Origin of the sequence: Enterobacter sp. RHBSTW-00318, assembly GCF_014101375.1 — a bacterium.
Taxonomy (GTDB): domain Bacteria; phylum Pseudomonadota; class Gammaproteobacteria; order Enterobacterales; family Enterobacteriaceae; genus Enterobacter; species Enterobacter ludwigii.
Window position 1 is genome coordinate 4,869,983 of record NZ_JABXQH010000001.1, and the last position, 115,001, is coordinate 4,984,983.

111 protein-coding genes, 3 tRNA genes and 6 pseudogenes (1 of these 120 cut by a window edge) are annotated in these 115,001 nt (G+C 51.2%); 63 read left to right on the forward strand and 57 right to left on the reverse strand.

Translation table 11 applies throughout. The annotated features are described in order from the left end of the window. Nucleotides 1-1,517, reverse strand: partial view of a sensor histidine kinase gene (locus HV157_RS24000; RefSeq protein WP_020883323.1) — the 5' portion only. Its footprint begins 100 nt before the window's first position; only the first 1,517 of its 1,617 coding nucleotides appear in the window; the start codon lies at nt 1,515-1,517; its stop codon lies off the left edge, out of view. Between the two features lie 164 nt (nt 1,518-1,681). On the opposite strand from HV157_RS24000, the gene HV157_RS24005 reads away from it, so the two are divergent. Further along, nucleotides 1,682-2,545 (forward strand): N-acetylmuramic acid 6-phosphate etherase, encoded by an 864-nt coding sequence (locus HV157_RS24005; protein ID WP_020883324.1) that lies wholly within the window; start codon nt 1,682-1,684, stop codon nt 2,543-2,545. Between the two features lie 56 nt (nt 2,546-2,601). Here the strand turns inward: HV157_RS24005 and ompC are convergent, their stop codons facing one another. Next, nucleotides 2,602-3,768, reverse strand: coding sequence for a porin OmpC (ompC, locus tag HV157_RS24010; RefSeq protein ID WP_182269047.1), 1,167 nt, complete (start codon nt 3,766-3,768; stop codon nt 2,602-2,604). A gap of 352 nt (nt 3,769-4,120) precedes the next feature. Between ompC and HV157_RS24015 the strand changes: the two genes are divergently transcribed. From HV157_RS24015 to HV157_RS24025, 3 genes are all read left to right on the forward strand, one after another. Then, a complete protein-coding gene (locus HV157_RS24015; protein WP_032680678.1) occupies nt 4,121-4,822 on the forward strand; it encodes a phosphohydrolase in 702 nt (233 codons plus the stop codon). 61 nt (nt 4,823-4,883) lie between these two features. Continuing rightward, nucleotides 4,884-6,299, forward strand: coding sequence for a DNA cytosine methyltransferase (locus HV157_RS24020; protein WP_032678474.1), 1,416 nt, complete (start codon nt 4,884-4,886; stop codon nt 6,297-6,299). Continuing rightward, complete coding sequence (locus HV157_RS24025) at nt 6,280-6,771, forward strand: very short patch repair endonuclease (RefSeq protein ID WP_020883328.1); 492 nt, start codon at nt 6,280-6,282, stop codon at nt 6,769-6,771. Before HV157_RS24020 ends, HV157_RS24025 begins: the two co-directional genes overlap by 20 nt. Here the strand turns inward: HV157_RS24025 and yedA are convergent. After that, nucleotides 6,743-7,657, reverse strand: a complete 915-nt coding sequence (yedA, locus tag HV157_RS24030; protein WP_182269048.1) for a drug/metabolite exporter YedA — start codon at nt 7,655-7,657, stop codon at nt 6,743-6,745. The genes HV157_RS24025 and yedA overlap by 29 nt on opposite strands. Before the next feature lie 178 nt (nt 7,658-7,835). Between yedA and HV157_RS24035 the strand changes: the two genes are divergently transcribed. From HV157_RS24035 to dgcQ, 3 genes are all read left to right on the forward strand, one after another. Beyond that, nucleotides 7,836-8,747: a DUF808 domain-containing protein gene (locus HV157_RS24035; RefSeq protein WP_020883330.1), complete on the forward strand. Its 912-nt coding sequence runs from the start codon at nt 7,836-7,838 to the stop codon at nt 8,745-8,747. A gap of 78 nt (nt 8,748-8,825) precedes the next feature. Then, entirely contained in the window at nt 8,826-9,008 is a 183-nt protein-coding gene (locus HV157_RS24040) for a DUF2158 domain-containing protein (RefSeq protein WP_014170745.1), read from the forward strand. A gap of 73 nt (nt 9,009-9,081) precedes the next feature. Continuing rightward, on the forward strand, nt 9,082-10,782 hold the full coding sequence (gene dgcQ, locus HV157_RS24045; protein WP_032678471.1) for a cellulose biosynthesis regulator diguanylate cyclase DgcQ: 1,701 nt from the start codon (nt 9,082-9,084) through the stop codon (nt 10,780-10,782). On the opposite strand, the gene HV157_RS24050 is transcribed toward dgcQ, so the two are convergent. Continuing rightward, complete coding sequence (locus HV157_RS24050) at nt 10,767-11,567, reverse strand: mannosyl-3-phosphoglycerate phosphatase-related protein (RefSeq protein ID WP_044857332.1); 801 nt, start codon at nt 11,565-11,567, stop codon at nt 10,767-10,769. The two genes, dgcQ and HV157_RS24050, sit on opposite strands and share 16 nt — an antisense overlap. Nucleotides 11,568-11,869: 302 nt before the next feature. After that, the gene (gene yodD, locus HV157_RS24055; protein ID WP_008500310.1) at nt 11,870-12,097 is read right to left on the reverse strand and encodes a YodD family peroxide/acid resistance protein; all 228 of its coding nucleotides are present in this window, start codon (nt 12,095-12,097) and stop codon (nt 11,870-11,872) included. A 129-nt stretch (nt 12,098-12,226) separates the two neighbouring features. Between yodD and dsrB the strand changes: the two genes are divergently transcribed. After that, nucleotides 12,227-12,415 (forward strand): protein DsrB, encoded by a 189-nt coding sequence (gene dsrB, locus HV157_RS24060; RefSeq protein ID WP_020883333.1) that lies wholly within the window; start codon nt 12,227-12,229, stop codon nt 12,413-12,415. Between the two features lie 104 nt (nt 12,416-12,519). On the opposite strand, the gene rcsA is transcribed toward dsrB, so the two are convergent. The 14 genes from rcsA to fliF all read right to left on the reverse strand — a co-directional run bounded on the left by rcsA (nt 12,520) and on the right by fliF (nt 24,039). Next, the gene (rcsA, locus tag HV157_RS24065; protein WP_008500313.1) at nt 12,520-13,143 is read right to left on the reverse strand and encodes a transcriptional regulator RcsA; all 624 of its coding nucleotides are present in this window, start codon (nt 13,141-13,143) and stop codon (nt 12,520-12,522) included. Between the two features lie 294 nt (nt 13,144-13,437). Further along, nucleotides 13,438-14,223 (reverse strand): flagellar biosynthetic protein FliR, encoded by a 786-nt coding sequence (gene fliR, locus HV157_RS24070; protein WP_020883334.1) that lies wholly within the window; start codon nt 14,221-14,223, stop codon nt 13,438-13,440. Nucleotides 14,224-14,230: 7 nt separating this feature from the next. Continuing rightward, nucleotides 14,231-14,500: a flagellar biosynthesis protein FliQ gene (gene fliQ, locus HV157_RS24075; protein ID WP_008500315.1), complete on the reverse strand. Its 270-nt coding sequence runs from the start codon at nt 14,498-14,500 to the stop codon at nt 14,231-14,233. Between the two features lie 9 nt (nt 14,501-14,509). After that, a complete protein-coding gene (gene fliP / locus HV157_RS24080; RefSeq protein ID WP_008500316.1) occupies nt 14,510-15,247 on the reverse strand; it encodes a flagellar type III secretion system pore protein FliP in 738 nt (245 codons plus the stop codon). Continuing rightward, complete coding sequence (gene fliO, locus HV157_RS24085) at nt 15,247-15,621, reverse strand: flagellar biosynthetic protein FliO (RefSeq protein ID WP_025203802.1); 375 nt, start codon at nt 15,619-15,621, stop codon at nt 15,247-15,249. Before fliO ends, fliP begins: the two co-directional genes overlap by 1 nt. Before the next feature lie 2 nt (nt 15,622-15,623). Continuing rightward, nucleotides 15,624-16,037: a flagellar motor switch protein FliN gene (fliN, locus tag HV157_RS24090; protein ID WP_014170738.1), complete on the reverse strand. Its 414-nt coding sequence runs from the start codon at nt 16,035-16,037 to the stop codon at nt 15,624-15,626. Then, a complete protein-coding gene (fliM, locus tag HV157_RS24095) occupies nt 16,034-17,038 on the reverse strand; it encodes a flagellar motor switch protein FliM (RefSeq protein WP_014170737.1) in 1,005 nt (334 codons plus the stop codon). Before fliM ends, fliN begins: the two co-directional genes overlap by 4 nt. Before the next feature lie 4 nt (nt 17,039-17,042). After that, nucleotides 17,043-17,513 carry a flagellar basal body-associated protein FliL gene (fliL, locus tag HV157_RS24100; protein WP_020883336.1) on the reverse strand — a complete coding sequence of 157 codons (471 nt, stop codon included), beginning with the start codon at nt 17,511-17,513 and terminating at the stop codon, nt 17,043-17,045. Between the two features lie 106 nt (nt 17,514-17,619). Then, nucleotides 17,620-18,858, reverse strand: a complete 1,239-nt coding sequence (fliK, locus tag HV157_RS24105; RefSeq protein ID WP_182269049.1) for a flagellar hook length control protein FliK — start codon at nt 18,856-18,858, stop codon at nt 17,620-17,622. Continuing rightward, nucleotides 18,855-19,298: a flagellar export protein FliJ gene (fliJ, locus tag HV157_RS24110; protein ID WP_014170734.1), complete on the reverse strand. Its 444-nt coding sequence runs from the start codon at nt 19,296-19,298 to the stop codon at nt 18,855-18,857. The genes fliK and fliJ overlap by 4 nt, the downstream gene beginning before the upstream one ends. A gap of 21 nt (nt 19,299-19,319) precedes the next feature. Continuing rightward, nucleotides 19,320-20,669, reverse strand: coding sequence for a flagellar protein export ATPase FliI (gene fliI / locus HV157_RS24115; protein WP_182269050.1), 1,350 nt, complete (start codon nt 20,667-20,669; stop codon nt 19,320-19,322). After that, nucleotides 20,669-21,376 (reverse strand): flagellar assembly protein FliH, encoded by a 708-nt coding sequence (gene fliH / locus HV157_RS24120; protein ID WP_032678466.1) that lies wholly within the window; start codon nt 21,374-21,376, stop codon nt 20,669-20,671. Before fliH ends, fliI begins: the two co-directional genes overlap by 1 nt. Continuing rightward, nucleotides 21,369-22,367, reverse strand: a complete 999-nt coding sequence (fliG, locus tag HV157_RS24125) for a flagellar motor switch protein FliG (protein ID WP_014170730.1) — start codon at nt 22,365-22,367, stop codon at nt 21,369-21,371. Before fliG ends, fliH begins: the two co-directional genes overlap by 8 nt. Continuing rightward, complete coding sequence (gene fliF, locus HV157_RS24130; protein WP_182269051.1) at nt 22,360-24,039, reverse strand: flagellar basal-body MS-ring/collar protein FliF; 1,680 nt, start codon at nt 24,037-24,039, stop codon at nt 22,360-22,362. Before fliF ends, fliG begins: the two co-directional genes overlap by 8 nt. A gap of 228 nt (nt 24,040-24,267) precedes the next feature. Between fliF and fliE the strand changes: the two genes are divergently transcribed. Together fliE and yedD are read left to right on the forward strand one after the other, a co-directional pair. Further along, entirely contained in the window at nt 24,268-24,579 is a 312-nt protein-coding gene (gene fliE, locus HV157_RS24135) for a flagellar hook-basal body complex protein FliE (RefSeq protein ID WP_014170728.1), read from the forward strand. A 74-nt stretch (nt 24,580-24,653) separates the two neighbouring features. Beyond that, the gene (gene yedD / locus HV157_RS24140) at nt 24,654-25,067 is read left to right on the forward strand and encodes a lipoprotein YedD (protein ID WP_020883340.1); all 414 of its coding nucleotides are present in this window, start codon (nt 24,654-24,656) and stop codon (nt 25,065-25,067) included. Nucleotides 25,068-25,131: 64 nt separating this feature from the next. On the opposite strand, the gene amyA is transcribed toward yedD, so the two are convergent. From amyA to fliD, 4 genes are all read right to left on the reverse strand, one after another. After that, entirely contained in the window at nt 25,132-26,619 is a 1,488-nt protein-coding gene (gene amyA / locus HV157_RS24145; RefSeq protein WP_041162750.1) for an alpha-amylase, read from the reverse strand. Nucleotides 26,620-26,683: 64 nt separating this feature from the next. Then, entirely contained in the window at nt 26,684-27,046 is a 363-nt protein-coding gene (gene fliT / locus HV157_RS24150) for a flagella biosynthesis regulatory protein FliT (RefSeq protein WP_014170725.1), read from the reverse strand. 5 nt (nt 27,047-27,051) lie between these two features. After that, nucleotides 27,052-27,456, reverse strand: a complete 405-nt coding sequence (gene fliS / locus HV157_RS24155; protein WP_113656022.1) for a flagellar export chaperone FliS — start codon at nt 27,454-27,456, stop codon at nt 27,052-27,054. Between the two features lie 13 nt (nt 27,457-27,469). Beyond that, entirely contained in the window at nt 27,470-28,888 is a 1,419-nt protein-coding gene (fliD, locus tag HV157_RS24160) for a flagellar filament capping protein FliD (protein WP_182269052.1), read from the reverse strand. A 365-nt stretch (nt 28,889-29,253) separates the two neighbouring features. Here fliD and HV157_RS24165 point away from each other — a divergent pair, with 365 nt between their 5' ends. From HV157_RS24165 to sdiA, 16 genes are all read left to right on the forward strand, one after another. Then, nucleotides 29,254-30,090 (forward strand): flagellin, encoded by an 837-nt coding sequence (locus HV157_RS24165; RefSeq protein WP_028013689.1) that lies wholly within the window; start codon nt 29,254-29,256, stop codon nt 30,088-30,090. A gap of 163 nt (nt 30,091-30,253) precedes the next feature. Next, nucleotides 30,254-31,672, forward strand: a complete 1,419-nt coding sequence (locus HV157_RS24170) for a hypothetical protein (RefSeq protein WP_182269053.1) — start codon at nt 30,254-30,256, stop codon at nt 31,670-31,672. Between the two features lie 27 nt (nt 31,673-31,699). After that, nucleotides 31,700-35,035 carry a bifunctional class I SAM-dependent methyltransferase/glycosyltransferase gene (locus HV157_RS24175; RefSeq protein WP_182269054.1) on the forward strand — a complete coding sequence of 1,112 codons (3,336 nt, stop codon included), beginning with the start codon at nt 31,700-31,702 and terminating at the stop codon, nt 35,033-35,035. 3 nt (nt 35,036-35,038) lie between these two features. Further along, entirely contained in the window at nt 35,039-36,193 is a 1,155-nt protein-coding gene (locus tag HV157_RS24180) for a DegT/DnrJ/EryC1/StrS family aminotransferase (protein WP_032680748.1), read from the forward strand. Between the two features lie 12 nt (nt 36,194-36,205). After that, on the forward strand, nt 36,206-36,904 hold the full coding sequence (locus HV157_RS24185) for a WbqC family protein (RefSeq protein ID WP_032680749.1): 699 nt from the start codon (nt 36,206-36,208) through the stop codon (nt 36,902-36,904). 1 nt (nt 36,905) lies between these two features. Next, nucleotides 36,906-37,868: a glycosylase gene (locus HV157_RS24190; RefSeq protein ID WP_032680750.1), complete on the forward strand. Its 963-nt coding sequence runs from the start codon at nt 36,906-36,908 to the stop codon at nt 37,866-37,868. Then, nucleotides 37,862-38,827, forward strand: coding sequence for a hypothetical protein (locus HV157_RS24195; RefSeq protein WP_040017822.1), 966 nt, complete (start codon nt 37,862-37,864; stop codon nt 38,825-38,827). Before HV157_RS24190 ends, HV157_RS24195 begins: the two co-directional genes overlap by 7 nt. Continuing rightward, entirely contained in the window at nt 38,824-39,276 is a 453-nt protein-coding gene (locus HV157_RS24200) for a GNAT family N-acetyltransferase (RefSeq protein WP_047355476.1), read from the forward strand. The genes HV157_RS24195 and HV157_RS24200 overlap by 4 nt, the downstream gene beginning before the upstream one ends. Beyond that, a complete protein-coding gene (locus HV157_RS24205) occupies nt 39,273-40,010 on the forward strand; it encodes a class I SAM-dependent methyltransferase (protein ID WP_032680753.1) in 738 nt (245 codons plus the stop codon). The genes HV157_RS24200 and HV157_RS24205 overlap by 4 nt, the downstream gene beginning before the upstream one ends. A 148-nt stretch (nt 40,011-40,158) precedes the next feature. Beyond that, nucleotides 40,159-40,878, forward strand: coding sequence for an RNA polymerase sigma factor FliA (locus tag HV157_RS24210; RefSeq protein ID WP_014170714.1), 720 nt, complete (start codon nt 40,159-40,161; stop codon nt 40,876-40,878). A gap of 54 nt (nt 40,879-40,932) precedes the next feature. Next, nucleotides 40,933-41,484 carry a flagella biosynthesis regulatory protein FliZ gene (gene fliZ / locus HV157_RS24215; RefSeq protein ID WP_014170713.1) on the forward strand — a complete coding sequence of 184 codons (552 nt, stop codon included), beginning with the start codon at nt 40,933-40,935 and terminating at the stop codon, nt 41,482-41,484. An 86-nt stretch (nt 41,485-41,570) separates the two neighbouring features. After that, nucleotides 41,571-42,371, forward strand: coding sequence for a cystine ABC transporter substrate-binding protein (gene tcyJ, locus HV157_RS24220; protein ID WP_020883350.1), 801 nt, complete (start codon nt 41,571-41,573; stop codon nt 42,369-42,371). A 107-nt stretch (nt 42,372-42,478) separates the two neighbouring features. After that, nucleotides 42,479-43,465, forward strand: a complete 987-nt coding sequence (gene dcyD / locus HV157_RS24225; protein WP_020883351.1) for a D-cysteine desulfhydrase — start codon at nt 42,479-42,481, stop codon at nt 43,463-43,465. A 20-nt stretch (nt 43,466-43,485) separates the two neighbouring features. Then, the gene (gene tcyL / locus HV157_RS24230) at nt 43,486-44,154 is read left to right on the forward strand and encodes a cystine ABC transporter permease (RefSeq protein ID WP_014170710.1); all 669 of its coding nucleotides are present in this window, start codon (nt 43,486-43,488) and stop codon (nt 44,152-44,154) included. Next, nucleotides 44,151-44,903 carry an L-cystine ABC transporter ATP-binding protein TcyN gene (tcyN, locus tag HV157_RS24235; RefSeq protein WP_032678456.1) on the forward strand — a complete coding sequence of 251 codons (753 nt, stop codon included), beginning with the start codon at nt 44,151-44,153 and terminating at the stop codon, nt 44,901-44,903. Before tcyL ends, tcyN begins: the two co-directional genes overlap by 4 nt. A gap of 221 nt (nt 44,904-45,124) precedes the next feature. Further along, complete coding sequence (gene sdiA / locus HV157_RS24240) at nt 45,125-45,847, forward strand: transcriptional regulator SdiA (RefSeq protein ID WP_014170708.1); 723 nt, start codon at nt 45,125-45,127, stop codon at nt 45,845-45,847. A gap of 66 nt (nt 45,848-45,913) precedes the next feature. On the opposite strand, the gene HV157_RS24245 is transcribed toward sdiA, so the two are convergent. After that, nucleotides 45,914-46,138, reverse strand: coding sequence for a DUF2594 family protein (locus tag HV157_RS24245; protein ID WP_003859644.1), 225 nt, complete (start codon nt 46,136-46,138; stop codon nt 45,914-45,916). A 466-nt stretch (nt 46,139-46,604) separates the two neighbouring features. On the opposite strand from HV157_RS24245, the gene uvrY reads away from it, so the two are divergent. From uvrY to HV157_RS24275, 6 genes are all read left to right on the forward strand, one after another. Next, a complete protein-coding gene (gene uvrY / locus HV157_RS24250; protein ID WP_013096026.1) occupies nt 46,605-47,261 on the forward strand; it encodes a UvrY/SirA/GacA family response regulator transcription factor in 657 nt (218 codons plus the stop codon). Then, nucleotides 47,258-49,090 carry an excinuclease ABC subunit UvrC gene (gene uvrC / locus HV157_RS24255; protein ID WP_014170707.1) on the forward strand — a complete coding sequence of 611 codons (1,833 nt, stop codon included), beginning with the start codon at nt 47,258-47,260 and terminating at the stop codon, nt 49,088-49,090. The genes uvrY and uvrC overlap by 4 nt, the downstream gene beginning before the upstream one ends. A gap of 56 nt (nt 49,091-49,146) precedes the next feature. Continuing rightward, a complete protein-coding gene (gene pgsA, locus HV157_RS24260; protein ID WP_014170706.1) occupies nt 49,147-49,695 on the forward strand; it encodes a CDP-diacylglycerol--glycerol-3-phosphate 3-phosphatidyltransferase in 549 nt (182 codons plus the stop codon). 152 nt (nt 49,696-49,847) lie between these two features. Then, nucleotides 49,848-49,923: transfer RNA gene (locus tag HV157_RS24265), tRNA-Gly, on the forward strand. 46 nt (nt 49,924-49,969) lie between these two features. Continuing rightward, nucleotides 49,970-50,043 (forward strand) — tRNA-Cys (locus HV157_RS24270). A gap of 11 nt (nt 50,044-50,054) precedes the next feature. Beyond that, nucleotides 50,055-50,141, forward strand: a tRNA-Leu gene (locus HV157_RS24275). 241 nt (nt 50,142-50,382) lie between these two features. Here the strand turns inward: HV157_RS24275 and HV157_RS24280 are convergent. After that, on the reverse strand, nt 50,383-51,123 hold the full coding sequence (locus HV157_RS24280) for a hypothetical protein (RefSeq protein WP_047731771.1): 741 nt from the start codon (nt 51,121-51,123) through the stop codon (nt 50,383-50,385). 80 nt (nt 51,124-51,203) lie between these two features. Here HV157_RS24280 and HV157_RS24285 point away from each other — a divergent pair, with 80 nt between their 5' ends. From HV157_RS24285 to HV157_RS24300, 4 genes are all read left to right on the forward strand, one after another. Further along, complete coding sequence (locus HV157_RS24285) at nt 51,204-52,406, forward strand: site-specific integrase (protein ID WP_032665669.1); 1,203 nt, start codon at nt 51,204-51,206, stop codon at nt 52,404-52,406. 376 nt (nt 52,407-52,782) lie between these two features. Next, nucleotides 52,783-53,154, forward strand: coding sequence for a hypothetical protein (locus HV157_RS24290; protein ID WP_232967238.1), 372 nt, complete (start codon nt 52,783-52,785; stop codon nt 53,152-53,154). 25 nt (nt 53,155-53,179) lie between these two features. Further along, nucleotides 53,180-53,689: a hypothetical protein gene (locus HV157_RS24295; RefSeq protein WP_047653980.1), complete on the forward strand. Its 510-nt coding sequence runs from the start codon at nt 53,180-53,182 to the stop codon at nt 53,687-53,689. A gap of 92 nt (nt 53,690-53,781) precedes the next feature. Then, the gene (locus HV157_RS24300) at nt 53,782-54,216 is read left to right on the forward strand and encodes a DUF2787 family protein (protein WP_077064134.1); all 435 of its coding nucleotides are present in this window, start codon (nt 53,782-53,784) and stop codon (nt 54,214-54,216) included. A gap of 737 nt (nt 54,217-54,953) precedes the next feature. On the opposite strand, the gene HV157_RS24305 is transcribed toward HV157_RS24300, so the two are convergent. Then, entirely contained in the window at nt 54,954-55,772 is an 819-nt protein-coding gene (locus HV157_RS24305) for a DUF726 domain-containing protein (protein WP_032255346.1), read from the reverse strand. Nucleotides 55,773-55,833: 61 nt separating this feature from the next. After that, on the reverse strand, nt 55,834-56,736 hold the full coding sequence (locus HV157_RS24310) for a WYL domain-containing transcriptional regulator (protein ID WP_000515818.1): 903 nt from the start codon (nt 56,734-56,736) through the stop codon (nt 55,834-55,836). Nucleotides 56,737-57,115: 379 nt separating this feature from the next. Between HV157_RS24310 and HV157_RS24315 the strand changes: the two genes are divergently transcribed. Then, the gene (locus HV157_RS24315) at nt 57,116-57,442 is read left to right on the forward strand and encodes a hypothetical protein (RefSeq protein ID WP_000280683.1); all 327 of its coding nucleotides are present in this window, start codon (nt 57,116-57,118) and stop codon (nt 57,440-57,442) included. Between the two features lie 48 nt (nt 57,443-57,490). On the opposite strand, the gene HV157_RS24320 is transcribed toward HV157_RS24315, so the two are convergent. The 6 genes from HV157_RS24320 to HV157_RS24345 form a co-directional block, all read right to left on the reverse strand. Then, nucleotides 57,491-60,091 carry a hypothetical protein gene (locus tag HV157_RS24320; RefSeq protein WP_182269082.1) on the reverse strand — a complete coding sequence of 867 codons (2,601 nt, stop codon included), beginning with the start codon at nt 60,089-60,091 and terminating at the stop codon, nt 57,491-57,493. 46 nt (nt 60,092-60,137) lie between these two features. Beyond that, a complete protein-coding gene (locus HV157_RS24325; protein ID WP_182269083.1) occupies nt 60,138-60,776 on the reverse strand; it encodes a hypothetical protein in 639 nt (212 codons plus the stop codon). Continuing rightward, complete coding sequence (locus HV157_RS24330; protein WP_000281555.1) at nt 60,766-60,966, reverse strand: helix-turn-helix domain-containing protein; 201 nt, start codon at nt 60,964-60,966, stop codon at nt 60,766-60,768. The genes HV157_RS24325 and HV157_RS24330 overlap by 11 nt, the downstream gene beginning before the upstream one ends. A 142-nt stretch (nt 60,967-61,108) precedes the next feature. Then, a complete protein-coding gene (locus HV157_RS24335) occupies nt 61,109-62,245 on the reverse strand; it encodes a site-specific integrase (RefSeq protein WP_032636140.1) in 1,137 nt (378 codons plus the stop codon). A 143-nt stretch (nt 62,246-62,388) separates the two neighbouring features. Continuing rightward, nucleotides 62,389-63,519 carry a hypothetical protein gene (locus tag HV157_RS24340; protein WP_100167831.1) on the reverse strand — a complete coding sequence of 377 codons (1,131 nt, stop codon included), beginning with the start codon at nt 63,517-63,519 and terminating at the stop codon, nt 62,389-62,391. A 402-nt stretch (nt 63,520-63,921) separates the two neighbouring features. Next, nucleotides 63,922-65,154 (reverse strand): hypothetical protein, encoded by a 1,233-nt coding sequence (locus HV157_RS24345; protein WP_047653985.1) that lies wholly within the window; start codon nt 65,152-65,154, stop codon nt 63,922-63,924. Nucleotides 65,155-65,460: 306 nt separating this feature from the next. On the opposite strand from HV157_RS24345, the gene HV157_RS24350 reads away from it, so the two are divergent. The 6 genes and pseudogenes from HV157_RS24350 to HV157_RS24375 all read left to right on the forward strand — a co-directional run. Next, the gene (locus tag HV157_RS24350) at nt 65,461-66,984 is read left to right on the forward strand and encodes a type I restriction-modification system subunit M (RefSeq protein ID WP_047653986.1); all 1,524 of its coding nucleotides are present in this window, start codon (nt 65,461-65,463) and stop codon (nt 66,982-66,984) included. Then, a complete protein-coding gene (locus tag HV157_RS24355) occupies nt 66,974-68,233 on the forward strand; it encodes a restriction endonuclease subunit S (RefSeq protein ID WP_077064139.1) in 1,260 nt (419 codons plus the stop codon). Before HV157_RS24350 ends, HV157_RS24355 begins: the two co-directional genes overlap by 11 nt. Further along, nucleotides 68,230-68,913 (forward strand): YecA family protein, encoded by a 684-nt coding sequence (locus HV157_RS24360; protein ID WP_047653988.1) that lies wholly within the window; start codon nt 68,230-68,232, stop codon nt 68,911-68,913. Before HV157_RS24355 ends, HV157_RS24360 begins: the two co-directional genes overlap by 4 nt. A 52-nt stretch (nt 68,914-68,965) precedes the next feature. Further along, nucleotides 68,966-72,250 carry a type I restriction endonuclease subunit R gene (locus HV157_RS24365; RefSeq protein ID WP_182269084.1) on the forward strand — a complete coding sequence of 1,095 codons (3,285 nt, stop codon included), beginning with the start codon at nt 68,966-68,968 and terminating at the stop codon, nt 72,248-72,250. Further along, nucleotides 72,247-73,002 carry a SprT family zinc-dependent metalloprotease gene (locus HV157_RS24370; RefSeq protein ID WP_182269085.1) on the forward strand — a complete coding sequence of 252 codons (756 nt, stop codon included), beginning with the start codon at nt 72,247-72,249 and terminating at the stop codon, nt 73,000-73,002. Before HV157_RS24365 ends, HV157_RS24370 begins: the two co-directional genes overlap by 4 nt. Nucleotides 73,003-73,088: 86 nt before the next feature. Beyond that, nucleotides 73,089-73,163, forward strand: a pseudogene (locus tag HV157_RS24375) (IS1 family transposase); the annotation flags it as partial. Here HV157_RS24375 and HV157_RS24380 read toward each other — a convergent pair. Continuing rightward, nucleotides 73,136-73,447, reverse strand: a pseudogene (locus tag HV157_RS24380) (IS5/IS1182 family transposase); the annotation flags it as partial. The pseudogenes HV157_RS24375 and HV157_RS24380 sit on opposite strands and share 28 nt — an antisense overlap. A gap of 44 nt (nt 73,448-73,491) precedes the next feature. Between HV157_RS24380 and HV157_RS24385 the strand changes: the two are divergent. Together HV157_RS24385 and HV157_RS24390 are read left to right on the forward strand one after the other, a co-directional pair. Further along, nucleotides 73,492-73,758: a BrnT family toxin gene (locus HV157_RS24385; protein ID WP_071881499.1), complete on the forward strand. Its 267-nt coding sequence runs from the start codon at nt 73,492-73,494 to the stop codon at nt 73,756-73,758. Beyond that, entirely contained in the window at nt 73,745-74,047 is a 303-nt protein-coding gene (locus HV157_RS24390) for a BrnA antitoxin family protein (RefSeq protein ID WP_038416295.1), read from the forward strand. Before HV157_RS24385 ends, HV157_RS24390 begins: the two co-directional genes overlap by 14 nt. 120 nt (nt 74,048-74,167) lie before the next feature. Here the strand turns inward: HV157_RS24390 and HV157_RS24395 are convergent, their stop codons facing one another. The 8 genes and pseudogenes from HV157_RS24395 to fucA all read right to left on the reverse strand — a co-directional run bounded on the left by HV157_RS24395 (nt 74,168) and on the right by fucA (nt 83,299). Then, nucleotides 74,168-75,511: an APC family permease gene (locus tag HV157_RS24395; protein ID WP_038416294.1), complete on the reverse strand. Its 1,344-nt coding sequence runs from the start codon at nt 75,509-75,511 to the stop codon at nt 74,168-74,170. Continuing rightward, nucleotides 75,508-76,419 carry an acetamidase/formamidase family protein gene (locus HV157_RS24400; RefSeq protein WP_038416293.1) on the reverse strand — a complete coding sequence of 304 codons (912 nt, stop codon included), beginning with the start codon at nt 76,417-76,419 and terminating at the stop codon, nt 75,508-75,510. The genes HV157_RS24395 and HV157_RS24400 overlap by 4 nt, the downstream gene beginning before the upstream one ends. A gap of 298 nt (nt 76,420-76,717) precedes the next feature. Beyond that, nucleotides 76,718-77,422 (reverse strand): annotated as a pseudogene (locus HV157_RS24405) (IS5-like element IS5 family transposase); the annotation flags it as partial. Nucleotides 77,423-77,431: 9 nt separating this feature from the next. Beyond that, nucleotides 77,432-77,921 (reverse strand): annotated as a pseudogene (locus HV157_RS24410) (IS3 family transposase); the annotation flags it as partial. A gap of 80 nt (nt 77,922-78,001) precedes the next feature. Next, nucleotides 78,002-79,510, reverse strand: a complete 1,509-nt coding sequence (ltrA, locus tag HV157_RS24415) for a group II intron reverse transcriptase/maturase (protein WP_001189111.1) — start codon at nt 79,508-79,510, stop codon at nt 78,002-78,004. Between the two features lie 672 nt (nt 79,511-80,182). Beyond that, a pseudogene (locus HV157_RS24420) lies at nt 80,183-80,868 on the reverse strand (IS3 family transposase); the annotation flags it as partial. Nucleotides 80,869-81,475: 607 nt separating this feature from the next. After that, complete coding sequence (gene fucO, locus HV157_RS24425) at nt 81,476-82,624, reverse strand: lactaldehyde reductase (RefSeq protein ID WP_121339398.1); 1,149 nt, start codon at nt 82,622-82,624, stop codon at nt 81,476-81,478. 27 nt (nt 82,625-82,651) lie between these two features. Beyond that, nucleotides 82,652-83,299 carry an L-fuculose-phosphate aldolase gene (fucA, locus tag HV157_RS24430; RefSeq protein ID WP_020883353.1) on the reverse strand — a complete coding sequence of 216 codons (648 nt, stop codon included), beginning with the start codon at nt 83,297-83,299 and terminating at the stop codon, nt 82,652-82,654. A gap of 543 nt (nt 83,300-83,842) precedes the next feature. Between fucA and fucP the strand changes: the two genes are divergently transcribed. From fucP to fucR, 5 genes are all read left to right on the forward strand, one after another. Then, nucleotides 83,843-85,153 carry an L-fucose:H+ symporter permease gene (gene fucP / locus HV157_RS24435; protein WP_113656145.1) on the forward strand — a complete coding sequence of 437 codons (1,311 nt, stop codon included), beginning with the start codon at nt 83,843-83,845 and terminating at the stop codon, nt 85,151-85,153. Between the two features lie 30 nt (nt 85,154-85,183). After that, a complete protein-coding gene (fucI, locus tag HV157_RS24440) occupies nt 85,184-86,959 on the forward strand; it encodes an L-fucose isomerase (protein ID WP_121339400.1) in 1,776 nt (591 codons plus the stop codon). A gap of 102 nt (nt 86,960-87,061) precedes the next feature. Beyond that, on the forward strand, nt 87,062-88,480 hold the full coding sequence (fucK, locus tag HV157_RS24445; protein WP_182269086.1) for an L-fuculokinase: 1,419 nt from the start codon (nt 87,062-87,064) through the stop codon (nt 88,478-88,480). A gap of 1 nt (nt 88,481) precedes the next feature. After that, complete coding sequence (fucU, locus tag HV157_RS24450) at nt 88,482-88,904, forward strand: L-fucose mutarotase (RefSeq protein WP_032678451.1); 423 nt, start codon at nt 88,482-88,484, stop codon at nt 88,902-88,904. A gap of 56 nt (nt 88,905-88,960) precedes the next feature. Next, a complete protein-coding gene (gene fucR, locus HV157_RS24455; protein WP_138013978.1) occupies nt 88,961-89,689 on the forward strand; it encodes an L-fucose operon activator in 729 nt (242 codons plus the stop codon). A 191-nt stretch (nt 89,690-89,880) separates the two neighbouring features. Here the strand turns inward: fucR and HV157_RS24460 are convergent, their stop codons facing one another. Together HV157_RS24460 and HV157_RS26360 are read right to left on the reverse strand one after the other, a co-directional pair. After that, entirely contained in the window at nt 89,881-90,108 is a 228-nt protein-coding gene (locus tag HV157_RS24460) for a hypothetical protein (protein ID WP_014170703.1), read from the reverse strand. A 108-nt stretch (nt 90,109-90,216) separates the two neighbouring features. Next, a pseudogene (locus HV157_RS26360) lies at nt 90,217-90,360 on the reverse strand (cold-shock protein); the annotation flags it as partial. Between the two features lie 131 nt (nt 90,361-90,491). Here HV157_RS26360 and HV157_RS26105 point away from each other — a divergent pair. Next, nucleotides 90,492-90,656 carry a YnfU family zinc-binding protein gene (locus HV157_RS26105; protein WP_214579409.1) on the forward strand — a complete coding sequence of 55 codons (165 nt, stop codon included), beginning with the start codon at nt 90,492-90,494 and terminating at the stop codon, nt 90,654-90,656. Between the two features lie 297 nt (nt 90,657-90,953). Here the strand turns inward: HV157_RS26105 and HV157_RS24465 are convergent, their stop codons facing one another. Beyond that, nucleotides 90,954-91,172 (reverse strand): cold shock domain-containing protein, encoded by a 219-nt coding sequence (locus HV157_RS24465; protein WP_014170702.1) that lies wholly within the window; start codon nt 91,170-91,172, stop codon nt 90,954-90,956. A 285-nt stretch (nt 91,173-91,457) separates the two neighbouring features. Between HV157_RS24465 and cspF the strand changes: the two genes are divergently transcribed. Next, nucleotides 91,458-91,670, forward strand: a complete 213-nt coding sequence (gene cspF / locus HV157_RS24470; RefSeq protein WP_025203826.1) for a cold shock-like protein CspF — start codon at nt 91,458-91,460, stop codon at nt 91,668-91,670. Between the two features lie 103 nt (nt 91,671-91,773). Here cspF and HV157_RS24475 read toward each other — a convergent pair whose 3' ends face one another. From HV157_RS24475 to HV157_RS24495, 5 genes are all read right to left on the reverse strand, one after another. Next, nucleotides 91,774-92,490, reverse strand: coding sequence for an ABC transporter ATP-binding protein (locus HV157_RS24475; protein ID WP_138013977.1), 717 nt, complete (start codon nt 92,488-92,490; stop codon nt 91,774-91,776). Then, on the reverse strand, nt 92,487-93,362 hold the full coding sequence (locus tag HV157_RS24480; protein WP_182269087.1) for an ATP-binding cassette domain-containing protein: 876 nt from the start codon (nt 93,360-93,362) through the stop codon (nt 92,487-92,489). Before HV157_RS24480 ends, HV157_RS24475 begins: the two co-directional genes overlap by 4 nt. Beyond that, nucleotides 93,359-94,633, reverse strand: a complete 1,275-nt coding sequence (gene livM / locus HV157_RS24485) for a high-affinity branched-chain amino acid ABC transporter permease LivM (protein WP_020883360.1) — start codon at nt 94,631-94,633, stop codon at nt 93,359-93,361. The genes HV157_RS24480 and livM overlap by 4 nt, the downstream gene beginning before the upstream one ends. Before the next feature lie 11 nt (nt 94,634-94,644). Next, complete coding sequence (locus tag HV157_RS24490) at nt 94,645-95,559, reverse strand: branched-chain amino acid ABC transporter permease (RefSeq protein WP_025203827.1); 915 nt, start codon at nt 95,557-95,559, stop codon at nt 94,645-94,647. Nucleotides 95,560-95,659: 100 nt separating this feature from the next. Further along, the gene (locus HV157_RS24495; protein WP_020883361.1) at nt 95,660-96,781 is read right to left on the reverse strand and encodes a branched-chain amino acid ABC transporter substrate-binding protein; all 1,122 of its coding nucleotides are present in this window, start codon (nt 96,779-96,781) and stop codon (nt 95,660-95,662) included. Nucleotides 96,782-97,206: 425 nt separating this feature from the next. Here HV157_RS24495 and HV157_RS24500 point away from each other — a divergent pair, with 425 nt between their 5' ends. Continuing rightward, on the forward strand, nt 97,207-97,875 hold the full coding sequence (locus tag HV157_RS24500; RefSeq protein WP_020883362.1) for a YecA family protein: 669 nt from the start codon (nt 97,207-97,209) through the stop codon (nt 97,873-97,875). Between the two features lie 31 nt (nt 97,876-97,906). On the opposite strand, the gene tyrP is transcribed toward HV157_RS24500, so the two are convergent. Next, nucleotides 97,907-99,058 carry a tyrosine transporter TyrP gene (tyrP, locus tag HV157_RS24505; RefSeq protein ID WP_233100362.1) on the reverse strand — a complete coding sequence of 384 codons (1,152 nt, stop codon included), beginning with the start codon at nt 99,056-99,058 and terminating at the stop codon, nt 97,907-97,909. 307 nt (nt 99,059-99,365) lie between these two features. On the opposite strand from tyrP, the gene HV157_RS24510 reads away from it, so the two are divergent. After that, on the forward strand, nt 99,366-99,707 hold the full coding sequence (locus tag HV157_RS24510; RefSeq protein ID WP_032678445.1) for a hypothetical protein: 342 nt from the start codon (nt 99,366-99,368) through the stop codon (nt 99,705-99,707). A gap of 53 nt (nt 99,708-99,760) precedes the next feature. On the opposite strand, the gene ftnA is transcribed toward HV157_RS24510, so the two are convergent. From ftnA to HV157_RS24525, 3 genes are all read right to left on the reverse strand, one after another. Beyond that, nucleotides 99,761-100,258, reverse strand: coding sequence for a non-heme ferritin (gene ftnA, locus HV157_RS24515; RefSeq protein WP_014170693.1), 498 nt, complete (start codon nt 100,256-100,258; stop codon nt 99,761-99,763). A gap of 202 nt (nt 100,259-100,460) precedes the next feature. Beyond that, nucleotides 100,461-100,799: a YecR family lipoprotein gene (yecR, locus tag HV157_RS24520; protein ID WP_086463542.1), complete on the reverse strand. Its 339-nt coding sequence runs from the start codon at nt 100,797-100,799 to the stop codon at nt 100,461-100,463. Nucleotides 100,800-100,902: 103 nt separating this feature from the next. Further along, entirely contained in the window at nt 100,903-103,056 is a 2,154-nt protein-coding gene (locus HV157_RS24525; protein WP_241189964.1) for an HD domain-containing phosphohydrolase, read from the reverse strand. Between the two features lie 247 nt (nt 103,057-103,303). Between HV157_RS24525 and HV157_RS24530 the strand changes: the two genes are divergently transcribed. The 3 genes from HV157_RS24530 to HV157_RS24540 all read left to right on the forward strand — a co-directional run bounded on the left by HV157_RS24530 (nt 103,304) and on the right by HV157_RS24540 (nt 104,537). Further along, on the forward strand, nt 103,304-103,942 hold the full coding sequence (locus HV157_RS24530) for an RpiB/LacA/LacB family sugar-phosphate isomerase (protein ID WP_020883367.1): 639 nt from the start codon (nt 103,304-103,306) through the stop codon (nt 103,940-103,942). A 150-nt stretch (nt 103,943-104,092) separates the two neighbouring features. Beyond that, a complete protein-coding gene (azuC, locus tag HV157_RS24535; protein ID WP_014832437.1) occupies nt 104,093-104,176 on the forward strand; it encodes a stress response protein AzuC in 84 nt (27 codons plus the stop codon). 109 nt (nt 104,177-104,285) lie between these two features. Further along, nucleotides 104,286-104,537, forward strand: coding sequence for a DUF2766 family protein (locus HV157_RS24540; RefSeq protein WP_014170688.1), 252 nt, complete (start codon nt 104,286-104,288; stop codon nt 104,535-104,537). A gap of 49 nt (nt 104,538-104,586) precedes the next feature. Here the strand turns inward: HV157_RS24540 and HV157_RS24545 are convergent, their stop codons facing one another. Then, nucleotides 104,587-105,930, reverse strand: coding sequence for an anaerobic C4-dicarboxylate transporter (locus HV157_RS24545; protein WP_020883368.1), 1,344 nt, complete (start codon nt 105,928-105,930; stop codon nt 104,587-104,589). Between the two features lie 176 nt (nt 105,931-106,106). Beyond that, on the reverse strand, nt 106,107-106,610 hold the full coding sequence (locus HV157_RS24550; protein ID WP_020883369.1) for a non-heme ferritin-like protein: 504 nt from the start codon (nt 106,608-106,610) through the stop codon (nt 106,107-106,109). Between the two features lie 506 nt (nt 106,611-107,116). Between HV157_RS24550 and HV157_RS24555 the strand changes: the two genes are divergently transcribed. The 6 genes from HV157_RS24555 to otsA all read left to right on the forward strand — a co-directional run bounded on the left by HV157_RS24555 (nt 107,117) and on the right by otsA (nt 113,940). Further along, complete coding sequence (locus HV157_RS24555) at nt 107,117-107,674, forward strand: DJ-1 family glyoxalase III (RefSeq protein WP_182269089.1); 558 nt, start codon at nt 107,117-107,119, stop codon at nt 107,672-107,674. A gap of 316 nt (nt 107,675-107,990) precedes the next feature. After that, nucleotides 107,991-108,980 (forward strand): arabinose ABC transporter substrate-binding protein AraF, encoded by a 990-nt coding sequence (gene araF, locus HV157_RS24560; RefSeq protein ID WP_020883371.1) that lies wholly within the window; start codon nt 107,991-107,993, stop codon nt 108,978-108,980. A 71-nt stretch (nt 108,981-109,051) separates the two neighbouring features. After that, nucleotides 109,052-110,566 (forward strand): L-arabinose ABC transporter ATP-binding protein AraG, encoded by a 1,515-nt coding sequence (gene araG / locus HV157_RS24565; RefSeq protein WP_020883372.1) that lies wholly within the window; start codon nt 109,052-109,054, stop codon nt 110,564-110,566. 14 nt (nt 110,567-110,580) lie between these two features. Continuing rightward, a complete protein-coding gene (gene araH, locus HV157_RS24570; protein ID WP_014884358.1) occupies nt 110,581-111,561 on the forward strand; it encodes an arabinose ABC transporter permease AraH in 981 nt (326 codons plus the stop codon). 176 nt (nt 111,562-111,737) lie between these two features. Next, nucleotides 111,738-112,541: a trehalose-phosphatase gene (gene otsB / locus HV157_RS24575; RefSeq protein WP_014170681.1), complete on the forward strand. Its 804-nt coding sequence runs from the start codon at nt 111,738-111,740 to the stop codon at nt 112,539-112,541. Further along, complete coding sequence (gene otsA / locus HV157_RS24580) at nt 112,516-113,940, forward strand: alpha,alpha-trehalose-phosphate synthase (protein WP_014170680.1); 1,425 nt, start codon at nt 112,516-112,518, stop codon at nt 113,938-113,940. Before otsB ends, otsA begins: the two co-directional genes overlap by 26 nt. Nucleotides 113,941-113,955: 15 nt before the next feature. Here the strand turns inward: otsA and uspC are convergent, their stop codons facing one another. Next, the gene (uspC, locus tag HV157_RS24585) at nt 113,956-114,384 is read right to left on the reverse strand and encodes a universal stress protein UspC (protein WP_014170679.1); all 429 of its coding nucleotides are present in this window, start codon (nt 114,382-114,384) and stop codon (nt 113,956-113,958) included. Nucleotides 114,385-115,001: the final 617 nt, after the last annotated feature.

The window sequence follows — 115,001 nt, forward strand, 5'->3', positions numbered from 1 at the left end:
ATCTGCTGACGAGCAAGGAACAGCCCAACGCCGCGATTTTCGCCTTTGGTTGAGAAGCCCTTTGTAAAAACAGCCTCGAGCTGAGCCGGATCAATACCGGGGCCATCGTCGCTGACTTCGCAACTGAGCCAGCCATTCTGATAATGTAGCAGCAGGCCAATTTCGCCTTCCTGCTGTCCTTCCATCGCGTCGAGCGCGTTTTCAATGAGGTTACCCAGCACGGTAATCAGCACCGCAACCTGCTCTTCGTTGGCGGTATCCGGTATCTGGCACTCATCGGCCAGCGTCAGGGCGATCCCTGCTTCCTTAGCCCGGTTGATTTTACCCAGCAGGAACCCGGCTATCACCGGAGATTTAACTTTGCTCTGAATGGTACCAATATCGGTCTGATAATTATGCGCCGTCTGGATGATGTACTCTTCAAGTTTGTCGTAGCGCTTCATATGCAGCAGACCGAGGATCACGTGCAGTTTGTTCATAAACTCGTGCGTATGGGAGCGCAGGGCATCGACATAATTGACCATGCCATCGATGCGCTGCATCAGCTGGCTGATTTCCGTTTTATCGCGAAAAGTGGTGATGGCACCAATAACCCGCTCCTGGCTTTTAACAGGTACCATGTTGCACAGCAAGAGTCGCCCGTTGCAGCTGATCTCCTGATCCTTGCGTGCAATGCCACTCTTCGAGACTTCCCGCAGGCTTGCCAGCAGGGGAGCACTGGCATTTTCGGTCTGTTTGCCGGAAGGCAGAAGCAATATTTCTCTGGCGGTGTGGTTAATCATCGTCACCCGCCCCTGAATATCCACGGCCAGTACCCCTTCGCGAAGCGACTGCAGCATCGCCTGCCGCTGTTCGAACAGCGCCGAGATCTCATACGGCTCAAGGCCGAACAGGATACGTTTGAGCACGCGAACCAGGCCCCAGATGGCCAGCGAGCTCATCAATATACTGAATAATATGGTCCAGACGGCGTTAAGCCGCCCGCGGGCAATCTGATCTTCCACTTTTTTAAGGGAGATACCGACCACCACCACGCCGATCTGCTCGTGCTGGCTATCAAAGACGGGGGTGAAGACGCGAAGCGCTTCGGCGAGGGCACCCCGGTTAACGGCGACATGTTCCTTTCCTTCCAGCGCGGGCGTCAGGTCATCGCCGATAAAGTGGAGACCTAGCAGGGCTTCGTTCGGGTGCGAGTAACGAATACCGCGCATGTCGGTGACGACGGTGAAGAGCAGGTCGTTGCGCCTGGTGACCGCCTGGGCGATGGGTTGAATAATATCCGCCTGGGGAGCCTGCATCAGACCGCGTTGAATTTCGGGACTGTCGGCCAACGTTCGCGCGATCCCAAGGGCCGTATCCTTAACATCATCGCGGGTGGCGCGGGTGATTTGGACGGAATAGAGCGCAAATACCAACAGCAGCACAGAACCGATAATCGCGCACACCATTAACGTGACCAGGGTGTTCAGTTTCATGGGGCGCTTGCGCGTCAGGGGGAAGGGCTGCAAATCGCTCATCAAAACTCCGCGATGATTAAGAAAGGGGTAATTATCGCCGATGACGCGCGTTTCTTAAAGCCATGTAAAGGCATGGATTCGGTCCTCTTTTCGTGACCCTCCTCGCAGGTCACCTGTCTAAAACACTTTATAGTGTAGGGGTACTCATAATAAGGAGGTTGTTTATGAGCATTACGCTTACCGGTTCGGTCAAGGAAAGACGGCACGCCAGCACGATGAATATCGATAGATTGTCCACGCTGGACATGCTGAAAGTCATTCACCAGGATGATGCCCTCATCTCCGCTGCAATAACCCCATGTTTAACAACGATCGCCCGCGTGGTGGATAACGCCGCTGCGACCCTGAGTCACGGTGGTCGTCTGGTCATTGTTGGCGCCGGCCCGTCAGGCCGTGTCGCGCAGCAGGCAGCCGATGAGTATGCCCCGGGAAAAACGCCTGTGATCGCCATAACGGCGGGAGAGGAGGCGGGCAGCTACGAGCGCGGTGTCGCTGACCTGCAGGCCATCAAATTTGGTGAACAGGATATGATGCTGGCGGTCACCGTCAGCGGCAAAACACCGTGGGTCTGGGGCGCGATGCGCCATGCGTGGTCGTTGGGTTCCCCGGTCGCGGCTATTACGGATGACGCGCAAAGTGAAGCCGCGCAGCTGGCGAGCATGGTGATTGCCCCGGAGCTTGGCGCGGACGCGATCGCGGGTTATATCAATACCAAAGCCGGGATCGCACAAAAAATGATCCTGACCATGATAACCACCGGCCTGGCGGTTCGAACCGGACGCGTGTTCAGCAACCTGCGCGTGGATCTGGACGCCAGCAACACCAAATGGTCTGAACGGCAAATTGCCATCGTCATGGAAGCGGGGGGATGCACCCGGTCAGCGGCGAAAGCCGCGCTGGAGAGCTGCAACCATAACTGTAAAACAGCGGTGCTGATGGTGCTGACAGGGCTGGATGCCTGGAAGGCGCATGAACTGCTGGCGCAGAATAACGGCTTTATTCGTCTGGCACTGCAGGAAGCTCCATAACATTTCTCTGTTGAATAAAAAAAGCCCGCGATGCGGGCTTTTATCATAGTGGGAAGTTAGAACTGGTACGTCATACCTACGCCAACGATGTCATCTGTAGAGATGCCGTTTGCTTCGTAGAAGCTTTCGTCGTTGTCCAGCATGTTGATTTTGTAATCAACATAGGTGGAGAAGTTTTTGTTAAAGTTGTAGGTCATACCGACGTCGATATAGTTAACCAGATCCATGTCGCCATGCTGGCCCTGTGGGTTACCCGCATTGCCAGGATAAGTCATGTCCTTGCCTTTGGAGTAAACCCATGCCAGGGACGGACGCAGGCCGAAGTCGAACTGGTATTGTGCCACGGCTTCAAAGTTCTGCGTCTCATCCGCAATCCCGGTATCGCCATATGGCGTCATATTACGGGTTTGCGCATACATCATCGCCAGATAAACGCTGTTGGCATCATATTTCGCGCCAACGGTCCACGCTTCCGCAGTCTTACCGCCGGCGAAACGTGCGCTGTCTTGTATACCCTTCGCTTCCTGCTCATTGGTACGGTCAGAAGAGGAGTAGGCCGCGCCTAAGGTCAGGCCAGACAGATCGCCGGAGAAATCATAGGTCGTGGACATACCGAAGCCGTCACCATTCTGGAAACGCACGTCGTTATGACCGTTCTTGGTCCCTTCCTGATCTTCTGTTGCGTCCTGACCTTCGTTTGCCCCCTGATACTGCAGCGCAAAGTTCAGACCCTCAATCAGGCCGAAGAAATCGGCATTACGGTAGGTCGCCACACCGTTTGCACGGCCGACCATGAAGTTGTCGGTCCAGGTATAAGAATCGCCCCCAAATACGGGCAGCATATCGGTCCAGGCTTCAACATCATACACGACGCCGTAATTACGACCGTAATCGAATGAACCGTATTCGCCATATTTCAGGCCAGCGTACGCCAGACGGTTAAATGAAGTATCACCGGCATCTTCGGTATTATTGGCGTAGGTTTTATATTCCCACTGGCCATAACCAATAACATCGTTAGTGATTTGTGTTTCGCCTTTGAAACCAATTTGTACATAGGTTTCATCGCCATCATCCCCAGGGTGATCAGAGAAGGTATGACGCGCATCGATCTTACCGTACAGATCAACTTTATTACCATTTTTGTTATACATTTCAGCTGCATGTGCTGCGCCAGCCATTAATAACGCGGGTACGAGAATTGCCAGAACTTTTCTTTTCATTATATATTCCCTTTAAAGATAATTAATATGAATATATGTAATCACTCTCTGTCATTACAGAATTGATACTATTCTACGCAATGTCATTTTGGTTCAAAAATAAATGTAATTAAAATCGTAGAAATATTGCAAAACATTTCTATCTGTCGCTTTATTTTTCTGGTGAATTAGAGTTTAGGATATATAGAAATAAATTATCATTAAGTATTTAGCGGCAGTATTATTTAATATCTCCAATTGATATTAAATATATTTCCTCGGGAATGCAGGGTACACGCGTCCCTGTCAGGACAAGCCGTGATAGCGGCGGGGAAAGTTGCTATTGTAGCCGTTTTAACAACAGGACGTGATGATGGAACTTACGCAGTGGCAGTCTCGCTTTGAGCGTTGGCTCGATGAAAACCACGCGACCCACGACGCCGCGCATGATATTTCGCACTTTCGTCGTGTCTGGATGACGGCGCAAACAATCATGGCGAACCAGGCGGTCGATTCACTGGTGGTACTGACCGCCTGTTATTTCCATGACATTGTCAGCCTGCCGAAAAACCATCCCCAACGCAGCCAGTCATCACGTCTGGCGGCCAGCAAGACGCTCGACATTCTGCGTCGCGATTTTCCGGATTTCTCCTCTGAACGCTATGCGGCCGTGGAGCATGCCATTGAAGCGCACAGTTTTAGCGCCGGTATTGTGCCGCACAGTCTTGAAGCCAAAATTGTTCAGGATGCTGACCGGCTGGAAGCGCTTGGTGCTATCGGTCTTGCGCGCGTCTTTGCGGTATCGGGGGCGCTGGGCGTGGCGCTCTTTAACGCAGAAGACCCGTTTGCCGACGCGCGCACCCTTAATGATCGCGCCTTTGCCCTCGACCATTTTCAGACCAAGCTGCTGCGCTTGCCTGATACAATGCACACAGACGTGGGGCGCGAACTTGCGCAACACAACGCCGATTTTCTCATCCAGTTTATGGCGAAATTAAGTGCCGAATTACAGGGCGACTGCCTGGGGCTGGATAGCCAGGTGCTGAGCCGCTTCCGTCGCAGTTTGAGCGAGTGAACTGTGGTAATCTGTTTCCAGTCTTTATTCTCCGGTTAAAAGAATGCAGGAAAATCGATCAGTGAGTGAGCCCGCGCCAGAGCAGGCTGAGAAATCAACGGCAACGGTGCAGGCTTTATTGCGCCAGCTGCTGGATATCTATGATGCTAAAACGCTGGCGAATCAGCTGGTGGCGCACGGTGAGAGCCACTGGAGCCCGGCAATCCTGAAGAGACTGCTGACCAGCGAGCGGGCAGGGCAGCGTCTGAGTGAGGGCGAGTTTCGTTACCTGCAAAACCTGCTTCCGCGTCCTTCAGCCGCGCACCCGAACTATGCCTTCCGTTTTATCGATCTGTTTGCCGGCATTGGCGGCATTCGACACGGGTTTGAGGCCATTGGCGGGCAGTGTGTGTTTACCAGCGAGTGGAACAAACATGCGGTCCGTACCTACAAAGCCAACTGGTACTGCGATCCCCATGAACACCGTTTCAACGCCGATATCCGTGATGTTACGCTGAGCCACAAAAGCGGCGTGAGTGATGAAGAGGCGGCTGAGCACATTCGCCAGTCAATTCCGGCCCATGATGTCCTGCTGGCGGGTTTCCCGTGCCAGCCTTTCTCGCTGGCCGGCGTGTCGAAAAAGAATGCCCTCGGACGCGCCCACGGTTTTGCCTGCGATACGCAAGGCACGCTGTTCTTTGATGTTGTCCGCATTATCGACGCCCGTCGTCCGGCGATTTTCGTGCTGGAGAACGTCAAAAATCTCAAGAGCCATGACGGCGGAAAGACCTTCCGCATTATCATGCAAACGCTCGATGAGCTGGGGTATGACGTAGCGGATGCTCAGCATATGGGCGCGGATGACCCGAAAATCATCGACGGTAAACATTTCCTGCCACAGCACCGCGAACGCATTGTGCTGGTTGGTTTTCGCCGCGACCTCAACCTGAAGGGGGATTTTACCCTGCGGGATATTCCCTCTTTATACCCTGCGCGTCGCCCAACCGTGGCCGACCTGCTGGAACCTGTCGTCGACGCGAAATTTATCCTCACCCAGGTGCTGTGGAAATACCTCTACCGCTATGCGAAAAAACACCAGGCCAAAGGCAACGGTTTTGGCTTCGGGATGGTTAATCCGAACGATCCGCACTGTGTGACGCGCACGTTGTCCGCTCGCTACTATAAAGATGGCGCAGAGATCCTGATCGACCGGGGCTGGGATAAAGCGCTGGGGGAGAAAGATTTTGACGATCCCGATAACCAGCGTCACCGTCCGCGCCGCTTAACGCCACGTGAATGCGCTCGGCTGATGGGGTTTGAGACCCCGCAGGGTTATACCTTCCGCATTCCGGTGTCGGACACCCAGGCTTATCGGCAGTTTGGTAACTCGGTGGTCGTTCCCGCGTTTGCGGCGGTGGCAAAACTGCTGGCCTCCCGCATCAGACAGGCCGTGGCGTTACGTGAGAGTGAGGCCGTCAATGACGGATGTTCACAATAAGGCGACGCGCAGTAAAAACATGCGTGCCATCGGCACGCGTGATACCGCCATTGAAAAGCGGCTAGCCGGGCTGCTGACCGAGGCGGGGTTTGATTTCCGCGTGCAGGATGCCGCGCTTGCGGGCCGTCCGGATTTCGTTATCGATGCGTATCAATGCATCATCTTTACCCACGGCTGTTTCTGGCATCACCACGACTGCTACCTGTTTAAGGTTCCCGCGACGCGTACGGATTTCTGGCTGGAGAAGATTGGCAAGAACGTTGCGCGGGACAACCGTGACCTTAGCACGCTTCTCGCGCAGGGCTGGCGGGTGTTGATTGTCTGGGAGTGCGCGCTGCGCGGCAGATTAAGACGTACCGATGCCGACCTGACAGAACGGCTGGAAGAGTGGATCTGCGGCGGCGGGCAGGCCGCGCAGATCGACACCCAGGGTATTCACCCGCTTACGGTTTCTCCACCTCACACGGCGTAACAACCGGCTTCGCAGGAAGCAGATATTTCCCCAGCGTTACCAGCACAACGGCAAAGACAATCACGCCCAGCGCCAGCCATTCCACCGGGGACAACGTTTCGCCCGCAAAGCTGGTGCCCAGCAGTACGGCAACCACCGGGTTCACGTAAGCGTAGCTGGTCGCGATCGCCGGCGAGACATTGCGGATCAAGAACATATAGGCGTTAATGGCGATGACAGAGCCAAATAATGCCAGGTAACCCACGGCCAGGAAGCCCGAAAGGTCCGGCATGGCTGTCAGTTTTTCGCCCGTCAGCGTTGAGGCAATCAGCAGCACAATTCCCGCCGCGAGCATCTCAATCGCGCCCGCCATCATGCCGGTCGGTAGCTCAATTCGTGAACCGTATACCGACCCAAATGCCCAGCTCATGGAGCCGATCAGGATAATCACTGCGCCCCACGGATTTCCGCTCAGGTTACCGCCGCTGTTGAGCAGGATGATCCCGGCAAGCCCGATCCCAATCCCTACCCATTCGAGCTTGCGGGTGCGGAGGCCGAAAAGACGGCTAAAGCACAGGGTAAACAGCGGGACGGTCGCGACCACGACGGCGGCAATTCCGGACGGCACGTTCTGGTGCTCGGCGACCGTCACAAACCCATTCCCTATGGCCAGTAGCAGCAGGCCAATCAGAGCGGCATTGAGCATCGGGCGAAGCGGAGGCAGCTTATGGCCCCGTAACAGCAGGAAGGTCATCAGTAACACGCCCGCCGAGAGAAAGCGTACGCCCGCCATCATGAGCGGCGGCCAGCTCTCCACGCCGATACGAATGACAAAGTAGGTGGAACCCCAGATGATATACAGCGAAAAAAGTGCCCCAATGAGCGGTAGCAGTTGCCGGAAACGCATAATCCCTCGCGACAAAATGAAAAGGTCGCTGACAGTAAACGCCAAAACTATCGGCCTGGCGAGCGCTTTAATTGTGTAGTTGATGTGAATTTTTTGTTGACGCGAGGTGCCTGTTTCCGGGTTTACACTTTTGCTCCATACTATTCACTTAATTACCAAAAAAAGAAGGAATGAGATTTTGGCAGGAAGTAGCTTATTAACATTACTGGATGATATTGCCACCTTACTGGATGACATTTCGGTGATGGGAAAACTGGCGGCGAAGAAAACCGCCGGGGTTCTGGGAGACGATTTATCGCTCAACGCCCAGCAGGTGAGCGGCGTTCGGGCCAACCGTGAATTACCGGTGGTATGGGGCGTAGCGAAAGGCTCATTCCTGAATAAGGTGATCCTGGTGCCGCTTGCGCTGCTGATCAGCGCGTTTATCCCATGGGCGATCACGCCGCTGCTGATGATTGGCGGCGCATTTTTATGCTTCGAAGGCGCTGAGAAGATCCTGCACTCGTTCGCCGCACGTAAGAACAGCGACACGCCGGAAATGCGCCAGCAGCGTCTTGAGGCGCTGGCCGCGCAGGATCCTAAAACTTTCGAGCGTGATAAGGTGAAAGGTGCCATTCGTACCGACTTTATTCTGTCGGCGGAGATCGTGGCCATTACGTTAGGTATTGTCTCTGAAGCACCGCTTCTGAACCAGGTCCTGATCCTCTCCGGGATCGCCATTCTGGTCACGGTGGGGGTGTACGGGCTGGTGGGGCTTATCGTTAAGCTGGATGATATCGGCTACTGGCTGGAAGAAAAATCGAGCGCTATCGCCAAAGGTATCGGTAAAAGCCTGCTGGTGACCGCGCCCTGGCTGATGAAGAGCCTGTCAGTGGTGGGTACGCTGGCGATGTTCCTTGTCGGAGGCGGTATTGTGGTTCACGGTATCGCGCCGCTGCATCATGCTATTGAACATTTCGCTTCGGCGCAGGGCAGCATAGTGGCGGCAATTCTGCCCACGCTGCTTAATCTTGTGCTGGGCTTTATCATTGGCATTATCGTGGTTGGGGCCGTAAAACTGGTCGAAAAAATCCGCGGAACGTCGCACTAATTGTTACCTGTTGCGGGGTGCAAAAAGATCATTCCTCGTCTAAATTGAAAACGTTTCACCCTGATACAGGAGGCAGGTATGGTCTTTTTGGTCAGTGATGAAGTTAAGCCTAAGAAGGGCGGCCCACGTATGATTGTCACCGGGTATTCCAGCGGTATGGTGGAATGCCGGTGGCACGACGGTTATAGCATCAAGCGGGAAGCGTTCCGTGAAGATGAGCTTCAGCCGGGAGACGGGCAGCGCAAGCGAGACAAGGCTTAATGACATAACGCCCGGCTTTGCCGGGCGTTTTTACCTTCCGTATCCGGCGTCGGGCAGTAATCAGGGAGTGTGTGTGCAGCGCGAGACCTTTGTTGTAAGACGATCTTTTCTGCAATGGCTGCATATGCGTAGCAATCCGGGGTTGATTGTTAATCTCTGTTTTCTCATCGTACTGATATTTTCCACGCTCCTGACCTGGCGAGAGGTGGTGGTACTGGAAGATGCGTATATCTCCAGCCAGCGTAATCATCTGGAAACGGTAGCCACTTCGCTGGACCGGCAGTTACAGTACAGCGTGGATAAAATGCTGTTTTTCCGCAAAAGCATGCGTGATGCCATCCAGACGCCGCTGGCCTTTGATGTCCTGTATGAAGCGATTTCACGCTTTAACGCCTTTCGCACGCGCCCCAGCTGGCAGCTCGCCGTTGATAAAAAACGCACACTCCCCATTAACGGCGTGTCGGATGCGTTCGTCGAAAAAACCACGCTGTTGAATCGTGATCCTGAGCGTATCAGCAATGAAATTTCTGCTGCCCTCGAAGTGGGGTATTTACTCCGACTGGCGTCCTCGGTGGGGCAAAGTGAAGAGCGGGTTATCTATGCGTCTCGCGCCGGGTTTTACCTTGCGACGGACGCGCCTGAACAGACGAGTGATATTAGCCAGCGCTATTACTATCTGGTTACCCAGCCGTGGTTTACCCAGCAGTCTGAACGTAACAATCGCGCTCGCGCGGTGCGCTGGTTTATCTCCAGCCCGTCGCCCTGGACCGGTGGTGAACGGATGATCACGGCCAGCGTGCCAATCTATTTTGATCATTACTGGTATGGCGTTGTGGCGATGGATTTCTCATTGAAGACCATGAAACATCTGCTGGAAGAGGCAACGCAAGAGCGTACAGAGGGGGAATATCAGCTGTACGACACTCGGCTGAATATGATTGCCACGTCAGAAGAGGCTGGTAGCCTGGTGAACCGGTTTGACGAACGCGAAACGGCGCAGATAGCACACGCGATTGAGAACGATACTGGCGGGGGGATCCGTCTCGGAAGCCGCTTTATCAGCTGGGAGCGGCTCGATCACTTCGATGGTGTGATTTTACGCGTTCATACCCTGCATGAAGGCGTGAAGGGGGACTTCGGCAGTATCAGTATCGTGCTGGCGCTGCTCTGGGCACTCTTCACCGCCATGCTTCTTATCTCGTGGCTGGTTATCCGTCGGATGGTCAGCAATATGTATACGCTTCAGCACTCTTTGCAGTGGCAGGCCTGGCACGATCCGCTCACCCGCCTGAATAACCGTGGTGCCCTGTTTGAGCGTGCCAAAATGCTGTCGGAGAAATGTCGGCAGCAGTCACTGCCGTTCTCTGTGATTCAAATCGATCTCGACCATTTTAAAAGCATTAACGATCGCTTTGGCCATCAGGCCGGGGACAAAGTGCTTTCCCATGCCGCGGGCCTGATTGGCAGCGCACTGCGCAAGAATGATGTTGCCGGACGCGTGGGTGGGGAAGAGTTCTGCGTGGTACTGCCCGGCAGCGGGCTTGAAGAGGCGAGGGGGATTGCGGAACGCATTCGCTCACGCATCAACAGTAAAGAGATCCTGGTGAAAAAGAGTACCACCGTGCGTATCAGTGCCTCACTGGGGGTCAGTAGCGCCCAGGAAAAGGACAATTACGATTTCGAACAGCTGCAGTCAGTGGCGGATGCCCGGTTGTATCAGGCCAAGCAGTGCGGGCGCAACCGGGTGTTCTGGCACGATCAGGATAAGAAGTGATCCAGCCCTTCCTGCCAGCCCGCGGGTCCGGGCTGTTGCGTGTGGTACACCCGGGCGGGGTTATCGTCACGTAACGTGATGCCCTGCCGGTTAATGCCCTTAATCACCACGGCGTAGTCCACGCTGTCCAGCAGCGGGGCATCATTTGGACCATCGCCGAGCCCCAGGGTGACCGGCACGATGCCTTCCCGCGCACGGTACTGCTCAATCAGCCAGTCAACCGCAACGTCTTTACCGCAGCGAGCATCCAGAACATGCCAGAAGCGGGCTCCCTGCAGGCATTTCAGGCCGCACTGCGCCAGCGCCGCGTCAAATTGCGCCATTTTTTCATCGCTGTCGCGCCAGATGAGCGTGACGGAGGCTTCGTGTCGGCGCGCGAGGGTCGAACGATAGCGCGTCAGCCCCGTCCACTCGCTGATAACCCGTTCGTCGACGTCATCAAAGGTGGTGAATTTAAAGCCCCGCTGCTGGCGAATCTGGTCGATCAGCGGTCGAATGTCACGGTGCGTCATCCCCCTGATGTGGCGTTGACCTGTCTCCCAGCGCACGTCGGGCTGAATCACCGCGCCATTCTCAGCTATGAAGGGTAACCCCTCCAGACCCAGATCCTGCTGGATATCCAGCATTTCTGCCGCGGTCTTGCTGCTGCAGAGAATAACCGGCACCTGATTATCCTGGAGGGTGTCCAGCCAGGGCATGGCCGGTTGCCACTCGTACGTATGAATATCGAGCAACGAGCCGTCGAGATCGGAAAAGATCAGCAGGCTATCCTGCAGTGAAGGCATAACGACTCCTGATAACTGACAAACTGCCACCTAAGAATATTCCTAAAAAAATTCCTAATGCTTAAGTCAGGCAAAAGGGTCTCTCTCCTGCCAAACCCGCATGCAGCGCATGTTGTCCCTCATAACTAAATTTATTATGTACCAAATATTATATTCGCCATGAGAATATATGCTTGTCATACAAAATGGTTGAGGATAGTGTTTTGTGTACATCAGATTTCCTGGTGTAACGAATTTTCAAGTGCTTCTTGCATAAGCAAGTTTTGATCCCGGCCATCCCCATGACCGGGATTTTTTTCGTCCTAACGATTTGCTTCAGACACGCTAAAATCGTGTATATCAAGCTCGAAGGCCTCCGCCAGTTCACGGTAGGTGTGATAATCCCTTCCGTTCACAATGACCCTGTCTGAATTGTCGTCTGAACGACGGACTTCTGACTCACTGATCTCATTGATGGCGGCCAGCAGGGCATCGACATCCACCTCAACCTCGCGTTTGATGGTGTCGCTGTACTCTTTGTCGGTCTTCATTACGGGGTACCTCATTTTGCCGTCTCCAACCGTAAGTATAGACTGCGCACAAAAACGCCATTCACACCGGGCAGCGATGCCAGTTAAGGCGTTTTGTTCTACACTGGCTCAAAACCAGAGGAGGAACGTATGAAGGTCAACGATCGGGTAACCGTTAAAACGGACGGTGGGCCGCGCCGCCCGGGTGTGGTCCTGGCAATTGAAGAGTTTAGTGAAGGCACGATGTACCTGGTATCACTTGAAGACTACCCGCTCGGCATCTGGTTTTTTAACGAACTGGGACACCCGGATGGCATCTTTGTAGAGAAAGCGCAATAGCATGGCGTCGGGTGGCGACTGGCACGCCCGACACTGTCCACAGAAGCAAAAATCTCTGGCCAGGCCAGAGATCAAAGGTAGGGTGCAAAGGGTTTTTTTAGCGACTAACGCATGTTGACGAAAATCCCGTTCGTCACATTATCGGTGAGGCGTACCACGTGATAGATCACTTGCTTATTATGCGTTTTAATTTTCCTTTTAATATTTCCTTTATGTGACGAAACGGTTTTGGCTTTAATATTCATCTGGTCTGAGATCTGAATAGTCCCTTGCCCTGCCATCCACATTCGCAGCATGCTTGATTCAGTCCTGCTTAATGATAGGGTGGGTAAGTTAACCGCTCCTACATTTTTAACTTCTTTATTCAAATAATCACCCAGAATGTCATCCAGCGACTCTGGTTTAATCGATTTAGAACTGATCAATAAATTTTTACGAACCAACAAATACTCATCGAAATGGATATTCGCGATCGCCATAAAAACAATAAACAGGGTTTTTGGATGCTGATTAATGATTTGCTTAATGTGCTGACTGTTGGCTGGATCGTGAATGAAACAGTCCTCATTAATAAACACCACGCCTGGTTTAAGTTCGTCACAAGCGGCTGCGAGTTCGTCAACGGTGTGTGCATCGTTGATGTCTCTCTTTCTTACCCCTCTGCTTGCCAGGTACCCGGTTAACCCTAGCCGGGTGTAGCTGCATAAATCCATAATGATCGTTGACATGGCATACCCTCACTCAATGCGTAACGATAATTCACCATCTGCCTGAGAGCTCATAACAGCCATACGGGATGGAAAAAATTAATAAACCTGTGAGCATGACAAAGACTTTCAGGCGGACTCACTATCCCGTAAAGTTACGTATAATTTGCCAGGAATCTTCTTAAAGTAAAGTAAATATTAAGTATTGTGAGGTGGTTAGAAACAATTAAACCCCGTCAGATATATCCTGGAAGATGTTTTTCACGTTTTATTTTAGGAATATCCTCAGAAAGACAATATCAACTGTGAGGGCTATTATTTACGCGGTAGCTCACTGACAATATCTGCTAACAGATTGAATATCTCGCCGAATAAGTGCTCACAGAAGGGGGCGATAAGGGGCATCAGTAATGACATTAATAAAATACCGACCGTCAGCGTCAGCGGAAAACCAATGACGAACACCGAGAGCTGCGGTGCCATTCGGTTGAGTAACCCTAAGGCGAGGTTCACGGTCAGCAGCAGGGTGATAATCGGCAGCGCCAGCATCAGGCCGTTCAGGAAAACAAGCCCGGCCGCACGCGTAAGCGCCAGAAACGCGTTGCTGTTCACCGGGTTTTCCCCAATCGGCAGCGTATGGAAAGTATCCACCAGCATGGAGATCAGCCACAGATGGCCGTTGAACGACAGGAACAGCAACATGGCGAGCAGATCGATAATGCGCGCCAGCACCGGCATGTTGAGGTGGCTGCCGGGATCCACAAACGTGGCGAATGATAAACCCATTTGCAGGCCAATCAGTTCGCCGGCGGTCCGCACGGCCGCGAAGGCAAGCTGCATGGTAAAGCCTACGGCCACGCCAATCATCACCTGTTGCAGTGCAACCCACACCGCTTTCGCCGAGAAGATCGGAATATCCACGGGCGGGAGAGAAGGGGCGACGATAATGGTGATGATGATGCCCAGCCCCACTTTGACGCGCTTGGGTATCGTTTTCTCACTGAGAATGGGGGCCGTTGTAATCAGCGCCAGGATACGCAGCATCGGCCAGAAATAGACGCCAAGCCATTGAACCCACTGGTCACTGGTGAAGTGCAGCATCGTCGGGTCAGCCGATGATGTACGGCAGATTGGTAAACAGGTTGCGCATATAGTCCAGCAACAGGTTCAGCATCCACGGCCCGGCAACGATAATCGCCACGAACACGGCGATGATTTTTGGGATAAATGACAGCGTCATTTCGTTAATCTGCGTGGCGGCCTGCAGGATACTGATAATCAGACCGGTCACCAGCGCGACAAGCAGTAACGGCGCGGCAACGGCTATCGCGATTTTCATCGCTTCCGTGCCCATCATCATGACCGATTCTGGCGTCATTACGGCTCCTTAACTGTAGAAACTCTGCGCCAGCGAACTGACCAGCAGTTGCCAGCCATCGACCAGGACAAAGAGCATGATCTTAAAGGGCAGGGCAATGGTGGCCGGGGGCACCATCATCATCCCGAGCGCCATCAGAACGCTGGCGATCACCAGATCGATAATCAGGAACGGAATAAAGATGGTAAAGCCAATCTGAAAGGCCGTTTTCAGCTCACTGGTGACATACGCAGGCAGCAGAATACGCATCGGAACGGCTTCCGGTCCCTGAAGCTCGCCGGTATTGGACAGGCGGGCGAAGAGTGCCAGGTCCGCTTCCCGGGTCTGGCGGAGCATAAACTCACGCAGCGGCTGAGCCCCTTTATCGAGCGCTTCCTGCATGGAGATTTTATCTTCGCTAAACGGCTGGTATGCGTCGGTATAAATCTTGTCGATAACCGGCGACATAATGAAAAAGGTTAAAAACAGCGCCAGACCCAGCAGTACCTGGTTAGGCGGCGCGGACGGAGTGCCCAGCGCATTGCGCAGCAGGCCAAAGACGATGATGATTCGGGTGAAGCTGGTCATCATCAGCAGGATCGCCGGAATAAACGTCAGCGAGGTGATGAAAACCAGCGTCTGCACCGGCAGAGACCAGCTTTGCCCGCCGCCTGCAAGAGGGGTTGAGACCAGACCGGGCAGTTGCGCGTAAACTGCAGGGGCAAACAGGCCGACGCCCGCAAGCGTAAGGGATAACAAACGGCGCATCAGGATCTCCCGGAACGCTTAAGCAAACTCTTCATGACGGACTGAAAATCCGCAGGGACTTCTGCGCGCTCGTCACCCGTTGCCGGGGCTGGCGGCAGTTTATGCAAGACGTTGATGCTGGAGGCAGTCACGCCCAGCACCAGCCGTGCATCTTCCACATCGACAACGACCACGCGCTCGCGTGGCCCCAGTGTCGTGCTGGCGCTGACCTTCAGACCGCGGGTGCCGGCGGTTTTACCCGCCAGGCCGAAGCGCTTCGCCAGCCATGCGGCGATAAGAATAAAGGCAATAATACCGAGCAACGCGCCACTCACCTGGAGCAGCGGAGAGCCGGGAACGGCAGAGGGCTGTGATATTGTTGCCTGGGTTTTCATGCTTAACGGCTCAGACGACGCATACGTTCAGATGGCGTAATAATGTCGGTGATTCGCACGCCGTATTTATCGGCAACCACCACGACTTCACCCTGGGCAATGAGATAACCGTTGATCAGAATATCCAGCGGTTCGCCGGCGAGACCGTCAAGGGCCACCACGGAACCCTGCGTCAGACGCAGCAGCTCTTTAATGGTCATGCGGGTGCGGCCCAGTTCCACGGTCAGCTTAACCGGGATATCCATAATCAGATCAATATCCTGCAGCGTACCGCTGACATCGCCGCCGCCGAGCTGCTGGAACACAGCATCCGCTGCACTTTTGGCCGGAGTCGTTTTTTGCTCGTTTAACGCGTCAGCCCACAGATCGTCCAGTGCTCCGCTGTTTTCATCGGACGGATTGTTCATGTCACTCATTTGGGCTGTTCCTCATTCAGCGAATTCAATATCGGGTTGATCAAGTGCTCAACGCGTAACGCATACTGACCGTTAATTGTGCCGTACTGACTTGTCAGCACGGGGACACCATCCACATGGGCAATAATGCGGTCGGGTTTTTCTATCGGCAAAACATCGCCGGGTTGTAATTTCAGGATCTGGGATAAGCGCAGCGGGATATCCGCGAAGCTCGCCACCAGCTCAAGCTGAGAATGCTGAACCTGACGTACCAGGTTTTCACGCCAGTTCTGATCTTCGTTGCGTGAGTTCTCCAGCGGCGGGTTGACCAGCAGTTCACGCAGCGGTTCGATCATGCTGAACGGCAGGCAGATGTTGAACTCACCGGTCAGGTTACCGATCTCCACATGGAACGGGGTATTCACGACGATATCGTTCGGGGAGGTGGTGATATTGGTAAATTTCACCTGCATCTCAGAACGTACGTACTCCACTTCCAGCGGGTTAATCGCTTTCCATGCGTCGCTGTAAGATTCCAGCGCCAGCTTCAGCATGCGGTTGATGACGCGCTGCTCGGTGTGGGTAAATTCACGCCCTTCCACTTTGGTTGGGAAACGCCCGTCGCCACCAAACAGGTTATCCACCGCAATGAACACCAGGCTTGGCGAAAACACCACCAGACCTGTGCCGCGCAGCGGTTTCAGGTGGATCAGGTTAAGGTTCGTTGGCACCGGCAGGTTGCGGGCAAACTCATGATACGGCTGGATGCGGATCGCACCGACCGTGATATCCGGGCTACGACGCAGCAGGTTAAACAGCCCCATACGGAACTGACGTGCAAAACGTTCGTTAATGATCTCCAGCGCCTGCAGACGTTCACGTACTACGCGGCGCTGGGTATTGGGATCATAGGGACGAATATCGCTATCGCCGCCAATACCCGGTTGCGGATCATCGTTCTTATCGCTGTCGCCGTTAAGAAGCGCGTCGATTTCTGCCTGAGAAAGAATACTGTCGCCCATGTCGTTACCGCAGTATGAAGGCTGTATACAGAACGTCAGTGACTTCCTGCTTGGGTTGACCGTTTACCAGCGGGGTCGCCAGCGTCTGTTTAATGGCGTCGACCAGCTTTTGCTTACCGTCATCGGTAGCAAGCGTTGAGGCATCCTGACGAGAGAACAGCAGCAGCAGACGGCTACGCACTTCAGGAAGATAATCATTCAGGCGCGCACGCGTGGCTTCATCTTTCAGGCGTAACGTAATACCCACATACAGCACACGATCCGCATCACCCAGATTCACGGTGAAGGTATCCAGTGGGAAGAATACCGGTGCCGGCGGAGGAGGCGGTTCGGCTTTGGCCGCAGCGGTAGAAGGTTCCTGCTGCATACGCCAGTAACTATAGCCCGCGGTAGCGCAGGCGGCGAGCGTGATTAACACCAGCAGCGGGATCCAGATGGAACGCTTGCTTTTTTTGGTGATCGCGGAGTCAGTCATCTGATACGAGCTTCCTGTTTCGGTACAGCTTAATAAGGTGATTATCCCGTGTCCTGCTGTCGTCAAAGCGTGGAAAAGACGGGGATAATCACGCTACCTCGGGCGTTTAGGCAAAGATGTCTACGGCACCGTTGCCACGCGCCGCGGATTGCAGGGCGGCAGGGGCAGGCAGTAACTCATCGCTCTCCTCATTAAAACCGCCGGTATTACCGGAACGTGAAGCCTGTTGCTGCTGTTGCGAGGAGGACTGCTGCTGTCCGGCAAAGCTCTCGCTGCTGACACTGCTTTGCGCGAGCTGAATGCCACTCTCAGCAAGCGACGTGCGCAGGACCGGCAGTGCAGCTTCCAGGGCCGCACGCACGTGGCTGTGCGCCGACACCATTTGCAGTTGTGCCTGGTTATCATCCAGTTTCAGGGTAATCTGGACCTGGCCCAGATCTTCCGGGTGCAGACGCAACTCTGCGGTCTGCTGGCCCTGTTTCGTGAACAACGTAATGTGCTGACTCAGGGATTGCTGCCACTCCTGGGTTCCCAGCGGCTGGCTCAATACCGGTGCCGTGGCAACGGTTGCGGCAGCGTGGCTGGTGACGTTGCTGGAAATGACGGGCGCAAGCGTTGCGGTCGGGGCTGTTGAAGAGGGTGAACTGGCGAGATCCTGCTTCTCAGCGGCGGCGGCCACGATCGGGGTCGCCGGTGCGTTGACCGGTTGAGACGGATCGGCGTTTTGCGCCTGCGCCTGATAAGTCGACGCTTGTTGCGCTTTTTCATGGCCCGCCAGCAGGGTGCTCATGGACTGTTGACCTGCACCATTTTGCGAAAGCGCGGCAGCGTTCAGCGTTGATTTCGCCGTCAGGCCATTGCCTGTCGCGCCAGAGGCCACCGGCGTTGCCGTCTGCTGGTGGGGCAGCATCGCCATCAGCGCGCTCAACCCTGCCAGCTCTTCTTCGCTCAGCTCGCTTTTGCTGTCATCCTGCGTTTTCACCGCGCTCAGGGTCTTCAGGGCATCACCTTTTGAAACCGGCACCAGCCCGGAAACGAGGGTTTCCAGCGGGGTGGTTGCTGTCGGTTCATCGCCTGTCAGGGCTGGCTGACGCGAGAGCAGGTTGGCTATTTTGGCCTGCAGGGTGTTCTCTCCCCCGGCTTCCTGAGCAACTTTTGACAGCTTACTGCCGGCTGCTTTCAGGTCAGCCAGCGTCAGCGGCACATCGTTGCCCTGGCCTGTTGCGTCAGTCAGGGCGCCTGCCAGCAGAGAAAGAAAGTCTTGTGCACCGTCGGTGCCTTTCCCCGTTTGCATGCCGCCCGACAGGTCGCTGTCGGTCATCAGCAGTTGTTGCAATGTGATCATTCCGGTTTCCTCATTGATGCGCGCTGGGCAAACTCATCCATTTTCTTCTGATCCAGACGGTTTTCCGCCAGGGTCGTTGCCGCGATCTGTCGGTCCTGTAAGGTCTGCCAGGCCTGCAGTCGCTGCTTTTTCTCGCGCCAGAAATTCAGCGCGGTGTCGACTTTCTGGGTCCACTGGTTAAGCTGCTGGCGATGCTGTTCAATCGCCTTTTCCAGCGTCTGAATAAACTGCTGATAGTTAATCCAGCGCTGGCTTCCAATGCCCTGTGTCATATCGGTATTGAGGTTGGTGCGATATTCATGCTGATAGTCGATTAACATCTTCAACTGCTCTTCAGCCTGCTGGCACCCGCGTCGCATTGCGCCAAGCTGCAATGCGGCATCATCAACTTCTTTCTCAGCCAGATCTTTCAGCGTTGATAACGCGCTGTTTTGCGCCATGACCTTCGCCCTCCACCTGTGTTACACCTGCGGGAAAATCAGCTCCAGTGCCTGGAGTGAGTCTTCCCAGTCGGCGCGTTCAAAAATACCTTGTTGCAAAAACGCCTCCAGCTGCGGCCACAGGCTAATCGCTTTGTCGAGCATCGGGTCGCTGCCTTTGGCATACGCCCCCACGCTCACCAGATCGCGGTTGCGCTGGAAGCTGGAGAGGAGTTGTTTGAAGTTACGCACGCGGGCGTAGTGCTTCTCTGTGATCAATGCCGTCATTGCACGGCTGATTGATGCTTCGATATCAATTGCCGGGTAGTGGCCGGCTTCGGCCAGACGGCGCGATAACACAATATGACCGTCGAGGATCGCACGCGCGGAGTCGGCAATCGGGTCCTGCTGGTCATCGCCTTCGGTCAGAACCGTATAAAAAGCGGTGATTGAGCCGCCGCCGCTGATGCCGTTTCCTGCACGTTCGACCAGCGCCGGGAGCTTGGCAAAGACCGAAGGCGGATAACCTTTGGTCGCCGGAGGTTCTCCGATGGCGAGAGCGATTTCACGCTGCGCCATCGCATAGCGGGTCAGGGAGTCCATAATCAGCAGCACGTGCTGGCCGCGGTCACGGAAATCTTCCGCGATACGGGTGGCATACGCAGCACCCTGCATACGCAGTAACGGTGAGACATCCGCCGGTGCGGCGATGACCACCGAGCGGGCACGGCCTTCTGCACCGAGAATGTTTTCAATAAAGTCTTTTACTTCGCGACCACGTTCACCGATCAGACCCACGACGATGACATCGGCCTGGGTGTAACGTGCCATCATGCCAAGCAGGACGGATTTACCCACCCCTGAGCCGGCAAACAGGCCCATACGCTGCCCGCGGCCTACGGTCAGCAGGGCGTTAATCGGGCGCACGCCGGTGTCGAGGACATGTTCGATGGCGGTACGCTGAAGGGGGTTAAACGGCTGGGTGATCAGCGCGCCGGTTTCGGTGGTGTCCGGCGAGGGCAGACCGTCCAGCGGTTTACCGCTTCCGTCCAGTACGCGGCCAAGCAGGGCAGGGCCAAGCGGGAGCTGTTTCCCGCTTTGCAGTCCATCGCCGCTGATGTTTTTCGCATACACGCGCGCCCCGGGCAGGATGCCTTCAACTTCTTCAAGGGGCATCAGGAACAGGCGCTGGCCATTAAAGCCGACGACTTCGCTCTCAACTTCACGCGTCTCTAGTCCATCCTGACGCTCAATCACGCAGGTGGCTCCCAGCGGAAGCTGCAGGCCGGTGGCACGCGTGAGTCGTCCGTAACGGCGAACGGACGGCAGCTGCGTCATCTTCGCTTCAAAATTATCGAGCGTGTTGAGCCAGCGGGTGAGGCGTGCAGTCATCAGACGACTCCCGGTGCTGCCAGGCGGCACAGTTCCTGCCAGCGGGTCGCAACGCTGGCATCCAGGTCGCCTTCATCGGCAGAGACCTTGCAGCCTCCGTGATGCAGCGACGGGTCGCCGCGCAGACGCCAGCCGTGCAGGCTCAGCGTCGCGCCCAGACTCTCTTCCACGCGCTGGAGGTCGTCCGGATGCACGCGCAGCTGCGGTTTCCCACTGAACAGCGGCTCCTGCTGAAGCAGGCCCTGAATTTGTTTAATCAGCGCGGTGTTGTCCACCGCCGGCGCGTGGCCGATCACCTGACGGGCGGCTTCCAGCGCCATCTGCATCAGCCTTGAGGCAATGACGCTGTCCAGCGCATCCAGCGTGTGCTGAAACTCGCTGACCAGCTGCTGCATACGGGCGTGAAGTGGAGCCTGTTGCTGGCGCGCCTGTTCAATGCCGTGTTCTAACCCTTTGGCCAGACCTTCCTGATACCCCTGATCGTGGCCTTTCTGGCGTCCTTCGTTCAGGCCAGCCGTGTAGCCCTGCTCATGGGCCTGCATCTGCAGCTGGGCCAGCATCTGCGCGCGCTGCTCTTCTTCGCTCAGCTCAGGCTGCTCGACATCCGGGTCGCCCTCTTCGGGCGACAGCACGGCGGGTGTGAACTCTGACAGGGGAGGCGCCAGATCGTCGGGCGTCCAGCGCTTCCACGGCAGTTCATTAGACATAGGTGTCGTCTCCGCTGCCAATCACCATCTCGCCGGTTTCCGCCAGACGACGAACGATAAGCAGGATGGCTTTCTGTTCGTTTTCCACCTGAGACAGACGAACCGGGCCACGGTTGGCAAGGTCGTCGCGCAGGATATCTGCCGCACGCTGAGACATGTTGCGCAGGAACTTCTCGCGCAGCGGCTGCTCGGCACCTTTGAGGGCGATAAGCAGCGACTCGGAGTCCACTTCCTGGAGGAGGCGCTGGATGCTGCGATCGTCCACTTCGACCAGGTTTTCGAACAGGAACATCTCGTCGATAATTTTCTGTGCCAGCTCGCCGTCGAATTCGCGAACGGCGGTAATGACCGCTTCTTCCTGCTGCGTTTTCATCAGGTTGATGATCTCTGCCGCCGTTCTCACGCCACCCATTTTGCTGCGCTTGAGGTTCTGTCCATCGAGCAGGTTGTTCAGCACTTCGGTCAGCTCCGCCAGCGCGGCTGGCTGGACACCACCGAAGGTCGCGATACGCAGCATCACATCGTGACGCAGGCGCTCTTCGAACAACGCCAGAATATCGGCCGCCTGGCCACGTTTGAGGTGGACAAGAATGGTGGCGATAATCTGCGGGTGCTCGTCGCGGATAAGGTCGGCGGCACTCTGCGGCTCCATAAAGTTGAGCGTCTCAATACCGCTGGCGGTATCGCGCGTTTCCAGAATGTCTTCCAGCAGGCTGGCAGCACGCTCTTCGCCCAGCGCCTTGACCAGCACGGAGCGCAGATAGTCGTTGGCGTTGACGTTGAGCGCAGCAAACTGTTCGGCTTCCTGCTCAAATTCAGACAGCACTTCCGTCAGCTGTTTGTTAGAGATCTGGCGTACGTTTGCCATAGCCGCACTGAGAATCTGTACTTCGCGCTGGGAGAGGTGTTTGAACACCTCGGCCGCACGGTCTTCGCCAATGGTCATCAGCAGGATGACGCTTTTATCGGTGCCTGAAAGCGTGTTACTCATGTTCGTTACCCATCCACTGGCGGATGACCAGCGCCACGACGCGCGGATCGTTATCTGACATTTCGCGAATGCGCTGGCTCATGACCTCGGCGCCCATACGCTGGTTAGCACGGCGTTGCTGCATCTGTTCGTCTTTGCTGAGGCGAACTTCAACCGCATCTTCCACTTCCTGACGGGTACTGACCTGTTCGCGCGCCGCTTTTTCAGCTTCAGCACGACGCAGGAGCTGAGGACGAATGCCCTTACGCCACAGCAGCCACGCGACAATCAGAACCAGCAGCCAGCGACCTGCGGACAGCAGCTGATCGATAAACGCCTGCTGTTGCCAGAACGGCAGTTCGCCACCTGACTCTTCAACCGAGTTGAACGGTGAGTTCACCACGTTGAGCGTGTCGCCGCGCTTCTCGGAGTAACCCATCGCTTCACGGGTCAGGTCTTCAATCTGTTTCATCTGCTCGGCGGTCAACGGCAACGGTTTGCCATCCGCCAGCGTTTTGTAGTTCACCACCACCGCAACCGACAGACGCTGTACATCGCCCACATTCAGTTTGGTGTGGCGGATGGTACGGTCCACTTCGTAGTTGGTGGTTTCGTTACGACTGCTGGTACGCGGACCGGCGGTGCTGGCTGTTGATGTGGTCTGCTGATTCGTTTGCTGACCGTTCTGCTGATTAGCCGGTGGCGTTGAGATTGGCGCCGCGTTAGCCGGTGCTGGCTGGTTAGACAGTGCGCCCGGCACACCGCCTGGGTATGCGCCGCCAACCTGTTCGTTTTCATTGACCTGACGAGAGCGCATTACCGCCTGAGCCGGGTTGCCATTCGGGCTGTATTGCTCTTCGGTCTGCTCTTTATTAGAGAAGTCAATTTGCGCGGTTACCTGTGCATGCACGTTGCTGTTACCGACGACCGGGCCAAGGATGGCTTCGATGCGGCGCTGCACGCGACCTTCCACATCCGCGGCATATTTCAACTGCGCGTCATTCAGATCGCGGCCTGCGGTATTGGACTGGGTCAGCAGATGACCACTTTGATCAACCAGCGTCACGTTACCCGGCGGGAGACCGGCAACGGCGCTGGAGACCAGATGGGTCACCGCGCTGATTTGTCCTTCATCCATTGCACGGCCAGGCTGGAGGTTAACGGTGACGGAGGCCGACGGGGATTTCTGCTCGCGGACAAACAGGGAGGGTTTAGGCATGGCCAGGTGCACACGTGCACTCTTCACCGGACCCAATGTTTCAATCGTACGGGCCAGCTCACCTTCCAGCGCACGCTGGTAGTTCACCTGCTCGCTGAACTGACTGATACCGAATTTTTCCTGATCCAACAGTTCAAAACCTACCGCACCGCCCTTTGGCAGTCCCTGTTGCGCCAGGCGCAGACGAAGTTCGTGCACCTTATCAGCCGGTACCTCCAGCGCACCGCCGTTATCCGCAAAGCGATAAGGGATGTTCATCTGGGTAAGCTGGGTGACGATGGCACCGCCATCCTGATCGGAAAGGTTACTGTAAAGCGTGCGGTAATCAGGGCTTTTCGCCCACAAGACCATCGCTACAAGGATCGCAATTGCGGCAGCGCCTGCCACGATCAACGGGATTTTAGGATTCGCGCGAAGGCGGTTCATCCACTCGAGTGATTTATTTTGTGGCGCTGTCGATGCTGTTGCACTCATTGCGCACCTCTTAAATCCTGGTGGTTTACGTTATTCGTGTAGAGAAACAAAACTGACTCCCGGGTCGGCAAACACGACAAAAGTTCCATATTGATGGCCCTGCCATTATTTGATGATTCAGGATTTTCTATGCGTCAAATAACCTGGTTTTTTCACGCTATTTACCGCCATTATCTTATTGACAAGCTGTTAGTCTTGACCCCGTAAAAAACCATTCAGGGGAGAGTCATGGCTATACAGGGTATTGAAGGGGTGATCAGTCAGTTGCAGGCAACGGCGATGACGGCCCGTAATCAGAATGTGGCAGAACAACCGAGCATCAGTTTTGCAGGACAACTGCACGCCGCGCTTGACCGTATCAGCGATACCCAGACCGCCGCACGTACTCAGGCGGAGAAGTTCACCCTCGGCGAGCCGGGCGTGGCACTGAATGATGTGATGACCGATTTGCAAAAAGCCTCGGTTTCCTTGCAGATGGGGATTCAGGTGCGTAATAAGCTTGTGTCTGCTTATCAGGAAGTGATGGGGATGCAAGTTTAAGCCCCGTCGATCTTCGCTGGCAGCCCAAGCGCTTTAATGCCACAATATTTTTTTCTTCGAATGCAGGAAAGATGATGAAAAAAATAGCAATTGCTGGCGCGCTGCTGGCACTGACCGGGTGCGTTCAGGTGGATAACTATCAGGAAGTGATCAAACACCCCGTCCCGGCGCATCTGGCAGGGTACTGGCAGTCAAAAGGGCCGCAGAGCAAAATGGTGAGCCCAGAGGCGATTGCCACGCTGGTGGTGACGGAGGAGGGCGATACGCTGGACTGCCGTCAGTGGCAGCGCGTGATCGCTGTACCGGGTAAAATCATGCTGCGTTCAGACAGTTATTATAACGTCACCCGCAAGCTGGATATTTATCCGCTGGAGCGCGATGGCTCTGTTCTTGAGTATGATGGTATGGAGCTACAGAAGGTCGATCGCCCGACGGTAGAGTGCGCAGATTATCTGAGCAAAAATCCGCTGGAGAGTAAACTTCCGTAGTGCATGTTGCCGGGTGGCAGCTTCGCCTGACCCGGCATTCAATTCACGTCAGATGCTTTTACAACTACAACGCATCCTCAATCACCCACACGCTGACGCTTCCACCTTTGCAGGTAAAGGTGCCTTCGCCATCCGCCGCGGTAATGACCGTTTCTTCGCGATTGCCGAGAAAATCACGCCACGTTTTGTTGCCGTAGTTTTCACCCAGACAAATCACTTTCTCGCCGTCATCGCCATTCGACATCACCACCACACAGCCAGGATCGTCTTCGGTGCCGCTGCGGCTGAAGGCGATACAGTTTGGGTGATCGAAGAACAGCGTCTGCACGCCGTGGGCAAAACGCTGGCGGGCGAGGATCAGCTCGTGAAGCTGCTCGATGACCGGCATATCAATATGGTAGGTTTCGCCGTCACCGCCCGTATCGTCATAGCTGGCACCGAATAAATCCGGATAAAAGACGCTGGGCACTCCGTTTTCACGCAGCAGGATCAGGGCATAGGCCAGCGGTTTAAACCACGCTTCAACCGGCGCTTCCAGTGCCTGCAAAGGCTGAGTGTCATGGTTGGCAACCAGAGTTACTGCATGGAACGGATCGGCTTCGACCAGGGTGCCGGTAAAGATTTGGCTCATGTCGTATTCCCGACCCTGGCGCGATGCTTCGTGGAATTTCATCTGCAGGGGGGCATCGAACAGCATCGTCTTGCCATCGACCTGGTCAATATAGGCCTGCAGTTTATCCACTTCGTGGGACCAGTATTCCGCCACGATAAACAACGGTTGCGTTGCGACTTCCTGAACGTGCTCAATCCACTCCTTATAAAACCAGGCGGGAATGTGTTTGACGGCGTCCAGACGAAAACCGTCACAGCCAGTTTGTTCCATGACCCAGCGGGCCCAGTATTTGATCTCCTCGGTGACGGCATGGTTGCGAAAATCAATGTTTTCGCCCATCAGGTAATCAAAATTACCCATCTCATCATCAACCTGGTCGTTCCAGCCTTCACCGGTGTAGTCGTTGACGATTTTAAAAATGCCGTCTTCATCGGGGTTTTCAATATGGTCGACGCCGCTGAAGCATTTGTAATCCCAGATAAACTGCGAATATTGCCCGGCACGGGCAGGGAAGGTGTAGCGTGTCCAGGCTTCACACTCAATGATCTCATCGTCGATCTGCGTGCGATCCTGTTCGTTGACGCGCTGAACGCGGACGGGTTCTTTCTCGTCTGCGCCCATTTTGTGGTTAACCACCACATCAAGAAGGACGGCGATCTCATTACTTTTGAGTGCGTCGATGGCCTCCAGTAGCTGAGCTTTGTCACCGTACTTGGTGGCGACGCTGCCTTTCTGGTCAAACTCACCGAGGTCGAAAAGATCGTAAGTGTCGTATCCGACCGAGTACCCGCCGGATGCGCCTTTACAGGCTGGCGGCAACCAGATCATATTGATGCCGATTTCGTTAAGATTGGGGGCTAACGCCGTGACCTCTCGCCACAATTCACCGCCCGCAGGGTAATACCAGTGAAAACATTGTAACAGGGTGGGGTTTTTCATCGTCCGTGCTCCAGAAGCCGTTTGGCAGACTTCTGGAGTATGGATCAAGAATCGCTAATGTGAATTAATGATTCATCTCTCCGGGAAATAATATGTTGCCTGACAACTTCCCGTAGGTAACGTTAACGTTTTTTTGCTTGTTGGTTTGGGCAATAAGACCGCTCAACTCACTCATTCTTTCCTGCAACAAATCCTTGAGGAGGAGTTCATTCTGCAGCACCTGATTCAGTATCACCATCGCCTGATCCTGGATGTGTTTGCTGTCGGGTGGAAAAGGAGTCGTGCTGATCTCTTCAACCAGCGAAACGTATGCAACCTCCTGTTCGATGAGCTCATCCCATTTCCCGGATTGAGCAAGGCTCAGCATTGTATTGCTAAGCGCATAAAGAGCATGCCACTTTTTAAGGGATAAGCTGGAGTCGTTCATTAAAGTTAATCCTGCTTGGGAGTATAACCCGGGCCGATTTGCTTCCAGGCGTCGGAAATATTGAGCAGCAGAGCCTCGACTTCGGTAATAGCTTCGATGTCATTGCGCAGATTGGCATGTAACAAACGGCGTACCATATAGTCGTAAAGCGCAGAAAGGTTGCGGGGGAGTTCTCCTCCCACCTCCATATTTAACCCAGCCTTAAGGCCATTTTCGATAATATTAATGGCCTTAGACAGGGCCTCTCCTTTTGCCGGGATGTCCCCCTGCTCAAGGAAAAGGCGCGCCCGGATAAGCGCGCTATGGATACCGTCGAACAACATGACAACCAACTGGTGCGGGCTGGCACTCAAGACAGCAGATTCAAGACCTACCTGCTGATAGGCTTGTACACCAGATTTGCTATACATATCGTTTCCTTTCTTACTTACTGCTGAACTGTTGGGTCAAATAAGTGGCCGTACCATTGAATTTAGTGACCAGCTTATCTAAATCGTTAAATTGCTTTTTATAGCGCGCCATCGTGGCTTCAATCGTCAATTCCATCGCGTCGTAACGTTTGCCGATGGATTTGAGCGTGGCGTTAATACCGTCCTTCGCATTCTGAATAACGCCTTCTTTGCCGACAGACGTGCTAAGCATATCGGTTAGCTTGTTATTCATCTGGGTAGCGAAACCGGTCGTTTTCCCGTCACCCACAAAATAGGCCTGTACACCAGCCGGATCGTCCGTGAGGATCTTGGTTAATTTCTTATCATCAATTTTCAGGTTGCCAACCGCGCCGTCCGCGCCTTTGACCGGGTCCTGTGTGATGCCAAGTTGGGCCATAATGGCATAGGAACCGCTCTGCACATTGGTAAATAAAGCACGCAGATCGGATTGTACTCCGCGGATAGTACTGTCACCCATCAGTACGCCGTTATTCGAAGACTGGGCGGTTGCACCCACCGCAGGTGGCTCATATTTCGTCAATGAGGCAATGGTGGACTGCAGAGAGTTATAGGCAGTTACCCATTCTGTAATGGCTTTTTTGTTATCGTCAGTAGAGCGGGTTACGGTCAGGGTTTCATCGGCTGTGCTCTGTGCTTTCAGGGTTAATGTTACCCCTGGAATGGCGTCAGTGACGGTATTGGTCTGGCGGACAATCTGGATACCGTTGACGTTAACGACGGCATTTTGTGATTTTACCTGTTCGGTAAGCGCGCCACTGCCAATGATGCCTTTCAGCGTATCGTCGCCGGTCACTGTTACCGTCATATCAGAATCGGTACCGGTGGTTTTGGAGGTCAGCATCAGACGATAGTCGCCATCATCCGCTTTCACCACACTTGCCGAGACACTGCCGTTGGCAGCATTAATGGCTTTAGCGATCCCGTTCAGGGAGGTATCGCCATCGGCCAGGGTTACCGTCAGTGGTTTACTGTCAGCGCCTGCCTGGGTAATGGTAATGGTTCGGCTGTTGGTGCCCGTGGTGCCACCTAACTGCTTAGTATTGCTGTCGATAGTGCCTGGTGTGGTTGTCAGCACCTGGCCTTTAGCAATCTTGCTCACGTTGACTGTCACATCACCAACGTTAGCGCCGGAGGTACTGATAGCCGAAAAAGCAGTATTGGTGCTGCTAATGGAGGTTGAGTTCCACGTATCTGTTTTTGCGAGCTTAGCAGCTGCGGTTTGCAGATTCGTCAGGGCGCTTTGTAATTTGCCGTAACCGGTAATCTGCGCGTCGTAGGTGGTTTTTTGCTTGGCAATAGCCGTCAATTTTGTTTCTTCTGCTGCCTGCAGCTTATCGTACAGATCTGACAGGCCGGGCATGCCCACCCCGAGATTACTGATAGTCGCCATGTAGTGTTCCTTCTTAATGGATGTTTCAGTCGTTTATCGGCCCGTTCGACGAAAAGTTTACGGCAAGCTTAAAAAATATATCGCTGAATAAGCGACCTAAATGACGCGTTTTAAATCAACAGGGCGCATGACGAAGAAATATACCGAAGAGAATAAGACGGTGATTTTTTGCGTTAATCTTTTATTCATCATGCACTCTGTAGCCGCTTTAGTGCAAAATAAATCTTTATAAAACAAACAATTAAATATTTTCTTCGATATTTTCTAAAGTCTGCTGTTCGAGCGTCGATAACCTTGTTGACGGTGAGAGACGCCGTGAGTGTTAGGCACCGACCCTAGAAACCATTTTTGAAGGAATTAAAATTATGGCAGTTATCAATACTAACCTGTTGTCCCTGACCACTCAGAACAACCTGAACAAATCTCAGTCTTCTCTGGGCACTGCTATCGAGCGTCTGTCCTCTGGTCTGCGTATCAACAGCGCGAAAGATGACGCTGCTGGCCAGGCGATTGCTAACCGCATGACCTCCCAGATTAAAGGTATGACCCAGGCGGCGCGTAACGCCAACGACGGCATCTCCCTGGTTCAGACTGCTGAAGGTAACCTGAACGAAATCAACACCAACTTACAGCGTATTCGTGAGCTGTCTGTTCAGGCTGCTACCGACACCAACGGTTCTTCTGACCTGACTTCCGTCAACACTGAAATCAAACAGCGTCTGGCTGAAATCGACCGTATCGCGGGCTCAGCTAACTTCAACGGTAAAAAACTGCTGGACGGCTCTGTATCTACCGCGCTGAAAATTCAGGTTGGTGCTGGTACTTCTGCTAACGACACCATCTCTGTAGACAGCAACGCGCTGATCAACGCGACCTCTGGTACCCTGAGCGCTGGTCTGAGCACTGCAATCTCCGATAACGCCTCTGCACAGGCTGTTATCTCTGCTGCTGATGCTGCAATCGCGAAAATTGATACCGCGCGTTCTAACATGGGTGCGATTCAGAACCGTTTTGAATCTACCATCAACAACCTGAACAACTCTATCAATAACCTGTCTGCTGCTCAGTCCCGTATCCAGGACGCTGACTACGCTACCGAAGTTTCCAACATGTCTCGCGCGCAGATCCTGCAGCAGGCTGGTACTTCTGTACTGTCTCAGGCAAACCAGGTTCCTCAGGCTATGCTGTCTCTGCTGCGTTAATCGCCGCGTCTGTTTCATAAAGGTTGCTGGAGACAGCAACCTTTTTTTTTGCCCGCCAGACAATCTCCGAAATAAGCCATTATTACCGGGGGTGTTCCTTCCATTATCTCGAATATTCCCTTGTACGATGGGTAAGAATCGCAATCTTACTAAGAGAATCGGGATGAACAAGTTCGAGCGTACACGATCGCTGCATCAGTATTACCGTGATGAATTTTCACGGCTAATCTTTTTGCCAGAAACGGATGCATTGCCTGCGCATGTTGTAACCGAAATCCTGCACTATAAAAATTCTGATATTGCCACGCTCGAACCCCAGATCATGGACGCAACGACCGATCTGGATGCACAAAAAGAACTCGCTGTTAAGCGCATGCTGTGCGCGATCGCTGCAGCAAACGCCGCGTTTGATTTTAAAAACCAGGGCAAGCCAACACCCTTTTCGCAAGAGCTGAGTGAAACCATTACCGGTTGGGTCGTAGAGGCGCTTCAGCATGACGACAGCATAAATCTTCTGGTGGCGGGTATTCAGGTTTTCTTCCGTATTAACGAAATTGACGCCGCCTTATTCCTGATTTCAAACTACTACGCGGTGGTGAGTCCATCCCCAACCGTGATGAAAATATTGCTGTTAGTATGCCTGATGGAAGATGATTTTAATCAGATGCAGACGCTTATCCAGCAGCTGACCGCCGATCCTGAACATATTGGTGAAGACGCGTTAACGATGCTAATGATCGTCACGGGGATTCATAAACTGGGTGGCTGCCCTGAAACGTTCATCGATTTCTCCGCCCTGAACATGCCTGATTATGAGCCTGATTTTTCGCACTACGAGTGGCTTCTTCCGGCAGAGGAAAACGGAAAAACAACGGTTCTGGTAGCGTGCGACAAACGCTATTACTTCGATCACGCCCTGACGCTGTTAGGTTCGATCTTTCATACCAACGGCGACCAGCTTAACGTTCACCTGCATCTTTATAACCCTGATGATGAGACAAAGGCGCACGTTCATTCGCTGCACCAGCATTTTCCGGGAATGGTGATATCGGTGACAGCCGAAAAGATTGCGCCCGTTTTTGGTATCAATGTCTGGTACGCCTCAAGACGTTTTGTTTTCCTCAGCTATGCACTGAGCGTGTTCACCTCTCCAGTTATTGTTCTTGATGCAGATTGTCTCGTTCGTAAGAACTGGGCTGATATTAAGCAACATCTTCCTGATAAGGAAATTGTCCTCTCTTACAGTAACGGCGCACCGCCATGGGAGCAGGTTCCCGCCGGCTTTGTCTATACGGCTCCGGGGACGCTTTCGCGTAAATACCTGTCGCTTGTTGCGACATTTATTGACTGGAATCTACGCCGCGGCAATGCGGAGTGGTTCCTCGACCAGGTCGCACTTTCTGTCGCGCTGGATGCACTGCCTGCGGTTGAGCAGATGGCCATTCATCGCGAGCCGCTGGAGAAACTGATCGATATTCGCTACACCGACGCCACGTTCAGCTGGACAGTGACCACGCAAAAATCAGGCGGCGAAGCGTACCAGAACTACAAAGCTGCGATGCAACAAACCTATTTTGGCTAACCACTGAACTCATGGAACTTTCTCTGTATGTTGTATCCAGATAATCGATTCACGCTATCGGGTCTGCAGGCCGCCGCTGCCCTGTATCAGTTTCCTGCCGGGGCACCTGAGAATGCACGCGTCCTGGATTTAGGTTGCGGACAGGGCGAGGTGTTGTTATCCGCTGCGCTGGCCTGGCCTGATTGTGTCGGGATAGGTATTGATATTAACGAAGACGCTATTGCAGCGGGGCAGAGGCAGGCGCAGCGTCTGGGTATCGTCAGTATTGAACTGGTTGCGGCGGGTCTTAACGATGTGCTGAGCGTGTCACCGGGTGAGTTCGATTACATTCTTATTCGCGGGGACTTTATTCCTGCAGGCATGCCAGAGCGTGACGCGCTGTTGCAGTGGTGTCGTCGCCACCTGTCGGCGTATGGCATTATTGCCATCCACCAGATTTTTACCCCGCCTGAATCCGCGGCACAATACGTTCAGGATGCGTTGGCCTTCCACGCACGCCTTGCGGGCCGGTCAGATGAGAAGGTTGCTTTTGCTCGTGGTATGCTCAGCTATCTGGCATTGACCCAGCCGGAAGGGGAGATCAAAGACTATGTGCTCGCGATGGAGCGCGTTGACGACACGACCCTTATTGAGAGCCTGGCAAGCGCCACGCACATCTCCGGGCAGTTCCTTCAGTTCACCGATACTCTCTCATCCTGCGGGCTGCGCTACGTGGGGGATGCGCTGCCTCAGTACGAAACGGGTGAGAGCTTTAGCGAGCAAATTCATCAGCTGCACGCACTGGTCTCATCTGGGCAGGCATCGATTGCCGCGCAGCAATATCTCGATTTTGCCGTCAACCGTCGCGAGCGCGTCAGCCTGCTTTCCCGTGATGATACTGTTAACGCGGCGGCGCTGGATTTTACCCGGTTAAACACGCTGCACTGGGCCGGTGATTTCAGACGTTGCCGCAACGATCGCGGCGAGATCGTCAATGCTCACACCAACGCTGAAGGGAAATTTTTCTCGACGCAAAATACCACGACGCTGCATATTCTCGATCTGCTTGGCGGCGCATGGCCGCTGAGCCTGTCATTTGATCAACTGGTGAGCAACGCTCGTCTTCCCGAAAAAGAGGAGGATGTCTCCCAGAGCGTACTTGAATCTCTAAAAGATCTCTTTCTCAACCAAATTCCGGGGCTCCACTGGGCGGGTTCACCGGGGCCTTACAATGTTCAGCCTGAAAGTGAACTCACGTTAATTGCTCCTCTTCTGGTAGGGCAAGACTTTGACATCATGCTTAATCTCTGGGGAGAGCGTGTGACCCTCAGTGACGACGAACGGGAGTTCGCGATTGCCGGCATGGATATGAATCAGGCCAGAAGCCGAGAGTGCTTTTCTGCACTGAAGGCGAAAGGACTATTGAAAGGTACCCCTGAAGCTTGGCGCAAAGCACTGCAGCGTTTTTTGCGTCTGGGGGATGTCGACTACCTTAAAAGCAACATTGATACGCTTTTACTGCTTAATGTCGGATCGCAACAGGGCGGTTTACTTGTTGACGCGCAGATTATGGCAGGGGAGAGGGATGAACAGGATCCTGGCATCGATCTCATTTACCAAAACGTAAACGCGCTGATTGCCGCAGGTCTGGCGAAAGATGCGCGCGATTACATTACGGGACAGATTGAAAACGATCCTCATAATCTGCATCTGCTTCGCTGCTCTTCCCGTGCAAGCCTGCTGATGGGCGACTGGGACGAGGCTCTGTTGGCACTCTGCCAGCTCATGAGCTGCTACTCTGCCGGGCAGGATATCTGGTTCGACCTGGCAACCGTGCTGCAGAAAAAAGGTGAGCTGCATTATGCCGCCCGGATCCTGCAGGCGCTGCTGCGGTTGAATAAACATAATGCGTCATTCTGGAATACGCTGGCGGTGGTTTATCATGCGCGTCGCAATATGGCCATGGCTGAACGCTGCGCCAGGGAATCGTTGCGCTATAACGCCACGAATCCGCTGCATCTCGCGATGATGGGCATTATTCTCAGTGATAATCAGAAACTGACGGAAGCACGCTATTTCCTCGAGAAATCGCTCGAGTTTGCGCCGGGTGATTTTGACTGTTTCACCAGCCTGCTGTTTGTTCTTACCCACGATTTTTCTGTCTCGCCGGAAGTGCTTTTCAATCGCCATCTTGCCTATGGTGAACTGGTGACCGAGTGGGCGACAAACTTCGACCTGGCGCTGCCGTGGCAGGGTAGTAAGGATCCTGAGCGGCCGTTGCGCGTCGGCTTTGTCTCCGGAGACTTCCGTAACCATCCCGTAAGCCGCTTCCTGCGCCCGTTCTGGGACGGCATGGATCGGGAGCGGTTTTCCCTCTACGGATATAGTACGCTGGATAAAGATGATGCCGTCACGGAGCACTTCCGTAACACCTCGACGAAGTGGTTATCTGTTACCCATCTCAATAACGTTGAGCTGGCAAAACAGATCCACAGCGACGGGATTGATATTCTTTTTGATCTCTCGGGTCATACCACCGGGACGCGTTTACCCGCGTTTGCCTTTAAGCCTGCGCCGGTGCAAATCACCTGGCTCGGTTACCCGGGCACGACCGGGATGCGGCAGATGGATTACCGCATTATCAGCACCGGGTTTGTCAGGAATGCTGCGATAGACGCTCAGTTCACTGAAAAGCTGATCGCGATTCCACTCGATAACTTCTTTGAGCCGGATGCTTCCAGCCCTGACGTCAATGCCTTGCCAGCCCTTACGAACGGCTGGTTTACCTACGGTAGTTTCAACCGCCCGAAAAAATTGAATGACCAGGTCTTTGCGTTGTGGGCGCGCATTCTGCTGCATAACGCCACGTCACGTTTGCTGATTGGTTTTATGGATGACGATGCGATGATCGCCCGCTACCGCAAAAAGCTCAATGCGCTGGGCGTATCGGATGAGCAGCTTATCTTCCGTAAAACGACGGGACTGGAGTCGTATCTTCATATGCATCATGAGGTAGACATGTTGCTTGATTCCTTCCCGTACAACGGGGGAACCACCACCAGTCATGGCATATGGATGGGCGTCCCGACGCTTACCCTGGCAGGCGCAACCTATCCCGCGCGGCAGGGGCTGGAGATCTTGCATATTTACGGGCTGGATGAGTTTGTGGCGGAAAGTCAGCAAGACTATTTCGACAAGGCCGTTAGCTGGCAAACCCGACTGGAAACCCTCAGCGCTTTGCGTCAAAGCATGCGGAGCACAATCCCACTCCAGAGCCAGAGCAATGTGGCGATTCCTTTCCAGCAGGCCCTGCGCGGGGCCTGGCGAAAATGGTGTGCTGATGAAGCACCCCGCAGTTTCCAGGTATCAGGTACTGAGGATTAACTTATGAAAAATGTCTACGTTACCAGTCCACTTCTTCCGCCCCTTGAGGAGTTCATCCCTTACCTGGAGACCTTGTGGGAAAGTAAAATTTTGACCAACAGCGGGCAATTCCATCAGCAACTGGAAGAGGCGCTGGCGGCGTATCTTGGGGTAAAACATGTCTGCCTGTTCTCCAACGGCACGCTCGCGTTGCTGACGGCGCTTCAGACATTGCGTATAACCGGTGAAGTGATCACCACGCCATACTCTTTTGTCGCCACGTCTCACAGCCTGCTGTGGAATGATTTAACACCGGTGTTTGCTGATATTGACCCCGCCACTTTTAATATCGATCCGGATCGCATTGAAGAACTGATTACGCCTAAAACGACGGCGATCATGCCAGTCCACTGCTATGGTATTCCGTGCGATATGGAACGCATCCAGAAGATTGCCGATACCTATGGACTGAAGGTGATTTACGATGCGGCCCACTGTTTCGGCGTCAAACAAGATAACGCCAGCATTCTCAATTATGGCGATCTGTCCGTACTGAGCTTCCATGCCACAAAGGTGTTTAATACCTTCGAAGGGGGGGCCATTATTTGCCATGATGCCAAAACCAAGCAGCGCATCGATTATCTTAAAAACTTTGGTTTTGCCGATGAAACCATTGTGATGGCGCCGGGTATTAACGCCAAAATGAATGAAGTGCAGGCGGCCATGGGGCTGCTGCAGTTAAAGTATATTGACAGTGCGCTGCAGGAACGCGCGGTTATTTATCAACGTTACGTTGAACTGCTCGATTCCGCTCTTCCGGCGCTGGAGTACATTAAACCTGCCAGTAATATTGAATGGAATTACTCCTACTTCCCGGTACTTATTCGCGAAGATTCGGCGGTCAGCCGGGATGCTATCTATTCGGAATTACGCAAGCATAATATCTATGCCCGCCGTTATTTCTATCCGCTTATCAGCGCGTTCCCGATGTATCGCCACTTCCCGACGGCGAATGCACAACATCTCCCGGTTGCCGATGAAATTTCTCATGCGGTGCTCTGCCTGCCCATCTATCCCGGACTACTGGTGGCCGATCAACGTCGTATTATTGAGATTATCCAGGAACTCTTTATCAATGCCGCCCGTGCGGCAGAGCCTGCGCTTGTGGTCAATGGATAGGAAAGAAAACCGATGAAGCTGGCGATCATGCAACCCTATTTTTTCCCGTATTGCGGCTATTTCCAACTGATGGCGGCAGTGGATGCTTTCGTGGTGTATGACAACATCAAGTACACGAAAAAAGGGTGGATTAACCGTAACCGTATTCAGGTTCGCGGTGCGGAGTCATTAATCTCGCTGCCACTAAAAAAAGACTCGGACTTTCTGGATATCAGGGAGCGGCAGCTCTCAGCAGCATTTGACCGCAATAAGCTGTGCAATCAAATTGTCGGTGCGTATCGCCACGCACCCTCATTTTCCGCGGTAATGCCGATCGTTGAGGAGATTATTCAGAACCCGGAGGATAATCTTTTTAATTATCTGTGGCTGGGCCTGAACCGGTTGCGGGACTATTTTGGCTTCTCGTGTGAGCTAATTGTCTCGTCTTCGTTACCGGCGAATCACGCGTTAAAGTCTCAGGATCGCGTCATCGATATTTGTCAGGTGATGAACGTCCGTACGTATATTAACCCCCCGGGGGGCATGGCGCTCTATTCCCGGCAGGATTTTGTCGAACGCGGGCTTCAGCTGCAATTTATCCAGCCGCAACCGTGGCACTACCCGCATTCTGACGCGGCGTTTATTCCCTGGCTGTCCATTATTGACGTCATGATGTTTAACTCTCGCGATGAGGTGGTTCGTCGCCTGCAACTTGGTTATGAGTTAATTTAATATGTTTACATGGAAAAAATTGGGTAAGGTCTTTACCCCGCAGGAGGTGACTCATCTCCCTTGGCTTAAAGAGTTTGCTCAGGCCCCTGCGACGCTGATCTTTGATGATTTCGTGCGTGTCTATTTCTCCTGCCGCCCGCCTGCTGATGAACAGGGGAAATATGTCAGCTATTCCGCTTGGGTGGATTTGGCTCGTGACGATCTCTTCCAGGTATTGCGCTTTGCCCGTGAACCGATTCTCCCGCTGGGTGGATACGGAGAATTTGACGAATTTGGTACCTATCCCGTCTCCGTGATGCGCGATAAGGATGTGGTAAAAGCCTGGTATGCAGGCTGGACTCGCTGCGAATCGGTGCCGTTCAACGTGGCAATTGGCATGGCAGTAAGCCATGACCAGGGGGAGACCTTTGTTAAAGCGGGTCCGGGGCCAGCAATCGGTTACTCTCCGGATGAGCCGTTTGTAATGAGTGGGCCGAAAATTCGAAGATTCAATAACCAATGGCAGCTTTTTTATATTGCTGGTCGCAAATGGAAATGGGTGGATGGCCGCGCAGAGCCGGTCTACAAGATTCGCATGGCGACATCTGAAGATGGCATCAACTGGACGAAGCTGAATAAAGATCTGATCCCCAGCCGTATCGAAGAGGACGAGGCACAGGCCAGCCCGGATGTCTTTTACGCCAACGGCAAATACCATATGTTTTTTTGCTACCGCTACAGCGCCCATTACCGCGGAAAGCAGAACGGTTACCGCATCGGCTACGCGTGGAGTCTGGATATGATGTCGTGGCACCGGGATGATAGCAAAGCTGGCATTGACGTTTCTGCTTCCGGATGGGATGCAGAAATGATCAGCTACCCACACGTTTTTGAACTCGATGGCAATATTTACATGGCTTATCTGGGGGATCAGGTGGGCCGCTATGGCTTTGGCCTGGCACAACTTGAGGGCAAATTATGCTGACCCTGAAATGGCGTAAGCACGGGCTTATCTATTCGCCTTCACAGGTTCCTCCTCTGGCAAATGGGGTGGGTTTTGCCCAGTCTCCGCAAGCGCTGGTGTTTAATGACTTTGTCCGAATCTACTTTTCCACGCGTGAGCGGGAGGCGAATTCAGCAAAGTTTATTAGCCGTGTCTGCTATGTGGATATGGATAAATCTTTGCGGGAGGTGCTTCGTATCAGTCCCGAGCCGGTGATAGCATCTGCTGAGTTGGGCACATTCGATGAGCACGGTATTTTCCCTTGTAACGTTCTGCGTCATGAAGGAAAAATCATGGCATGGACGACGGGCTGGAATCGTCGCGTTTCGGTCTCGGTTGATACAGCCATTGGTTTTGCGGTAAGCACAGACAATGGCGAACACTTCACCCGTTTCGGTACTGGGCCCGTGATGGGCCCCTCATTGCACGAGCCACACTTAGTGGGAGATGCCTTTGTTATACATACCCGTGAACGTTTCCACATGTGGTACATCTTTGGAACGGGCTGGAAGAAGCGCACACCGGATTCGGTTCCGGATCGCATCTATAAAATTGCTCATGCGGAATCACACGATGGCATCCACTGGCAGCGTGACAGCCAGCAAATTATCCCTTCCGTACTGGGGGACGATGAATGCCAGGCACTGCCGACGGTGATTGAAATCAATGGCCGTTATCATATGGTCTTTTGCTTCCGTGAGTGTTTCGATTTCCGCACAGAGCAGGGGCGCGGCTATCGTCTGGGCTATGCCTGGTCTGATGATTTACACCACTGGCATCGTGACGACAGCCAGATGGCGTCGCTCGCGTCCGTGAATGACTGGGACAGCGAAATGCAGTGCTATCCCCATCTGTTCCGCTGCGATGAGAAAGTTTATTTGCTTTATAACGGTAACGCGTTTGGCAAAGCAGGATTTGGCCTGGCGGAACTGGTGTTATGAATTGCTGGGCGTTTTGCCAGAACCGTGCCTCACCGGAGGAGATCGTCGAACACTTTAATCAGTGTGACCCGCTTTTTGTCGCGTCTATTACCGAAATAATCGCGTTGCAGGACTATGCCAAAAAAATAGCGGAGCGGGCATGGCGAACCGAAGCCTGGCATAACAACACGCTCACCGGACTGGTTGCAGCCTATTATAACGCGCAGCGTCAGCAGGGATTTATTACTCATGTTTCCGTTTTGCCTGACGCCCAGCATTGCGGTGTGGGTAGCAAGCTATTAATTCAAAGCATTGAACATCTACAGTCCCTGGGTGTGATGGAAATTAATCTTGAAGTCGATAAGAATAACGTGTCGGCACAACATTTATATCTAAAGCATGGATTTATCTTCGGCAGATCAAACGCTTCAAAGATAACCATGACTTTGCACAGTGAGATAACAACATGACCCTTCGTGATTACAATCTGGAAATCAAAGATACTGCCGATCATCAGTATGCCTATAACTTTGATTTTGATGTGATGCACCCTTTTATGATCCGTGCATTCACACCATTTTTTAAGCCGGGTAATTTACTTGAACTTGGTAGTTTTAAAGGTGATTTTACCGCACGATTGACCGAAAAATTCAGCGACATCACCTGCGTGGAAGCCTCGGCAGAGGCGATGAATATCGCCAGTAAGCGCCTGGGGGAAAATGTCTCGTTTGTGCATTCCCGCTTTGAGGATGTTGAACTGCCGGAGCGTTATGACAATATTATTCTCACCCATGTGCTGGAGCATATTGACGATCCCGTTAACCTCTTAAAACGCATTAATAATGAATGGTTAACGGATGAAGGCCACTTTTTTCTGGTTTGTCCAAATGCGCATGCCGCCTCCCGACAGATTGCCGTAAAAATGAACTTAATCTCGCATAACAGTGCGGTGACGGAGGCTGAGTTTCAGCATGGCCATCGTTGTACTTATTCTCTGGATACTCTTGAAAGAGATGCCCGTCTTGCGGGACTTAACGTTGTTTATCGCACGGGTATTTTTTTCAAGGCGCTCGCTAATTTCCAGTGGGACAAACTTTTACAGACAGATATCATCTCAAAGCAATATCTTGAGGGGTGCTACGAGTTAGGCCATCAATACCCTGATTTATGTTCAAGTATATTCTTGCTATGTAAAAAAGGCTGACGTTATCCTTACCACAGGATGCATGTTATCCCTGCATGCATCGGTAACCCCCAAATAACCCCTTATTTTACCCACTATTCATCCAATTGAACGCCCTGCAGAATCGGATAATCATGCCGATAACTCAACTAACGCAGGGCTGTTTATCGTGAATTCACTCTATACCGCTGAAGGTGTAATGGATAAACACTCGCTGTGGCAGCGTTATGTCCCACTGGTGCGTCACGAAGCATTGCGCCTCCAGGTGCGTTTGCCGGCGAGCGTGGAACTTGACGATCTGCTACAGGCGGGCGGTATCGGGTTATTGAATGCAGTTGACCGATACGACGCTCTGCAAGGAACGGCATTTACGACTTACGCAGTTCAGCGTATTCGTGGTGCGATGCTGGATGAGCTGCGCAGCCGCGACTGGGTGCCGCGCAGTGTTCGCCGCAACGCGCGCGAAGTGGCGCATGCGATGGGGCAGCTGGAACAGGAACTGGGACGTAACGCTACGGAAACAGAAGTGGCGGAACGTCTTGGCATTGCTGTTGAAGAGTATCGTCAGATGTTGCTCGATACCAATAATAGCCAACTCTTCTCTTATGACGAGTGGCGAGAAGAGCATGGCGATAGCATCGAGCTGGTGACGGATGAGCATCAGCAAGAAAACCCGTTACACCATTTAATGGAAGGTAATTTACGCCAGCGCGTAATGGAAGCGATTGAGGCTTTACCTGAGCGCGAACAGCTGGTGTTGACCCTCTATTATCAGGAAGAGCTTAATCTCAAAGAGATTGGCGCTGTTCTGGAAGTGGGGGAGTCTCGGGTGAGCCAGTTGCACAGCCAGGCCATTAAACGTTTACGCACAAAGCTGGGTAAGTTATAGGTGATTGATTCACCTGAAAAATGCCGCACAACGTATTGACAACCAGGAGTTATCATGACGGTGCAGCAATCTAAAAGACGGCCTTTAAGCCGCTACCTGAAAGACTTTAAACACAGCCAGACGCATTGCGCCCACTGTAACAAGTTACTCGATCGTATCACGCTGGTTCGTCGAGGCGAAATCGTTAATAAGATCGCGATTTCACGCCTCGACACGTTGATGGATGAAGCAGCATGGCTCGAAGAACAAAAAGAGTGGGTGGCGCTTTGCCGTTTCTGCGGTGATCTCCACTGCAAAGAGCAAAGCGACTTCTTCGACATTATCGGCTTCAAACAATTCCTGTTTGAACAAACGGAGATGAGCCACGGAACCGTACGCGAATATGTCGTCCGCCTGCGCCGTCTCGGACAACATCTCACCGTGAACAACATCTCCCGCGATCTGTTGAAGACCGGCTATCTGGATGAGAATCTTGAGCCGTGGCTGCCTGCGACCAGCACCAACAACTACCGCATTGCGCTGCGCAAGTATGCACAATATAAGGTACAAATGCCGGGTGTCATAAAGCAGAAAGCCCACGCTGGAACAACTTCTGATATATATTAAAAAAGAATAAGATGTAGCGCAGTCGCCTTTGACCTTGCAGGTGATTTCTCTACACTACTCAAAAATTCCACTATATCGGGGTATTTATGAAATTAGCACTTCTGGGTCGTCAGGCGCTGATGGGTGTAATGGCAGTCGCGCTGGTCGCGGGTATGAGCGTGAAAACGTTCGCCGCAGAAAATCTGCTGAATAAAGTGAAAGAGCGCGGTACGCTGCTGGTCGGGCTGGAAGGAACCTATCCTCCATTCAGCTTCCAGGGCGATGACGGTAAACTCACCGGTTTTGAAGTGGAATTTGCACAGGAACTGGCGAAACACCTTGGCGTGAAAGCCTCCATCAAACCGACCAAATGGGACGGTATGCTGGCATCGCTGGATTCCAAACGTATTGATGTGGTGATTAACCAGGTGACCATTTCTGACGAGCGTAAGAAGAAGTATGACTTCTCCACGCCGTACACCGTGTCCGGTATCCAGGCGCTGGTGAAGAAAGGTAACGAAGGCACCATCAAAACGGCCGCTGACCTGAAAGGCAAAAAAGTCGGTGTCGGTCTGGGGACCAACTATGAAGAGTGGCTGCGCCAGAACGTTCAGGGTGTGGATATCCGCACTTACGATGATGACCCGACAAAATACCAGGATCTCCGCGTAGGTCGTATTGATGCGATTCTGGTTGACCGTCTGGCCGCGCTGGATCTGGTGAAGAAAACCAACAATACCCTGGCGGTAGCCGGTGATGCGTTCTCTCGTCAGGAATCCGGTGTAGCCGTTCGTAAAGGCAACGACGACCTGGTTAAAGCGATTGACTCCGCGATTGCTGACATGCAAAAAGACGGCAGCCTGAAAGCCCTTTCAGAGAAGTGGTTCGGGGCAGACGTCACGAAATAAGTCTTTGACGTTAAAAAAAGGCGCTTTTAAAAGCGCCTTTTTTATTTCTTACGCGTCTGCGTGCATAATGAAAAATATCACATTGAGTCAGTGTTACCGGAGAACCCATGTCACTACAGAATTTAACGCGCTTTCCCCGCCTGGAGTTTATCGGCGCGCCGACTCCGCTGGAGTATCTGCCGCGATTTTCTGACTATTTAGGACGCGATATTTTTATTAAGCGCGATGACGTTACGCCGATGGCGATGGGGGGCAATAAGCTGCGTAAGCTGGAGTTTCTGGCCGCTGACGCCCTGCGTGAAGGCGCGGATACGCTCATTACCGCAGGTGCCATTCAGTCTAACCATGTCCGCCAGACCGCCGCGGTGGCCGCAAAGCTGGGTCTCCACTGTGTGGCATTGCTGGAAAACCCAATTGGAACGCACGCAGAAAACTATCTGACTAACGGCAACCGTCTGCTGCTGGATCTGTTTAACGTACAAGTCGAAATGGTCGAGGCATTAACCGACCCGACCGCACAACTTGATGAACTGGCGACGCGTCTGGAAGCGCAGGGTTTTCGTCCCTACGTTATTCCTGTCGGCGGCTCGAATGCGCTGGGCGCGCTGGGGTATGTGGAAAGTGCGCTGGAGATTGCCCAGCAATGCGAGGGAGCGGTCAGCCTCTCTTCTGTCGTTGTTGCTTCCGGCAGTGCAGGTACCCACGCAGGGCTGGCGGTAGGTCTGGAGCAATTATTACCCGATGTCGAGCTTATTGGCGTGACGGTATCGCGTAGCGTCGCGGACCAGAAGCCGAAAGTGGTCACCTTACAGCAGGCGGTGGCAGAGCAACTGGCGTTGAAGGCAACGGCTGATATCCAGCTCTGGGACGACTATTTTGCACCAGGCTACGGCACGCCTAATGAAGAGGGGATGGACGCGGTGAAATTGCTGGCGCGCCTCGAGGGTATACTGCTTGATCCCGTGTATACGGGCAAAGCGATGGCCGGTCTTATCGATGGCATTGAACAGAAGCGCTTTAAGGATGAAGGGCCGATTTTGTTTGTTCACACCGGCGGGGCACCTGCGCTGTTTGCCTACCATCCTCATGTCTAAAATCAGGTCGAAAAATAATAATGCAAGAAAGTATTCAACTGGTTATTGATTCCCTGCCGTACCTGCTTAAAGGTGCGGTATTTACGTTACAGCTCAGTATTGGCGGGATGTTCTTCGGTCTGGTACTCGGGTTTGTGCTGGCCTTAATGCGTATGTCACCCGTCTTACCAGTACGCTGGGTGGCGCGTTTTTATATCTCTGTGTTTCGCGGCACGCCGCTTATCGCGCAGCTCTTTATGATCTACTACGGTTTACCGCAGTTTGGTATTGAGCTGGATCCGATCCCCGCGGCGATGATTGGTTTGTCGCTCAATACGGCGGCATACACCTCTGAAACGCTGCGTGCGGCAATCTCGTCCATTGATAAAGGGCAGTGGGAAGCGGCGGCCAGTATCGGTATGACGCCCTGGCAAACGCTGCGCAGAGCCATTCTGCCTCAGGCGGCGCGTGTGGCGCTTCCGCCGCTCAGCAACAGCTTTATCAGCCTGGTGAAAGACACGTCGCTGGCGGCCACCATTCAGGTACCGGAACTGTTCCGTCAGGCGCAGCTTATTACCTCGCGCACCCTGGAAGTGTTCACCATGTATCTGGCGGCCTCGCTGATTTACTGGGTAATGGCGACGGTGTTATCCGCCTTGCAAAACTATTTCGAAAACCAGCTTAACCGCCAGGAGCGTGATCCAAAATGAGTGCTATCGACCTTAAAAACCTGGTGAAAAAATTCCACGGTCAAACGGTGCTCCACGGGATTGATCTGGAGGTTGAGCAGGGCGAAGTGGTCGCTATTATCGGCCCGAGTGGTTCCGGGAAAACAACGCTGCTGCGCAGCATCAACCTGCTTGAACAGCCTGAAGAAGGCACGATTCGGGTGGGGAATATTACGATTGATACCGGCAAATCCATCAGCCAGCAAAAAGGTCTGATTCGCCAGTTGCGCCAGCATGTGGGCTTTGTTTTCCAGAACTTCAATCTCTTCCCACACCGGACGGTGCTGGAGAACATCATTGAAGGCCCGGTCATTGTAAAAGGGGAAGCCAAAGAGGACGCGACGGTTCGCGCGCGCGAGTTGCTCGCAAAAGTCGGGCTGGCCGGTAAAGAAACCAGCTACCCGCGCCGCCTGTCAGGTGGTCAGCAGCAGCGTGTGGCGATTGCCCGCGCGCTGGCGATGCGCCCGGATGTGATCCTCTTTGATGAACCGACCTCTGCGCTCGACCCTGAGCTGGTGGGCGAGGTGCTGAACACCATACGCCAGCTGGCACAGGAGAAACGCACAATGGTTATCGTTACCCACGAGATGAGCTTCGCTCGTGACGTGGCGGACCGCGCCATTTTCATGGATCAGGGAAGGATCGTGGAGCAGGGGCCGGCAAAACACTTATTTGCCAACCCACAGCAGCCGCGAACCCGTCAGTTCCTTGAAAAATTCCTTATGCAGTAGAATTTTTGCACTAATTTGCTCCAGAAAATTCATCTGGGGCAAATTATTCTCCCCCTGCGCACGACACCGTGTTTTTTTATTCCGCTCAGGCCCAATAAACCTTATCAAACGTAAAGTTAATTGTGCTGTTGCCGATATTTTGTAGTTAGAAATAAGTTTTATGTGTTAGGTTATATTCACCATAATAATGAATATCATTTCAGAGGCTTCATTTAGTAAGTATGAAGGATTCAGACTTTTTCACCTGGCGACGGGAATGCTCCCTCCGGTTTCAGAAATTGACCTGTGCCGACGAGGTATATCAGGAACTTCAGCGACAAACTCAGGCGCTAGAATTCGATTATTACGCACTCTGCGTACGCCATCCCGTGCCTTTTACGCGGCCTAAGATTTCTGTGCATACCACTTATCCGCCACAGTGGCAGGCGCAATATCAGTCGAAGAATTATTTCGCCATTGACCCGGTGTTAAAACCGGAGAATTTCATCCAGGGGCATTTGCCCTGGACTGACGAATTATTCGCGGATGCTGAGGAATTATGGCATAGCGCACGGGAGCACGGCTTACGTACAGGAATAACGCAGTGTCTGATGCTGCCGAATCATGCTCTCGGTTTTCTGTCGGTTTCTCGTACTAGCATGCTGGAGAGCCCGTTAGACCACGAGGAAATAGAGCTGCGGTTACAACTGCTGGTGCAAGTGGCCTTAACATCGTTGATTCGATTTGAAGATGAGATGGTGATGCCGCCTGAGATGAAATTCAGCAAACGTGAACGGGAAATTCTTAAATGGACCGCGGAAGGGAAGACGTCGGCGGAAATTGCGATCATTCTCTCCATCTCAGAGAATACGGTTAACTTTCATCAGAAGAATATGCAGAAAAAATTCAATGCGCCTAACAAGACGCAGATCGCATGTTACGCGGCGGCGACCGGGCTTATTTGAGTAGAGAGTACGTTCTGCGTGTCAGACGAGGCAACGGCTGAATGCACCGCATCCAGCCGTTTTTTATTACTGGCGGTAGGCTTGTTTAATTTGCTTAACGGTGTTGGCAAATACCGCGGATTCCGCCTGGTCTTCCATCTGCGCGATTTGTTTTTCCATTTTAATGATCACACGACCGGCGTCAGCCTGGCCCATCGCCTGTAGCATCAGCGTTAGCAGCGATTTCAGGCAGTTTACTTCCTGTGCCAGTTCCTGGTTATTCTCCGCAGTGGCAAATTCAGGTGTGCTCATTTATTTTCCTCATTATAAAACGGCGCTCGTGCGCGACGATGAAAGTCAAGGCGGCGGAGTATACCACAAGGCGCAGCAAAAAATGCAGCGGTTGTTTTTCGTACTTTTACACTGGATGTTTATTTGCGTAAACAACGCGTGCCGCTAAACTGTGCGGCGTTAATAGCGACGAATTGTTTATACCCGGTTCGCTTGTCGTTAATTATTGTTACAAAAATTTAAGAACTGTTTTTTTACGGACTCAGGTGACAGGTTTTTTGTAACTTTTTGAATACAGATGCTTAAAAAAAGCTGCACAAGCCCTGGTGGCGCGGGCTCTCTTTCCACGTTCTGTACAGCCTAATTTCCAAAAACGAGAGCGAAATCGAATAGCCGATTTTTTAACGTTTTAATCTTGTGAGGAAAACCGTTAATATAAACCAAATTATCACTCAGTAGCGTTATCCCTATTCTGGAGACATTTCCTTTGATCAACGTCCTTCTTGTTGATGACCACGAACTGGTGCGCGCAGGGATACGACGCATTCTTGAAGATATAAAAGGTATTAAAGTTGCTGGTGAGGCTTGTTGCGGCGAAGATGCCGTAAAATGGTGCCGCACTAATTCGGCCGATGTGGTGTTGATGGATATGAACATGCCCGGTATCGGTGGTCTTGAAGCAACCCGCAAAATCGCGCGTACCTTTGTTGATACAAAAGTCATCATGCTGACCGTGCATACTGAAAACCCGCTGCCTGCAAAAGTGATGCAGGCGGGCGCTGCCGGTTACCTGAGTAAAGGTGCCGCGCCGCAGGAAGTTGTCAATGCTATCCGTTCCGTTTTTGCCGGTCAGCGTTACATTGCTTCCGACATTGCTCAGCAGATGGCCCTGAGTCAGATCGAACCCGAGAAAACGGAATCGCCGTTTGCCAGTTTGTCCGAGCGTGAACTACAGATTATGCTGATGATCACCAAAGGTCAGAAGGTAAATGAGATTTCGGAACAGCTGAATCTTAGCCCGAAAACGGTGAACAGCTATCGTTATCGCATGTTCAGCAAACTGAACATTCATGGTGATGTTGAACTGACTCATCTGGCCATCCGGCATGGTTTATGTAATGCGGAGACGTTGTTAAGTCAGTGAGTGATGTGTTCGATTCAAAAGCATTTCTGAAAACCGTAACCAGCCAGCCTGGCGTCTATCGTATGTATGACGCTGGCGGTACGGTTATCTACGTGGGGAAAGCGAAAGATCTCAAAAAGCGCCTCTCCAGCTATTTTCGCAGTAACCTTGCCTCCCGCAAGACCGAAGCACTGGTCGCACTCATACAGAATATTGATGTTACCGTCACGCATACCGAGACGGAGGCGCTGCTGCTTGAGCATAACTATATTAAGCTCTATCAGCCGCGCTACAACGTGCTGTTACGCGATGATAAATCCTATCCGTTCATCTTCCTGAGTGGCGATACGCACCCCCGGCTTGCTATGCACCGCGGTGCAAAACATGCCAAGGGTGAATATTTCGGCCCGTTTCCCAACGGCTATGCCGTACGTGAGACGCTGGCGCTGCTGCAAAAAATCTTCCCTGTTCGCCAGTGTGAAAACAGTGTCTATCGCAATCGCTCGCGCCCGTGTCTGCAGTACCAGATTGGCCGCTGTCTGGGGCCATGCGTTGCCGGGCTGGTGAGTGAAGACGAGTATGCGCAGCAGGTCGAGTATGTGCGCCTGTTTTTAGCCGGGAAAGACGATCAGGTATTAACGCAGCTGATCGCCCGGATGGAGAAAGCCAGTGCAGCGCTGGAGTTCGAAGAGGCCGCGCGGATCCGCGACCAAATCCAGGCGGTGCGCAGAGTCACTGAGAAACAGTTTGTCTCGAACACCGGTGACGATCTCGACGTGATCGGCGTTGCCTTTGACGCCGGCATGGCCTGCGTGCATGTGCTGTTTATTCGTCAGGGTAAAGTGCTCGGGAGCCGCAGCTATTTCCCGAAAGTGCCGGGGGGGACGGAGCTGGGTGAGGTGGTTGAAACCTTCGTCGGCCAGTTCTATCTGCAGGGGAGTCAGATGCGCACGCTGCCATCGGAGATCCTGCTTGATTTCAATCTCGACGATAAAACGCTTTTGGCGGATTCGCTGTCAGAACTGGCTGGTCGTCGGGTTAACGTGCAGACCAAACCGCGCGGTGACCGCGCGCGTTACCTGAAGCTTGCCCGGACCAATGCGGCGACGGCGCTTACTACAAAACTGTCCCAGCAATCGACGGTCCACCAGCGTTTAACGGCACTGGCTACGCTTCTGAAGCTGCCGGAGGTTAAACGGATGGAGTGCTTCGACATCAGCCACACGATGGGCGAGCAGACCGTGGCCTCCTGCGTGGTGTTTGATGCTAACGGCCCGCTGCGCGCGGAATATCGTCGCTATAACATCACCGGGATCACGCCGGGCGATGACTATGCCGCCATGAACCAGGTGCTGCGCCGTCGCTACGGTAAAGCCATCGAAGAGAGCAAAATCCCGGATGTGATACTGATTGACGGCGGGAAAGGGCAGCTCGGGCAGGCGAAAGCGGTCTTTGACTCACTTGATGTGAGCTGGGATAAAAACCATCCGTTGCTGCTGGGTGTGGCAAAAGGGGCCGATCGTAAAGCCGGTCTGGAGACGCTCTTCTTCGAACCGGAAGGGGAGGGCTTCAGTCTGCCGCCGGATTCTCCGGCACTGCATGTTATCCAGCATATCCGCGATGAGTCACACGATCACGCCATCAGCGGGCACCGGAAAAAACGGGCGAAGGTAAAAAACACCAGTACGCTTGAGACCATCGAAGGCGTCGGGCCAAAACGCAGGCAGATGTTGCTTAAATATATGGGCGGATTGCAAGGATTACTCAATGCCAGCATGGAGGAAATTGCAAAAGTGCCGGGTATTTCGCAAGCGCTGGCAGAAAAGATCTACTACTCGTTGAAACATTGAGGGCTCTGTAGCAACATAGAGCTAAATTTTACTGACAACAAACAGTTACCGTCATTATGCAATTTAATATCCCTACGTTGCTCACTCTTTTTCGCGTTGTGCTTATCCCGTTCTTTGTACTGGCATTTTACCTGCCAGTCGTCTGGGCCCCTTTTGCCTGTGCACTGATTTTCCTGGTGGCTGCGGTTACGGACTGGTTTGATGGTTATCTGGCACGCCGCTGGAACCAAAGCACCCGCTTCGGTGCCTTCCTCGACCCGGTCGCCGATAAGGTCATGGTCGCTATCGCGATGGTGCTGGTGGCTGAGCACTACCACACGTGGTGGGTAACGCTGCCTGCAGCAACCATGATTGGCCGTGAGATCATCATCTCTGCGCTGCGTGAGTGGATGGCGGAGCTGGGTAAGCGCAGCAGCGTCGCGGTGTCGTGGATTGGTAAAGTGAAAACCACCGCGCAGATGGCCTCGCTGGTCTGGATGCTCTGGCGTCCAAACGCCTGGGTTGAGTGGGCTGGGATTGGGCTGCTGTGGGTTGCTGCGGTACTGACGCTGTGGTCTATGCTGCAATATTTAAACGCTGCCCGTGGCGATTTGCTTGATCAGTGATTGTTTCGACGTAATTTTCAGCAAACGATCCGGGGATGCAAAAAATAACGTTGACTCATACCGTCATATCAGTAGAATGCAACGCATCGAACGGCGGCACAGCTAGCCGGACGATAATGAAATCAAGTGGTTAGAAGTTAACTTGATGGCATGCGGGAATAGCTCAGTTGGTAGAGCACGACCTTGCCAAGGTCGGGGTCGCGAGTTCGAGTCTCGTTTCCCGCTCCAGATTAAAGACATGCGCAATAGCGGGTGTCGCGTAAAAAAGTTTTACGGCGCGTTAGCAAAGCGGTTATGTAGCGGATTGCAAATCCGTCTAGTCCGGTTCGACTCCGGAACGCGCCTCCACTTTCTTCCCTGGCCGGATGGTGGAATCGGTAGACACAAGGGATTTAAAATCCCTCGGCGTTCGCGCTGTGTGGGTTCAAGTCCCACTCCGGCTACCATGGGAAAAAGCTGAATAATCAAAGCAATAAGCAGTGTCGTGAAACCACCTACGGGTGGTTTTTTTGTGCCTGAAATTCACGCCCTGTGCATATCCTGTGCTCACGGGGTGCAATGAGCTGCAATCTCCAGCGTGGTAATGCCGAATCGAACGTGTCGCCTCCAGCATAGAGAACCAGGTCGTTTTGCCTGTTTTCCGGTACTCTTCCGGGAAGGGGGCCCTGCTGAGCAAGCTGTAATGCTCTAGCCACCCTGAGTACAAAGTTGCTTAATTCGTGCAATCACCTCATCTCTGTACTTCTGGTGTCCGCGCATAGCCCTTGGATGGGCAATTCTGAAACAGATTGCATTACCTGTTTTGAACTCCCACAGCTTCCCCGGTATGACTGAAGAAGTCTCATAGCCGCCTAACTCAGTAAGCACTTGTTTTATGATGTAGTCTGTTCTCCGGGCTCCGGATGCAAAGATGATGAAATTTGGTTCAAGGTGTTTAATTTGTACCGCCAGCAGTTTCAGTGAGGCTAATATGACTTCCTGCACTTCATTTACAGGTCGGGTGAGAGGTGTCAGCCCATCGTAATCCCACGCCAGTAGATTGGCATACACGATAGCCTGAGGAGGAATATTAAGCTCCCGGGCCAGCCGGAAATGATACTGCGTGAAGCGGCTACGTGATTTGAGGTTGGTGGTGCCATAATTTTGTACCGGAAGATGTTTCCTGTAACGATCTACAGCTTCTTCAACCACTTGACCGATGGTGACGTCAGGTATAAGTCCCAACACCCGTGATATCGTATTCTTACCATTCAGCGTATTCCAGTCTGCGGTTTCACGTCCAACCAGCATGATTTTTATCGGTGAATGCCAGTATTCTTCAAAGGGTACGGGTAAAAATACGCCTGAGTATTTATCCTCATTCAGGTTAAATGACTGGGCGTTAACTTCCTGCAATATCCGTTTGTACGCGTCTAATAGCTTTTCCATTCTTCAATCCTGCCCCGTAATAAAAACACCTTCAAATATATATTATTTTCATGATATCAATCAGATACATGAGGATAAATATGCAAAAATCCTTCCGATTCACCAATTCATCCATCAAAGCCCTTCCGGCAAACACAGATACCAGATCTACAGAGCTTGAGGTATCTGATACCGAAGTTATCGGCCTCAAATGTCTCTCAGGTCGAACGGGTAACAAACGTTTCCTCCTGCGATACACATTCCACGGTACCAAAAAAAGTATCAGTATTGGCAGATTCCCTGAAATTGATGTGGGGACAGCCCGTCAGATAGCCCGCCGTCACAAGGAGGCGATTGCACTGGGAAATGACCCTAAGGCAGAACGCGATAATTATCGTGCTATGCCAACGCTTAGTGAGTTTTTTCACCAGACCTATGTTCCGTTCATCAAACGCCATAAAAAGTCCTGGGATAAGGATGTTCAGCGTTTCACGCAATACATTGAACCTTGTCTGGGGAAGATACGTTACTGTGACCTTCGGGCCCGGGAAATCCAGCAGGTGCTTTTCGACATGCTTGAGGGTCGTATTCACGGCCAGCAGTATGCACCGTCTACCTGTAACAGGGCACTGGCTATTCTGAAAACTATGGGGCGTTATGCGCTACGACAGGATGTCCTGGAGAAGAATGAAGCCGATAAGATCCCTTTGCTGAAGGAGAATAATCAGCGGACGCGCTTTTTTGACGCCGATGAGATCAGAAGGATCCTCGACGCTGCGGCACGATACCCCAATAAGGCAGCCGGGGGACTGATAGCCATGCTGCTGTTAACCGGTACACGCAAATCAGAAATGCTGAATGTCATGCACAAACATATTGATCGGGATAACAGGTCGTTATTCATTCCTTATACTAAGAATGGTCGCAGCAGAACTGTGTATCTCAGTGATGTTGCATTATCTATTATTGATTCGATCCCACGGGCTGGCAGCAACCCCTATCTGTTTGCCGTAAAAGATAATGGAAAACCAATATCAGAACCCCGGTGGGCCTATGAAAAAATACTGGCAGAGTGCGGGATAGATAAAAGTGAAGTCTGTTTCCACACTACGCGCCATTCCGTCGCATCATTACTTGTCTCCAGCGGACAGTACAGTCTGTATGACGTTAAAGCCCAGCTTGCGCATGCCAGTATTCAGAGTACGGAGCGCTACGCAAAACTGACACCAGAGCGAATGCGTCAGACCGGGCAGGGTGTTACCGACCTTCTTTTACCCCCCGTAGCTACCAGTAAAGAACAGTGATTTTTGCATCTCTTAAACGTGGAGAATGATTATGCCGTTAAAGTGCCCTAAGTGCGGTAGTCGGAATACAGTCACAGAAACTGCCGGAAATATAGCAAAGGTGACTCGCGATGACCGGTTTCTGACATCGACATCCGGTTATATTAGCCCGGAGCAATTACCAGAATTGCTTAAAGAAATCATCAGGGCGATACAGCGTCTATTTGGATTCCTTAAACAGCGTGAAAGGAATAATGCGCCAGTGCTTATCTGCAAGGATTGTGGATATTATGAAAGAATTTAGATGACGCCTGAAGGCAATTCCAGATTCTTTACCCTGTCTATGTAACCCCGATACTTAAAACGTATCGGGTTTTTTGTTTATGAGGATTATTCAATGAAATTTATCTCGAACTGGCAAGACCTGCCGTCGCTCCTTCTTCCCGATTCAGTTATGACTGTCTTGAGAAAAGAACTGATACTTCCATTTGATGATGAACTTTCCGCAATGAATTTTTGGTGCGAGGTGGGTGTAACATTAATGTACATTGAACCCGGTGATGTTCCCGAAGATATTAAACGACACGTACTGGATGTAATTCATCATTTAATTGCAAACCCTGAGTTCGTGGTCCATCTGACAGATGAATATTACTTGATGCTATCAATTACAGAAGATAATGGAAATGGTATTTATCTGCTATTTCATCCGGAATGCCCTTTGAAGGGGATTGACACATTAATGTCTATGGCGGAATCCCGTCTGTAAATCAGATTAAAACCAGGAGATGAAAATGAGAAAATCAAAGTTAGAGAAAAATAATAATGAACACGAGAAGCTGGGGTTAAATAATGATTTAAGTGATATTGAAAAAGGTATCACTGAAGATGGCCAAATATTACCTGAAGAGAGTTATAAGCTGCTAATTGAATCAGGTCAGGCGGAAAAAATCAGCCCTAAAGCCAGCGGTATTCTGACATGGCAACTGGCTATGTCTGAAACGGATAATGAACTTTACCTGCGTCTCATGGCAAATGGCAGCGGTGGATTGTTCTCTAAAGACTGGGTCCCACTTTCTAAGATTGAAAGTGTACTCGAAGTTCAACCGACAACGGGCTTCACATCAGGCGTATTCAGATCATTATTTAAAGGAGCAAGTGCCAATAATGCCGGTTTCCTGGCCGCTGTTTTACGCTCACCGGATATATGTCTGCTTGAGGCGCACCCTGAGAAGTTGTTTACGCATGTTTTATATGCTGACTGGCGGGCGCGCCTTAAAACACTCGGTAAGGTTGGCGATTGAGAAAGGATTGCGAAGAATTAATTCTTTACCAGAACTGTATACAACCAGAAACTACTACACACCTCTACTCACCTTTTACAGGAAAATCTATTATGCAAACCCAGTATGTCTTAAAACAGGCAGGATTAACGCTGCCTGTCACTAAATTATTTCAGCAGCACATCGTTACGCTTCTGGCAGAACAATCTCAGCAAACATCGGTCAGGGCAGTAGTCATTAATTTTCGTGACCCGGACTACAGTGCAGAATCCGGCGGATTTCATCCGGTTGAAATGCGGTTCATCCGTCAGGATAACGAATGGTATTTCGATTATGTCACAGACTTTAGTTACATGGGACGAGTCTACCCGGAACTGGAAAAGGAAATAGATTTTTGCTGGTCGGGTCATTACGTCTTCCATTATCTGTTTGGAGATATTTCATTGGTATCTGAGAAGAATGAACTCTGGTCCCTGTGGGAGAGTAATTTTATGGAATATCTCTCTATGGGGATTTACCGGGTAACGGTAACTGTGGAAAGTTGTTGACCCGTTATGAACAGGAAGAAAGCGGGCGGCAGAGAGGAATGGACTCTGGTCCTTATGGGAGGGTAATTTTATGGATTACCTGTCTATGGGGATTTACCGGGTAACGGTAACTGTGGAAAGTTGTTGACCTGTTATGAACAGGAAGAAAACGGGCATCTTTGTAATCCTCTTCATGCGCAGTACATCGCAGCATGATGATGATACTGGTTGTACCGGACCGTTCGCATAAACATGTGCAGACACGGGGGATCTCAGATCCCTCGTGATTTTTGCCCCCTATGGTGCATTCTCCAGTAGCAGGGTGATAACGGTTAATCCATTACCCCAACGACAGTATTACACCGGTAATAAATATTCATGAATACAGTCAGTTATGTGGGTTTTGAGGTGGACTATGTCATCGTTGACGATAACTGAAGGTTTTACAGATGTATAAAACTCGCGGTGAAAGGATCGCAGAAAGGCTGTGCTGGATATTACTACAACTGTATACCGGTAATACGGTATCGGTTAATGATATATGTCAGCGTTTCGCGGTCAGTCGCCGAACCGGACAGCGTGATTTGTTGAGAGTTGAAATTGTAACGGAAACTATTTCACCTGGAAGGGTAAGGCTGGCAAATTTGATAAGGGAACGAGTTAGACGAAATTTTTAATCGAATCCATATCAATTCTATAAAATATGAAACTTAACGGGAGTAAATATACACTCCCGTTATAATGCAACCTTTTTTTAACTACTCAAATGATATTAATTTAGGTGCGACAGTGTTTTTATGATGTGTTAAATTCGCAAGATCAATAATATCATTAAACAATTTTATGTCGTCGTCAGTGAGCTCTACGTCTGGATCAGCTAAATCGGCACAGGTAACATTTAACCAGTGTGTTAATGAATCAATCCTGTTTGAAGTAATATATTCAGTGTGACCAATATCCCACTTCCAGTTGATCACCCGAGCAGGTCTGAATCTCACCTCCCGAACCCCAATTGGCGTTACTGACTCTACGAGAGGGTATATCGTGTTAAGTACTTTATCATGTTCACTGTAGATATTTAAATGCCCCATTTTTGAACCGTAAGCCATTTTCATTATGTTCTCTGTATAACTTGTTATTGGGGTGGCTCCGGCCATAGAGATTGTTAAGAGAATATTATCATTTTTAATATAGGGTAATGTATTGTTTATTAATCGAGTCCCTAAAGAATGACCCATTATGATCACATTACGCTTTTCTTTAACGTATATCTCGTTTATTACGTGTGCTAATTTTTCTCTGTTATTAACTGCTGCTTTCGTTGCATTATACCAGGCCTGACGCGCTTTAAATGGAATGGAGATTGATGACAATAAAGGAGATGTTCTCAGGGGGAAGAGAGTATATAACCCCCACTTGTTCGCTATGTCAGAACTTAATATGGATAGTAGATTTGCCGATTCCCATTTATAGTATCTGACATCAAGGCCACACCCTGCTTTAATTCGGTTAAACCATGATATATCATTTTCGGTCAGAAACCCTGATACAACAAGAAGAACCGGGCATTTTTTCATGGTAACTCCATTTTTTAGCTTACAAAAATAGCACTCAATGAAAATTATATTATCCGTGTCATTACGGGGCGTTACTTGGCTGGGTGTAACGTTTCAGTGCGGATTGTATATCTTCAGCAAGTTGTTGACGGATTGAGGCCGGTTGTATTACTTCGACATCCGGTATCCAGTATTTCATTAAAGGCATTATCTGATCTGTGTGTGTTACACGTGATATCACCAGTAAATCGCCAGACCGGGAAGTATGAATTATTTCCTGTCCTGGCAATAGATGACGGTGGGTAAACCACGGAGCAACATGTGCGGAAACTGAAATAAGAACTTCGATAAGGTCTTCGCTATACCAGATACCATCTGTCTTTTCTATTTTTTCATTAATTTCGGGGATTATCCTGAAAGAGATATTACTCATGCAAACGTCTTTGACAGATGAGATAACAAAGCTTTTTAATGTACTGTCATGGGCGGCAGCGAGATACCACAATCCGTTATCATTAACCAGTCTGTATGGCTCAACAGCCCGAAACTCTTTATCTTTGTAATTAAAATTTACTTTCTTCTGTGACAGGATGGCATCGGATAATACATTCAGAATTGACATGAATGATCCGCAGTTTTCGTATGGACGTTGTTTTATCAGAAACGGGTTGTTTTTCGTGTTACCTAACAAAATACTCAGTAGTCTGTCATCCCAGCGAGGGAACAGCCCTTCAATACCCAGGATGCGCGTGAAATGACGTAAATCAGCATTGCTGCGTTGACCGAGAACACCGTCAGACAGGCGATAGCGACCATTTTGTCGAATCAGATTAAGATAGGACAGGCGCTGAGTAAGATCACGACGGATAGTTTTTTCGCAAACGTTAAATTCCTCAGATAACTCCCGGACGGCTAGTGACTCACCATTGTTCAGGCGAGTTAATATCAATCCGAGTCGATATCCAAGTTTATCGTGCTTACCCATTCGTTTATCCGGTTAATGCCAGCGAAGAGGATATTTTCAGCAAAGTAACGGACAGGATGAGTCCACTTTTACTGTGACGGAGAAAAAAATTAACTCATTAATTATCAATATATTAAAACATTGCTGGAATCATCGAATAAAATGTGGACTCATCCTGTCCATGTGTATTTTTGCGTTCAGGGTGATAATTATTATCCTGACCTGTACATGACATGTTTTTGCTGCATATTTGACCATGCACTTTTGCCATCAAGTCGGAGAGGCAGGGGGGAACGTAAGATCCGAAGGTTAGAGAGGTTATCAGCAATTACAATGATGATTAATATTTTCATAATGTCGGAGAACATCATATTAGTTGAAATAACATAAAGGTGGTTCTATGTATTTACATATCAGAAAGTATCAACTCGTAAATGCGAGATGGCGTGATGTCATTGATCTGACAGATTATGAAGAAACAATCAGGCAGGTTGTCGGTACATTATTTGGAAATGATTTTATTGAGGTCAGCGTTGAAACAAATTGTTTTACTCTGACAGTAAACAGTACAAGCAGTAAAATACCACACGGCATACTGGTGAATATGGGGAAAAGGCTGGCGGCTAATCTCCAGAGTATCACCTGTCATGCCATGCGGATCTATCATGTAAATGGCCATCCTGACGCGCGGCAGTTATTTCACTGTTTTGATGCCGATTGCCTGTGATTAAGCCCCCAACTTCTGTTAAAGGAGTTGGGGGAGATTTAACGGTTATCAGACTGGAAGACAGAATGTCGGATATTTACGGGCTATGATATCCATCAGTGACTTCATTCGCGGTGTTACAGAACTAAATTTCATTTGGGGTATTTTTGCTCTTACCGCATTTTTTATATCAGTCACCGTTACTGAATAGCCTTCTGACGTCAGCCATTCAGCAACCTCTTTACAGGAATAACTTTTTTTATCTTTCAGCATAAGCCCCCATTGGCACTGAGTCAGCGCCCGGAGAAATAGTCTGACTAAAATATCATCACTACGTTTGCTTCCGACTTTTAGTTTCATATCAGAAAACACCGTCCGGCAATAGAGAAAATCACACCAGTCATCCCAGTCAGCCAGGGTCTTCAGTGTATGCGTTTGCCGCCAGTCGTCGAAAAGGGAGCGTTGCTGCAGAGCCTCTTCCATATTATCCCACGGGCGGGAAAACATCAGTAGATGCCCTTCATTCATGGCGGGCTGTACGGGCTGGCGTTTGAAATCGAATTCCAGATTAAGACGGATATCCTGTTCCCGGGATACCAGATCGCTTTCCGACAGCCACATCTCACGCGTTGATATCAACGTACTTCGGGATAACGTCTGACCGGGTAAACGATTAAGGTAAAGATCTACCATATAGTCGTTATAGTCACTGCGTGGAATATCGGCAGGAGGTTTAACGCCAGCCCTGGCATGAACAACCGGTTTTCCCTGAATAGCTCTATAGGTTAACTGCCCCCGGGTTTTCATGGCGATAAGCTGGCTGACCTCATGCTTACATGTCAACATTGATGAACCCGGATCAACAATATCGCACAGCGACTGGAAGCGGGAAGACAGTGGACCGCTCATGTTTATCTTGTTAAGTGGGCAATTTGTCAAAAAGCCATCGGTTGTGACGCTGACAACCGATGAATCAGAAGGCAAAGCATTCATGAGTTCCCCGACAACGGCGCGGATAAATCCCGTCACATGCGCAGCAAAGAATGGCTGAGTAACCGATGATGGTGGGAGGGATCTGTTTAATCCACGGGCAGTATCAAAGGCGGTTTTGGCGCGAAGGCCCTGAGCAAGTTTGCCATAAAGCGAGTTGCCAATTTCTTTCCAGAATTTCTCCTCCAGAGAACCTTTAATATGGCGATTACGGTTCTCACGGACCTGTTGAACAAAGGGAAGAAACACCGATGTTGATTCGCTGTTATGTGGGGAGGTGTCACAGATCCAGGGGACGATGATCCCATTATGGATCGTCATCTCTGCCCCGAGCGACAGAGCAAGTTCGATTTCAGGTGCCGTTGCCCATGATTCGCCACTTAATGGAAAGAATAACCCATATTGATCGGTCCGAACCGGCAGGCTGGGATAGGGAACTGATTCCGGGAACCGAAATGTGACAAGCGCAAATCCCATCACATGCCCACAGTAATCGTCCGGATTTTTACTGAGGCGGATGTTTCCGTAATCGGGTGTGAGGATATCTAATAGCCCGGTGGTATACGCTCCAGCCAGATCGTAGTCATACCAGTGATCAGACGGTGTAACCCCCATCATAAAACACTCATTGCGTCCGCCGTGGTAACAGTTGATCGGGAACGTTTCAAACAACTCTCTTGAAGGAACACTGGCGGGGTTTTTAATCGTCCGGAATGCCTGTTTCTCCGTGAGCCAGAGTTCACGGGTTTTAATGTGTGTCCCAAGGCAGACTTCAGGAGATATATTGTTTTCTTTAAGTGTTTTGGTGAACCGTGAAACTGCCATCGCCCCGATGGTGGCGGGGACACGATCAATCATCAGCTCCCGGGCGCAAAAATTGCGAACCTGTAAAGCATAACGAACCGCAATCTCGGCATCCCGCAGAGCATAGGCTTCAAACCCTGCTCTGTCGCCCAGAAGATATTCACGCATATTGGTTATGGAATAAGGGGCAGGAATGGTGAGTTTGGGAAGACCCAGTAATTCACCACATTCAGCCAGACCCATATCCCCGGGAGTGATAAGCAGTGTATCGATGAAAGCTACGTTACTGCAACGCGGAGGGGAAGTTCGTTTGTCAAACATTATCTGTTCAGTCTTTACGCGACGTTCCTGCTGTTCATCAAAATCGATACCGTAACGATTTTTGAAGCTGCTGACAGTACCGCGTATTCCTTTCAGAAGAATTTTGTAGTCTGACCAGAAATTGGCAAAGGAGGCGATATCCGCACGAATGAAATGCGCATATATATTAATAATACCGGGCCATTTTGTAATCACACCCGTTTCAAGAAGCGGTGTAATCGTTTGACAGAGAAATTCCTTAAAAGACAGCCGGGATTTTTTCTGTGAGTCAGGTGGATAGATAATGTTCGATATACCTGTATTTTCGGGTAAGACAACATAACTCTGATATGACAGAATATCATTCTGTTGTGTTTCAGGATTGAAAACATATTCGGTATCAAAACCGATATGGAGTGTCAGGTCACTTGAAATAACAGATACTTTTTCTGATGCAGGTGGTATCACAGGATAATCATCAAGCGTTTTAGGTCTTTTAAGATTGAGCGCTGGCTCTGAAGTCACGGACTGATACCCCGAGGCGGCAGCGAGGATATCCTGCAAATTATGGCTCATAGTTAACTCCGAAAAAATGCCGGGAGCTGTGTCCCGGCATAAAGAATCAAGATTTAATAACATTTACTACAGATTTGAAAATATCGGTTTTGCGTGATTCATCATCTGCATGGATAAATGAAACGAGGTTCCTGCCTGCTTTAATCAGGATACCACGTTGCGTCTTTTCCACAGACGGGGTAACGTGTGCAGATAACAGACAATGTTCATGTAAATGAAGAAACTTTTTTGAGGCGTAGCCGCCATGTAATCGGGCTTGAATGTCAAGATACATATCATAAAGAGAACCGGGTTCTCCTGATTCACTCAATACCGGATAGCCCTTCTTATCAAAAAGGCTGAGGATAGATTTACCATCATGTTCGAACAAGGTAACACCGTAAATGTATTTCATTCGAAAGGTGAGGTAATCGGTGGTGTAGACCTCCTCCTGACGATTGAAATTTTTGAGACGCCTGGCTAATTCATTAAAAACAGCACGAGCAGTAGCCGTGTCCTGCAGGGTGTAGGTATAAAGTACGAAGCCATCTGTGCCGATGAGCTTTACTAAGTTACCCATAATCGTGATAGCGAGAACTAATGCAAAGGACAGATATTTTTCATCGTTGTCTACAGCTGTGTTTGCTGCTTCAGGAAGAATGTTCAGTGCATTATTAGCATTATTTGCTGTGTTCTTAGTAACCATTTATATCACCTTTAAGTTTGTTTTGACGATGTGCATTTTCCCACTCAACAATATCATCAAGAGAGAATCGTATAGCCCGCCCAATTCTGATGAAGGGCGGGAGTTTTCCTGGGTTGCGCGATATATCTGACGCAACCGTGGATGCGGAAAGATTAAATCTTTCTGCAAACTGCTTAATGGTTAAATACATAAACCTCCGGTTTTAGAGAAGAAGAAGCCACGCGGATTTAATATCAATCCACATTCTTTGATGACTTAATGCAGGGCCCTGCAGAAGCATGCAATGACAATACCGTCCTTAAACGAGTGTTGCATCAATCACGAATCACAGATCATAGGTTCATTTTTGTGTCATAACTTTCTATGACCTGAGAAACCACTGCGTGTGATGTCGCTGCATTGTGAAAAGCGTAGCGACGGGTCGCCGTGAGTGAATGGTGATTTAGCAGATGGGAAGCGATTGCAATATCCCCGGTCGCCTGTAGTACCCGGGTGGCAAAGGTACGGCGCAGGTCATGCATCCGCAGGTTATCAATGTTGGCATCCCGACAAATACGGGCAAAGGTTGCACGCGGATATGCCAGAGGGCGGGCATTGTCGGTTAGTTGTGGAAAAATGTAAGTTTTGCTGAGCATCAGGTCCTGCTGGCACTGGACAACTGCAATGGCTGGAGGTGCAAGTGGGCAGGTGAAAGGGTGTCCGGACTTTGTATCAGGCAGTATGAGTTGATGCATATCCGGGTGCCAGTACTCCCATTTCAGGGTACATACCTCACCAATACGCATCCCCGTATAAAGAGCAAGCAATATAGAATCAGCTGCCGGTGTTTGCAGCGCTGTTGCCGCGTCAATAAAGCGCGGGATTTCTGTCGCTGATAGTGTGCGATAGCGAATGTTATTTTCTTTCAGATAGCGGACATGTGACATCGGGGAATGTGTGATCCATCCAGCACGTACTGCCAGAGAGCATATTTTGGACAATATTGCGAGGATACGGTTTACTGTTGACGGACGTAATTTTTCCCGTAAGCCAGCAGCATATTGTTCTAGTTCTCCTGCCGTGATGTCGCGAAGTTGCCGCTTGCCCCAGAACGGGCGAACGTAGAGGTTGAGTTTTGACAACTCTGACTGAGGACTCTTTTTATACAACTGCAAATCCGGTAGCCACAGGTCATTGATGGCCTGTTCCACAGTGAATCGACGGGACTGAACCGCAAGACGATTTTTATCAGCAAGCAGTTTCATCACATGCTGACGGGCATCCTCAACGCAGAGCTGAGGGAACTGACCCAGGGTTTCATATATACGCTGATTGTTTATAGTGGCACGGAAGGCCAGCGTGATCCGATTGGGATACACCAGAGCACGCAGGTTTTGGCAGTGAATATCACGGTATTCCTGACAACCCGTGAGGGGATGTGGAAGTTGGTGAATTGATTTGTTGCTGAAACGCAGATCCAGAATAGGCATCGTATTTCTCCTGTAAATGACACTGGAAAAATACGATGTGAGGTTATAGTCTGCCAGTTACAGCTTTCACAGTTCATCAGGTGAAAAAACGCAGATTCAGATATAATGGCAACACAATTCCATGTCGCCATTATATTAAGAAACTACAGTTTCATGATCTTGTTCGCTATTTTTTCGAAGTAAACCTCATTCTTAAGAAGAGTTATATTGTTTGTTTGAACACCCAGACCACTGGAGGTTGACTGGAAGTTGAGTGAACCACTTATCACTGTGGATTTTCCTGATAAAAAGGAAATCAACTCCTTGGAAGATGGTGCCCACTCAGGGTTTAAGAGTAATGCAATATAGATATATGTCTTACGAAGCAATTGTTCGATATCTTTTTTATGCCCTGTAGTGTTTTGCTTACCTTTAATGCAAATAGATTTGATTATGAACTCATCAGGGCTGGTTAAAGGCGTTTTAAACTTATTCAGTGATCCATCGTTATGAATGACTTCATAAGGCAGCATAGATAAAATGATCAATGCAATCATTTTAGGATGATAAAGGTAGTTATCACGAATGATTTTTCCTGCCTTCATTGTATTGAGCGTTGTTTGAATAAATACAAAAAGATATTCAGAGCAAAAGTAACAAAACACAACCCAGGATAGGTCAATGGCTGGAATGTTAATATCCTTAGGTAGTTTGTTTAGCCAGTATTCAGACTTCAAAAAGGTACTGATTTCAACAGTATATTCATTCATTTTTGCGCTGAAATCAAGCATTGCTACTTGACCTGATTGTTCCGTAACTGTGTGGTCTATAAATGTTAGTGTATTGCACATTTTATCCAGCGTGTTTTGAAAACAAGAAAGGAGTTCGGCATTATTATTACCATTAACCGCAGATGAAAGTTCAGTTGCAATAAATGCATCCAGTAGCATACAGATTTTTTTCGGAATGACATTTTTACGGGATTGCTGTGAATAGAAATATACTGCCAGTAAATTAAAGGCAGTGCACTCCTTTTTTAACCATTGTTCGAGCACTGGGACGTGCTGAAAAAAATTGATATGCTTAGCAGTAGATGCTGATGGAGATAGTACATGAAGAATATCTACAGCAGGCTTCATTTGCAATATTTGATCGGATTCGGTAGTCGTCATTAGTTCCAGTAATTGCTGTTCAGAAAATAGTTTAGACAGGTGATCAATGTCTTTTTGGTATTGGTTAAGTTTTTTTAAATTCCCCGGTACACGGGTTACATTGTTTTTCATTTTCTCGAACATAATTTTATCCTCGTTTGAATTAATACACTGATTTAAAAAGTAGCATGTCGTGTTAGCGAGGTAATCCTAAAACATGAATGGCAGCAGGGGCAAGCTTGAATCTGCGTAAGGATATGGCTTGAATTTAATGGTGTAATCAGTGAGTTAGAGGCTTATAGCTATTTAAATACAATAAGTTATGACGGTGTGTGGCGGGTGTAAATCGGTTAGTTTTTATGGTTAAAATATGAGCGCTATGAGGTTTCAGAGATGGTGGTGTTTAAATTACATAAAACCAAGGCCTGATAATCAGTATCAATACCGGAACGATGTCATATGATTAACACTGTCTATGGCATTGATAATGATCTATGCAAGGCTGAAATTAGCTCTGCTTCACAATGATATAGTGTTCTCTAAAGATTAAAAGGAAATAAACAGAGCCTTTCGCCGATGAATCAATGTGCTGATTTCCCTCAAATCAGCCTCAATACTACCAACATCACCAAAGACTTCACCTCTAATCTCACTTCGATTTTTCATGAAATTGGTGCTTAATAAGCTTTCTTTTTTTAATGCCATTAATTTTGGTTTTATATCGTTATAGAAGTGCTTATGGCTTACCCTGATGTTATGAATCGAGTAGTAAACTGTTTTATACATCAAAAATATAAGTAACTGGCCGAGAAGATATTCTTTTTCAATGTATTTATATTGAGAGGATTTTTCGCGTTTCGCCAGGTAGAAAACATGAGGTGCGATGATGGTGGGGATAAAATCCAGTGCTGGAGAGGTTTTGGTTTTTTCTGTTTCTCTTCCGGATTGAAGATGTTGAAGTACAGAGTATGCAATGCTTAATATTATGGCATTGCTTATATTATTAATTTCAGTTGGGTAAATATGCAGGTTGCTTATCAATTCTGAAAGGCAAAGTAAAACACCAGTGATGTTGGGTTTTCTGCCGGAGATTGTGGTGCTGTTGAAAATGTGACGATTCTTACGACTTATATTGACAAGTTTATGAGTGCAGAACTCTATATGTTCGACGATTTTATCTTGACTATTTTTAATGTATTTTGAAATGTTAGTGATCCGGCCATTCAACGTTAGTTCATCAAGCAATATATCATTTTTAATATTGCGAATTTCATCGCAATGTTCACATTGAGAAACTATCTCATGTAATACATAACTCGAAGTATTGCGTGACGATGCTGATATGTAATCTAAAATGGAATGCTCGACTTTGATTTTTTGTTTGTATTTTTTAATGCACTGTTTGATTGTTTTTTGTAGAGTATTTGAGATGTGTTTTTTATATTCTTTTAGAAAATCTTGCTCTAAAAAGAGTGAGGAGAAGATCAACTGCTGGCGAGATAATTTAATCTCAGGCTTGATCAATTTAATCCGAAAAACTCTTCCCTCCAACTCATAGCTGAACATGGAAGATAAGTCATAGTGGGGTGATAAATGTTCGAGTAACGACATTCGTGTATTCATTAGCCGCTTGAATTTATGGTCAGCATACATAAGTGTTTTTTTTATTTGCTCATCATAAAGTGGGCCGATAGCGCAGTTGGCAATACTCATTCTATCCGGAGACCTCCAGTCAGCAGGGGAATCACATTGACGGTCATCATTACTATCAAAGGGCATCAACGTTGCCGATTATGGATGATGTCAGCTTCACACACCAGAACGGGTGATATATGGATCATCATTACCCCAACGGCAGTTTTACACCATGGCTAATATGGATGCTATCTTACTAAGATAATTGGTTTTTAGCGAGTGACGAGCCAGGTTGTGTCAGTCTGTCTCATGTCGATATTACGGGGATGATGCAAACCTGAATGCTGCGATATTGGCGTGTCAGGGGAGGCATCTTACGGTATCATTTACCGCAATTTTTAAGATGCAAAGCCCTGCATCGCTAGCTTTTTCTTCAGACCAGGATGATTCATGAACGACAAAATCAGTCAGGACACGATCAACAAAGCCCTGTGGGCCGCGTGTGATACGTTCCGTGGCACCATCAGTGCTGATACCTATAAAGACTTTATCCTTACCATGCTGTTCCTCAAGTACATTTCAGATGTCTGGCAGGATCACTATGACGAATACAAAGAACAGTATGGCGATGCGCCGGAACTGATTGAAGCGATGATGGCCAACGAGCGTTTTGTACTGCCAAAAAGTGCCAGCTTTTATGCGCTGTACGAACGCCGCCATGAGCCGGGTAACGGTGAGCGTATCGATCAGGCTCTGCATGCAATCGAAGAAGCCAACGGAACCAAACTGAAAGATGCCGGGAAAAGCGTGTTCCAGGATATTTCGTTTAACACTGACCGCTTGGGTGAAGAAAAACAGAAGAACACCATCCTGCGTCAGTTGCTGGAAGACTTCGCCGGTGAAGATCTCAACCTGAAGCCAAGCCGTGTAGGTACGCTGGACGTTATCGGTAATGCCTACGAATATCTGATCAAAAACTTTGCCGCCAGCGGTGGGCAGAAAGCCGGGGAATTCTATACCCCACCAGAAGTTTCAGACCTGATTGCTGAACTGCTTGATCCGCAACCGGGTGATACCATCTGCGATCCGGCCTGCGGCTCTGGTTCGTTATTGATGAAGTGCGGACGTAAAATTGTCTCCGGACATAACAGCCGTAATTATGCGTTGTTTGGTCAGGAAGCGATTGGCTCCACGTGGTCGCTGGCGAAAATGAACATGTTCCTGCACGGCGAAGACAACCATAAAATCGAGTGGGGCGATACCATTCGTAACCCGAAGCTGCTCGATAAAAATGGCGACCTGATGCTGTTTGATATCGTGACCGCAAACCCACCCTTCAGCCTGGATAAGTGGGGTCATGACGAGGCCGAGAATGATAAGTTTGGTCGTTTCCGTCGCGGTGTACCGCCGAAGACTAAAGGAGATTACGCCTTTATCTCACACATGATAGAAACCCTAAAACCGGGGACTGGTCGTATGGGCGTAGTGGTGCCACACGGTGTGCTGTTCCGTGGCTCCAGCGAAGGCAAAATTAGGCAGAAACTGATTGATGAAAATCTGCTGGATGCGGTGATTGGTCTACCAGAGAAATTGTTCTACGGTACGGGGATTCCGGCTGCGATTCTGATTTTCAAAAAGCAGAAAGTTGATGATAAGGTGCTGTTTATCGATGCCAGCCGTGAATTCAAGGCAGGTAAAAACCAGAACCAGCTTAGCGAAGAAAACATTAAGAAAATCGTCAAGACCTACCGTGATGGCGATAACGTCGAGAAATACGCCTATCTTGCCAGCCTGAAGGAAATTCAGGACAACGATTACAACCTCAATATTCCGCGCTATGTCGATACCTTTGAGGAAGAAGACGAGATCGATTTGCTGGTGGTGCGTAAGGAACGTGAGCAACTAAAGGTGGAGCTGGCGAAACTGGAAACGGAGATGGCGGGTTATCTGAAGGAGCTTGGTTATGGCTCGTGAAATAATATTGCAAAAGCTGCCTGTAGGGTGGAGCTACAATTTATTGGATAATATTGCTGAAAGATGCAGTGGCCATACACCGAGTAAATCATTCCCGGAATATTGGAATGGTGGCATTAAATGGATTTCCCTCGCTGATTCATGTCGCCTTGATAAAGGGTACGTTTATGAAACTGATAAAGAAATATCTCTAGAGGGCATCAAAAATAGTTCAGCTGAAGTACATCCGGCGGAAACGGTTGTATTATCGCGCGACGCAGGTGTTGGCAAGAGTGGTGTTATGGCTACGCCAATGGCTGTGAGTCAGCACTTTATTGCCTGGAAATGTGATAATAAAGAAAAGCTTCATAGTTGGTATCTTTATAATTGGTTGCAGTTAAATAAAGAAGAGTTCGAAAGGCAAGCTGTTGGCTCTACAATTAAAACAATTGGTCTTCCATATTTTAAGAAATTAAGAATAGCTGTTCCTCCTTTTGACGAACAAAAGAAAATCGCCCAAATCCTGTCAACCTGGGATAAGGCGATTTCGGTGACGGAAAAGCTTCTCACCAACAGTCAGCAGCAGAAAAAAGCCCTGATGCAGCAATTGCTTACTGGGAAGAAACGCTTGCTGGATGAGAATGGGGTGAGGTTTAGCACGGAGTGGGAGTTTAAAAGAATAAGTGAAATAGCAACGCGAGTTCAACGTAAAAATGATGCTGCCGAACATCCTATTTTAACAATATCATCTTTGTCTGGATTTGTCCGGCAGGATGAGCGTTATAGTCGTTATATGGCGGGAGAAAGTGTGAAAAATTATATCCTGCTTAAAAAAGGTGAGTTTGCATATAACAAAGGAAACTCAAAAACATACGAGTTCGGATGTATTTTTGACCTTGAAGCATATGAAGCAGGACTGGTACCCCATGTCTATGTTTGCTTTAGATTAAAAAATGGGCTCAGTCACCGTTATTTTAAATATTTATTTGAGGCTGATTATCTCAAGCCACAGTTAGGGGCGTTAGTTAATACTGGGGTCCGAAATAATGGTTTATTAAATATCAAACCGACAGAGTTTATGCAAACAAAAGTCCCTGTTCCATGTTTTGAAGAGCAGGAAAGCATCGCTGATATGTTATATAACTCCAGCAGGACGATACGTGTTCTTCAGGATAAACTCGCCTGCCTGAAAGACGAGAAAAAAGCCCTGATGCAACAGCTACTGACTGGCAAACGTCGTGTTAAGGTCGATGAGGCGGTTGCCGTATGAAACTGACGAAAAGCGGTCCACTGACTGACCGGGAAATCGACTGGCTGGAAGAAATATTAATGAAGTATGGAATGGATGATTCTGTACTCTGTTTCTCTGAGCTGGATGGATTGCTGACGGCGATTTTATCAGGTCCAAATATGGTTTCACCCAATATCTGGCTGAGTGCTATTTGGGGAGGAGGCGATTATCATCCGAAATGGTCATCTGAGAGAGAGATGGAGCGTTTTGTCAGTCTGTGTTTTCAGCATATGAACGATATCGCTGGTTGCCTTTATAACGCCCCTGAACTGTTTGAGCCGATTTTCAATGAGCGTGAGGTAAAGGGGGAAAAATATACCATTGTGGAAGAGTGGTGTTTTGGTTATATGAAAGGAAAGTCACTGGATGACTGGTCTGGTCTTCCCGGTGAGTTACGGCCTTCTCTGGAAGTGATCGCTCTTCATGGCGTGGAGAAGAATTTTCCTGTACTTGAGAAAATGACCGGAGAGCAGTTTGAGAAAAGTATTTCCCTTATTCAGCCTGCTGCACTGGCACTTTATCAGTACTGGTTGTCAGTGAGAATGTCAGAGGCATCATCCCGGCCTGTTCCAGTGAAGGGGGCAGAAAACATGCCCGGGCGAAATGACCCGTGTCCGTGTGGCAGCGGTAAAAAATTTAAGAAGTGCTGTCTGCATTGATGAATCTTCATGTGACCAGTAGCGAGTAGCGCCAGAAAGAAAAGGATTAATGATGAACCAGACGTACACGCCAAAATTCCAGGAAGAATACAGCGCCAAAATTCCGGCACTGACGTTACTGACCAGCCTCGGCTGGACGTTTTTATCTCCGAAACAGATTATGGATTACCGGGGCTATAAACAGGATGAGGTGGTGCTGCGTCCGGTTCTGCGTGAAGAGCTGTCGAAGCGTTCCTTTATGGCGGGTGGCAAAACCTGCCAGTTATCGGAAAAAGCACTGGATAACCTGATATCACAGGTCTGTTCTCCGGCGCTGAATGAAGGGCTGCTCAAAGCCAATGAACGGATGTATAACCATCTGCTCTACGGTATCGCCGTCACGGAGTTTGTCGATGGCAAGAAGGTCAACCCCACCATTGCGCTGATCGACTGGGAACATCCGGAAAATAACCAGTTCCATTTTACTGAAGAATTTACGGTATTGCGGTCAGGTGGTGTTGAAACCCGGAGGCCAGATATTGTCTGCTTTGTTAATGGTATCCCGCTGGCTGTTATTGAAGCGAAAAGCCCGGCTGGTCATGGCAAGAAAGGGCCAACCATTGACGAGGGGATATCCCAGAGTATCCGCAACCAGTTCAACGATGAAATCCCGCAGCTGTTTGTCTACAGCCAGTTATTACTTTCGATTAACGGTCATGACGGGCGCTACGGTACATGCCATACGCCAATGAAATTCTGGGCGGCATGGCGCGAAGAAGATATTACCGATCCGCAGATGTATGCGCTGCGCAACCATCAGTTATCGACTGAACAAATTCATGCGTTGTTTGATCATCGTCCTTCAGTCGATCTCAAATGGTATCAACAGTTAATCGCCGGGGGGGAACTGGCAGTCAGCGGGCAGGATAAGCTGCTCATCAGTCTGCTTTCACCGGAACGTCTGCTGGAGATGACCCGCTTCTTCACCCTGTTTGATAAAAAAACCGGAAAAATTGTTGCCCGCTATCAGCAGGTGTTCGGGATAAAAAGACTGCTGGAACGCATCAGTACCCGCAGACCGGACGGGGGCAGGGAAGGTGGGGTGATCTGGCATACCACGGGGTCAGGTAAATCTTACACCATGGTATTCCTCAGCAAGGCGCTGATTCTTCATGACAGCCTGAAGCAGTGTCGTATTGTGGTGGTGACGGACCGCGTGGACCTTGAAGGGCAGCTCAGCGGCACTTTTGTCTCTGGTGGCGAACTGGCAGGGAAGGATGATAAGGCCAAAGCGATGGCGACCTCAGGTCAGAAGCTGGCACAGCAGATTGGCTCTGGTAAAGAACGTATAATCTTTACCCTTATCCAGAAATTTAACTCAGCGACAAAATTGCCTGAATGCGTCAATACCAGCCCCGACATCATCGTACTGATTGATGAAGGACACCGTAGCCAGGGTGGTGAGAACCATGTGCGAATGAAACTGGCACTGCCGAACGCCGCCTTTGTGGCATTTACTGGTACGCCATTGCTAAAAGAAGATAAGACCACCAATAAATTCGGACCGATTGTCCACGCTTATACCATGCAGCGAGCGGTAGAAGATAAAGCCGTTACACCTTTGCTGTATGAAGAACGTATTCCCGACCTTGAGGTTAACGATCGGGCAATAGATGCCTGGTTTGATCGTATTACCGATGGGTTAAGCGAAGCGCAAAAAGCCGACCTTAAGCGTAAATATGCCCGTAAAGGTGAGGTTTATAGTGCAGATGATCGCATCCGTCTGATCGCACTCGATATCGCCACGCACTTCTCGAAGAATATTGATGAGGGACTGAAAGGCCAGCTTGCCTGCGACAGCAAGATTTCCGCCATCAAATATAAAAAGTATCTTGATGAAGCCGGGTTGTTTGAGTCAGCAGTAGTTATCAGCCCGCCGGATACCAGGGAAGGGAATACCGAAGTGGATGAAAGCAAACTGCCGGAAGTGACGAAATGGTGGAAGGATAATGTCGGCACGCAGGATGAGTCCGCGTATACCCGCAGTATCATCAGTCGTTTCGATACCGATGATAAGCTCAAATTGCTGATTGTTGTTGATAAACTTCTCACCGGGTTTGATGAACCGAAAAATACCGTGCTGTATATCGACAAGCCGCTTAAGTCCCACAACCTTATCCAGGCGATTGCCAGGGTAAACCGTCTGCATCCACTGAAAAAGTTTGGCCTGCTGATTGATTATCGCGGCATTCTGGCTGAACTGGACACCACTATCGGTAAATATCAGGATCTCGCCTCCCGAACCCAGGGAGGATACGACATCAAGGATATTGACGGGTTGTACAGCGCCATGAGTTCTGAATATAAACGTCTGCCGCATCTGTATAACCAGCTGTGGGCCATATTTGCCGGTGTCAAAAACAAGAATGATACTGAGCAATTACGTGCAGTACTGGTGCCTAAAATGGAAGAACGTGACGGAGAGATGGTCGATATCCATCAGAAAACCCGTGATGATTTCTTCGAGGCGTTAACGGCCTTTGCCGGATGCCTGAAAGTGGCACTGCAGTCCGCTACCTTCTTCACCGACAAGAGCTTTACGGAACAAGACCGAAATCTCTATAAAGAAACCGTAAAACAGATGTCCAGCCTGCGCCAGTGGGCAATGCAGGTCAGCGGCGAGCAGGTCAATTATGACGACTACGCGGAGCAGGTGAAAAAACTGCTGGATAAGCATGTCACCGGCGTTGAGGTTCGTGAACCGGATGGCGTGTATGAAGTCGGTAAAATGGGCAAGAGCGAAAAGCCCGAAGAGTGGGACAACAATAAAACCCGCAATGAAACCGACATCATTAAAACCCGTGTGACGAAGATGATTGAGCAGGAGCTACGTGATGACCCGTACGCTCAGGAGGCTTTTTCCAGACTCCTGCGTATGGCAATCGAAGAGGCTGAAAAACTGTTCGACCATCCACTGAAGCAGTACCTCTTATTCCGTGAGTTTGAAGAGCAGGTTGAAGCCCGTAAGCTCAGTGATATCCCGGATGCACTAGCGGTAAACAAACATGCTCAGGGATATTACGGCGTATTTAAAAAAGAGCTGCCTGAGGTTTTTGCGGTCAACGACGTTCAGGTGCAGGAGAAGTGGACGAAGCTGGCTTTTGAAGTGGACAATATCATCGTCAAAGCAGTGGCAGAAAACTCCCTGAACCCTCAGGATATCGAGAAAGCAGTCAAGACAAATCTCTTACCGCTGCTATTTACGGCCTGCCGGGAAATAGGAGCCGGAATGAACCAGGTAAACCGTATTGTGGAAACTATCATCCAGATACTGCGCGTTGGTTTGATGAAATCATGAGTGAAAAAGAGTCGCCAGCAATGAAAGTTATACGCATTGTCTATGGTGATGAGGTCATCGTCGTACAGTGTGTTCCGCGTCAGGTCGTTAAGGGCAGGGTGCTCATCAAGGTGCATCCGGACTGCCGTGTTGTTGCCTCTGTACCACCAGAAACACCTGAGTACGAGGTGTTGTCTGCGCTGAAAAAAAGAGGTCGCTGGATATACCAGCAACTGCGTGATTTCAGGGAGCAGCAGACACACATTGTTCCGCGTCAGTATGTCAGCGGAGAAAGCCATTACTATCTTGGCAAGCAGTATCAGTTGAAAGTGACAGAAGATGTTTCTGTGCCGCAACGAGTGAAAATGTTGCGTGGGCGACTGGAAGTGTCGGTCAGGCACAAATCGGCAGAAAAAGTTAAAGCGTTGCTGGCCGAATGGTATCGGGAACGTGCCAGAGATGTCTTTCAACGCAGGCTTGATTTATTGATACCGCAGACCCTTTGGGTCAGTGAGCGTCCTCCGATACGTCTGCGGGCGATGCAAACGCAATGGGGTAACTGTTCTGCAAAAGGCTGTCTGACCCTGAATCCATGGCTGGTTAAGGCATCCTCAGAATGCATCGATTATGTCTTGCTACATGAGTTATGCCATGTGGCTGAGCACAACCACAGCGAAGAGTTTTACCGTCTGATGGGGCAGGTTATGCCGGGCTGGGAAAAGGTCAAGAAGCGACTGGATGGTATGGCTGGGATGTTGTTGGCAGATATGTAGTTTCTAACTTATTCCAATGGGCTCATTTGTCGGTGATGCTGCCAACTTACTGATTTAGTGTATGATGGTGTTTTTGAGGTGCTCCAGTGGCTTCTGTTTCTATCAGCTGTCCCTCCTGTTCAGCTACTGACGGGGTGGTGCGGTCCGGCAAGGCGCTATCCAGGGATAACCGGGCAAACAGACGCATGGAGGCGATTTCGTACAGAGCATCTTCCATCGCGCCATCGCTCAGGTTGTACCAATGCTGCATGCAGTGAATGCGTAGCATGGTTTCCAGCGGATAAGGTCGCCGGCCATTACCAGCCTTGGGGTAAAACGGCTCGATGACTTCCACCATGTTTTGCCATGGCAGAATCTGCTCCATGCGGGACAAGAAAATCTCTTTTCTGGTCTGACGGCGCTTACTGCTGAATTCACTGTCGGCGAAGGTAAGTTGATGACTCATGATGAACCCTGTTCCATGGCTCCAGATGACAAACATGATCTCATATCAGGGACTTGTTCGCACCTTCCCTAAGAAAACATGGAATCCGGTTTGAAGAAGCGGTGCTCGTCTTTGACGATCCCCGGCATCTTTCCCGACAGGATCGTTATGAGAATGGTGAATATCGCTGGCAAACTCTCAGCCTCGTTCATCGGATCATTGTTATCATGGTTGCGCATTCGGTCCGTTTTGAAAGTGGAACAGAGGTCATTCGTATTATCAGCGCCCGGAAGGCGGACAGCAAAGAGAGAAATCGTTATGAACATGGTTAAACATAAACGTGACAATCCGGATACGCTTACGACTAAGCGAGACGATGAGCTTAAAGCGCTGGCCAACAAAACGGATGATGAAATCGATTATAGCGATATTCCCGCCACAGACGACGCACAGTGGTCAGATGCCGTACGCGGTAAATTTTACCGACCGCTAAAAACTCAGGCTTCTGTCCGTATTGATGCCGATATTATGGAGTGGCTTAAACGTCCCGGGAAAGGTTATCAAACGCGACTGAATGCGATCTTAAGAGAAGCGATGATTCGCGATCTTAACAAGAAATAGCCTGCCTCATGATTACCCCGGAGGCGGCGCTTGACGCGCCTTCTCCGGGCTACCGGCCCGCAGACGATGGGGAACCCGTAGCCCGGCTAAGCGCAGCGCGAGCCGGGGAGATAAATCGCGTTAGCCTTCCAGCTTCAGTTCCACATTGCGCTTGAGCACCAGGCGCATCAGCAGGTAATAGACCACGCCAACCGCCAGCCAGCTCAGCCCAAGCACCTTGGCCTGCACGTCCATCTCATAAATCACAAAGCCGATAATGCACAGGCCAATCACCGGGAACAGCAGGTGCATCACCAGATTGCGTGACTTATTGCGGATCAGATAGTGGTTGATGACCGCAATATGCAACACCAGGAAGCCCATCAGCGCGCCGAAGTTCACCAGACGGCTGAGGTTATCGATATCGCCGTAGAACCAGAGGCCGGAAGCCAGCGAAATCAGCGCCACAAACAGGGTGCTAACGTAAGGCGTTTTCAGCCGCGGGTGCACTTTTGCCAGCAGCTGCGGCAGCTGCTTGTCGCGCGCCATCGCAAACAGAATGCGCGACACGGCGGCCTGCGCCACCAGGGCGTTGGCAATCCCCCAGGAGATCACCGTCGACCACATGGTGACATACTTCAGCCAGCCGCCGCCCGCCAGATTCGCGGTATCGTAGAAGGCGGTATCGAGGCTGCTGAACGTCATGCCCTGCGCCAGATCGGCGGCAATCCACGTCTGCAGGATAAACAGCGAACCGACCAGCATCAGCGCGCCCAGCGACGCCTTACCCACGGTATCTACGCCGCCTTTCGTTTCCTCCGACAGCGTGGAGATCCCGTCGAAGCCGAGGAACGAGAGCACGGCGATGGAGACCGCGCCCATCACCAGCGGCAGGCTGTACTTATCGGCGTTATAGAGCGGGTCGAGGGTCAGATGGCCCGCCCCGGCGCCGGAGTAGAGCGCAATCAGCCCGAGGACGACGAACACCGACAGCACCACGATCTCCGCGATCAGGATCGTGTTATTGGCGCGTGCGGTAAAGGTAATGCCGCGCAGATTAATCAGGCTGTTAATCGCGATAAAGCCGACAATCCACAGCCAGCCCGGCACGCCCGGCAGCATGGGCGCCAGCGCCGCCGCGCTGACGATATAGAGCAGCGACGGCACCAGAATATAGTCCAGCAGGATCAGCCAGCCGGCAAAAAAGCCGACAATGGGATGAATCCCGCGTTGGGCATAGGCGTATACCGAACCGGAAACAGGGAACGCGCGCGACATCGACCAGTAGCTCATGGCGGTAAAGAACATCGCCACCATGCCGATGAGATAGGCCAGCGCCACCATGCCCTGCGCGCCTTCCCAGACGTAGCCAAAGACGCCAAACGGCGCGATGGGCACCATAAAAATCATGCCGTAGACCAGCAGATCGCGGAACGTCAGCGCCCGGTGCAGCTCCTGCTTATAGCCAAATTGTTCAACGCTCATGCCAGCTCCCCTTCGATGCTCAGGGAGAGCTGCTTCGCCACCGATTTGGGTAACGCATAGCGGCAGGTTTTCAGCGGGTCGACTACCTGACAGATTTGCAGGTCGCCGGCGATGCTCAGAATGCTGATCGCTTCAGCCAGCGCCAGGGAGGTATTGTCGGCGATAAAATGCGCCATATTGCGGGTAGCCATGGCGGCGGCATCATCGAGGGTCAGCGCCGAGGCGAGGGTAAACAGGGTCTCGCTGTTTTCGAGCATCGGCAGCGGCAGCTTGCGGTTTTTAACCACCGTCAGTTCGACCAGCACTTCGCCGGGGATTTCCAGACCGCAGACCGAGACTTCACCATCGCCCATCGCAGCGTGTAAATCGCCCAGCCCGAACAGCGCGCCGGGGACGTTGACCGGCAGCCACAGGGTGCTGCCGGCGGTGATCATTTTGCAGTCCATATTGCCGCCGTGGCTATCCGGCGTGCCGCAGGAGATGGCTTCCCCGGCAGGCGCGACGCCGATCACGCCGACCATCGGGTTGAGCGGCACGCGCACGTTGCCGGGCAGCACGGCATGGTCGTTTTCAATCGGGACGATAGTGACCTTCGGAGCATCAAGCTCGTCGCCAATCACTCCGAGCTGCGGTGCGGTGACCATCACCGCCTGCTGGCTGCTCAGGGTAATGCGCTTGATGGTGACCTTGAGCGCATCGCCCGGCTCGGCGCCCTCGACGTAGACCGGCCCGGTCGCCGGGTTAATACGCTGCCAGTCCAGTTCGTTGAACACGGCATCGGCGGAGGTGATTTGGTCGGAGAAGCAGTCGCATGTTTCGAACAGCACTTCACTTCCGCTGCTGACGGTAGCGACAGGAGCGTTATCCCGCGACATGGCATAAACCACCCGATCTTTGGTTATTTTCATGACATTCATCCCGGTTATATTGTTGTGTTTTTTATATTTAGAGTTTCCCGTATAGGGAATCAGTGAATGTATCAGGATTATTATGGGAAGGCAATCAGGTCAGTTTTTTCAAAAATAAATGGTATATATTTGCTGGTGAATCATGCGGTTAGGGAAGGTGCGAATAAGCGGGGAAATTCTTCTCGGCTGACTCAGTCATTTCATTTCTTCATGTTTGAGCCGATTTTTTCTCCCGTAAATGCCTTGAATCAGCCTATTTAGACCGTTTCTTCGCCATTTAAGGCGTTATCCCCAGTTTTTAGTGAGATCTCTCCCACTGACGTATCATTTGGTCCGCCCGAAACAGGTTGGCCAGCGTGAATAACATCGCCAGTTGGTTATCGTTTTTCAGCAACCCCTTGTATCTGGCTTTCACGAAGCCGAACTGTCGCTTGATGATGCGAAATGGGTGCTCCACCTTGGCCCGGATGCTGGCTTTCATGTATTCGATGTTGATGGCCGTTTTGTTCTTGCGTGGATGCTGTTTCAAGGTTCTTACCTTGCCGGGGCGCTCGGCGATCAGCCAGTCCACATCCACCTCGGCCAGCTCCTCGCGCTGTGGCGCCCCTTGGTAGCCGGCATCGGCTGAGACAAATTGCTCCTCTCCATGCAGCAGATTACCCAGCTGATTGAGGTCATGCTCGTTGGCCGCGGTGGTGACTAGGCTGTGGGTCAGGCCACTCTTGGCATCGACACCAATGTGGGCCTTCATGCCAAAGTGCCACTGATTGCCTTTCTTGGTCTGATGCATCTCCGGATCGCGTTGCTGCTCTTTGTTCTTGGTCGAGCTGGGTGCCTCAATGATGGTGGCATCGACCAAGGTGCCTTGAGTCATCATGACGCCTGCTTCGGCCAGCCAGCGATTGATGGTCTTGAACAATTGGCGGGCCAGTTGATGCTGCTCGAGCAGGTGGCGGAAATTCATGATGGTGGTGCGGTCCGGCAAGGCGCTATCCAGGGATAAATGAAGTGGTCAACAAAAACTGGCCACCGAGTTAGAGTTTATTCCAGTATCGATTTTCCGATTCGTTTGGGGGTAACCCACCGTTATATTCGTGCGGTCTTAGTGCGCTGTAATATCCAACGATATAATCCGTTATGGCGTGAGCTGCCTCGCTGAAGCTTACGTAACCCACCACCGGTATCCATTCGTTCTTCAGACTTCTGAAGAAGCGTTCCATTGGGCTGTTATCCCAGCAATTTCCGCGCCGGCTCATACTCTGCCTGATCTGGTATCGCCACAATAACTGCCGGAACTGCCTGCTCGTATAATGACTGCCCTGATCGCTGTGGAACATCACCCCGCCGGGCTTACCACGGGTTTCCCATGCCATTTCCAGCGATTTCATGGTGAGCCTGCTGTCCGGCGAGAACGACATGGCCCAGCCCACTGGTTTTCTTGCGAACAGGTCGAGAACAACGGCGAGGTACGCCCAGCGCTTACCCGTCCAGAGTAGAGTAAGAGGCAGGGCGTAGTCGGACTATTTCCCTGCCTCTCCTCCCCGAACCGGACGTGCACCTTTCAGCGCATCCGGCTCTCCATTTAAATGCTGGCGAACGCCATTGCCACTTCTGTAAAGCGCGATGTATACGTGTTTCTGGTCTCCGTCCTCAGATAGGGATTACCTTCGGGTAGCCGCCAGCGGAACAGCTTCTTGCCTTGCCCCACCAACCGGTACAGTATTTCGCCGCTGAGCTTGCCGTGATTGGTTTTACCAAATAAAACCCACGTTTTGCTCTGACCCGGTTTCGGTGATTTACACCACCACCTCATCAGGGAAGCGATACCTGTACGGTATTTGCGGGCCAGCCAGTGAGCCAGCTTCCAGAACACGACACGGTCGATATAACTGAAGACTTTGGCCTTAAAATCAACGAACTGATAGAACATAGCCCAGCCTTTCAGTTTTCGGTTGAGTTGTTCAGCCATATCGACTTTGCTTTCACTGTAGTTGCCTGATAACAGTGCTGTCAGCGATGCGGCGAAGTTTCTGGCTTTCTCCTGCGGGATCGTTGAGACCACTCGCATCTCGCCATAACGACTGCGTTTGCGAATGATTCTGTGCCCCAGAAAGATAAAGCCGTCATTAACATGGGTGATTTTAGTCTTATCCATGTTCAGCCTGAGTTTCAGACTGCCTTCGAGCACACCCCGACACTCCTCCCTGATGGCTTCCGCCTGTGCTTTGGTGCCTTTGACGATGAGGACAAAATCATCGGCATAGCGGCAGTACGCCACCGCGGGTTTCCACTGCCAGTTTTCTCTGACCGCCGTACTTCGGCCCCGTTGGATACTGTTATTCCAGTACCACCGATCTTTTCTGGCTTTCCCGCTCAGGTAGCGCTCATGCAGGTATTGATCGAACTCATTCAGCATGATGTTCGATAATAGCGGCGATATAACACCGCCCTGTGGTACACCTTCACTGGCCGCCCGAAAGAGACCGACATCGATATGTCCCGCCTTGATGGTTTTCCACAGCAGAGTCATGAAACGTGCGTCACTGATCCTGCGGCGTACAGCCTTCATCAGCAGTCGATGATGTACGGTGTCGAAGTAACTGGACAGGTCGCCTTCAATCACCCAGCGTCCCCGGGTTTCACCACAGTCTGTGAGCTGTAATTTCACCGTGCGGATCGCGTGGTGGACACTGCGCTCAGGCCGGAAGCCATATGAGAGCGTATGAAAATCACTCTCCCATATCGGCTCCATCGCCATCAGCATGGCCCGCTGAACAATACGATCCCGCAACGCGGGGATACCCAGTGGTCGCAGTTTGCCGTTGCTTTTAGGGATGTAAACCCGTCTGGCGGGCAAGGGCTGGTAGTGGCCTGAGAGTAATTCATCCCTGAGGATTTGCAGCTCAACAGCCAGTCTGGCCTGTAGCATTGTTTTGTTCACGCCATCAACGCCGGGGGTATGGGCCCCCTTTGATGAAAGCGTGATCCGCGCCGCTTCAGCCAGCCATTCTGGTTGTGTTATCAGACGCAGCAGCCGTTGAATCCGTAGGGACGGATCGGTGGCTGCCCATGTGGCAAGCTTGCGTTGCATTTCGCTGATTATCAAAGGTCTTCACCTCGTTAGGTCAGTTAATTCACGTCGCAAACACATTCAAACTGCTTCCCTTCGCCATGTAATGGGCTTTCCCCATCGCGGACTACTACGGAAGCTCCGCCAGCCAGCGCGTCATCGGAGCCATGCCCCCTTAACATCCGTCGCTGACCTTCCCCGGTTTACCTGCCTGGACTCAGGCATACTGAGGAGGCTGCCCGTCGCACTCTTTATCCTTGCTTGCCGCAAGTTGGCAGAAGTCAGCAACGCAAGCGTGATAGACGCTGCTGCCCCGGTGTTTCGCATACATGTCAAAACACCTTCGACCGGCAGTGCTTACGTATCACTGCCAGTTCCTCCTGCACGGCCTGTCAGATCACGTAGGCCGTGGTGACGTTTTCAACCCACAGAGGCGGATTAACGGGTTCATGTTCTTCAGCCTTTCAGTACTTAACCTTGAGGATCATCTCGGCTTAGTGATCTCGCCTCAATCCCCGTTGTCAGCGGGTTACATCACCCTGCGGGCATGCCGCAGGTCACTGCCGCTCAGGTTCTCCACCGTCACACCCGGTGGGATTGTTGGGTTTCTCATCGTGAGTTACCGGTTCAATATTCCAGACAGACTCGCGGTTCATTTAAGCATCCATGCCCGCCCTGAACTCCGGGCACACTATAAGTAATGTCGGTGACCCAGACCTGATTGGCCCGGACAATAGTAAACTGCCGCTGCACGCTATTAGGGGCAACCACTGAAGGTCTGCCAGCGATACGACGCGGCGCTTTATAGCCGCGCACGGCTTTAATCCGGTTCAGTTGCATAATACGGCCCACCCGGTTTTTACCGTAGGTTTCCCCGATTTCGTTCAGGTCGCCATGAACCCGCCGGTAACCGTATACGCCTCCGCTCAGTGAATAGGAGTCACGGATAAGCGTCAGCAGACGCTGATTATCTTTATCACGTGCCGAGACCGGGTTATGCAGCCACGCGTAGAACCCGGCCCGGGCGACATCCAGTACCCGACACATTGTCATCACACCCCATACAGTGCGGTGCTCATTGATAAAGCGGTACTTCAGTCGGGCTCCCTTGCAAAGTACCGCGCGGCCTTTTTCAGGATATCCCGTTCTTCTTCGGTACGTTTTAGCTGCGCCCGTAGTTTCAGGATCTCGCTTTTGGCTTCCAGTAAATCCCGGGCATGCTGCTCGCTGTTATCCGGTTTGATAGCCCGTAGCCACTTGTAGAGGCTGTGGGCAGAAACGCCCAGACGGTCAGATACTTCGGCAACGGAATAACCGCGTTCCGTTATCTGTCGGACGGCTTCTTCCTTAAATTCAGGTGTATATCGTGGTGTGCCCATATGCTCCCCCTATACTCAAACTATAGGGCAGGATCGTCTACCGGGGTGGGGTCAGTCCATTACTAACTGACAGTTGTACCGAATACTGGGGGCAGGTCAAGCGCTTTAGCTTGTGTGGCAACAACCTCCTTTACAGGACCAGGTAGACGATTACCCTGTGCTGTTTCTGTGCTCAACGCAATCTACGGCTATCCATTTTCTGCCAGTGGTTGCAAAGACGACCATTCAACGTCAGCAAAGTTTCGCAATGCACTGCTATGTAACTCATTGATCCTACGTAGAATTTAAAATCCCTCGGCGTTCGCGCTGTGTGGGTTCAAGTCCCACTCCGGCTACCATGGGAAAAAGCAGAATAATCAAAGCAATAAGCAGTGTCGTGAAACCACCGAAAGGTGGTTTTTTTGTGCCTGTTTTTCTCCGTATACCCTAGTTTCACCCTTCAACTTCGCAACCATAAGAGGGCAATCATGCCCAACAATGGCCATTACCGATAGGATCTGTTGGCGTCGGTCGTCAGCTGCGAAATCACGGTTTTAAATACTGATGGCACTGTCTCTCTGCGTCACCCGGCCCAGAAGGGGCCTCTAAATCGGGTAACGCAGTCGCACTACCAGGCGGTATGGTACAGCTCGCTAATATCTGCCAGGCTCGCTTCCCGTGGGTTGCCGGCAGTACAGACATCATCATATGCCGCCTGGGCCAGCATCGGGATATCTTCCTTTTGTACTCCAGCCTCACGCAGATGGAGCGGGATGCCCACATCGTGATTAAGCCTGAAGACGGCATCCACGGCAGCATTGCGCGCGTCCGCAAGGCTCAGCCCTTCAACCTTCACGCCCATCGCCCGTGCAATATCGCGGAATTTATCGCCGGTAAAGTCAGCGTTGTAACGCATGATATGGGGCAGCAAAATGGCATTCGCCACGCCGTGCGGTGTGTCATAAAAAGCACCCAGCGGGTGCGCCATACCGTGAACCAGCCCCAGGCCAACGTTGGAAAAGCCCATGCCGGCAACATACTGGCCCAGCGCCATCGCCTCGACGGCATCTCGATCGCCCTTGACTGAATCGCGCAGCGCGCCGGCAATAATCTCAATCGCCTTGATGTGTAGCGCATCGGTCAAGGCCCATGCGCCCCGGGTGATATACCCTTCAATCGCATGGGTCAGCGCATCAACGCCGGTTGCTGCTTTCAGCACTGGCGGCATACCGTCCATCATATCTGCATCGATAAAAGCGACCTGCGGAATGTCGTGCGGATCGACGCAAACAAATTTACGCCGCTTCTCTTCATCAGTGATTACGTAGTTAATGGTCACTTCAGCCGCTGTTCCGGCTGTAGTGGGAATGGCCAGAACGGGTACGCTGGGGTTACGGGTTGGGGACAGGCCTTCAAGGCTACGAACATCCTTAAACGCCGGGTTATTGCTGATAATACCGATTGCCTTACAGGTATCCTGAGGCGAGCCGCCCCCGATAGCGATAAGGTAATCTGCGCCGCTGTTCTGAAAAACACCCAGCCCTTCCTGTACTATTCCGATTGTCGGGTTAGGAAGCACGCCGGAGTATATTTCCCAGGTCAACCCCGCTTCGTCCAGCTTATCCGTGACCTTCGCCACCACGCCACACTGTATCAGCGTCCTGTCGGTGACAATCAGCGCTTTTTGATAGCCGCGACGCTTTACCTCATCGCAAAGCATCCCTGTCGCGCCCCGGCCAAACCAGGCCGTTTCGTTCAAAATCATTCTTTTCGCCATGGCATTTCTCCTGTTTGCTATGTGATGTCATTCTTCAATGCGCAGTCCGTAGGTTTTGAATTTTTCCAGTACAATGGCGATAGCATCGTCATCCAGTACCGGGACCGGATCCGTTATTGCCAGCGTGCAAAGGTACAGTTGTGCCAGTACTTCAACTTCATGCGCCAGCCACAGGGCTTTTTCCAGATTTGCTTCACAGGCAATTAAGCCGTGGTGCTGTAACAGCGTTGCTTTGCGGTTCCTGAGGGCAAAGGCGACATAGTCGGACAACTCGCGTGTCCCAAATGTGGCATATGGCGCGCAGGGTATGGAATTACCGCCTGCGGCGGCAATCATGTAATGAATGGCCGGGATAGGGCGGTTAAGAATAGACACGGCGGTACAGTGCACCGCATGGTTATGCACCACCGCCTGCGCATCCGGACGCGTCTGGTACGCGGCCATATGGAAACGCCACTCGCTGGAAGGCAGTTTGCCCTGTTCATGCTGACCGTCGGCATCAATATAAACGATGTGTGACTCCGTCAGTTTTTCATAGGGGATCCCCGTTGGCGTTATCAATATCCCGTCCTGATAGCGCACGCTGACGTTGCCAGCCGTGCCCTGATTTAGCCCCAGGCGGGTCATTTCCAGGCAGGTATCAATAATCTGCCGCGCCAGTCTATTTCGTTCCATTTGTTACCTCTCTTGATGATCTAAAGCACCAGCAGAACAAGCCTGTTGTCCTGATGAATTAACCGTATATTTGCGCACCATCTTTATAGGGAATAACGCTAAAAGAATTACGGTGGTTGCACTTTGTGATCGCCGTCAATTAATAGTCGGGAATTGATCCTTATTCGATTAATTCATTTCGGTAAAAATGACCGATTCAGAAGATTTTTATTCAAACAGTCGTTTTGATGATTTTTACCGTGAAAATGCCCGTTTTCGGAGTAATACATTAAATCGGTCACTGGGGTTGTGGTTTTTAATGTTTATTTTCCCCGGCGGGGGGCGTTTTTATTAAATTTAAAGTGATAACGATCACATAAAGATATCGCGTTGCCGTTAAATGTGATTGTCATCATATTCGCCCCCCTTTTTTACATGAAAATGCATTCACGAGATCATTCCGATCGCCAGATTCGCGCCAGTAAGAGTAAAGCACCTTTTTATTTTTACCGTCTGGCAAGAAAGGAAAGTCACATTCTGACGCTTCTGACTAACGAGGGTGTTATGGGAAATACAACAATACCAACGCAGAGTTTTCGTGCGGTCAATGCCGGGCAAGCCCAGCGTTACATTATTCCTTTCGCGTTACTCTGCTCACTGTTTTTTCTTTGGGCAGTCGCTAATAACCTGAATGACATTTTACTCCCCCAGTTTCAGCAAGCCTTTACCCTGACAAACTTCCAGGCTGGCCTGATACAATCTGCGTTCTATTTCGGCTACTTTGTCATTCCAGTTCCTGCCGGGATACTGATGAAAAAACTCAGCTATAAGGCAGGTATTATTACCGGGTTGTTTTTATATGCCATTGGTGCTGCATTATTCTGGCCTGCGGCTGAGTTAATGAATTATACATTGTTTCTTGTCGGTCTTTTTATTATAGCGGCGGGGTTAGGTTGCCTTGAAACTGCTGCTAACCCCTTTGTTACAGTGTTGGGGCCAGAGAGTGGTGGTCATTTCCGTCTTAATCTGGCGCAAACTTTTAATTCTTTTGGCGCTATTATTGCCGTTGTGTTTGGACAAAGCCTAATTTTGTCTAACGTACCGCATCACTCTCAGTCGGTACTCGATAAAATGACGCCAGAACAGCTAAGCATTTATAAGCACAGCCTGGTGTTATCCGTACAAACGCCTTATATGATTATCGTGGCAATTGTATTGTTGGTCGCCCTGCTGATTATGTTGACCAAATTTCCGGTCCTTCAGAGCGATAATCACGTCGACGGCACACAAAGCACATTTTCTGCCTCTCTTTCCCGTCTGGTCCGTATTCGCCACTGGCGCTGGGCGGTGCTGGCGCAGTTCTGCTATGTCGGCGCGCAAACTGCCTGCTGGAGCTACCTGATCCGGTACGCTATTGAAGAGATCCCCGGCATGACGCCAGGTTTCGCTGCCAACTACCTGACCGGCACCATGGTGTGCTTCTTCATCGGTCGTTTTACCGGTACATGGCTAATCAGCCGCTTCGCACCGCATAAAGTACTGGCCGCTTATGCCCTGCTTGCCATGGTGCTATGCCTGTTCTCCGCCGTATTCGGCGGCCATTTCGGTCTACTGGCCCTAACGCTGTGCAGTGCATTTATGTCTATTCAGTACCCAACCATTTTCTCCCTTGGGATTAAGAACCTGGGTCAGGACACCAAATACGGCTCGTCATTCATCGTCATGACCATTATCGGCGGCGGGATTGTGACGCCGGTCATGGGCTTTGTCAGCGATGCTGCAGGCAATATCCCAACAGCAGAACTGGTTCCGGCAGTGTGTTTTGCCGTCATCTTCATCTTTGCCCGTTTCCGTTCGCAAGCGGCAACGAATTAAACCTGTATCCGAAAACGTGAGGGATCTGTCATGAAAAAAATCAGCTTACCGAAAATAGGTATCCGTCCGGTGATTGATGGTCGTCGTATGGGGGTTCGTGAGTCTCTGGAGGAGCAAACCCTGAATATGTCCACCGCCACCGCTGCGCTGCTCACTGAAAAGCTTCGTCACCCCAACGGCGAGCAAATTGAATGCGTCATTGCTGACAGTTGCATTGCGGGGATGGCCGAATCCGCCGCCTGTGAAGAAAAATTCAGCAGCCAGAACGTCGGCGTGACCATCACCGTGACGCCGTGCTGGTGCTACGGGAGCGAAACGATCGATATGGACCCCATGCGTCCGAAAGCCATCTGGGGTTTTAACGGGACTGAACGTCCGGGTGCCGTTTATCTGGCCGCCGCGCTGGCTGCACACAGCCAGAAAGGGATTCCGGCATTCTCTATTTATGGTCATGATGTCCAGGACGCCGACGACACCTCGATTCCCGAAGATGTTGAGGAAAAACTGCTGCGCTTTGCGCGTGCCGGTTTAGCCGTCGCCAGTATGAAAGGGAAAAGCTATCTCTCCATTGGGGGTGTGTCGATGGGGATTGCCGGTTCCATCGTCGACCCTAACTTCTTCGAATCCTGGCTGGGGATGAAGGTACAGGCAGTTGATATGACTGAACTGCGCCGCCGCATTGATCAGAAAATCTTCGATGAAACCGAACTGGAAATGGCGCTGGCCTGGGCGGACAAAAACTTCCGTTACGGCGAAGACCAGAACGCGCAGCAGTATAAGCGTAACGAAGCGCAGAACCGTGAGGTGCTGAAAGAGAGCCTGCTGATGGCGATGTGTATCCGCGACATGATGCAGGGCAACCCAGCACTGGCGGAAAAAGGGCGGGTGGAAGAATCGCTGGGCTACAACGCCATTGCGGCAGGCTTCCAGGGCCAGCGTCACTGGACCGATCAATACCCGAACGGCGATACCGCCGAAGCGTTGCTTAACAGCTCCTTTGACTGGAATGGCGTGCGTGAACCCTTTGTCGTCGCGACCGAAAATGACAGCCTCAACGGCGTGGCGATGCTAATGGGCCACCAGTTGACCGGCACAGCACAGGTGTTCGCCGACGTGCGCACCTACTGGTCTCCAGACGCGGTAGCGCGTGTGACCGGTCAACCGCTCAGCGGTCTGGCTGAGAAGGGTATTATCCACCTGATCAACTCCGGCTCTGCGGCTCTCGATGGCTCATGCAAACAGCGCGGCAGCGATGGCAAGCCAACGATGAAGCCATTCTGGGACATTAGCCAGCAGGAGGTTGATGCCTGCCTGGCGGCCACCGAATGGTGTCCGGCGATACATGAATATTTCCGCGGCGGCGGTTTCTCTTCTCGCTTCCTGACGGAAGGCGGCGTGCCGTTCACCATGACCCGCGTGAATATCATCAAAGGTCTTGGCCCGGTTCTGCAGATTGCAGAAGGCTGGAGCGTGGAACTGCCGAAAGAGATGCACGATCAGCTTGACGCCCGTACCAACTCAACCTGGCCGACCACCTGGTTTGCGCCACGTCTGACGGGTAAAGGTCCCTTTACCGACGTTTATTCCGTGATGGCGAACTGGGGGGCAAACCATGGCGTGCTGACCATCGGCCACGTTGGCGCAGACTTCATCACCCTGGCATCAATGCTGCGAATTCCGGTCTGCATGCATAACGTGGAAGAGTCGAAGGTCTATCGTCCTTCCGCCTGGGCTGCGCACGGCATGGATAGCGAAGGCCAGGATTACCGCGCCTGTCAAAACTATGGCCCGCTGTACAAACGTTGAGTAAACGTTTTTGCCCGGTAGCGTATGTTTACCGGGCCTGTAAAACACCGAATTGCAGGCCGGATAAGCGACACGTTAGCCGGCGACGTTTCAGGAGTTGCTATGAAACAAGAGGTTATTCTGGTTCTCGACTGCGGAGCGACCAATATCCGGGCCATTGCCGTTGACCGGCAGGGCAAAATTATCGCCCGTGCCGCTACGGCAAATGCCAGCGACATCGCCATAGAAAATAGCGCCTGGCACCAGTGGTCTCTCGAGGCCATTATGCAACGCTTCGCGGACTGTTGCCGCTCGCTGAAGACGAGTCTGGCAAACTGTCGCGTTCGCGGCGTCACGGTGACCACCTTCGGCGTTGATGGCGCGCTGGTCGATGAGCACGGCAGGCTGCTCTACCCAATCATCAGCTGGAAATGCCCACGCACTGCCGAAGTGATGAAAAATATTGGCCGCTTGCTGTCACCTCAGCGGCTTCAGGACATTTCCGGCGTGGGGGCATTTGGCTTCAATACGCTGTATAAGCTGGTGTGGCTAAAAGAAAATCACCCGCAGCTGTTGGAACAGGCACACGCCTGGCTGTTTATCTCGTCGCTGATTAACCACCGTCTGACCGGCGAATTCACCACCGACGTTACTATGGCAGGGACCAGCCAGATGCTGGATATTCAACAGCGCGATTTCAGCCATGAAATTTTGCAGGCGGCGGGTTTGCCGCGTCGGCTCTTCCCACGTCTGGTGGAAGCCGGTGAGCTCGTCGGTAAATTACAATCTGATGCTGCCCAATGGCTTGACCTGCCCGCCGGTATCCCGGTGATTTCCGCCGGACACGATACCCAGTTTGCGCTGTTTGGTGCAGGTGCCGCGGCGGATGAACCCGTCCTCTCCTCGGGAACATGGGAGATCCTGATGGTGCGCAGTGCGCAGGTCAACACGCCGCTGCTCAGTCGCTACGTCGGTTCTACCTGCGAACTGGACAGCCAGCCAGGGCTGTATAACCCTGGCATGCAGTGGCTGGCATCGGGCGTACTTGAATGGGTACGTAAACTGCTTTGGACCGAAGAGACGCCCTGGCAAACGCTGATTGAGACAGCCCGCCGCATACCCATGGGGTCCGAAGGGGTGAAAATGCACTGTGATCTCCTCGGCTGTCAGCATGCGGGCTGGGAGGGCGTCACACTCAACACCACACGCGGTCATTTTTATCGCGCTGCGCTGGAGGGCCTCACCGGGCAGCTGGCGCAGAATCTGCGCACGCTGGAAAAGATTGGTCACTTCAACGCGACTGAACTGCTGCTGGTCGGCGGTGGCAGCCGTAACATGCTGTGGAACCAGATCAAAGCCAATATGCTCGGCATCCCCATCAAGGTACTTGATGATGCAGAAACCACTGTCGCGGGGGCAGCCCTGTTTGGCTGGTACGGGGTCGGAGAATTTACGAGCCCGGAACACGCCAGAGCGCAGATGCATTATCAGTACCGCTACTTCTTTCCGGAAACCGAATCTGCACCGATTGAGGGAGTTTGAGATGTTAAAAACGATTTCACCGTTAATATCACCTGAACTACTGAAAGTCCTGGCCGAAATGGGCCACGGCGATGAGATTATTTTTTCTGATGCCCATTTCCCCGCCCACACTATGGGACCGCAGGTTATACGTGCCGATGGGCTAAAGGTCAGCGAATTGCTGCATGCGATTATCCCGCTGTTTGAGCTCGACAGCTACGCGCCGCCACTGGTGATGATGGCTGCAGTTGAGGGTGACTCCCTCGATCCCCGTGTTGAGGCTCGCTATCGCGATGCGCTTTCACGTCAGGCACCCTGTCCGGCAATTACCCGCATTGACCGCTATGCGTTTTACGCACGTGCCAAAAAATCCTTTGCGATCGTTGTCACAGGGGAGTGTGCTAAATACGGGAATATTCTTTTAAAAAAGGGGGTAACGCCGTAATCTCATGCCGGTGCGCCCGCCAGCGCGGGCGTGTATCGAATGATGGGTGAGAAAAAATGAAAGAGGCACGTCAGCAAACGATAATCGACCTGTTGATTCAGCATCATAGTCTGACGACGGACGTTTTATCCACCCAGCTTAACGTCAGTAAAGAGACCATTCGCCGCGATCTCAGCGAACTGCAGGCGCAGGGAAAAGTGCTGCGCAACCACGGTCGGGCGAAATATATTCACCGGGAAAACCAGGACAGCGGCGATCCTTTTCATATTCGCCTTAAGAGCCACTTCACGCATAAAGCGGATATCGCCAGAGAAGCGCTGGAGTGGATTGAAGCCGGGATGGTCATTGCCCTGGATGCCAGCTCAACCTGCTGGTACCTTGCGCGTCAACTGCCTGACATCGATATTCAGGTCTTTACTAACAGTCACCCCATCTGCCTGGAACTGGGCAAACGTGAACAGATTCAACTTATTAGCTCCGGCGGTAAACTCGAGCGTAAGTATGGCTGCTACGTTAACCCCTCGTTGATTTCACAACTTAAACTGCTGGACATCGACCTGTTTATCTTCTCCTGCGAAGGGATAGACAGTCATGGAGGGTTGTGGGATTCCAACAGTGTCAACGCTGGCTTCAAATCGCTGCTACTCAAGCGCGCTTCTCAGTCTTTATTGTTGATAGATAAGAGTAAGTTTAATCGTTCAGGGGAGGCCAGAATTGGGCACCTGGATGAGGTAACGCATATTGTGTCTGACACACAACTGAATGAATCAGGGCTGAGACAATAAGCCACCTGACACATTATGACGCAATTAAGTCTATTAGGGATGTGTTTGTTCGCGATAGCGTTAACGTATTATTCATTCCGTATAAGATTTTTAACGCGGGGAGGGTAAACAAAAGATGTTAGCAGCACAAATAAGAAGGGGATTACCCTTAAATAAGGGCATCTACAAGAACAGCCATACATTCAGAATAATTATAAATATTTCTTAGCCGCATCCAGAATTTCCTGAGAAGTCAGCTCCCTGTCCGACGCCACATATACCACTTCATGATCGCCGGTCAGAGAAGGAAAACCTGCGGACATTATCTGCAGGTTTATCGCTTCACCATTCGGATATTCCTGCCGTATGGATGTAATACCCTTAAGCACGGTGACAACATTGCTCGGTTTACCATTGAAAAAGACGATGACTTTCTTCATATCTCACCTTGTTGGTCGTTATCTGCTTAAGCACCTTCTCTGTGAAGGCGAGGGGGATCAGGACGGCGCGAAAATTTTTGTCTGGCTGTCAGGTCTGTCTGCGAATGTCATCGTCGATTTGCAGAAAATGCATTTAGCGCCATACGGATTTTTTTCAGACACATCAAAAATCGACGTTCTGTATTGGGAGCCATGACAACATGGGCATCTGAAGTGAATATTTAAGTTGATATCATTTACCTTTTTTAACATTAGCGGTATTTAATTTTCGAAAAAACGTTGCATTTGTACTTTCTTTGGTTTTTGCAATCATTCGGAAATAAAAGCAAGCAATCATCTTCGTGAACGTGTATGGTGACAGTCGTTTAAATCAGGAGATGCCTATGTCAGGACGTAAAAATACACAATTCCGTCGCAATTACTTAGTAAAATGTCCATGTCCAAACTGTTCAAAAGACTCTGAGCATAGTTTCAGCCGTGTACAAAAAGGGGCTCAACTTGTCTGCCCACACTGCAGCACTCTTTTCAAAACCGCTCAAAAATTCTAAAAATGCATTTGCCAGATGATGAATTTGCGTCTTTACAGACGATCTCATTTGGCAAAGCAACATTGAAGAAGTGATGCTTTTGGAGGTTGCCTGACCTCTTACGCACTTTGATATTTTACAAGCAGCTCGCTTCTGCTTTAAGACTCTTCGTGCAGCAGACCTGCACTTCATCACATCGGTCAGCACACTCTTTCTACGAGAAAAATATGCTGACCTGTTGCTCAGAAAAAGCCTTCTAATCCAGGACCCGTCTACTCAGGAAAAATCCATCATCGTGATCGCGGGTCCGTGATAACTTTATCTATCGCAAAGTATTACGCTTGCAGCAGCAGGGCCTTTTTCGCCACTCTGGATAGCAAATTCGACCTTCTGGCCTTCAAAGAGAGTTTTAAAATCATCGCCCTGCAGAGCAGAAAAGTGCACAAACACATCTTTGCTGCCATCGACAGGAGAGATAAAACCGAAACCTTTATCTTCGTTAAACCACTTAACCAAACCTATAATTCTTGAAGACATGCAGACTCCTTGTGAGTATTTGAAATGCTAAGAAACGTATAATATTAAACGTATGGACTCAAAAGGAGGGGATATCAGCGATAGCGCCTGGTTATGAGGACTGCCGGGTAAAATTTTTTACGCTCGTGTGTGGATTAAACCAACGACTTCATTAATGCATGAGGAGGGAGAATTAGCAATTTTTATTTTAGCCTTCCGGAAGGCTCACATAAAAAGTGTCACGCTGCATTAGCTTAAAATTAATTTGTGTGTATAGTTAATGCATGTTTTCTAAGAGGATCTTATTTGTCTCGTAAAATGACAGGAATTGTCAAAAGTTTTGATATGCACAGTGGTAAAGGCCTAATCATCCCTTCAGATGGTCGAAAGGACGTTTTTCTCCACATTTCAGCCTTTAATAACAACGAAAAAGAAACGCTCCTTCCCGGGATTCGCGTTGAGTTCTGTCGTATCAACGGACTCAGCGGACCGATGGCCGCAAATGTCTATCTTTCATAAATAATCAGCGAAGATGTTAATAGCGGTAAATTGAATCACCCGCGTCGTATCGCCTGACATATATTTACATTAATGCGCGACATGCGTATGACACGCGTATGAATTACACTCCGCCTAAATAAGCTTTTCTTACCTCCTGGTTTCCCAGCAACTCCTCGCCGCTGCCGCTGAGGCGAATTTGCCCGTTGACCATGACGTAGCCACGGTCAGAAAGCTTCAGAGCATGATGCGCATTTTGCTCTACCAGAAAAATGGTCATGCCGTTGCGAGCCAGCTCGCGCAGCGTCTGGAAGATCTGCTTAACCACTATGGGCGCCAGACCCAGGCTGGGTTCATCCAGCAGTAGCAGTTTAGGGCGGCTCATTAGCGCGCGGGCGATGGCAAGCATTTGCTGTTCTCCGCCGGACATGGTCATGGCTCGCTGTTTACGGCGTTCTTTGAGGCGAGGGAACAGCTCAAACATGCTCTGCATATCGTCGGCGGCAAATTGATTGCCGACAGGAATGGTCCCCATCAGCAGGTTCTCTTCAACCGTCATATCCGGAAAAATACGCCGCCCCTCGGGTGCCTGCGCTATGCCGCCGGAGGCCACATAGTGGGTAGATTTATGGCTGATGTCTTCGCCGCAAAACAGGATCTGCCCGTTACGAATACGCGGTTGGCCAAAAATAGACATCAGCAATGTCGATTTACCCGCGCCATTCGCGCCGATAAGCGCCACCGTTTCCCCTTTATGCACTTCGAGGGATACCTGCTTCAGCGCCTGAATCACGCCATAGAACACATTCACCTCGCGAAATGCCAGCAGCGGCTCATTCATAGAGTGACCTCGCTTTCATCGGTGCCCAGATAGGCGGCAATCACCTTTTCGTTATGCTGGATCTGCTCAGGTTTCCCCCGGGCAATCACATCGCCATGGTCGAGCACAATAATGTCGTCCGATATTTCCATCACCATCCCCATGTCGTGCTCAATCAGTAATACCGTTATGCCGTGGTTGTCGCGCAGAAAACGAATAATGTTACTCAGCTTATGTGTCTCTACCGGGTTCAGCCCGGCGGCGGGTTCATCCAGACAGATCATTTCCGGGCCGGTGCACATGGCCCGCGCGATCTCCAGGCGCCGTTGTTGACCGTACGACATCTCGCCCGCCAGGCGGTTGGCACACTCCACAAGATCGACCACCTCCAGCCAGTAAAAGGCCCTGTCCAGCGCGTCGTTTTCCGCCCGTCGGTACGCTGGCGTATTGAATACGCCAGCCAGCAGGTTGCGATTGACGCGCGTGTGCTGGGCCACGAGCAGGTTTTCCACGACCGACATCTCGCGAAAAAGACGAATATTTTGAAAGGTGCGCGCAAGTCCGGCGCGGTTCACCAGGTGAGTGCCGCCGAACATTTTGTAGAACAGGCGTTGCCCAAACTGCGCAGGGTGGATCCAGTCTCCTGGCTGGAATTTTTGCCCGAGGATCTGAATGACATTGGTCGTCTTATTACGCGTATTGAAGAAAATATTGCCGCCGGAAGCCTTATAGAAACCGGTCAGGCAGTTGAAGACGGTGGTTTTTCCCGCGCCGTTTGGGCCAATAAGCGCAGTAATTGAACCGCGCTGCACGTCCAGGTTGACGTCGTTTAACGCCTTGATCCCGCCGAAATGCATCATAAGATGTTCAACGCTTAATATCGTTCCGTTCATGGCGCTACGCCCTTACGCACGGCAAACCCGCTGCGGTTAATGCGGATCAACCCGCGTGGACGCCAGATCATCATCACCACCATCAGCATGCCAAACAGTAAAACCCGGTACTCGGCAAAACTGCGCAGCAGCTCCGGCGTCACCGTGAGCACAAACGCTGCCAGCACCACGCCAAGCGTTGAGCCCATACCGCCGAGCACCACAATCGCCAGGATCAGCGCCGATTCAAAAAAGGTAAACGATGTCGGGTTGACAAAGCCCTGATAAGTGGCAAAAAACACCCCGGCGATGCCGGCAGTCGACGCACCCAGCGTAAAGGCCGAGAGCTTGACCAGCACATGATTTAATCCCATTGAGCGACAGGCGATTTCATCTTCCCGCAGGGCTTCCCATGCCCGACCAATCGGCATCCGCGTCAGACGATGCTTGATATACAGCACCAGCATCACCACCAGGAACAGCACCGTGTAGATAAAGATAAACTTCATGTTCGGGTTGTAGGTCAGATGGAAAAATTCGTGAAAGGGCACGCCTCCTTCTTTGGCACGGCGGCCAAACTCCAGTCCGAAAAAGGTGGGAGGTGGGGCAGAAACGCCGTTCGGGCCACCGGTGAAGGTTAGCCAGTTGTTGAGGATCAGGCGAATAATCTCCCCAAAGCCAAGCGTGACGATCGCCAGGTAATCACCGTGCATGCGCAGCACCGGAAAGCCGAGCAGGGCGCCGGCCGCGGCAGCCATAATCGCCGCCAGCGGCAGCATGCTCCAGAATCCTAATCCCAGATACTGATACCCCAGCGCCAGCCCGTAAGCGCCGATGGCATAAAAAGCGACATAACCGAGATCCAGAAGCCCGGCCAGACCGACCACAATATTCAGCCCGAGACCCAGAAGCACGTAGATAAGCCCAAGAATGGCGACGGTGAGCACGTACTTGGTAGCAACAAAGGGAAAGCAGATCGCAAGGGCGATAATCAACGGGATTATCCAGCGCATGCGGCTTTTGTATTCCGGCGGCCGGACATAAACCCCCGCGCTGTCGGCTTCAAAACGTGCCTGGAAACGTGCACCCGGAGCGGTGCCTAAAAAAGCGCTCAGCAGAAAACGGCCCAGCATCACGATGCCGACTATCCATGCGAGCCGCTGTCCGGCGAAATTAAAGCTGTATCCGTCCAGCACCACGCCGGCAATCGGGCCAAAAATTATTAACGCAATCAGCCCGGAAAAAATGGCGTCCAGAATGCAGCGCTTAAGCGAAAAGCCGTGAGAGGTCATCGTATTCTCCTTCACACTTTGGCGACAATCGGGCGGCCAAGCAGACCCTGAGGACGAAAAATCAGGATCAAGACCAGCAAGCCAAACGAGAACACATCTTTATAATCTGAGTTCACCATGCCGGAAAATTGCGCCTCGGCGACGCCCAGAATCAACCCGCCGAGCATCGCACCGGGCAGGGAGCCAATCCCGCCGAGCACCGCTGCGGTAAACGCCTTGATGCCAATGACAAATCCGACGTAGAAATCGAAGGTGCCGTAATTCATGGTGATGAGCACACCCGCCAGACCGGCCATCGCCGCGCCAATGACAAAGACCAGCGAAATGATTCTGTCGGTGTTAATGCCCAGAATGGAGGCCATTTTGCGGTCCTGCTGCACCGCACGGCACATCCGTCCAAGCCGGGTATTGTTGATTATCCATGTCAGCAACAGCATGCCGGCGAACGAGGCAACCAGAATAAACACTTTGGTGTAGGTTATCTGAACGAACCCCTCACCGATATGCAGGCGAAGTACGCCATCCAGCATCGTGGGCACCCCTTGCTGACGCGGCCCCTGGCTCAGCTGCGCGTAGTTTTGCAAAATCAGTGACATCCCGATGGCGGAGATAAGTGGTGCCAGACGGGTAGAGTTGCGTAGCGGCTTATAGGCAATGCGCTCGATAGTCCAGCCGTAAACACCGGTCACCACAATCGTGAAGATCAGCGTACCGAGGATAAGCAACGGGAACGACTGCAGGCCGAAGAAGGAGAGCAGCGCCAGGCCAATGGCGCAGAGGTAGGCGGAGATCATATAGACTTCGCCGTGGGCGAAATTAATCATACCAATGATGCCATACACCATGGTGTAGCCGATGGCGATTAATCCATACACGGAGCCCAGCGTTAAGCCATTTATTAACTGTTGCAGGAAGAATGTACTCATCATAGCGCGCTCGTTATTTTAAGCTGCGCGGCACGCGCAGCCTGATGTTTATTACGCGCCGACAGGCGAACCTGCCGGCGTTGAGCGTGACTCCGTCCCGTTACTGAACTTCCTTATATTTTCCGTTATCGTCCCACTGATACACCACGTAGTCAGACACTTTCAGATCGCCTTTGCTGTCCCAGGCTTTTTTGCCCATAACCGTGTCGACGGCATTGGCTTTCAGCCATTCGCTGGCTTTGGCCGAGTCTTTACCGCCCGTGGCCTTGAAGGCCGCAGCAATGGCCTGAACGGAGGCATAAGAGTAGAGGGTGTAACCTTCAGGCTCGAATTTTCCGGCGCGGAATTTCTCAATGACCGCTTTCCCATCCGGGATCAGACGCGGGTCCTTACCAAAGGTCATATAAATCCCCTTGGTATATTGTGGCCCACCCGCCGCGGTCACCATCTCTTCGTTGACGATACAGTCGCCGGAGAAGAATTTCGCCTGCACGCCCTGTTCACGCATCTGGCGAACCAGCGGGCCGGCTTCAGGGTGACAACCGCCGAAGAACACCACATCCGGCTTTTGCGCGCCGATTTTTGTCACCAGCGCGTTAAAGTCTTTCTCACCACGGGATAAGCCCTCATACATCACATCCTGAACCCCGCGCTTCGCCAGCGCAGCTTTGGTGGCGTCTGCCAGCCCCTGACCGTAGGTGTCTTTGTCATGGATGATGACCACACGTTTGGCTTTCAGCTTATCGATAATGAAATCGCTGGCGACCTGGCCCTGCTGGTCATCGCGACCACACATGCGGAACATATCGGTCATGCCTCGTTCGGTAATGAGCGGGTTGGTTGAGCCGGGGGTAATGGCAAGGATCCCCGCGTCGCTGTACACCTCGGAGGCGGGCATTGTGGAAGAAGAGCAGAAATGGCCGACCACCGCGTTGACTTTATCCTGGTCGACCAGGCGGTTGGCGACGGCCACGGCTTGTTTCGGCTCGCAGGCATCATCCCCCTGAACCAGCTTAATCTTCTCGCCGTTAATGCCGCCTGCGGCGTTAATGTCTTCAGCGGCCTGCGTTGCACCGTGCCAGTACTGATCGCCATAGGTGGCGTTTGGACCGGTAAACGGCCCGGCCACACCAATGACAATATCTGCATGCGCAGAAAATGCCGTCACCAGACAACCGGCCAGCACGAGAGAAAGGGGAGTTCTGATAAATTTCAGCGACATTATTATGTTCCTTAGCAAAGAGGTTTTTGCACCACGGCGTAAACCCGGACGCCGACGGCGCAGCCAATCCAAAAACACGAGCAAGAACAAAATGCACTAAACGAACAAGATCCAGACAACGCCTGCGTAATACGGCGAGGTTTCCCTGCGCAGGTTCGCGCGAAGAACATTAAGCAAAATCGTTGCCAGAATGGTTAACCCATTGAGCGGGTTGTGACATGTTTGAGTATAGAGTGCGGTGATATGGCACCTTGTGGGACGCGATGAAATTACAGCGGAGATCACATATCGTTAACAACAAAGCCCATAAGTTGTGCAATGGTCACGATTTGCACGTTTTTGCAGCAATAAAGACCTAAACTTCAGATAGGAAAGCCGTGAGATATGTGTCAGGATCTTTTCCTTTTTTATCAGGAGTGTCAGCGATGACTGAAGGCCCATTGAATGAAAGCGAAATGGCGTGGCTTGAAGAGACATTAATGTCTTACGGTCATGACGATGCGTCCGTGATTGACGTGTCTGAACTGGACGGCATGCTTACCGCAGTCCTTTCCGGCCCTGTTGTCGTTGAGCCAGATACCTGGCTGGTGGCCGTGTGGGGTGGCGAGAAATACATTCCGCGCTGGAAAAACGATCGTGAAATGCACCGTTTTATCGATCTCTGCTTTAAGCATATGAACGACATTGCTGAGCGCCTGAGCGAATACCCGGACCAGTTTGAGCCGATGTTTGGTTACAACGATGTCGACGGTGAGAGCTATACCGTTGTTGAAGAGTGGTGTTATGGCTATATGCGCGGTGTGGCGCTGACGGACTGGTCAGCCTTACCGGAAGCGCTGAAGGCCGATCTTGATGCGATTGCGCTGCACGGTACAGACGAGAACAGCGAAAAGCTGGATGAGCTGAGCGAAGACGAATATAAAGCCAGCATTGAGAGCATTCAGCCTGCGGCATTGCGTTTGTACAATTACTGGGTGGACAACCCACAGCAGCCGGAAGCAAAAAAACCGATTGTTAACGGCACAAAGGTCGGGCGTAACGATCCGTGTCCGTGCGGCAGCGGGAAGAAGTTTAAGAGCTGCTGTTTGCACTAATAAAAAGGGGCTGATTTCAGCCCCTTTTTTGTTAACCCACTTCCGGTAGCATCCCTGCGGCTATCAAACACTGCACCAGAATAATCATCACTCCGCAGGCAAACACCATGCACAGCAGCGGTTTGCCGCCCATGACGCGGTACCCTTGCTGAGGATGCTGCTGGCGGCTCTTCCAGGCCAGCAGGGAAGGGAGCAGCAGGGCCAGCACGGATAACGCCACACCTGCATACCCCAGCGCCATCACGAACCCACGCGGGTAAAACAGCGCGAACGCCAGAGGAGGCAGGAAGGTGACTGCCCCCGTCTGTAAGCGTCCTGCGGCAGTATTACGACGCTGGAACAGATCGGCCAGGTAATCAAACAGGCCGAGCGCCACGCCCAGGAATGAGGTGGCCAGCGCCAGGTCGGCAAACAGATGGACCGCCAGCTCAACGTGCGGGGAGGTGACAACCTCACGCAGTGCCAGCAGAAAGCCGTTCAGGCCAGCGTGTTCCGCCATCAGCCCGGTAAAGGTCGACGCGTCAATGCTCCCCAGCGTCACCAGTTGCCAGAAAATATAGGCAATCAGCGGGATGGCGCTCCCCACCATAAAGACGCGGCGTAGCTTGCGGATATCGCCGTTCATATAGCTCACGATGCTGGGCACGCTACCGTGGAAGCCAAACGAGGTGAAAATAACCGGGATCGCGGACAGCGCCAGCCCTTTTTCCAGCGGCAGCGTCAGCAGATTAACCTTGTGAACATGCGGTGCCAGCAGAACCAGCATCACAATCAGGAACAGTATTTTGGCGCTGAACAGAAAACGGTTAAACAGATCGACCAGCGAAGTCCCCACACAGATCACCCCCCCGCCAATAAGCGCAAAGAAGATAACGCCCGTTGACGGCGTGATATCAGCGTCGAACCAGTCGTTAACGCTGGAGGCGATTAACTCGCCGGCGCCGCTGATATAGGCCGCGGTCAGGGCGTACATCAGGAACATCATGCTAAAGCCGGTTATCCACTGGCCATAGCGTCCCAGGTAGCGTGCCGCAAGAGAACCCAGGCCGGTATCCGCGGGCACATGCTGATAAACCTCAAGCAACAGCAGGGCGGTGTAGCACATCAACGCCCAGAGTGTGCCAAGCAGCAGCAGTGTCATTCCAAATCCAACGCCTGCGGCAGCCAGAGGCATCGCCAGCATTCCTGCGCCAATCGTCGTTCCGGCGACGATAAAAATACTTCCCAGGGTTCTGTTTTTCACGCATTCCTCTACAACGATTCGTAATCGCGACAAATTCTGCGGCGCAGAGTAAGGGAAAAGCCCCGCTTCGTCAAATGACCGTTACAGTAGGTGTAATGAATTATTTACGATAATTTTCGACTTTAAGTAATTTCCCCGCACCTGCCCCTTTGGGAGGGGATACCTACTTCGTAAGGGCACTATTTTTGCCGAAAAATCAGGCGTAATTTAAACAATAACTATAAGTTTTAAAATAAAGTGAGGGCAGATGGCGGGAAATAATCCCTTTACCGCGGCGTGGAGCCGGGGCGGTAATTTACTGTGCCATGGTCACTGGATAATCAGCTGGCAGAACCAGGCCCTGCAGCTTCCTGAATCGCGTCGTGAAAAGGATATGGGCACCTGGGCCATTTATTCGATCATCGATCCTGAGGACGACACCTTTGCGCAGGGGCTAAAAGAAGATGAGTGGATCATCGAAAACGTAGACTGGCTGACAGATGTTTTTTTTGACGCCGGTATTCCGCTGGAGACGGCTAACTACCGGTATTTTTACCAGGCGGTCAATGCGCAGGACTGGCGGTGTACAAGCTGTGCGGGGTGTATGTAAATCTGTGCGCGGAGAATAAAAAGTGCGGCGCTGAAAACAGCACCGCAGCAATATTATTTCTGTGTATCGAGGGTAGAAAGTTCTTTATCGATAAAGTAAAGACCTTCGCCTGTTTTCCCCACCAGAGACAATTTATCCAGCACGGATTTAAACAGTTTCTCTTCTTCGTGTTGCTCTGCCACGTACCACTGCAGGAAATTAAAGGTCGGATAATCCTGGCCGATCATTGCCGCATGAACCAGTTCGTTAATTTTTTGCGTAATCAGCTGCTCGTGCTCATAGGTCGCACGGAAGAGCTCATCAAGCGAATTATACTCGGCAAACGGGGACGCAACGTTATCGATGCGCGGCAGGCTGCCCGTGTCAGTCAGATAATCAAACAGACGCTGCATGTGGGTCATCTCTTCCTGCGCGTGGCGGCGCAGGAAGGCGGCAGCGCCTTCAAAACTGTGGTAGCTGCACCAGGCGCTCATCTGCTGGTAGAGAAGGGATGAAAAAAGCTCAAGGTTCATTTGCGCATTGAGCTTGTCGATCATTTCAGTTTTCAGCATGGTGACGCTCCGGGTTATTAATTCTGGTTCACAATGAGCGACACTATAATTTGTTATTTAATTATTTGCAAAACGTAAAATAATTATTTCTTTATTTAAAATACGAATGGGAATAAAACGCATTGCCGATTTTATATTTTATTAATGAGAATTGTTTTTGTTCGTAATGAAATACACTGCCAGTCAATACTGGCAGCACAGATTAATACCACGGGTTATTTGCTTTAGGGTTTACGGCAAAGCCCATGCATTTATACTGGATCGTCACGCTCTCATTGAGACACAGAGAGCCGCTGGTCAGGGTGCAGGTTTTAATGGGCTGGCCATAGGCAGAGGCGGTGGCATACCCCATGCTCTGACACGCTTTAGCTGCGGTGCCGTTATTAACATACTCATCGGAATAGGCGTTTTGCAGCATTGCTTGCCCGTAGTCGAGGCGGACGATGCCGTTTGGCGCGTCCAGGGCGCTGACCTCAGCCTGGCGATTAATGTTACAGCCCGCCAGCAGCAGGATCGTACCGGCGACGAAGACTCTTTTCATGGTTCGCTCTGAGTGAGTGGAAATACGTTATCGTACCTGCAGATGTGAGTCGCAATGCGAGGAATAGCCGGGCAATCTGCGCTTTCTCTTTGCGACGGGCCGTTTAGTCGGCCAGGCTGTCAAAAATGGTTTTAAACTTAAGATGATGCAGGCGAAACAGCGCAATAAGCTGCGGGTCAAAATGGCGGCCGTCACCCTCCAGAATGATTTTGCAGGCTTGCTCGTGAGTGAATCCCGGCTTATAGACCCGCTTTTGCCTCAGGGCATCATACACATCGGCCAGCGCCAGTATGCGGGCTTCCAGCGGGATCTGTTCTCCCCGTAGCCCCTGCGGATATCCGCTGCCATCCCATTTTTCATGATGGAAATGGATAATATTCTCCGCAACTGCGCCCAGCTCTAAGCCCTGAATAATCCGCCACCCTTTCACGGTATGAAGTTTCATCTCGGCAAACTCGTCCTGGGTCAGCGGGCCTTGCTTACGCAGAATACGCTCCGGCACGGCAATTTTTCCGACATCGTGAAGTGAGGCAAAATGTTCTATCTCACGGGTCATTTTGCGCGAAAGCCCAAGCTCACGCGCCATTAAGCCGCAATATCGGGCGACGCGCTGAATATGGCTGCCGGTCTCGTCATCGTGCGCGCGGTTTACCTTCTCCAGCGCCTGCACCATATTGCGGTTAACCATCCGGTTCTGGCGTAAATGGCGACGCATCATGATCAGCATACCGATGCTGAACAGGGCCACGATCAGCAAAATCACGCTGATAATCTTCAGCGTGTTTTTAGAAAAATCGGGTAAGTAACTCTGCTCATCCTGACGTTCTATTTGTGTGCGGTATTCTGACAGGCGATGAACCTGAGTCAGCAGATGAAAGAGCGGATGCTGCGGGTCCACCCACGGGCCAATAATAAATTCAGAGCGGGTGACCCCCGCGACTTTCAGCACCCCGCGAAACAGTTCGTTGCCGCGAAGCGTGGACTCCAGCGAACTGAGGTCGCCCAGAATATAGTCAATCTCATCGTTCTCAATCGCGTCGATAAGACCGTCAATGGTTGGCCGGGTCACGATGATCACATCGCTGCCAAAACGCTGGCGTAAATAGGCTGCGGCAAACGAACCGTCGAGTACGCCGACGCGCTGGCTGCGAATACTCTCTTCGTTCCACAAGAAGGGCTGACTGCTGCGATTGTAATAGGCGTTGTGCCAGGCGATGTCGGGGCCGATACGGCCCTGTGCATGCGCACTGTCGCTTCGATCAACGATATCAATCAATCGAACCGCCCACTGCTGTCGCGGAAGACTCGAATAGTGATCGATAAAATTGACATCAACCTTCATGCCCAGTAAATCGCGCATGTCGTTAATCATATCAATGGCTGTGCCGTGGTAGCCCTTGCTGTCCCGCCAGATAAGTGGGGCAAAATTCTCGTTTTTGGGCAGGTTAATCTGCAGGCGGTTATGCGCGATCCAGGTTCGCTCCTCCTCTGACAGGGTGATACGGCTTAGCAGGTAATTGCGCTTGCTCTCCTCCAGCATCGTGTTGATTTCGCCGTTGCGATACCAGGTGCCAATCAGCGCATTGATTTTATCCCGCAGGGGAAGCAGGTCAGGGCTGAAGGCGAGGACGACAGGAATGCGTAGCTCAGGAAAGGGCCGGGAGACCAGATAATAGCGCTGGGTATTTTCCATCTCCGGAGCGTCATTAATATAGAAATCAGCCTGGTTGTCGCTCAGTAAGCGAAAAGCCTCGTCGCTGGTGGCGACGAGGCGCAGAGAACGAAATTTAAGGTCGGGATAACGTTGTTGCACGCTGTCGAGCGTCGCGTCGTCTTTACGGAACAGCACCCGGGCATGGCTGAGCTGTCCGGCGGTTGTCACCGTCATCGATGGACTGGCGGCCACCACGTCGTTATCAAACAAACGTGCTGAGAGAATTTTGGTTCTGGCTCGCTTCTCCGTGCGCAATACCCCGGCATACACGCCATACTCATTTTGTGCAAAACGCTGGCTAATATCGGCACCGGAGAGCGGCCGCAGCTGCAGCTGCGTACCCGCCTGTTTATTGATGGCCTTAATCAGTTCAGGATAAAAACCCTGCCACTCTCCTTGCGGTGTGCGCCAGGATTCGAAGTTGTTAGCATCAAAGATCCAGACCGGTACAGGCTCTTCTGCCCGGGCAGGGGGGCAAACAAGCAACAGACCCGTCAACGCGAGTAGAAAGAGGGAGCGAAGCATCCGGCAGCGCTGATTCACAGGTCAACCCCATACGGTTTTAGCGTGTACTTTTGCAGTCTAGCTAACGGGCTGAAGCGGCAACAGGTTTGCTTTAACTTTTTAATGCACGTTTGGCGTACGGTCTCATTCTCGCTAAATTGTGAACCCGTCTTTGTTTTTTAAAACAACCTTTCATTTAATTTGAAAGGTTGTTTGTTTGATAGTAGGGTGAACAGGTAAAGGTATCCATAGCGGGATCTCCCGCCACGCATTCAGGAGAGATGAAATGAAAATTGCACTGATGATGGAAAACAGCCAGGCCGCGAAAAACCCGGTGATACTGAAAGAGTTGAAAACGGTAGCCGATGAAAAAGGGTTCCCGGTTTATAACGTGGGCATGAGCGACGAGAATGACCATCACCTGACCTATATCCATCTGGGGATTATGGCGAGCATTTTACTGAATGCGAAAGCCGTTGATTTTGTTGTGACCGGCTGCGGTACGGGGCAGGGAGCATTGATGTCGCTGAACATCCACCCGGGTGTTATCTGCGGCTATTGCATTGATCCTGCGGATGCGTTCCTGTTTGCTCAGATCAACAACGGTAACGCGCTCTCCCTGCCGTTTGCCAAAGGCTTCGGTTGGGGGGCTGAACTGAACGTTCGGTTTATCTTTGAAAAAGCGTTCACGGGTCGAAACGGTGAAGGTTATCCGCCCGAGCGCAAAGAGCCGCAGGTGCGTAACGCCGGTATTCTGAACCAGGTTAAAGCGGCGGTCGTGAAAGAAAACTATCTGGATACGCTGCGCGCAATCGATCCCGAGCTGGTGAAGACGGCCGTTTCGGGTCAACGTTTCCAGCAGTGCTTCTTTGAGAATTGCCAGGACAAAGAGATTGAAGCTTTTGTTCGCGGGATCGTAGGCTGACGCTTTCAGGTGCCGTGAGCCCCACTTTTCAGGTTTGGCACGAAGAATAAAATTGTGATGCGCGTCACAAAAATATTGATTTTTGTGACGATGGTCATATTATAAGCACATTGACGATAAAGTTGTATAACAAGTTAATGGAGCTACCTGATGAAACTTCGCAAAATCCTGAAAAGTATGTGGGCTAACTACTGCAACACTTTTAAAGACGTGCCACCAGGCGCAATGTTCTGATGAAAAAAACCTGCTTCGGCGGGTTTTTTTGTGCCCGTAAGCGACGAGAGGGAGATGAATGGGCCTGCGTTTTGTTACTATGGCGGCCTTTAAATAAGGAGAAAGCCCCATGTCACAAAACCTGAGCGCCGATCAGGAGCTGGTGTCTGACGTTGTCGCCTGTCAGTTAGTTATCAAACAAATCCTTGATGTCCTGGACGTTATTGCGCCGGTTGAAGTGCGCGAGAAGATGTCCACGCAGCTGAAAAATATCGATTTCAACAGCCATCCCGCTGCGGCTGACCCGGTCACGCTTCGCGCTATTCAGAAAGCCATCGCGCTGATTGAACTGCGATTCACGCCGCAGGGCGAGTCTCACTAAAGCCCGCCTGACGCTAAAAAGGGCGACCGTTTGTCGCCCTTCGCTCACCTTAAAAGAACGTCTGTACCAGCAGATAGCTCGCCGCACACGCGCAGCTAACGCCAATTAATCCCGGCAGAATAAAGCTGTGGTTAATGATAAATTTGCCGATGCGGGTTGTGCCCGAACGGTCAAAGCCGATGCAGGCTAAATCGCTTGGGTAGGTCGGCAGGACAAAATAGCCGTAAGAGGCCGGGAAAAAGGCGATCAGCATTTTCGGGTCGATTCCCAGCATCAGCCCCATAGGCGCAACGGCCGTCAGGGCTGCCGCCTGGCTGTTCACCAGCTTTGATACCAAGAACAGCACAATCGCGTAGGTCCACGGATGGCTTTTCACCACGCCTTCCAGCGCCAGCTTTAACTCATCAAGATGCGCCTGGAAAAAGGTATCGCTCATCCACGCCACCCCGAACACCGAGAAGATCGCGACCATACCCGCCTTAAACACCGCGCCGTTAGAAATGGCAGACGCATTGACCTTGCAGGCCATCAGCATTACGGCACCGGCAATTAACATCATCATCTGGATGACAAGGTTCATCGACAACGCCGTCATTTTTCCTTTTATCTCAAATGCAGGGCGCAGGTCAGGGAATGCCCCCAGCAGGACAACCACGGCAATGCCGGCGAAGAAAATCCACGTGGACCAGTAGGCCTGTTTTGGAAAACGTTGATTCATTAACGTTTCCGTCCCGCCGTAGATGAATTCACGCTGCTTCGGATCTTTGAGCTTTTCCTGAAACTCCTTATCGTCCGCTAACGCTTTCCCACGACGCAAACTCCACAGCGCAGCAATCGCCACACCGAACAGTGAGGCAGGAACCGAGACGGCGAGAATTTCCAGTATTCCCCACGCGTGGCCGAGCCCATGCTGCGCGCCCAGAATGGAGACCAGTGACACAACGGCCACGGAGACCGGCGAGGCCGTAATTGCCATCTGCGATGCCACTGATGCCACGGCCATTGGGCGTTCCGGGCGGATCCCTTTTTTCAGGGCGATATCCGCAATGATGGGAAACATGGTGTACACCACGTGTCCGGTCCCGCAGAGAAAGGTCAGCATCCAGGTGGTAAAAGGGGCGAGAAGCGTGATGTGTTGAGGATGTTTGCGCAGCAGGCGCTCAGCAAATTGCATCATGACGTTCAGGCCGCCTGCGGTCTGAAGCGTTGCGGCACATCCAATGACGGCGAGAATGGTCAGCATCACGTCAACCGGCGGTTTGCCGGGTTGCAGACCAAAGACAAAACATAAAATAAAAAGGCCAATACCGCTTATCAACCCAAGCCCCATGCCGCCGAAACGCGTACCTGTCAGCAGGCAGAGGAGGATGACAATAAACTCAATGGTGATCATGATGCTCCCTCGTCAATGATAATGTAATTAAATAAATCATTACATGTTGTGTGGTTAATCGTTGAGAGCGAGATCTGATTTGTTAAATCTGAGCAAAAGCAGAAGGTTGGCGACGAGAAGGGGAACCTGCTCCCGGTAGGCCGAAAAGCGCGCCTGGCAGGGAGCAGGAAAAATGATCAGTGGTGCTGTACCGTCACAAGGTCAAGCAGATGACGGTCGGTTTGTTCCGGACATAAACCCGCCTGCTGCGCGTTATGGATTTCGTCCGCCAGCGTTTTGAGCAGCATGCCGTCCTGCTGTTGCGCTTTATCCATATCGCGTAAGAATTTAAGGGTTTTGGTGTCGTGTTGTGCTCTGGCTTCATCGGCCAGCTTGTTAAGCGTGCTGCAACGCTGTTCGTACTGTTCCAGTGTTTTCTCAAACAATTCTTCCAGAGAAGAGTAGTTATCGTCGATCGTATCAAGCGCTTTTACGGTTGGGTTCGCCCCTGCGGCTTTCATGAAGTTAAAAACACGCATCATATGGGTGACGTTGCTTTGCGCCTGGCTGCGAAAAAAAGTGGCAGAGCCATTGAGACTGTTTTCGGAACACCACGAGCTGATATGCAGGTGCAGATTCGAGGCATAGAACTCGAGGTTCAACTGGGCATTGAGTTTTTGCATCATCGTTTGGGTAGTCATACTCATATCCTTATTGACTGTGGGACGTGATGTCCGCGGCTAACCTGACCCGGCAGGCACATCTAATGGAATGCAGAAATGGCATTTCTGCGGCGACAAAAGTCGATCGAATATTCACTTCCTGTGTTCGATATAAATAAGCATACCCTTGTATTATGTCTAAGAAAACTCTTAATTAGGCTGTGTTTACCATACATTACAAAATTTAATATAGTACAGAAATGAAAACAGGTGGATATAAATTAACACATTAATAACTAATTGATTTTTATGTGTTTGTGTATTGTTTGCCTCGTTTTTTCAAGAGTGAAAATATTAAGGCAACAGAATCTTCTGTGACGATGTGAAAAACAGATCAATCAATCAGGATATATTTTGAGGAATAAAATTGCGCTAAATCAATTTATCGCAAAAAGGCGAGTGTGTGATCGCTGTGCAAGATTGTTCTTAATGATTGTGTAAAAATGAAACACTGTTTTATCTTGTTTCAATCATTGAGGTCTATGATGGCAAAGGTTGCGGTGCTGTTGGCACCCGGTTTTGAGGAAGCAGAGGCGATTATCACCATTGATATTTTGCGCCGGCTGAACTTCGACGTGGAAACTCTGGCCTGCGCGCAGTCGCGTGCAGTGATCAGTTACCATAACATTCCCATGGTGGCAGACAGCATCTTATCAGAACGCAGCGATTCGCTTTACGATGCGATTGTTCTACCCGGGGGACCGCAGGGCAGCGCAAATCTGGCCGCGGATCCGCAGGTTATCCGTTTTATTTCTGCACATGACGCGCGCGGAAAACTGATTTGCCCTATTTGTTCAGCAGCGGCGCGCGTGCTGGGGGGAAATGGGCTGCTTCGGGGGCGTCGCTACGTCTGCTCCGGGGATTTATGGGAGACGGTAAAAGACGGTGAATATGTGGATGCACCGGTCGTCCAGGATAAAAACCTGCTCAGCGGCAAAGGTCTTGGTCATGCGTTTGACTTTGCGCTGGCCCTTGCTGCTCGACTGTTGGGTGACGAAACGCCCGTTCGCGATCACGCTGACCACATCTATTACGCCTGGTAAATTTCCCGCCGGATGCTAGAGCGTCCGGCGCTCAGGGACTTCTTAGCTGATCTTATGGATAATTCTGCTTAACCCCGTTTCATTTGTCCGACAATTCCTGCCGTTTTTATGTCATTTTCCGCTGAATTTATGTACGCAATTACTGTAATTCTGCGGTGTGATGGCGCTCTCTTATGGATGATTAATTTCCCGCTAAAACTATCACCAGCAATAACGCTTATGACGAGGTAAGCGCTAATGCCTTGTTTTAAGTCCGATTAAATAAGAAGCACGCAAATATTCCCTACAGAAAAGAATGCTAAAGCTGGAGTTTACCATGCACAAATTTACTAAAGCGCTGGCGGCCGTTGGTCTGGCTGCTGTTATGTCACAATCCGCTATCGCAGAGAATTTAAAACTCGGTTTTTTGGTAAAACAGCCAGAAGAGCCGTGGTTCCAGACTGAGTGGAAATTCGCCGATAAAGCCGGAAAAGATTTAGGTTTTGACGTCATTAAAATCGCCGTGCCTGACGGTGAAAAAACCCTGAACGCCATCGACAGCCTGGCGGCCAGCGGTGCGAAAGGTTTCGTTATCTGTACACCCGATCCAAAACTGGGGTCGGCAATTGCGGCTAAAGCGCGCGGTTACGACATGAAGGTTATTGCCGTTGACGATCAGTTCGTCAATGCCAAAGGCAAGCCAATGGACACCGTGCCGCTGGTAATGATGGCCGCGACCAAAATTGGTGAGCGCCAGGGTCAGGAACTCTATAAAGAGATGCAAAAGCGCGGCTGGGATGTAAAAGAGACGGGCGTCATGGCCATCACGGCTGATGAGCTGGATACTGCACGTCGTCGTACTACCGGTTCCATGGACGCTCTGAAAGCCGCCGGCTTCCCGGAAAAACAGATCTATAAAGTTCCTACCAAATCCAACGATATCCCCGGCGCGTTCGACGCCGCGAACTCAATGCTGGTTCAACACCCGGAAGTTAAACACTGGCTGGTGGTCGGTATGAACGACAACACCGTGCTGGGTGGCGTGCGTGCGACAGAAGGTCAGGGCTTCAAAGCTCCCGATGTTATCGGTATCGGCATCAACGGCGTTGACGCCGTCAGCGAACTGTCCAAAGCGCAGGCGACCGGCTTCTATGGCTCTCTGCTGCCAAGCCCGGACGTACACGGCTACAAATCCAGTGAAATGCTCTACAACTGGGTGACCAAAGGGGCTGAACCGCCGAAATTTACTGAAGTGACCGACGTGGTGCTGATCACCCGCGACAACTTCAAAGAGGAACTGGCGAAAAAAGGACTGGGCGGTAAGTAATACGCTGTGATTGCGCCCCTCATTCACCATGAGGGGCCAGACGTACACACTACAGGAATCACGGAGACGTTATGCGACAGTCTGATCCGTATCTCTCATTTCGCGGCATCGGGAAAACGTTCCCCGGTGTTAACGCGCTGACCGATATCAGTTTCGACTGCTATGCCGGCCAGGTTCATGCCCTGATGGGTGAAAACGGCGCGGGAAAATCCACGCTGTTGAAAATCCTCAGCGGTAACTATTCCCCTACGACCGGCACATTGGCCATTCGTGGCGAAGAGGTGGCTTTCGCTGATACCACGGCGGCGCTTAATGCCGGGGTGGCCATTATCTATCAGGAACTGCACCTGATCCCAGAGATGACCGTGGCCGAGAACATCTATTTAGGACAGCTCCCGCACAAAAGCGGCGTGGTTAATCGTTCGCTACTTAATTATGAAGCAGGGCTGCAGCTTAAACATCTTGGGCTGGACGTCGATCCTCAGACGCCGCTGAAATACCTCTCCATCGGCCAGTGGCAGATGGTTGAAATTGCCAAGGCTCTGGCGCGTAACGCCAGAATTATTGCCTTTGATGAACCCACCAGTTCGCTTTCCGCACGTGAAATCGAAAACCTGTTCCGCGTGATCCGGGAGTTGCGCCAGGAAGGCCGCACGATTTTGTATGTTTCGCACCGTATGGAAGAGATATTTGCCCTGAGCGACGCCATCACCGTGTTTAAAGATGGCCGCTATGTGCGCACCTTTAGCGATATGGCGCAGGTGAACCATGACCAGCTTGTCCAGGCGATGGTCGGACGCGATCTGGGGGACATTTACCACTGGAAACCACGTGAGTACGGCCCTGAACGCCTGCGACTGGATAATGTAAAAGCGCCGGGAGTACGCATGCCGGTTTCGTTATCGGTACGCAGCGGTGAAATCGTCGGGCTGTTCGGCCTGGTGGGTGCAGGGCGTAGCGAATTAATGAAAGGGCTGTTCGGCGGCACGCGCATTACCGAAGGCGTGGTGTCTATTGACGGCGCAGCGGTGGATATTCAGAAGCCCGCCCACGCGATTAAGGCAGGCATGATGCTCTGCCCGGAAGATCGCAAAGCGGAGGGGATTATTCCGGTGCATTCGGTGCGTGACAACATCAATATCTCCGCCCGTCGCAAATTTATCCGCGCAGGATGCCTGATCAACGATAGCTGGGAATCGAGCAATGCCGATCACCACATTCGTTCACTCAATATCAAAACGCCGGGACCGGAACAGCTGATCATGAATCTTTCCGGGGGCAACCAGCAGAAGGCCATTCTGGGCCGCTGGCTGTCGGAGGATATGAAGGTCATTTTACTGGACGAACCGACGCGCGGTATCGATGTGGGGGCAAAACACGAGATTTATAACGTGATCTATGAACTGGCAAAACGCGGCGTGGCGGTGCTCTTCGCCTCCAGCGATCTGCCTGAAGTGCTTGGCGTCGCCGATCGCATTGTCGTCATGCGTGAAGGTGAAATTGCCGGTGAATTGCTTCATGAACAGGCGAATGAACAACAGGCGTTGAATCTCGCCATGCCTAAAGTCAGCCAGGCTGTCGCCTGAGTAAGGAGTTAATGATGTCCTCTGTTACTACATCCGGAGCGCCAAAGTCGGCGTTCAGTTTTGGCCGAATCTGGGATCAGTACGGCATGCTGGTGGTCTTTGCCGCCCTGTTTGTCGCCTGTGCGATCTTCGTTCCTAATTTTGCCACCTTTATTAATATGAAAGGGCTGGGGCTGGCCATTTCCATGTCCGGCATGGTGGCCTGCGGTATGCTGTTCTGTCTGGCCTCGGGCGATTTTGACCTGTCGGTGGCCTCGGTTATTGCCTGTGCCGGTGTCACCACGGCTGTGGTAATCAACATGACGGAGAGCCTGTGGATTGGTGTGCTGGCGGGTCTGTTACTGGGCGTGCTCAGCGGTCTGGTGAACGGCTTTGTCATTGCTCGTCTGAAGATTAACGCCCTGATCACAACGCTTGCGACCATGCAAATTGTGCGAGGTCTTGCCTATATCATTTCTGACGGTAAAGCGGTGGGGATTGAAGACGAGCGCTTCTTTACCCTCGGTTACGCTAACTGGCTGGGGCTGCCAGCGCCAATCTGGCTGACCGTGGCCTGTCTTATCCTGTTCGGGTTCCTGCTCAACCGGACCACGTTTGGCCGTAATACCCTGGCTATCGGGGGCAATGAAGAAGCCGCACGTCTGGCCGGTGTGCCGGTTGTGCGTACCAAGATTATTATCTTTGTTCTCTCCGGGCTGGTCTCTGCAGCCGCAGGGATTATTCTGGCATCGCGAATGACCAGTGGCCAGCCAATGACCTCTATCGGTTATGAGCTGATCGTCATTTCAGCCTGTGTTCTGGGGGGCGTTTCCCTGAAAGGCGGCATCGGAAAAATCTCATATGTGGTGGCCGGTATTCTGATCCTGGGGACGGTAGAGAACGCCATGAACCTGCTTAATATTTCGCCATTCTCTCAGTACGTCGTTCGTGGGCTGATCCTGCTGGCAGCGGTGATATTCGACCGTTACAAGCAAAAAGCGAAGCGTACCGTCTGAGGTTTTTCCTATCTTTATATTGCTCAACTAATAACCTTAGCTGACCCCCGAACCGCCTCGCCAGTTTTGCTGGCGGGGCGGTTGTCAAATGGCGAGCGACGTCACACTGTCTATACTTACATGGCTATGAAAGAGGTAAAGGCGTTTACCTCTCGTAAACCGTAAGGAGGAATAGGGTGGCTGACTTGTTAACTGCACCGCCTGTACTGCCCGGACACTATGCTTTCTTTTTTGATCTCGACGGTACGCTCGCCGAGATAAAGCCGCATCCTGACCTGGTGGCGATCCCCGCCACGGTTCTTCAGAAGTTGCATCAGCTCTCGCAGATGACTGAGGGAGCAGTGGCATTGATATCAGGGCGCTCGATGGCCGAACTGGACCAGCTTGCCAGGCCTTATCGCTTTCCGCTGGCCGGTGTACACGGAGCGGAGCGCCGCGACATCCATGATCAAACGCATATCGTTTCACTCCCCGACGCATTAATCCAGGCGCTACAGGTACAACTCTCGTCTGCGCTGGCAGAACTGCCCGGTACGGAGCTTGAAGCCAAAGGGATGGCCTTTGCCCTGCATTATCGCCAGGCGCCGCAGCACGAAGCGGCTGTGCTTGCGCTTGCGACCGCTATAGCAAATGCACATCCGGAGCTGGCGCTGCAGCCGGGTAAATGCGTGGTGGAGCTTAAACCTAAAGGGATCAATAAAGGCGCGGCGATTGCTGCGTTTATGGCGACACCGCCTTTTAACGGCAGGACGCCCGTTTTTATTGGGGATGACCTGACCGATGAGGCAGGGTTTCGTGTGGTGAATCAGGCCGGAGGGATCGCCATCAAGGTCGGGCCTGGTGAGACTGTCGCCGAATGGCGTCTGGCGGATGTCGCCAGCGTCTGGCAGTGGATATCTGACATCGCTAACCAGCAACAACAACAAATAGCGCAAAACAAAGGGGGAAACCATTATGGGTCGCTTAGTCGTCGTCTCTAACCGAATTGCACCGCCTGATGATAAAAAATCCAGTGCAGGTGGCCTGGCGGTTGGGGTATTAGGTGCCTTAAAAGCCGCCGGTGGGCTGTGGTTTGGCTGGAATGGTGAAATCAGTGAAGAACAGAAACCGCTCAAGAAAGTGACGCGCGGAAATATTACGTGGGCGTCGTTTGCGTTAAACGAAAAAGATTATGACGAGTATTACTCGCAGTTCTCCAATGCTGTGCTGTGGCCAGCGTTTCACTATCGTCTGGATCTGGTCAAATTCCAGCGCGAGTCCTTTGAAGGCTACACGCGGGTAAATTCGCTGCTGGCGGATAAACTGCTGCCTTTAATCGAGGAAGACGATATTTTATGGATCCACGATTATCACCTGCTGCCTTTCGCCAGAGAGTTGCGTAAAAGGGGAGTGAATAACCGGATTGGTTTTTTCCTGCATATTCCGTTCCCGACGCCGGAAATCTTTACCGCGCTGCCGCCGCATGAAGAGTTGCTGGATGCGCTGTGTGACTACGATCTGCTGGGCTTCCAGACCGAGAATGACCGACTTGCGTTCCTTGATTCTGTGTCCGGCAAAACGCGAGTGGTGACCAAAGGGGGGAAAACCCATACGGCCTGGGGCAAGACATTCCACACTGAAGTGTATCCCATCGGTATTGAACCTGAAGAGATTGCCGAGCAGGCTTCCGGTCCGCTGCCGCCCAAACTGGCGCAGCTTAAGAATGAACTCAAGCACGTGAAGAATATTTTCTCGGTGGAGCGTCTTGATTATTCTAAAGGGCTGCCGGAACGTTTCCTGGCGTATGAAACGCTGCTGGAGAAGTATCCGCAGCATCACGGTAAAATCCGCTATACGCAGATAGCGCCCACCTCGCGCGGTGAAGTGCAGGCTTATCAGGATATTCGTCACCAGCTGGAGACGGAAGCAGGGCGCATTAATGGCCGCTACGGTCAGTTGGGCTGGACGCCGCTCTTTTATCTCAATCAACACTTTGACCGTAAGATCCTGATGAAAGTGTTCCGCTATGCGGATGTCGGGCTGGTTACGCCATTGCGGGACGGGATGAACCTGGTCGCGAAAGAGTACGTCGCCGCCCAGGACCCCGCCGATCCGGGTGTGCTGGTGCTTTCCCAGTTTGCCGGGGCCGCCAATGAATTGACGTCTGCGCTTATCGTCAACCCTTACGATCGTGACGACGTGGCGAATGCCCTCAACCGTGCGCTGACGATGCCGCTCACGGAGCGTATTTCCCGCCATGCCGAGATGATGGAAACGATCCGTAAGAACGATATTAACCACTGGCAGGCGCGTTTTATTCGCGATCTTCGTGATATTGCCCCGCAGAGTAATGAAGGCCACCTGCAAAAAAAGATCGCGACATTCCCTAAACTCGCCTGATTTTCCTCTGGGGGTTTAACGACCCCCAAGAGGCACTAACAACACATCCACCTGGCTTGACGCCACAATCGATTTCGCCGCACAGGCTGCGCGAGAAAAAAAGCTGTGGTTATGATTCCCGCATATTACTAAATCAATATTCTGCTTACTGCATATGCTGAGAATATGCGCATTAAGCTCCCCTGTCGCAATAATGGTGTCATATATAGGATATTGCGCCTTTTCTACCAGCTCGCGCATAAATTGCTGCGTTTCTTCCTGTAATACCTCACGAATATCTTCCAGCATGGGGGCAGCCAGTTGATTATACATCTCAGGCTCGGCCGCGAGGGTGATCAGGCTGATACGGGCATTATGCGGTCTGGCAATGGAAACCGCCCGGGCGATGAGTTCATGGCTTTCGGGCGAAACCGCAACAGAAACAAGAAGATGGGAGTAACTCATAACGCACTCCTTAGGTGTCTGAAAGACAGCGTCTTAGTCACCATTACCGCGATTTCACCGGATCTGCAAGAGGTGAATACGACATAAGTGTGAAGCTAATCATAATTATTCATTAATTATTCTTATAAGAAGAATAACGGGAAAACGTGCCTAAATGAAAAAAATTAACAACTTAACCTGAATCACACTTTTTTACGTTTCCTGTGTTAAATCGTTTTAACGCGTTATAAACACATTTCTAATGATTACCATGTGAAACAATTGTTATAGGCGTTTTGCATAACTACATGTTTTTTATAGATAATGAAAATGTGACCTTACGATGGATTCGGTGTAACGCGCATTCGGTCGCTGACACGTTTCGAACAGCACATGTCATGCCACTTCTGCTCATACTCCTGCATGAGTATTCGCCCATAAAGAATAGAAAACAGTGTCGATCGTTCAAAAAATAACCAATTTACAAGTCATACTGATGGATTTATGGGAGATATTCACTTAAATTGTGTGACGTAGATCACATTTTTTTAAATTTGGGGGTGGCTGCATTGTATGTGTCAAAACTGACGAGTAGAGTTTGCGTCGAATTAGGAAAAATCTTAGTTATTTGTAAGAAA

Coding starts and splice junctions, on each gene's coding strand:
- araF (WP_020883371.1), top strand. CDS start 107,991: ATGCACAAATTTACTAAAGCGCTGGCGGCCGTTGGTCTGGCTGCTGTT.
- fliM (WP_014170737.1), bottom strand. CDS start 17,038: ATGGGCGACAGTATTCTTTCTCAGGCAGAAATCGACGCGCTTCTTAAC.
- fliN (WP_014170738.1), bottom strand. CDS start 16,037: ATGAGTGACATGAACAATCCGTCCGATGAAAACAGCGGAGCACTGGAC.
- HV157_RS24245 (WP_003859644.1), bottom strand. CDS start 46,138: ATGAGCACACCTGAATTTGCCACTGCGGAGAATAACCAGGAACTGGCA.
- HV157_RS24465 (WP_014170702.1), bottom strand. CDS start 91,172: ATGTCTTCAAGAATTATAGGTTTGGTTAAGTGGTTTAACGAAGATAAA.
- HV157_RS24190 (WP_032680750.1), top strand. CDS start 36,906: ATGTTTACATGGAAAAAATTGGGTAAGGTCTTTACCCCGCAGGAGGTG.
- HV157_RS24335 (WP_032636140.1), bottom strand. CDS start 62,245: ATGCCTATTCTGGATCTGCGTTTCAGCAACAAATCAATTCACCAACTT.
- HV157_RS24015 (WP_032680678.1), top strand. CDS start 4,121: ATGGAACTTACGCAGTGGCAGTCTCGCTTTGAGCGTTGGCTCGATGAA.
- HV157_RS24530 (WP_020883367.1), top strand. CDS start 103,304: ATGAAAATTGCACTGATGATGGAAAACAGCCAGGCCGCGAAAAACCCG.
- fliH (WP_032678466.1), bottom strand. CDS start 21,376: ATGTCTAATGAACTGCCGTGGAAGCGCTGGACGCCCGACGATCTGGCG.
- fucA (WP_020883353.1), bottom strand. CDS start 83,299: ATGGAACGAAATAGACTGGCGCGGCAGATTATTGATACCTGCCTGGAA.
- HV157_RS24495 (WP_020883361.1), bottom strand. CDS start 96,781: ATGTCGCTGAAATTTATCAGAACTCCCCTTTCTCTCGTGCTGGCCGGT.
- HV157_RS24295 (WP_047653980.1), top strand. CDS start 53,180: ATGAGAAAATCAAAGTTAGAGAAAAATAATAATGAACACGAGAAGCTG.
- fliZ (WP_014170713.1), top strand. CDS start 40,933: ATGACGGTGCAGCAATCTAAAAGACGGCCTTTAAGCCGCTACCTGAAA.
- HV157_RS24330 (WP_000281555.1), bottom strand. CDS start 60,966: ATGTATTTAACCATTAAGCAGTTTGCAGAAAGATTTAATCTTTCCGCA.
- fucP (WP_113656145.1), top strand. CDS start 83,843: ATGGGAAATACAACAATACCAACGCAGAGTTTTCGTGCGGTCAATGCC.
- ftnA (WP_014170693.1), bottom strand. CDS start 100,258: ATGCTGAAAACTGAAATGATCGACAAGCTCAATGCGCAAATGAACCTT.
- amyA (WP_041162750.1), bottom strand. CDS start 26,619: ATGAAAAACCCCACCCTGTTACAATGTTTTCACTGGTATTACCCTGCG.
- fliS (WP_113656022.1), bottom strand. CDS start 27,456: ATGTATAGCAAATCTGGTGTACAAGCCTATCAGCAGGTAGGTCTTGAA.
- HV157_RS24170 (WP_182269053.1), top strand. CDS start 30,254: ATGAACAAGTTCGAGCGTACACGATCGCTGCATCAGTATTACCGTGAT.
- fliQ (WP_008500315.1), bottom strand. CDS start 14,500: ATGACGCCAGAATCGGTCATGATGATGGGCACGGAAGCGATGAAAATC.
- HV157_RS24325 (WP_182269083.1), bottom strand. CDS start 60,776: ATGGTTACTAAGAACACAGCAAATAATGCTAATAATGCACTGAACATT.
- fliL (WP_020883336.1), bottom strand. CDS start 17,513: ATGACTGACTCCGCGATCACCAAAAAAAGCAAGCGTTCCATCTGGATC.
- HV157_RS24460 (WP_014170703.1), bottom strand. CDS start 90,108: ATGAAGAAAGTCATCGTCTTTTTCAATGGTAAACCGAGCAATGTTGTC.
- HV157_RS24165 (WP_028013689.1), top strand. CDS start 29,254: ATGGCAGTTATCAATACTAACCTGTTGTCCCTGACCACTCAGAACAAC.
- fliI (WP_182269050.1), bottom strand. CDS start 20,669: ATGACTGCACGCCTCACCCGCTGGCTCAACACGCTCGATAATTTTGAA.
- HV157_RS24395 (WP_038416294.1), bottom strand. CDS start 75,511: ATGAGCGTTGAACAATTTGGCTATAAGCAGGAGCTGCACCGGGCGCTG.
- HV157_RS24005 (WP_020883324.1), top strand. CDS start 1,682: ATGAGCATTACGCTTACCGGTTCGGTCAAGGAAAGACGGCACGCCAGC.
- uspC (WP_014170679.1), bottom strand. CDS start 114,384: ATGAGTTACTCCCATCTTCTTGTTTCTGTTGCGGTTTCGCCCGAAAGC.
- fliO (WP_025203802.1), bottom strand. CDS start 15,621: ATGAAAACCCAGGCAACAATATCACAGCCCTCTGCCGTTCCCGGCTCT.
- HV157_RS24350 (WP_047653986.1), top strand. CDS start 65,461: ATGAACGACAAAATCAGTCAGGACACGATCAACAAAGCCCTGTGGGCC.
- HV157_RS24200 (WP_047355476.1), top strand. CDS start 38,824: ATGAATTGCTGGGCGTTTTGCCAGAACCGTGCCTCACCGGAGGAGATC.
- HV157_RS24510 (WP_032678445.1), top strand. CDS start 99,366: ATGGCGGGAAATAATCCCTTTACCGCGGCGTGGAGCCGGGGCGGTAAT.
- HV157_RS24360 (WP_047653988.1), top strand. CDS start 68,230: ATGAAACTGACGAAAAGCGGTCCACTGACTGACCGGGAAATCGACTGG.
- HV157_RS24365 (WP_182269084.1), top strand. CDS start 68,966: ATGAACCAGACGTACACGCCAAAATTCCAGGAAGAATACAGCGCCAAA.
- rcsA (WP_008500313.1), bottom strand. CDS start 13,143: ATGTCAACGATCATTATGGATTTATGCAGCTACACCCGGCTAGGGTTA.
- fliG (WP_014170730.1), bottom strand. CDS start 22,367: ATGAGTAACACGCTTTCAGGCACCGATAAAAGCGTCATCCTGCTGATG.
- dsrB (WP_020883333.1), top strand. CDS start 12,227: ATGAAGGTCAACGATCGGGTAACCGTTAAAACGGACGGTGGGCCGCGC.
- HV157_RS24180 (WP_032680748.1), top strand. CDS start 35,039: ATGAAAAATGTCTACGTTACCAGTCCACTTCTTCCGCCCCTTGAGGAG.
- araH (WP_014884358.1), top strand. CDS start 110,581: ATGTCCTCTGTTACTACATCCGGAGCGCCAAAGTCGGCGTTCAGTTTT.
- HV157_RS24320 (WP_182269082.1), bottom strand. CDS start 60,091: ATGAGCCATAATTTGCAGGATATCCTCGCTGCCGCCTCGGGGTATCAG.
- fucR (WP_138013978.1), top strand. CDS start 88,961: ATGAAAGAGGCACGTCAGCAAACGATAATCGACCTGTTGATTCAGCAT.
- tyrP (WP_233100362.1), bottom strand. CDS start 99,058: ATGCTGGCGATGCCTCTGGCTGCCGCAGGCGTTGGATTTGGAATGACA.
- fliT (WP_014170725.1), bottom strand. CDS start 27,046: ATGAACGACTCCAGCTTATCCCTTAAAAAGTGGCATGCTCTTTATGCG.
- HV157_RS24540 (WP_014170688.1), top strand. CDS start 104,286: ATGTCACAAAACCTGAGCGCCGATCAGGAGCTGGTGTCTGACGTTGTC.
- HV157_RS24500 (WP_020883362.1), top strand. CDS start 97,207: ATGACTGAAGGCCCATTGAATGAAAGCGAAATGGCGTGGCTTGAAGAG.
- fucO (WP_121339398.1), bottom strand. CDS start 82,624: ATGGCGAAAAGAATGATTTTGAACGAAACGGCCTGGTTTGGCCGGGGC.
- yecR (WP_086463542.1), bottom strand. CDS start 100,799: ATGAAAAGAGTCTTCGTCGCCGGTACGATCCTGCTGCTGGCGGGCTGT.
- HV157_RS24205 (WP_032680753.1), top strand. CDS start 39,273: ATGACCCTTCGTGATTACAATCTGGAAATCAAAGATACTGCCGATCAT.
- pgsA (WP_014170706.1), top strand. CDS start 49,147: ATGCAATTTAATATCCCTACGTTGCTCACTCTTTTTCGCGTTGTGCTT.
- otsA (WP_014170680.1), top strand. CDS start 112,516: ATGGGTCGCTTAGTCGTCGTCTCTAACCGAATTGCACCGCCTGATGAT.
- yedA (WP_182269048.1), bottom strand. CDS start 7,657: ATGCGTTTCCGGCAACTGCTACCGCTCATTGGGGCACTTTTTTCGCTG.
- HV157_RS24555 (WP_182269089.1), top strand. CDS start 107,117: ATGGCAAAGGTTGCGGTGCTGTTGGCACCCGGTTTTGAGGAAGCAGAG.
- HV157_RS24185 (WP_032680749.1), top strand. CDS start 36,206: ATGAAGCTGGCGATCATGCAACCCTATTTTTTCCCGTATTGCGGCTAT.
- fliJ (WP_014170734.1), bottom strand. CDS start 19,298: ATGGCGCAAAACAGCGCGTTATCAACGCTGAAAGATCTGGCTGAGAAA.
- HV157_RS24490 (WP_025203827.1), bottom strand. CDS start 95,559: ATGAGTACATTCTTCCTGCAACAGTTAATAAATGGCTTAACGCTGGGC.
- HV157_RS24285 (WP_032665669.1), top strand. CDS start 51,204: ATGCAAAAATCCTTCCGATTCACCAATTCATCCATCAAAGCCCTTCCG.
- HV157_RS24300 (WP_077064134.1), top strand. CDS start 53,782: ATGCAAACCCAGTATGTCTTAAAACAGGCAGGATTAACGCTGCCTGTC.
- HV157_RS24290 (WP_232967238.1), top strand. CDS start 52,783: ATGAAATTTATCTCGAACTGGCAAGACCTGCCGTCGCTCCTTCTTCCC.
- sdiA (WP_014170708.1), top strand. CDS start 45,125: ATGAAGGATTCAGACTTTTTCACCTGGCGACGGGAATGCTCCCTCCGG.
- HV157_RS24355 (WP_077064139.1), top strand. CDS start 66,974: ATGGCTCGTGAAATAATATTGCAAAAGCTGCCTGTAGGGTGGAGCTAC.
- HV157_RS24345 (WP_047653985.1), bottom strand. CDS start 65,154: ATGCCCTTTGATAGTAATGATGACCGTCAATGTGATTCCCCTGCTGAC.
- fucK (WP_182269086.1), top strand. CDS start 87,062: ATGAAACAAGAGGTTATTCTGGTTCTCGACTGCGGAGCGACCAATATC.
- HV157_RS24475 (WP_138013977.1), bottom strand. CDS start 92,490: ATGAATGAGCCGCTGCTGGCATTTCGCGAGGTGAATGTGTTCTATGGC.
- HV157_RS24370 (WP_182269085.1), top strand. CDS start 72,247: ATGAGTGAAAAAGAGTCGCCAGCAATGAAAGTTATACGCATTGTCTAT.
- HV157_RS24340 (WP_100167831.1), bottom strand. CDS start 63,519: ATGTTCGAGAAAATGAAAAACAATGTAACCCGTGTACCGGGGAATTTA.
- yedD (WP_020883340.1), top strand. CDS start 24,654: ATGAAAAAAATAGCAATTGCTGGCGCGCTGCTGGCACTGACCGGGTGC.
- fliD (WP_182269052.1), bottom strand. CDS start 28,888: ATGGCGACTATCAGTAATCTCGGGGTGGGCATGCCCGGCCTGTCAGAT.
- dcyD (WP_020883351.1), top strand. CDS start 42,479: ATGTCACTACAGAATTTAACGCGCTTTCCCCGCCTGGAGTTTATCGGC.
- HV157_RS24050 (WP_044857332.1), bottom strand. CDS start 11,567: ATGCCTTCACTGCAGGATAGCCTGCTGATCTTTTCCGATCTCGACGGC.
- fliF (WP_182269051.1), bottom strand. CDS start 24,039: ATGAGTGCAACAGCATCGACAGCGCCACAAAATAAATCACTCGAGTGG.
- HV157_RS24310 (WP_000515818.1), bottom strand. CDS start 56,736: ATGGGTAAGCACGATAAACTTGGATATCGACTCGGATTGATATTAACT.
- HV157_RS24025 (WP_020883328.1), top strand. CDS start 6,280: ATGACGGATGTTCACAATAAGGCGACGCGCAGTAAAAACATGCGTGCC.
- HV157_RS24175 (WP_182269054.1), top strand. CDS start 31,700: ATGTTGTATCCAGATAATCGATTCACGCTATCGGGTCTGCAGGCCGCC.
- HV157_RS24550 (WP_020883369.1), bottom strand. CDS start 106,610: ATGACTACCCAAACGATGATGCAAAAACTCAATGCCCAGTTGAACCTC.
- ompC (WP_182269047.1), bottom strand. CDS start 3,768: ATGAAAAGAAAAGTTCTGGCAATTCTCGTACCCGCGTTATTAATGGCT.
- HV157_RS24390 (WP_038416295.1), top strand. CDS start 73,745: ATGAACATGGTTAAACATAAACGTGACAATCCGGATACGCTTACGACT.
- HV157_RS24040 (WP_014170745.1), top strand. CDS start 8,826: ATGGTCTTTTTGGTCAGTGATGAAGTTAAGCCTAAGAAGGGCGGCCCA.
- yodD (WP_008500310.1), bottom strand. CDS start 12,097: ATGAAGACCGACAAAGAGTACAGCGACACCATCAAACGCGAGGTTGAG.
- araG (WP_020883372.1), top strand. CDS start 109,052: ATGCGACAGTCTGATCCGTATCTCTCATTTCGCGGCATCGGGAAAACG.
- livM (WP_020883360.1), bottom strand. CDS start 94,633: ATGACCTCTCACGGCTTTTCGCTTAAGCGCTGCATTCTGGACGCCATT.
- fliR (WP_020883334.1), bottom strand. CDS start 14,223: ATGCTGCACTTCACCAGTGACCAGTGGGTTCAATGGCTTGGCGTCTAT.
- fucI (WP_121339400.1), top strand. CDS start 85,184: ATGAAAAAAATCAGCTTACCGAAAATAGGTATCCGTCCGGTGATTGAT.
- tcyJ (WP_020883350.1), top strand. CDS start 41,571: ATGAAATTAGCACTTCTGGGTCGTCAGGCGCTGATGGGTGTAATGGCA.
- tcyN (WP_032678456.1), top strand. CDS start 44,151: ATGAGTGCTATCGACCTTAAAAACCTGGTGAAAAAATTCCACGGTCAA.
- HV157_RS24545 (WP_020883368.1), bottom strand. CDS start 105,930: ATGATCACCATTGAGTTTATTGTCATCCTCCTCTGCCTGCTGACAGGT.
- HV157_RS24480 (WP_182269087.1), bottom strand. CDS start 93,362: ATGAACGGAACGATATTAAGCGTTGAACATCTTATGATGCATTTCGGC.
- fliE (WP_014170728.1), top strand. CDS start 24,268: ATGGCTATACAGGGTATTGAAGGGGTGATCAGTCAGTTGCAGGCAACG.
- HV157_RS24305 (WP_032255346.1), bottom strand. CDS start 55,772: ATGAAAAAATGCCCGGTTCTTCTTGTTGTATCAGGGTTTCTGACCGAA.
- HV157_RS26105 (WP_214579409.1), top strand. CDS start 90,492: ATGTCAGGACGTAAAAATACACAATTCCGTCGCAATTACTTAGTAAAA.
- fliK (WP_182269049.1), bottom strand. CDS start 18,858: ATGATCACATTGCAACAACTGCTGATGACCGACAGCGACCTGTCGGGC.
- HV157_RS24315 (WP_000280683.1), top strand. CDS start 57,116: ATGTATTTACATATCAGAAAGTATCAACTCGTAAATGCGAGATGGCGT.
- HV157_RS24195 (WP_040017822.1), top strand. CDS start 37,862: ATGCTGACCCTGAAATGGCGTAAGCACGGGCTTATCTATTCGCCTTCA.
- tcyL (WP_014170710.1), top strand. CDS start 43,486: ATGCAAGAAAGTATTCAACTGGTTATTGATTCCCTGCCGTACCTGCTT.
- fliP (WP_008500316.1), bottom strand. CDS start 15,247: ATGCGCCGTTTGTTATCCCTTACGCTTGCGGGCGTCGGCCTGTTTGCC.
- HV157_RS24400 (WP_038416293.1), bottom strand. CDS start 76,419: ATGAAAATAACCAAAGATCGGGTGGTTTATGCCATGTCGCGGGATAAC.
- azuC (WP_014832437.1), top strand. CDS start 104,093: ATGAAACTTCGCAAAATCCTGAAAAGTATGTGGGCTAACTACTGCAAC.
- fucU (WP_032678451.1), top strand. CDS start 88,482: ATGTTAAAAACGATTTCACCGTTAATATCACCTGAACTACTGAAAGTC.
- HV157_RS24280 (WP_047731771.1), bottom strand. CDS start 51,123: ATGGAAAAGCTATTAGACGCGTACAAACGGATATTGCAGGAAGTTAAC.
- ltrA (WP_001189111.1), bottom strand. CDS start 79,510: ATGCAACGCAAGCTTGCCACATGGGCAGCCACCGATCCGTCCCTACGG.